Annotated in this window: 103 protein-coding genes, 7 tRNA genes and 1 pseudogene; 68 read left to right on the plus strand and 43 right to left on the minus strand. The window is 49.1% G+C overall.

The annotated features are described in order from the left end of the window. From BZG76_RS02525 to BZG76_RS02575, 11 genes are all read left to right on the plus strand, one after another. On the plus strand, window positions 1-317 hold a 317-nt coding region (locus tag BZG76_RS02525; RefSeq protein ID WP_108743644.1), incomplete at its 5' end, for an ISAs1 family transposase. A gap of 146 nt (window positions 318-463) precedes the next feature. Continuing rightward, on the plus strand, window positions 464-844 hold the full coding sequence (locus tag BZG76_RS02530; protein ID WP_077460044.1) for a DUF3316 domain-containing protein: 381 nt from the start codon (window positions 464-466) through the stop codon (window positions 842-844). 52 nt (window positions 845-896) lie between these two features. Beyond that, window positions 897-1,238, plus strand: a complete 342-nt coding sequence (locus BZG76_RS02535; RefSeq protein WP_077460045.1) for a P-II family nitrogen regulator — start codon at window positions 897-899, stop codon at window positions 1,236-1,238. 30 nt (window positions 1,239-1,268) lie between these two features. Then, complete coding sequence (locus tag BZG76_RS02540; RefSeq protein ID WP_077460046.1) at window positions 1,269-1,952, plus strand: heavy metal response regulator transcription factor; 684 nt, start codon at window positions 1,269-1,271, stop codon at window positions 1,950-1,952. Beyond that, window positions 1,949-3,277, plus strand: a complete 1,329-nt coding sequence (locus BZG76_RS02545; RefSeq protein ID WP_077460047.1) for a heavy metal sensor histidine kinase — start codon at window positions 1,949-1,951, stop codon at window positions 3,275-3,277. Before BZG76_RS02540 ends, BZG76_RS02545 begins: the two co-directional genes overlap by 4 nt. Before the next feature lie 642 nt (window positions 3,278-3,919). Next, on the plus strand, window positions 3,920-5,239 hold the full coding sequence (locus BZG76_RS02550; protein WP_241824041.1) for a TolC family protein: 1,320 nt from the start codon (window positions 3,920-3,922) through the stop codon (window positions 5,237-5,239). Between the two features lie 13 nt (window positions 5,240-5,252). Next, window positions 5,253-6,962, plus strand: a complete 1,710-nt coding sequence (locus tag BZG76_RS02555) for an efflux RND transporter periplasmic adaptor subunit (protein ID WP_077460049.1) — start codon at window positions 5,253-5,255, stop codon at window positions 6,960-6,962. Continuing rightward, window positions 6,962-10,087, plus strand: a complete 3,126-nt coding sequence (locus BZG76_RS02560) for an efflux RND transporter permease subunit (RefSeq protein ID WP_077460050.1) — start codon at window positions 6,962-6,964, stop codon at window positions 10,085-10,087. Before BZG76_RS02555 ends, BZG76_RS02560 begins: the two co-directional genes overlap by 1 nt. A gap of 67 nt (window positions 10,088-10,154) precedes the next feature. After that, window positions 10,155-10,709 carry a copper-resistant cuproprotein CopI gene (gene copI / locus BZG76_RS02565; RefSeq protein WP_077460051.1) on the plus strand — a complete coding sequence of 185 codons (555 nt, stop codon included), beginning with the start codon at window positions 10,155-10,157 and terminating at the stop codon, window positions 10,707-10,709. Between the two features lie 18 nt (window positions 10,710-10,727). Then, window positions 10,728-11,288: a hypothetical protein gene (locus BZG76_RS02570; protein ID WP_131825309.1), complete on the plus strand. Its 561-nt coding sequence runs from the start codon at window positions 10,728-10,730 to the stop codon at window positions 11,286-11,288. Window positions 11,289-11,307: 19 nt separating this feature from the next. Further along, window positions 11,308-11,748: a DUF411 domain-containing protein gene (locus BZG76_RS02575; protein WP_074374971.1), complete on the plus strand. Its 441-nt coding sequence runs from the start codon at window positions 11,308-11,310 to the stop codon at window positions 11,746-11,748. Window positions 11,749-11,987: 239 nt separating this feature from the next. On the opposite strand, the gene cadR is transcribed toward BZG76_RS02575, so the two are convergent. After that, window positions 11,988-12,395 carry a Cd(II)/Pb(II)-responsive transcriptional regulator gene (gene cadR, locus BZG76_RS02580; protein ID WP_007148576.1) on the minus strand — a complete coding sequence of 136 codons (408 nt, stop codon included), beginning with the start codon at window positions 12,393-12,395 and terminating at the stop codon, window positions 11,988-11,990. Window positions 12,396-12,490: 95 nt separating this feature from the next. Here cadR and BZG76_RS02585 point away from each other — a divergent pair, with 95 nt between their 5' ends. The 3 genes from BZG76_RS02585 to BZG76_RS02595 are packed head-to-tail and all read left to right on the plus strand — an operon-like array spanning window position 12,491 to window position 15,214. Then, window positions 12,491-13,387 (plus strand): cation transporter, encoded by an 897-nt coding sequence (locus BZG76_RS02585; protein WP_004364974.1) that lies wholly within the window; start codon window positions 12,491-12,493, stop codon window positions 13,385-13,387. Window positions 13,388-13,390: 3 nt separating this feature from the next. After that, the gene (lspA, locus tag BZG76_RS02590; RefSeq protein WP_003821921.1) at window positions 13,391-13,903 is read left to right on the plus strand and encodes a signal peptidase II; all 513 of its coding nucleotides are present in this window, start codon (window positions 13,391-13,393) and stop codon (window positions 13,901-13,903) included. Window positions 13,904-13,924: 21 nt separating this feature from the next. Next, the gene (locus BZG76_RS02595) at window positions 13,925-15,214 is read left to right on the plus strand and encodes an ISL3-like element ISPpu12 family transposase (RefSeq protein ID WP_077460053.1); all 1,290 of its coding nucleotides are present in this window, start codon (window positions 13,925-13,927) and stop codon (window positions 15,212-15,214) included. A gap of 230 nt (window positions 15,215-15,444) precedes the next feature. Here the strand turns inward: BZG76_RS02595 and BZG76_RS02605 are convergent, their stop codons facing one another. The 11 genes from BZG76_RS02605 to lolB form a co-directional block, all read right to left on the minus strand. Further along, window positions 15,445-15,684, minus strand: a complete 240-nt coding sequence (locus BZG76_RS02605) for a VPA1267 family protein (RefSeq protein WP_241824031.1) — start codon at window positions 15,682-15,684, stop codon at window positions 15,445-15,447. Continuing rightward, the gene (gmtX, locus tag BZG76_RS02610) at window positions 15,684-16,361 is read right to left on the minus strand and encodes a gamma-mobile-trio protein GmtX (protein ID WP_077460054.1); all 678 of its coding nucleotides are present in this window, start codon (window positions 16,359-16,361) and stop codon (window positions 15,684-15,686) included. The genes BZG76_RS02605 and gmtX overlap by 1 nt, the downstream gene beginning before the upstream one ends. Next, a complete protein-coding gene (gmtZ, locus tag BZG76_RS02615; protein ID WP_077460055.1) occupies window positions 16,361-18,997 on the minus strand; it encodes a gamma-mobile-trio integrase GmtZ in 2,637 nt (878 codons plus the stop codon). The genes gmtX and gmtZ overlap by 1 nt, the downstream gene beginning before the upstream one ends. Then, a complete protein-coding gene (gmtY, locus tag BZG76_RS02620; RefSeq protein WP_077460056.1) occupies window positions 18,997-20,454 on the minus strand; it encodes a gamma-mobile-trio recombinase GmtY in 1,458 nt (485 codons plus the stop codon). The genes gmtZ and gmtY overlap by 1 nt, the downstream gene beginning before the upstream one ends. 147 nt (window positions 20,455-20,601) lie before the next feature. After that, window positions 20,602-20,676, minus strand: a tRNA-Gln gene (locus tag BZG76_RS02625). Between the two features lie 53 nt (window positions 20,677-20,729). Continuing rightward, window positions 20,730-20,806 (minus strand) — tRNA-Met (locus BZG76_RS02630). A 264-nt stretch (window positions 20,807-21,070) separates the two neighbouring features. Then, window positions 21,071-22,162 carry a redox-regulated ATPase YchF gene (gene ychF / locus BZG76_RS02635; protein ID WP_077460057.1) on the minus strand — a complete coding sequence of 364 codons (1,092 nt, stop codon included), beginning with the start codon at window positions 22,160-22,162 and terminating at the stop codon, window positions 21,071-21,073. 24 nt (window positions 22,163-22,186) lie between these two features. Next, entirely contained in the window at window positions 22,187-22,777 is a 591-nt protein-coding gene (gene pth, locus BZG76_RS02640; RefSeq protein ID WP_077460058.1) for an aminoacyl-tRNA hydrolase, read from the minus strand. 174 nt (window positions 22,778-22,951) lie between these two features. Then, window positions 22,952-23,899: a ribose-phosphate pyrophosphokinase gene (locus tag BZG76_RS02645; protein WP_025673291.1), complete on the minus strand. Its 948-nt coding sequence runs from the start codon at window positions 23,897-23,899 to the stop codon at window positions 22,952-22,954. A 32-nt stretch (window positions 23,900-23,931) separates the two neighbouring features. Continuing rightward, on the minus strand, window positions 23,932-24,807 hold the full coding sequence (gene ispE / locus BZG76_RS02650) for a 4-(cytidine 5'-diphospho)-2-C-methyl-D-erythritol kinase (RefSeq protein ID WP_443216256.1): 876 nt from the start codon (window positions 24,805-24,807) through the stop codon (window positions 23,932-23,934). Next, window positions 24,800-25,366 carry a lipoprotein insertase outer membrane protein LolB gene (gene lolB / locus BZG76_RS02655; RefSeq protein ID WP_158011311.1) on the minus strand — a complete coding sequence of 189 codons (567 nt, stop codon included), beginning with the start codon at window positions 25,364-25,366 and terminating at the stop codon, window positions 24,800-24,802. The genes ispE and lolB overlap by 8 nt, the downstream gene beginning before the upstream one ends. Window positions 25,367-25,751: 385 nt before the next feature. On the opposite strand from lolB, the gene hemA reads away from it, so the two are divergent. From hemA to kdsA, 6 genes are read left to right on the plus strand one after another with little or no spacing between them, the layout of a single operon-like run. After that, window positions 25,752-27,011, plus strand: coding sequence for a glutamyl-tRNA reductase (gene hemA, locus BZG76_RS02660; RefSeq protein ID WP_077460061.1), 1,260 nt, complete (start codon window positions 25,752-25,754; stop codon window positions 27,009-27,011). Window positions 27,012-27,022: 11 nt separating this feature from the next. Then, window positions 27,023-28,111, plus strand: a complete 1,089-nt coding sequence (gene prfA, locus BZG76_RS02665; RefSeq protein WP_077460062.1) for a peptide chain release factor 1 — start codon at window positions 27,023-27,025, stop codon at window positions 28,109-28,111. Further along, the gene (prmC, locus tag BZG76_RS02670; RefSeq protein ID WP_077460063.1) at window positions 28,111-28,956 is read left to right on the plus strand and encodes a peptide chain release factor N(5)-glutamine methyltransferase; all 846 of its coding nucleotides are present in this window, start codon (window positions 28,111-28,113) and stop codon (window positions 28,954-28,956) included. Before prfA ends, prmC begins: the two co-directional genes overlap by 1 nt. Before the next feature lie 31 nt (window positions 28,957-28,987). After that, window positions 28,988-29,371: a SirB2 family protein gene (locus BZG76_RS02675; RefSeq protein ID WP_025673295.1), complete on the plus strand. Its 384-nt coding sequence runs from the start codon at window positions 28,988-28,990 to the stop codon at window positions 29,369-29,371. A 2-nt stretch (window positions 29,372-29,373) separates the two neighbouring features. Beyond that, window positions 29,374-30,183: a SirB1 family protein gene (locus tag BZG76_RS02680; RefSeq protein WP_025744492.1), complete on the plus strand. Its 810-nt coding sequence runs from the start codon at window positions 29,374-29,376 to the stop codon at window positions 30,181-30,183. A gap of 31 nt (window positions 30,184-30,214) precedes the next feature. Then, on the plus strand, window positions 30,215-31,066 hold the full coding sequence (kdsA, locus tag BZG76_RS02685; RefSeq protein WP_077460064.1) for a 3-deoxy-8-phosphooctulonate synthase: 852 nt from the start codon (window positions 30,215-30,217) through the stop codon (window positions 31,064-31,066). A gap of 91 nt (window positions 31,067-31,157) precedes the next feature. Here kdsA and BZG76_RS02690 read toward each other — a convergent pair whose 3' ends face one another. Continuing rightward, the gene (locus BZG76_RS02690) at window positions 31,158-32,084 is read right to left on the minus strand and encodes a LysR family transcriptional regulator (protein ID WP_077460235.1); all 927 of its coding nucleotides are present in this window, start codon (window positions 32,082-32,084) and stop codon (window positions 31,158-31,160) included. A 131-nt stretch (window positions 32,085-32,215) separates the two neighbouring features. On the opposite strand from BZG76_RS02690, the gene BZG76_RS02695 reads away from it, so the two are divergent. From BZG76_RS02695 to BZG76_RS02720, 6 genes are all read left to right on the plus strand, one after another. Next, window positions 32,216-33,256 (plus strand): HlyD family secretion protein, encoded by a 1,041-nt coding sequence (locus BZG76_RS02695; RefSeq protein ID WP_077460065.1) that lies wholly within the window; start codon window positions 32,216-32,218, stop codon window positions 33,254-33,256. A 2-nt stretch (window positions 33,257-33,258) separates the two neighbouring features. Continuing rightward, a complete protein-coding gene (locus tag BZG76_RS02700) occupies window positions 33,259-34,806 on the plus strand; it encodes a DHA2 family efflux MFS transporter permease subunit (protein WP_077460066.1) in 1,548 nt (515 codons plus the stop codon). A 320-nt stretch (window positions 34,807-35,126) separates the two neighbouring features. Continuing rightward, a complete protein-coding gene (locus BZG76_RS02705) occupies window positions 35,127-36,473 on the plus strand; it encodes a Na+/H+ antiporter NhaC family protein (protein WP_077460067.1) in 1,347 nt (448 codons plus the stop codon). Window positions 36,474-36,744: 271 nt separating this feature from the next. Beyond that, window positions 36,745-38,418, plus strand: coding sequence for a bifunctional UDP-sugar hydrolase/5'-nucleotidase UshA (gene ushA / locus BZG76_RS02710; protein ID WP_077460068.1), 1,674 nt, complete (start codon window positions 36,745-36,747; stop codon window positions 38,416-38,418). A 96-nt stretch (window positions 38,419-38,514) separates the two neighbouring features. Continuing rightward, window positions 38,515-38,988, plus strand: coding sequence for a Cys-tRNA(Pro) deacylase (ybaK, locus tag BZG76_RS02715; RefSeq protein ID WP_077460069.1), 474 nt, complete (start codon window positions 38,515-38,517; stop codon window positions 38,986-38,988). A gap of 18 nt (window positions 38,989-39,006) precedes the next feature. Then, the gene (locus tag BZG76_RS02720; protein ID WP_077460070.1) at window positions 39,007-39,624 is read left to right on the plus strand and encodes a LysE family translocator; all 618 of its coding nucleotides are present in this window, start codon (window positions 39,007-39,009) and stop codon (window positions 39,622-39,624) included. A gap of 93 nt (window positions 39,625-39,717) precedes the next feature. Here the strand turns inward: BZG76_RS02720 and smrA are convergent, their stop codons facing one another. Both smrA and BZG76_RS02730 read right to left on the minus strand, forming a co-directional pair. Then, complete coding sequence (gene smrA, locus BZG76_RS02725; RefSeq protein ID WP_077460071.1) at window positions 39,718-40,302, minus strand: DNA endonuclease SmrA; 585 nt, start codon at window positions 40,300-40,302, stop codon at window positions 39,718-39,720. Window positions 40,303-40,446: 144 nt separating this feature from the next. Continuing rightward, window positions 40,447-40,584 carry a DUF3149 domain-containing protein gene (locus tag BZG76_RS02730; RefSeq protein WP_025675231.1) on the minus strand — a complete coding sequence of 46 codons (138 nt, stop codon included), beginning with the start codon at window positions 40,582-40,584 and terminating at the stop codon, window positions 40,447-40,449. 305 nt (window positions 40,585-40,889) lie between these two features. Between BZG76_RS02730 and BZG76_RS02735 the strand changes: the two genes are divergently transcribed. Both BZG76_RS02735 and BZG76_RS02740 read left to right on the plus strand, forming a co-directional pair. Further along, a tRNA-Pro gene (locus tag BZG76_RS02735) sits at window positions 40,890-40,966 on the plus strand. A 126-nt stretch (window positions 40,967-41,092) separates the two neighbouring features. After that, window positions 41,093-41,169: transfer RNA gene (locus tag BZG76_RS02740), tRNA-Pro, on the plus strand. A gap of 192 nt (window positions 41,170-41,361) precedes the next feature. Here BZG76_RS02740 and BZG76_RS02745 read toward each other — a convergent pair. Together BZG76_RS02745 and BZG76_RS02750 are read right to left on the minus strand one after the other, a co-directional pair. Then, complete coding sequence (locus BZG76_RS02745; protein ID WP_077460072.1) at window positions 41,362-41,799, minus strand: DUF411 domain-containing protein; 438 nt, start codon at window positions 41,797-41,799, stop codon at window positions 41,362-41,364. 12 nt (window positions 41,800-41,811) lie between these two features. Next, the gene (locus tag BZG76_RS02750) at window positions 41,812-44,610 is read right to left on the minus strand and encodes a cation transporter (protein ID WP_198532292.1); all 2,799 of its coding nucleotides are present in this window, start codon (window positions 44,608-44,610) and stop codon (window positions 41,812-41,814) included. A gap of 104 nt (window positions 44,611-44,714) precedes the next feature. Between BZG76_RS02750 and cueR the strand changes: the two genes are divergently transcribed. Continuing rightward, on the plus strand, window positions 44,715-45,176 hold the full coding sequence (gene cueR / locus BZG76_RS02755; protein WP_077460074.1) for a Cu(I)-responsive transcriptional regulator: 462 nt from the start codon (window positions 44,715-44,717) through the stop codon (window positions 45,174-45,176). A 4-nt stretch (window positions 45,177-45,180) separates the two neighbouring features. Here cueR and BZG76_RS02760 read toward each other — a convergent pair whose 3' ends face one another. From BZG76_RS02760 to tesA, 3 genes are all read right to left on the minus strand, one after another. Further along, window positions 45,181-46,035 carry a co-chaperone YbbN gene (locus BZG76_RS02760; RefSeq protein ID WP_077460075.1) on the minus strand — a complete coding sequence of 285 codons (855 nt, stop codon included), beginning with the start codon at window positions 46,033-46,035 and terminating at the stop codon, window positions 45,181-45,183. A gap of 436 nt (window positions 46,036-46,471) precedes the next feature. Then, on the minus strand, window positions 46,472-47,317 hold the full coding sequence (locus tag BZG76_RS02765) for an SDR family oxidoreductase (RefSeq protein ID WP_077460076.1): 846 nt from the start codon (window positions 47,315-47,317) through the stop codon (window positions 46,472-46,474). A gap of 29 nt (window positions 47,318-47,346) precedes the next feature. Continuing rightward, on the minus strand, window positions 47,347-47,958 hold the full coding sequence (gene tesA / locus BZG76_RS02770) for a multifunctional acyl-CoA thioesterase I/protease I/lysophospholipase L1 (RefSeq protein WP_025744738.1): 612 nt from the start codon (window positions 47,956-47,958) through the stop codon (window positions 47,347-47,349). On the opposite strand from tesA, the gene BZG76_RS02775 reads away from it, so the two are divergent. Both BZG76_RS02775 and BZG76_RS02780 read left to right on the plus strand, forming a co-directional pair. Further along, the gene (locus BZG76_RS02775; protein WP_077460077.1) at window positions 47,957-48,643 is read left to right on the plus strand and encodes an ABC transporter ATP-binding protein; all 687 of its coding nucleotides are present in this window, start codon (window positions 47,957-47,959) and stop codon (window positions 48,641-48,643) included. The two genes, tesA and BZG76_RS02775, sit on opposite strands and share 2 nt — an antisense overlap. Beyond that, entirely contained in the window at window positions 48,633-51,074 is a 2,442-nt protein-coding gene (locus tag BZG76_RS02780; RefSeq protein WP_077460078.1) for an ABC transporter permease, read from the plus strand. The genes BZG76_RS02775 and BZG76_RS02780 overlap by 11 nt, the downstream gene beginning before the upstream one ends. A gap of 133 nt (window positions 51,075-51,207) precedes the next feature. Here BZG76_RS02780 and BZG76_RS02785 read toward each other — a convergent pair whose 3' ends face one another. Beyond that, on the minus strand, window positions 51,208-52,104 hold the full coding sequence (locus BZG76_RS02785; RefSeq protein ID WP_077460079.1) for a TIGR01777 family oxidoreductase: 897 nt from the start codon (window positions 52,102-52,104) through the stop codon (window positions 51,208-51,210). A gap of 225 nt (window positions 52,105-52,329) precedes the next feature. Between BZG76_RS02785 and BZG76_RS02790 the strand changes: the two genes are divergently transcribed. From BZG76_RS02790 to BZG76_RS02835, 10 genes are all read left to right on the plus strand, one after another. Further along, window positions 52,330-53,055 (plus strand): DUF1538 domain-containing protein, encoded by a 726-nt coding sequence (locus BZG76_RS02790; protein WP_077460080.1) that lies wholly within the window; start codon window positions 52,330-52,332, stop codon window positions 53,053-53,055. Next, on the plus strand, window positions 53,055-53,834 hold the full coding sequence (locus tag BZG76_RS02795) for a DUF1538 domain-containing protein (RefSeq protein WP_077460081.1): 780 nt from the start codon (window positions 53,055-53,057) through the stop codon (window positions 53,832-53,834). The genes BZG76_RS02790 and BZG76_RS02795 overlap by 1 nt, the downstream gene beginning before the upstream one ends. A gap of 9 nt (window positions 53,835-53,843) precedes the next feature. Further along, entirely contained in the window at window positions 53,844-54,194 is a 351-nt protein-coding gene (locus BZG76_RS02800; RefSeq protein ID WP_077460082.1) for a P-II family nitrogen regulator, read from the plus strand. Then, on the plus strand, window positions 54,191-54,592 hold the full coding sequence (locus BZG76_RS02805; protein ID WP_077460083.1) for a CBS domain-containing protein: 402 nt from the start codon (window positions 54,191-54,193) through the stop codon (window positions 54,590-54,592). Before BZG76_RS02800 ends, BZG76_RS02805 begins: the two co-directional genes overlap by 4 nt. Before the next feature lie 179 nt (window positions 54,593-54,771). Continuing rightward, the gene (drt3a, locus tag BZG76_RS02810) at window positions 54,772-55,953 is read left to right on the plus strand and encodes an antiviral reverse transcriptase Drt3a (RefSeq protein ID WP_077460084.1); all 1,182 of its coding nucleotides are present in this window, start codon (window positions 54,772-54,774) and stop codon (window positions 55,951-55,953) included. Further along, window positions 55,946-57,877 (plus strand): antiviral reverse transcriptase Drt3b, encoded by a 1,932-nt coding sequence (gene drt3b, locus BZG76_RS02815; RefSeq protein ID WP_077460085.1) that lies wholly within the window; start codon window positions 55,946-55,948, stop codon window positions 57,875-57,877. Before drt3a ends, drt3b begins: the two co-directional genes overlap by 8 nt. A gap of 578 nt (window positions 57,878-58,455) precedes the next feature. After that, on the plus strand, window positions 58,456-59,367 hold the full coding sequence (locus BZG76_RS02820; protein WP_077460086.1) for a 3-keto-5-aminohexanoate cleavage protein: 912 nt from the start codon (window positions 58,456-58,458) through the stop codon (window positions 59,365-59,367). After that, complete coding sequence (locus BZG76_RS02825) at window positions 59,364-60,320, plus strand: L-carnitine dehydrogenase (protein WP_077460087.1); 957 nt, start codon at window positions 59,364-59,366, stop codon at window positions 60,318-60,320. The genes BZG76_RS02820 and BZG76_RS02825 overlap by 4 nt, the downstream gene beginning before the upstream one ends. Beyond that, window positions 60,320-60,781 carry a thioesterase family protein gene (locus BZG76_RS02830; protein ID WP_077460088.1) on the plus strand — a complete coding sequence of 154 codons (462 nt, stop codon included), beginning with the start codon at window positions 60,320-60,322 and terminating at the stop codon, window positions 60,779-60,781. Before BZG76_RS02825 ends, BZG76_RS02830 begins: the two co-directional genes overlap by 1 nt. 227 nt (window positions 60,782-61,008) lie before the next feature. Next, on the plus strand, window positions 61,009-62,565 hold the full coding sequence (locus BZG76_RS02835) for a BCCT family transporter (protein ID WP_198532293.1): 1,557 nt from the start codon (window positions 61,009-61,011) through the stop codon (window positions 62,563-62,565). Window positions 62,566-62,707: 142 nt separating this feature from the next. Here BZG76_RS02835 and BZG76_RS02840 read toward each other — a convergent pair whose 3' ends face one another. Continuing rightward, a complete protein-coding gene (locus BZG76_RS02840) occupies window positions 62,708-63,655 on the minus strand; it encodes a GlxA family transcriptional regulator (RefSeq protein WP_198532294.1) in 948 nt (315 codons plus the stop codon). A 296-nt stretch (window positions 63,656-63,951) separates the two neighbouring features. Here BZG76_RS02840 and BZG76_RS02845 point away from each other — a divergent pair, with 296 nt between their 5' ends. Together BZG76_RS02845 and BZG76_RS02850 are read left to right on the plus strand one after the other, a co-directional pair. Further along, window positions 63,952-65,325 carry a hemolysin family protein gene (locus tag BZG76_RS02845; protein WP_077460091.1) on the plus strand — a complete coding sequence of 458 codons (1,374 nt, stop codon included), beginning with the start codon at window positions 63,952-63,954 and terminating at the stop codon, window positions 65,323-65,325. Next, complete coding sequence (locus tag BZG76_RS02850) at window positions 65,322-66,338, plus strand: CNNM domain-containing protein (RefSeq protein WP_077460092.1); 1,017 nt, start codon at window positions 65,322-65,324, stop codon at window positions 66,336-66,338. The genes BZG76_RS02845 and BZG76_RS02850 overlap by 4 nt, the downstream gene beginning before the upstream one ends. Window positions 66,339-66,471: 133 nt before the next feature. Here BZG76_RS02850 and metQ read toward each other — a convergent pair whose 3' ends face one another. The 3 genes from metQ to metN are packed head-to-tail and all read right to left on the minus strand — an operon-like array spanning window position 66,472 to window position 69,052. After that, complete coding sequence (gene metQ, locus BZG76_RS02855) at window positions 66,472-67,287, minus strand: methionine ABC transporter substrate-binding lipoprotein MetQ (protein WP_077460093.1); 816 nt, start codon at window positions 67,285-67,287, stop codon at window positions 66,472-66,474. Window positions 67,288-67,341: 54 nt separating this feature from the next. Further along, entirely contained in the window at window positions 67,342-68,028 is a 687-nt protein-coding gene (locus tag BZG76_RS02860) for a methionine ABC transporter permease (protein ID WP_021023981.1), read from the minus strand. Then, window positions 68,018-69,052: a methionine ABC transporter ATP-binding protein MetN gene (gene metN / locus BZG76_RS02865; RefSeq protein ID WP_077460094.1), complete on the minus strand. Its 1,035-nt coding sequence runs from the start codon at window positions 69,050-69,052 to the stop codon at window positions 68,018-68,020. The genes BZG76_RS02860 and metN overlap by 11 nt, the downstream gene beginning before the upstream one ends. Before the next feature lie 263 nt (window positions 69,053-69,315). Here metN and BZG76_RS02870 point away from each other — a divergent pair, with 263 nt between their 5' ends. Next, complete coding sequence (locus BZG76_RS02870) at window positions 69,316-69,954, plus strand: LysE family translocator (RefSeq protein ID WP_077460095.1); 639 nt, start codon at window positions 69,316-69,318, stop codon at window positions 69,952-69,954. On the opposite strand, the gene BZG76_RS02875 is transcribed toward BZG76_RS02870, so the two are convergent. The 3 genes from BZG76_RS02875 to BZG76_RS02885 form a co-directional block, all read right to left on the minus strand. After that, a complete protein-coding gene (locus BZG76_RS02875; RefSeq protein WP_241824032.1) occupies window positions 69,955-71,085 on the minus strand; it encodes an amidohydrolase in 1,131 nt (376 codons plus the stop codon). It abuts the gene before it with no gap. 126 nt (window positions 71,086-71,211) lie between these two features. Then, window positions 71,212-73,359 (minus strand): phosphate acetyltransferase, encoded by a 2,148-nt coding sequence (gene pta, locus BZG76_RS02880; RefSeq protein WP_077460097.1) that lies wholly within the window; start codon window positions 73,357-73,359, stop codon window positions 71,212-71,214. A 105-nt stretch (window positions 73,360-73,464) separates the two neighbouring features. Then, the gene (locus BZG76_RS02885) at window positions 73,465-74,661 is read right to left on the minus strand and encodes an acetate kinase (RefSeq protein ID WP_077460098.1); all 1,197 of its coding nucleotides are present in this window, start codon (window positions 74,659-74,661) and stop codon (window positions 73,465-73,467) included. A gap of 357 nt (window positions 74,662-75,018) precedes the next feature. Here BZG76_RS02885 and yfbV point away from each other — a divergent pair, with 357 nt between their 5' ends. Further along, window positions 75,019-75,468 (plus strand): terminus macrodomain insulation protein YfbV, encoded by a 450-nt coding sequence (yfbV, locus tag BZG76_RS02890; RefSeq protein ID WP_077460099.1) that lies wholly within the window; start codon window positions 75,019-75,021, stop codon window positions 75,466-75,468. 84 nt (window positions 75,469-75,552) lie between these two features. On the opposite strand, the gene BZG76_RS02895 is transcribed toward yfbV, so the two are convergent. The 3 genes from BZG76_RS02895 to BZG76_RS02905 form a co-directional block, all read right to left on the minus strand. After that, on the minus strand, window positions 75,553-76,566 hold the full coding sequence (locus BZG76_RS02895) for a ChaN family lipoprotein (RefSeq protein WP_241824033.1): 1,014 nt from the start codon (window positions 76,564-76,566) through the stop codon (window positions 75,553-75,555). Further along, a complete protein-coding gene (gene rlmA / locus BZG76_RS02900) occupies window positions 76,566-77,408 on the minus strand; it encodes a 23S rRNA (guanine(745)-N(1))-methyltransferase (RefSeq protein WP_021023991.1) in 843 nt (280 codons plus the stop codon). The genes BZG76_RS02895 and rlmA overlap by 1 nt, the downstream gene beginning before the upstream one ends. Before the next feature lie 128 nt (window positions 77,409-77,536). After that, on the minus strand, window positions 77,537-78,037 hold the full coding sequence (locus BZG76_RS02905) for a YfbU family protein (RefSeq protein WP_077460100.1): 501 nt from the start codon (window positions 78,035-78,037) through the stop codon (window positions 77,537-77,539). 171 nt (window positions 78,038-78,208) lie between these two features. Between BZG76_RS02905 and BZG76_RS02910 the strand changes: the two genes are divergently transcribed. Together BZG76_RS02910 and BZG76_RS02915 are read left to right on the plus strand one after the other, a co-directional pair. Further along, a complete protein-coding gene (locus tag BZG76_RS02910) occupies window positions 78,209-78,874 on the plus strand; it encodes an energy-coupling factor ABC transporter permease (RefSeq protein ID WP_021023993.1) in 666 nt (221 codons plus the stop codon). A gap of 149 nt (window positions 78,875-79,023) precedes the next feature. Continuing rightward, the gene (locus BZG76_RS02915) at window positions 79,024-80,214 is read left to right on the plus strand and encodes an MFS transporter (RefSeq protein ID WP_241824034.1); all 1,191 of its coding nucleotides are present in this window, start codon (window positions 79,024-79,026) and stop codon (window positions 80,212-80,214) included. An 82-nt stretch (window positions 80,215-80,296) separates the two neighbouring features. Here the strand turns inward: BZG76_RS02915 and focA are convergent, their stop codons facing one another. Beyond that, complete coding sequence (focA, locus tag BZG76_RS02920; RefSeq protein WP_077460101.1) at window positions 80,297-81,751, minus strand: formate transporter FocA; 1,455 nt, start codon at window positions 81,749-81,751, stop codon at window positions 80,297-80,299. Between the two features lie 197 nt (window positions 81,752-81,948). Here focA and BZG76_RS02925 point away from each other — a divergent pair, with 197 nt between their 5' ends. Then, a complete protein-coding gene (locus tag BZG76_RS02925; RefSeq protein WP_077460102.1) occupies window positions 81,949-82,854 on the plus strand; it encodes a LysR substrate-binding domain-containing protein in 906 nt (301 codons plus the stop codon). Between the two features lie 103 nt (window positions 82,855-82,957). Here the strand turns inward: BZG76_RS02925 and pflA are convergent, their stop codons facing one another. Next, window positions 82,958-83,698 carry a pyruvate formate lyase 1-activating protein gene (gene pflA, locus BZG76_RS02930; RefSeq protein ID WP_021023997.1) on the minus strand — a complete coding sequence of 247 codons (741 nt, stop codon included), beginning with the start codon at window positions 83,696-83,698 and terminating at the stop codon, window positions 82,958-82,960. Window positions 83,699-84,029: 331 nt separating this feature from the next. Here pflA and BZG76_RS02935 point away from each other — a divergent pair, with 331 nt between their 5' ends. After that, entirely contained in the window at window positions 84,030-85,649 is a 1,620-nt protein-coding gene (locus BZG76_RS02935) for a methyl-accepting chemotaxis protein (protein ID WP_077460103.1), read from the plus strand. 72 nt (window positions 85,650-85,721) lie between these two features. Here BZG76_RS02935 and pflB read toward each other — a convergent pair whose 3' ends face one another. After that, a complete protein-coding gene (gene pflB, locus BZG76_RS02940; RefSeq protein ID WP_077460104.1) occupies window positions 85,722-87,998 on the minus strand; it encodes a formate C-acetyltransferase in 2,277 nt (758 codons plus the stop codon). A 133-nt stretch (window positions 87,999-88,131) separates the two neighbouring features. Next, the gene (locus BZG76_RS02945; RefSeq protein WP_077460105.1) at window positions 88,132-89,643 is read right to left on the minus strand and encodes a DUF3360 family protein; all 1,512 of its coding nucleotides are present in this window, start codon (window positions 89,641-89,643) and stop codon (window positions 88,132-88,134) included. A gap of 466 nt (window positions 89,644-90,109) precedes the next feature. Here BZG76_RS02945 and BZG76_RS02950 point away from each other — a divergent pair, with 466 nt between their 5' ends. From BZG76_RS02950 to BZG76_RS02970, 5 genes are all read left to right on the plus strand, one after another. Continuing rightward, window positions 90,110-91,300: a tetratricopeptide repeat protein gene (locus BZG76_RS02950; protein ID WP_077460106.1), complete on the plus strand. Its 1,191-nt coding sequence runs from the start codon at window positions 90,110-90,112 to the stop codon at window positions 91,298-91,300. Window positions 91,301-91,713: 413 nt separating this feature from the next. Further along, complete coding sequence (locus tag BZG76_RS02955) at window positions 91,714-92,484, plus strand: ABC transporter ATP-binding protein (RefSeq protein WP_077460107.1); 771 nt, start codon at window positions 91,714-91,716, stop codon at window positions 92,482-92,484. 84 nt (window positions 92,485-92,568) lie between these two features. Beyond that, window positions 92,569-93,345 carry an ABC transporter substrate-binding protein gene (locus tag BZG76_RS02960; RefSeq protein ID WP_021024003.1) on the plus strand — a complete coding sequence of 259 codons (777 nt, stop codon included), beginning with the start codon at window positions 92,569-92,571 and terminating at the stop codon, window positions 93,343-93,345. Between the two features lie 38 nt (window positions 93,346-93,383). Then, window positions 93,384-94,124: an ABC transporter permease gene (locus BZG76_RS02965; protein WP_077460108.1), complete on the plus strand. Its 741-nt coding sequence runs from the start codon at window positions 93,384-93,386 to the stop codon at window positions 94,122-94,124. Window positions 94,125-94,130: 6 nt separating this feature from the next. Then, complete coding sequence (locus BZG76_RS02970; RefSeq protein ID WP_021024004.1) at window positions 94,131-94,808, plus strand: ABC transporter permease; 678 nt, start codon at window positions 94,131-94,133, stop codon at window positions 94,806-94,808. A 144-nt stretch (window positions 94,809-94,952) separates the two neighbouring features. Here BZG76_RS02970 and xthA read toward each other — a convergent pair whose 3' ends face one another. Together xthA and BZG76_RS02980 are read right to left on the minus strand one after the other, a co-directional pair. Beyond that, entirely contained in the window at window positions 94,953-95,756 is an 804-nt protein-coding gene (gene xthA / locus BZG76_RS02975) for an exodeoxyribonuclease III (RefSeq protein WP_077460109.1), read from the minus strand. Between the two features lie 132 nt (window positions 95,757-95,888). Further along, window positions 95,889-96,089, minus strand: coding sequence for a hypothetical protein (locus BZG76_RS02980; protein WP_077460110.1), 201 nt, complete (start codon window positions 96,087-96,089; stop codon window positions 95,889-95,891). 510 nt (window positions 96,090-96,599) lie between these two features. On the opposite strand from BZG76_RS02980, the pseudogene BZG76_RS15480 reads away from it, so the two are divergent. The 9 genes and pseudogenes from BZG76_RS15480 to arsJ form a co-directional block, all read left to right on the plus strand. Beyond that, window positions 96,600-96,782: pseudogene (locus tag BZG76_RS15480) on the plus strand (transposase); the annotation flags it as partial. A gap of 149 nt (window positions 96,783-96,931) precedes the next feature. After that, the gene (locus BZG76_RS02985; protein WP_077460111.1) at window positions 96,932-98,575 is read left to right on the plus strand and encodes a methyl-accepting chemotaxis protein; all 1,644 of its coding nucleotides are present in this window, start codon (window positions 96,932-96,934) and stop codon (window positions 98,573-98,575) included. Between the two features lie 67 nt (window positions 98,576-98,642). Next, window positions 98,643-100,325, plus strand: a complete 1,683-nt coding sequence (locus BZG76_RS02990) for an ABC transporter substrate-binding protein (RefSeq protein WP_077460112.1) — start codon at window positions 98,643-98,645, stop codon at window positions 100,323-100,325. Between the two features lie 6 nt (window positions 100,326-100,331). Next, window positions 100,332-101,042, plus strand: coding sequence for a substrate-binding periplasmic protein (locus tag BZG76_RS02995; RefSeq protein WP_077460113.1), 711 nt, complete (start codon window positions 100,332-100,334; stop codon window positions 101,040-101,042). Window positions 101,043-101,413: 371 nt separating this feature from the next. After that, window positions 101,414-101,749: a metalloregulator ArsR/SmtB family transcription factor gene (locus tag BZG76_RS03000; protein ID WP_077460114.1), complete on the plus strand. Its 336-nt coding sequence runs from the start codon at window positions 101,414-101,416 to the stop codon at window positions 101,747-101,749. A gap of 61 nt (window positions 101,750-101,810) precedes the next feature. After that, window positions 101,811-102,872 carry an ACR3 family arsenite efflux transporter gene (arsB, locus tag BZG76_RS03005; RefSeq protein WP_021024014.1) on the plus strand — a complete coding sequence of 354 codons (1,062 nt, stop codon included), beginning with the start codon at window positions 101,811-101,813 and terminating at the stop codon, window positions 102,870-102,872. Between the two features lie 106 nt (window positions 102,873-102,978). Further along, window positions 102,979-103,320 carry a metalloregulator ArsR/SmtB family transcription factor gene (locus tag BZG76_RS03010; RefSeq protein ID WP_021024015.1) on the plus strand — a complete coding sequence of 114 codons (342 nt, stop codon included), beginning with the start codon at window positions 102,979-102,981 and terminating at the stop codon, window positions 103,318-103,320. A gap of 11 nt (window positions 103,321-103,331) precedes the next feature. Continuing rightward, window positions 103,332-104,339, plus strand: coding sequence for an ArsJ-associated glyceraldehyde-3-phosphate dehydrogenase (locus BZG76_RS03015; RefSeq protein ID WP_077460115.1), 1,008 nt, complete (start codon window positions 103,332-103,334; stop codon window positions 104,337-104,339). Between the two features lie 81 nt (window positions 104,340-104,420). Further along, the gene (gene arsJ, locus BZG76_RS03020; RefSeq protein WP_077460116.1) at window positions 104,421-105,644 is read left to right on the plus strand and encodes an organoarsenical effux MFS transporter ArsJ; all 1,224 of its coding nucleotides are present in this window, start codon (window positions 104,421-104,423) and stop codon (window positions 105,642-105,644) included. Window positions 105,645-105,689: 45 nt separating this feature from the next. Here arsJ and BZG76_RS03025 read toward each other — a convergent pair whose 3' ends face one another. Then, the gene (locus BZG76_RS03025; RefSeq protein ID WP_158009946.1) at window positions 105,690-106,043 is read right to left on the minus strand and encodes a DUF4168 domain-containing protein; all 354 of its coding nucleotides are present in this window, start codon (window positions 106,041-106,043) and stop codon (window positions 105,690-105,692) included. A gap of 212 nt (window positions 106,044-106,255) precedes the next feature. Between BZG76_RS03025 and BZG76_RS03030 the strand changes: the two genes are divergently transcribed. Then, window positions 106,256-107,224, plus strand: a complete 969-nt coding sequence (locus tag BZG76_RS03030; protein ID WP_077460118.1) for a glutathione S-transferase family protein — start codon at window positions 106,256-106,258, stop codon at window positions 107,222-107,224. 61 nt (window positions 107,225-107,285) lie between these two features. On the opposite strand, the gene BZG76_RS03035 is transcribed toward BZG76_RS03030, so the two are convergent. From BZG76_RS03035 to BZG76_RS03045, 3 genes are all read right to left on the minus strand, one after another. Continuing rightward, window positions 107,286-107,370: transfer RNA gene (locus BZG76_RS03035), tRNA-Tyr, on the minus strand. 21 nt (window positions 107,371-107,391) lie between these two features. After that, window positions 107,392-107,476 (minus strand) — tRNA-Tyr (locus BZG76_RS03040). A gap of 22 nt (window positions 107,477-107,498) precedes the next feature. Beyond that, a tRNA-Tyr gene (locus BZG76_RS03045) sits at window positions 107,499-107,583 on the minus strand. A gap of 285 nt (window positions 107,584-107,868) precedes the next feature. Here BZG76_RS03045 and BZG76_RS03050 point away from each other — a divergent pair. After that, a complete protein-coding gene (locus BZG76_RS03050; protein ID WP_077460119.1) occupies window positions 107,869-108,990 on the plus strand; it encodes an efflux RND transporter periplasmic adaptor subunit in 1,122 nt (373 codons plus the stop codon). After that, complete coding sequence (locus BZG76_RS03055) at window positions 108,990-112,139, plus strand: multidrug efflux RND transporter permease subunit (RefSeq protein ID WP_077460120.1); 3,150 nt, start codon at window positions 108,990-108,992, stop codon at window positions 112,137-112,139. The genes BZG76_RS03050 and BZG76_RS03055 overlap by 1 nt, the downstream gene beginning before the upstream one ends. Window positions 112,140-112,220: 81 nt before the next feature. Here the strand turns inward: BZG76_RS03055 and queC are convergent, their stop codons facing one another. Further along, on the minus strand, window positions 112,221-112,916 hold the full coding sequence (gene queC / locus BZG76_RS03060) for a 7-cyano-7-deazaguanine synthase QueC (RefSeq protein WP_021024560.1): 696 nt from the start codon (window positions 112,914-112,916) through the stop codon (window positions 112,221-112,223). Window positions 112,917-113,097: 181 nt separating this feature from the next. Between queC and BZG76_RS03065 the strand changes: the two genes are divergently transcribed. Next, entirely contained in the window at window positions 113,098-113,625 is a 528-nt protein-coding gene (locus BZG76_RS03065; protein WP_077460121.1) for an RES family NAD+ phosphorylase, read from the plus strand. A gap of 217 nt (window positions 113,626-113,842) precedes the next feature. Then, window positions 113,843-114,628 (plus strand): hypothetical protein, encoded by a 786-nt coding sequence (locus BZG76_RS03070; protein ID WP_077460122.1) that lies wholly within the window; start codon window positions 113,843-113,845, stop codon window positions 114,626-114,628. A gap of 82 nt (window positions 114,629-114,710) precedes the next feature. Here the strand turns inward: BZG76_RS03070 and BZG76_RS03075 are convergent, their stop codons facing one another. Continuing rightward, the gene (locus BZG76_RS03075) at window positions 114,711-115,145 is read right to left on the minus strand and encodes an acyl-CoA thioesterase (RefSeq protein ID WP_241824035.1); all 435 of its coding nucleotides are present in this window, start codon (window positions 115,143-115,145) and stop codon (window positions 114,711-114,713) included. Window positions 115,146-115,343 lie beyond the last annotated feature (198 nt).

Genomic DNA, 115,343 nt, shown 5'->3' on the forward strand with positions numbered 1-115,343 from the left:
CGATGTCGCTGGAGTATCGTTACTATATCAGCTCAAAATCACTGACTGCCGATGAGGCAAGCCGTGCCATCCGCTCGCATTGGGGCATTGAAGCCATGCACTGGGTGTTAGATGTCAACATGGGTGAAGACGCCTGCCAAATTTATAAAGACAATGGGGCCGCGAACTTTGCCTGTCTGCGACACATGGCCTCAAACATGGTGCGGGCAGAGCCGACCAAGATCAGCTTGGTGGCCAAACAGAAGCGCTGTCTCATGAATCCCAGCTTCTTAGAGAAGGTTTTAGCCGCAGGCATACCGACGATGGTTGAAAAATGAACACTCATGCGCTCGCCCTGGGTGAAAAGCCTATCGATTATCTCCCACCTAAATATCAATATGACAAAAATGTCATGTTTGAGTGCCGAAAATAGTCACACTGGTTTAGATAAAATGAGAGCATACAAACAGAGAAGGAAATAATAATGAATCTATTAGTCAAAACTCTATTAACTAGCTCTATTCTACTTACTAGTGCCGCATCATTTGCACAGCCATTGCATTCCGGTGGTAATTATGTGAGCCGAGTTTATCATAAAACAGTCTCTATTGATGCCGTAAGCTCTAAACAGCAAGCCTACGCGTTAGGAGCAGAAAAACTGTCAGAATTTGAGGATATGAACGGGCGAGACTTAAATTCAGCCCTGGTTCCTGCAAGAGCTTATGGTAGTGCTCGAAACTCTACGCACCTGAAAGAGGGAGGGTATGTAACTGTTCAGGAAATATTGAATAATCAAGGTCAAATAGAGTATGTAGCCAAAGTGCACGTTAATGTTCATTATCAAGAACGAGATAGCAACAACTAAACTCAGCAGGGCTCCTAGAGCATCAATTTGTTCTAGGAGCTAAGGGGTAACTATGATTGATAAAGTTTCGGTAATATTTCAGGAACAAAAGCTTGAAGATATAGAATCTCTCCTCGCAGAGGAAGGTGTTCGTAGTTTCACGATTTATCAAGTACAAGGGCGTGGAAGCCAAGCAAACTTAATTGATACCCATGCTCTTAATACGCGCTACCAACTAGATATTTTCATCGGTAATAGCCATACTCAGAGCTTGGTCGATACACTTTTGAATACTCTATGTGTATCACAAGAAGGAAATGGGGTTACATCCGTTATTGAGAACGTTTTGTTGTTTGACAATAATACGAAAAATCAAATTTCTAACCCATCATATAATCACAAGATCAATGTATAATAACCAAGGAAATCAAGGCATTTTTCTTATATGAAGTTACTCGTTGTAGAAGATGAAGAGAAAGCAGGAGCTTATCTTAAAAAGGGCTTAATTGAATCAGGCTACACTGTAGATCTATCTACCGACGGTGTTGATGCTTTGTACTTAGCTACCACCAATGATTATGACCTGATAGTCTTAGACATTATGCTACCAAAGCTGAATGGGTGGCAGCTATTGCAAACGCTTCGTAGCAGTGACATTTCTACACCTGTCATCATTCTATCCGCTAAAGATCAGGTTGAAGATAGAGTGAAAGGGCTTGAGCTGGGAGCGAATGATTACCTTGTCAAACCTTTTGCCTTTGTCGAGTTACTTGCTAGAGTCAAAAATGCATTGCGTCATAAAACTACCACAGTCAAAACTGAGTCTGTTCTATGTATTGCTGATTTGAGCCTCGACTTGCTTAAACGAAAGGCGACTCGCAACAATGACACGATCCCTCTGACAGCAAAAGAGTTTTCTTTGTTGGAATATCTATTTGCGAAAAGAGGTCAAGTCGTCACTCGCACTCAGATAGCGTCCGCTGTTTGGGATATGAACTTTGATAGTGATACGAATGTTATTGATGCGGCAGTGAAAAGATTGAGGTCGAAAATCGACAAGCCTTATCAAAACAAACTCATCCAGACCGTGCGAGGTATGGGGTACAAGCTTGATGACGGCGTAGAATGAAAAAATTACTAAATCAATCAATCGCACGCAAACTAGTGTTTATGTTTGTCACAGCCTCTTTTGTGGTTTTAGTCGTGTTTGCTTTAACGATCCAACACGCTATCAAGAACCACTTTAATGAACAGGACTATAGGCACCTAGAAACAAAACTCCGCCCTTTGATAGGCACTGTTGAGCGTGATTTGGACTTGTTCCATTCTTGGGATATTTCCGCTTGGGTCTTAAACAACAAACAGGTGGTGAAAACAAATAATGAAACTATTGACTTTCCATCTGAGCTGATAGGCAGCTCCTCATATGAATGGAGTGTAGGCAATAACCGTTTTCATGCTTTTAAGTTTGATTACCCTGAGATAAAAGGTGGTGAGATTGTTCTGGCAATGGATGTAACTCACCATAAGGTGTTTTTCGACAAGCTAAATACTATTCTATTTTGGACATTAGTTTTGACACTGAGTTTGTCAGGTGCTTACGCATTAATTATTGTTAGAAATGGATTACAGCCACTGAAGCAATTAAAAGAGTATATCGCGCAAGTGAATACGAGCAACCTCAGCATGCGTATACCAAGTGACTCACTTCCAAAGGAGTTAAGCAGCTTAATTATTTCTCAAAATGAAATGTTAGAGAGGTTACAAGAAGGCTACCTCAGGTTGAGTGAGTTTTCATCAGATATTGCTCATGAGTTAAGAACACCGTTGAACAATATCCAGACCCAGACTCAAGTTGCACTTGGTATAGAGCGCTCCGTTGAAGAGTACCAAGACATTTTGGTATCTAATGTCGAAGAGTTGGAGCGATTCAATAAGACCATTTCGGATACACTTTACCTAGCTAAATCAGAGAACCAACTTCTGCATAAGACCGAATCAGAGTTAGAGTTGAAAGAGGTTATCACACCCTTACTTGAGTATTACGAAGCGTTGGCGGAAGAGAAAAACGTTCGATTTACTCTAGATGGTTCGTCGACTCTGTATGGTGACAAAGATATGCTTCAACGAGCATTTGGTAATGTGTTGTCTAATGCGTTGAGGCACTGCTTTCATAATACGGATATATCAGTAGTAATCTCAGAATCAGAAACGAGCATTAAGGTGACAATTAGCAATGTTGGTGAGCCTATCCCTTTGAGCTCTTTGCCCTATATATTTGAACGGTTCTATCGTTCCGATAAGTCGCGTGTCCATAACGGAAGTGTTGGTGCTGGATTAGGGCTTCCTATAGCTAAGGCTATTATGAAAGCACATCACGGGGATATCTTAGTCAATGCGAAGGATGAGCGAACTGAATTCGTATTTATTTTCAATAATCCTGAGCTCCAATAAGTTTTTAATATCACTATTTCCCACCAGTTCTTATACTGTATAATGAACGCAAAGTGAAAAGATACGACATGACAAACTCTTTGAGACAAACAAGCATTTTGATTATCAGCACCTTAGCGATGTTGATGTCGAGCTACGTCTCAAGTATGCCAATGATGGATATGAGTCCAATATCGACCTATTTAGTTCAACCCTCTAATCATGACTCGATGGAAATGTCTGAGGCCACAGCAAGTCATCATGCGATGATAGGCTGCCCATCGATGGAAGTGGCAGAAAGTGAACGTTCTACTCATTGCGATAGTTCATCTACATTCGGTGGTGACTGCTGTAAAAGCGTGTGCTCTAGCGTATTTTTCCCACTCTCATCTTCTCGCTTAATCAGTACATCTGAATCTGATTTAGCCCTGCGTCACCCAATCAAAATAGGCGTTACAGTAACTCGTATTCAGAGCTTACTGCGTCCACCCTCTGTTTAATTCAACAATCATAACTATTTAGCTCTCAATTCTTTCTGCTGGAAGGCAGAGGTTGAGGTATGTCCATATCGTTTTATCGTGATAAACAACAATGAATATTGAATTAAACGGCTTCAGGGCATTTAAATCCCTGAGTCTTGGGGTTGCAATTGCACTTTATGCAATGCCTGCCCTGTCACATGCGGGGTCGAACGCGACTCCACAAACTATCGCGGCTTCGACGCAGCAGTTGAACGCCCTAATTGAAGCGGCTCTAGCAAATGATACGAGTCGCTCTCAATATGCTGCGCAGTCACAGGCGATGCGTGATACGGGCGTTGCAAGCGCTACTCTCATGGACCCAAAACTTAAGGTGGGCTTTGGCGGTTTACCTGTCGATTCATTTAAGTTTGACGAAGATCCTATGACGAACATTTCTGTTGGATTAATGCAACAGTTTGAACGAGGTGCAACGTTAGATCTTAACCAACGTAAAGCGAATCAACAGGCCGATGGTATGGCGTATCAGGTTCAGGTTCGTGAGCGTGAAGTGGCGAATAGTATTACTCAACTATGGTTGGAATTGGGCTACCTTCAATACGCAGAAACGTTGATTGAATCTAATCAACGTCTAATGGTAGAGATGGAACAGTATATACAAACCAATTATTCACTCGGTAAGAGCGAAGCGCAAGATCTGCTTAACACCCAACTTCAAGTCAATAAACTCGACGAAAAGTTGCAATCGAATCAACAAATGCAAAATCGAGTTGTTGCTCAGTTATCGGAATGGTTAGGCTCAGAGTGGTTGAATCGTCGTTCTATTGATTCAAGTCAGGCGGGCTATCAATTAGACTGGTCGCGTTTAAATACTCTTTTAGATCAGCAAACCAGTGGTACTCAGTACTATGCGCTGCTTAATCAACACCCTATGGCGCAAATGGCTGACGCCAACATTTCTGCTAATCGCACCCAAGTTGAGGTTGCTGAACAATCTTATACACCACAATTTGGTGTCGAAGTGATGTATGCCTACCGTCAATCTGACAACATGAAGGGCGAGCCTGCTTCCGATTTGTTGAGCGCATATCTCACGATGGATATCCCATTGTTCACTGAGAATCGCCAAGACAAAAATGTATCGGCTGCCCAATATCAAGTGGGTGCAGCTCAATATCAAAAAGACACGTTACTTGCGCAGATGAATTCCCAAGTCGTTGCCTTAATGACGGATAGAGAAAATCTTACTGAGCGTATCGAACGTTATCAAAATCGACTGATTCCTCAATCGAAAGCTCGTATTGAAGCAGTTGAGCGCGGTTATCAGAACAATACCGCTCAGTTTGGTGATGTCATTACTGCATCAACGGATGAATTGGCTCTTCAAATGGAACTTGCACGTTTAATAACCGATATGAACCAAGTCAATAGCAAGTTATCCCTGTTACTTGGTGGTTTCGAGTATCAAGTCTCCGCGCCAAACATTCAGTACAAAGAACAATAATAAAGGAATCAAGATGAGTACATTTAAAATTGCAAGCCTAGCGGTACTAATTGGTGGCGCACTGGGTTATGGAGCGAATATTTACCTTTCAGGCATGAACCATAACATGGTTGGAATGACAGCTTCTGAGTCTAAATCAAGTGATGAACCACTGTACTGGGTCGCACCGATGGACCCAAACTATCAGCGAGATAAGCCAGGAAAGTCGCCAATGGGGATGGATCTTATTCCTGTTTATGCTGATGACCTTAATAGTAGTAACGACAAGCCTGGAACAGTGAAAATTAATCCTGCTGTTGAAAATAACCTTGGCGTTAAAACTGACATTGTACAGCAAGAAGTGCTTGCACCACGCATCGAAACTGTCGGTTATATCGCCTTTGATGAAAGCCAACTTTGGCAGACTAATGTTCGTGTATCTGGCTGGGTTGAAAAACTCTACATCAACGCCGTTGGTGAAAAAGTAAGTAAAGGTGACGCGCTGTTTACTCTGTACTCCCCTGAGCTAGTAAAAGCACAAGAAGAGCTGATCAGTGCCTACAAAACTAATCGCCAAGGCATGATAAAAGGGGCAACCGATCGTTTGATTACTTTGGGGGTTGATCGCAATCAAATTAAATCCATAGCGCGTAGAGGTGAAGCGTCACAAACCATTGAAATTAAAGCACCAGCAGACGGTGTTATTGCAAGCCTCAATATTCGTGAAGGTGGCTACCTTTCTCCAGCTCAAGCGGTTATCAGTGCAGGCCCTTTGAATCAAGTATGGGTAGATGCCGAAGTCTTTGAACGTCAATCCCATTGGATACAGCAAGGCAGTCAAGCATCGATGACATTGGACTCCTTACCGGGTGGAAAGTGGAATGGTGAAGTGGATTACGTTTATCCGATTCTTGACCCGAATACGCGTACATTGCGTGTTCGTCTGCGATTCGATAATCCACAAGGCGAACTTAAACCAAACATGTTTGCGAATGTTGCACTCAAGCCAGTATCCAATGAGCAAGTGCTCACTATTCCTCGCTCGTCAGTTATTCGATCTGGTGGTATGAATCGGGTAGTGATTGCGGAAGGTGATGGAAAATATCGTTCTGTCCGAATTGAAGTTGGCCGTGAAGCCGCAGATAAGATTGAGGTGCTAAAGGGATTGCAACAAGGGGATAGAGTTGTTACTTCAGCGCACTTTATGTTGGACTCTGAATCAAGCCAGTCTGCCGATCTATCAAGAATCAATGGTGTCGAATCAACGGCTGAAACGGCGTGGGCAACAGGTGAAATTACCGATGTAATGGTTGGGCATCGGATGCTAACGATCAATCATAATCCTGTTCCAGAGTGGGATTGGCCAGGAATGACCATGAACTTTATGGTGTCAGAGCTCGTTGAAATGGAACCACTTTCAAAGGGGAAAATGATCGACTTTGAAATGAAAAAATCTGAATCAGGTCAATATGAAATCGTTGATTACAAAGTCAGTGAGCTGAGCATAAATACAGAAGTATGGATAGACGGTGATATTTCTATGTTAATGGCAGACTTTGGTATGGTGACACTAAATCATGCCCCTGTGGCTGATTGGTCCTGGGATGCAGGTGAGCTCAACTTTTCAGTCGGTGGCGACATTGAACTCTCAAGTTTTCAGGAGGGTGACAAAGTTCGGTTTCTAGTGGAGAAACAAGGATCTGATTATCTTCTCAAAGAGCTAATTAAAAGTGAGGATAAGTAATGATAGGTGCAATCATCCGATGGTCTATCAATAATCGCTTTTTGGTATTGGTAGCGACTTTTGCTTTAGTCTTTGGCGGATTATATAGCGTAAAGAATACTCCAGTTGACGCTCTTCCTGATCTATCTGATGTACAAGTAATCATAAAAACAAGTTACCCGGGTCAGGCTCCCCAAGTGGTGGAAGACCAAGTCACGTATCCGCTGACAACGGCGATGCTTGCGGTTCCTGGGGCTGAAACTGTTCGTGGTTATTCTTTCTTTGGTGATTCTTACGTCTACATTATTTTTAATGACTATACCGATATGTATTGGGCTCGCTCGCGAGTGCTTGAATATTTAAGTCAAGTTGCGCCAAACCTTCCCTCAAGTGCGAAGCCAACATTGGGCCCAGATGCGACTGGTGTGGGTTGGATTTATAATTATGTCTTGCAAGACAAAACAGGACAGCATGATCTAGCTGAACTGCGTAGCTTACAAGATTGGTTCTTGAAATATGAGTTACAAACTGTTGATGGGGTTTCTGAGGTTGCGACTGTTGGCGGTATGGTTAAACAGTACCAAGTGCAGATTGATCCGGCTAAATTGCGTGCCTATGATCTCACTTTACAACAAGTCAATATGGCTATCCAAAATGGTAACCAAGAAAGTGGCGCGTCTGTAGTAGAAGTTGCGGAAGCTGAACACATGGTTCGAACAACGGGTTACTTGTCTAGTATCGATGACATTAAATCGCTTCCACTCAAGGTGAGTAAAAAGGGAACGCCCCTATTATTAGGTGATGTTGCTGACATTGATCTCGGCCCACAGATGAGACGAGGAATCTCTGAATTAAATGGAGAGGGTGAAGCCGTTGGTGGTGTCATTGTCATGCGTTTTGGAGAAAACGCGAGCGAAGTGATCAGTAATGTTAAGGATAAGCTAAACGAGCTTCAGCGTAGCTTGCCTGATGGCGTTGAGATAGTGGCGACTTACGATCGTTCTACGTTAATCAATGCAGCGGTTGAGAACCTGTGGAAAAAGCTCGCAGAAGAGTTCATTGTTGTCGCTATTGTCTGTGCGTTGTTCCTATTTCATATTCGCTCTTCGCTCGTTATCGCGTTGAGCCTTCCTGTCGGTATTTTAGGCGCTTTTATTGTCATGCATTGGCAAGGCATCAACGCCAACATTATGTCGTTAGGTGGTATCGCGATCGCAATCGGTGCGATGGTAGACGGTGCGATTGTTATGATAGAAAACGTACATAAGCACATTGAGCGAACCCCATTAACCGACAAGAACCGATGGCAAGTGATTGGGGATGCGGCGCAGGAAGTGGGTGCTCCTTTATTCTTCTCATTGCTAATCATTACATTGAGTTTCGTACCGGTCTTCGCATTGGAAGGTCAAGAGGGCAAGATGTTCTCGCCACTCGCCTTTACTAAAACTTATGCTATGGCGGCAGCAGCAGGCCTTGCGATTACGTTAGTGCCGGTGCTCATGGGATATCTTATTCGAGGTAAAATATTACCAGAGAACAAGAACCCTATTAATAAAGGGTTAATTGCTCTTTATAAGCCCTTACTGAATATCAGTCTCAAGTACCCCAAGAGCATGATTGTATTGGCTATTGCTCTTATGGGATCGGCTTATTATCCAACAACGAAGCTCGGTAGTGAGTTCATTCCTCCTCTTGATGAGGGTGACTTGATGTATATGCCAACCACCTATCCAGGTATTTCTATTGGCAAAGCGAGAGAGTTGCTGCAACAGACAAACAAGCTAATTAAGACGGTACCTGAGGTACAGACAACGTGGGGTAAAGTCGGTCGTGCTGACACCGCGACAGACCCTGCTCCCTTAACTATGATTGAAACCGTTATTCAGCTTAAACCGCGTGACCAGTGGCGTGAGGGGGTGACAACTGAGTCGCTACGAAAAGAGTTTGATGAATTGATTCAATTTCCTGGTTTAACTAACGCATGGGTGATGCCGATAAAAACGCGTATCGACATGCTGGCAACAGGCATCAAAACACCCATTGGAATCAAGATCGCAGGGAGTGATTTAGCCGAAATTGAGAAGATAGGTGCTCAACTAGAACCTATTCTTAACAATATTGCAGGCACGGCTTCCGTATACGCAGAGCGTGTTGCTGGTGGTCGCTATGTCACTATTGACATCAACCGAACAGCGGCAGCTCGATACGGTCTTAATATCAAAGAGGTACAACAGGTCGTTTCTACCGCTGTCGGTGGTATGAACGTTGGCGAAACCATTGAAGGTCTTGAGCGTTATCCAATTAATGTCCGCTATCCACAAGATTACCGTGATTCAGTTGTTAAGCTAAAGCAACTGCCATTGGTTACCCCTAGTGGCGCTAGAATTGCGTTAGCTGACGTTGCTGATATTCGCTATGAAGATGGGCCACCAATGATTAAAACAGAGAATGCTCGTCCAAATGGTTGGGTGTTTGTTGATATCGATGGTCGAGACTTAGGTTCTTACGTTGAGGAAGCAAAACAGGCGGTAGCAGAGCAACTTGATATGCCTGCTGGTTATTCAATCGCATGGTCAGGTCAATATGAGTACATGGAACGAGCAAAAGAACGCTTGGGTGTCGTTGTGCCTATCACAATTGCCATCATCATGTTACTGCTTTATTTCAGCTTCCGACGCGTAGGTGAGGTGATGATTATCATGCTGACCCTGCCTTTAGCGATGGTGGGTGGCTTGTGGCTCATGCATTATCTCGGCTACAACTTCTCAATCGCGGTAGGCGTTGGTTTTATTGCTCTAGCTGGGGTTGCTGTTGAGATCGGAGTCATCATGTTGGTGTATCTCAACCAAGCATGGCACTACACCAAACTGGATGCCCAAGAACAGAGCAAATCACTGAATGTAGATGATTTGAGTAGCTCGATTCGAGAGGGAGCTGGATTACGTGTTCGTCCGGTAATGATGACGGTACTTACGGTGATCATCGGTCTTATCCCAATCATGTACGGTGAGGGCACTGGCTCTGAGGTAATGCAGCGTATCGCAGCACCGATGATTGGTGGCATGGCCTCAGCTCTGTTACTAACACTTCTCGTTATTCCTGCGATTTTCAAGGTTTGGAAAATACGCGAACTCAAACACCACTAAATACACATACGGGCTAAGAACGAACTTAGCCCGTAAACTTATTAATGAAATAGTAAGGAATATAACCATGAAAAAGACACTACTAGCCGTATTACTTTCAATGACAGCAGCGTCAGCTATGGCAGAGATGGATCATTCAAAGATGGACCACGGTTCTATGAACCGTGAGAGCATGGACCACAGTAATATGAATAATGGAGATATGGACCATTCAAAAATGGATCACTCTATGATGAATATGGAGGGAATGTTGGATGTTGGTATGCCAGCAACAGGTGCAAAGCCAGATAAAGTGGTCCATGTTGTGTTGGCAGATGACATGACAATCAAGTTCAAAAAAGAAGTACAAATTGAACCTAATGATGTCGTTCAATTTGTGGTTATGAATGTTGGTAAGATTGATCATGAATTCACTATTGGCTCAGCGAAAGAGCAACTTGAACATCGAGAAATGATGAAGAAAATGCCTCATCATATGCATGATTCTGGGAATGCAGTTACAGTAAAACCAGGTAAAGCTAAGCAGTTGATCTGGCACTTCCACGGGGATAGCAAGGTTGAATTTGCCTGCAATATTCCAGGACATGCAGAAGCAGGCATGATTAAAAAAGTGAGTTTATAGGCGCTATAAAGGAGTTTAATGATGTTAAAGCGCTCATTCATGCTAGCGGGTATGTTTAGTGTGAGCTTGCACACCTATGCTTCGGAAGGCTCAATTTCTGCCGGTGAGTCGACTTTTCGTACTGTAGGGGGATATGGATGTATTGCGTGTCATGGGCTTTATGGTCAAGGGGGAGGTAACGTTGGTGGGAATATCAGAGGTAACTCCTTAAATGACCTGAAATACAGCCTAGAGCATGAACAAACAATGAAGCTTTTAGGCGACGCACTAAGTGAACAAGATAAGATAAATCTAGCAGAATACATGGAGTATCTTGGAACGTTTCAATTAGTGGATTGGATGTATGAAGGTACCAAGGGGGCGCTACTCTCAGTTTCTATAGATAGCGGCAAGAAGAGTCAGTTGGTGGTACTAAATAAAATGTTTGAGTCGATGTCAATTGATCTCTCCCCTTTGGCTGGTAAACATTTAACACTGCGTGTAGAGCCGTATGAAACTCAGTACTTTGAGTGGCTTCCTGAAAAGGGAGTATATGAGCTGAGTTATGGCGATGAAGCCGTCAGTATTAACGTAAAATAGATTTTGGTTAGGTAACTTTATGAGTAAAAATTTGAGACTTATTGCACTTTCATCTTTGATTTTGAGTTTTAACGTCTTTGCTAAGCCTGTTATTGAGCTTTATAAATCGCCTACTTGTGGTTGCTGCAAGGAATGGGCTGCAATTATGGAGAAGAAAGGCTATGAAGTGAATGTTAACCATGCTCGTGATTGGAGTGATGTCAAACAAGAGTTTGGTATGCCTAATCAACTGATGTCCTGCCATACAGCTGTCATTGGTGGCTATATGATTGAAGGGCATGTTCCTGAGTCTGATATCAAACGTTTGCTTGAGGAGAGACTTGAAAATATTTCAGGAATTGCGGCTCCTGGTATGCCGCAGCATTCGCCGGGAATGGCACGACCAGGGCAAGAGTACAAAGGCTTTAATGTGGTGTCTTTTGACAAGACAGGTCACATGAAGCTGTACAATAAGTACTAAAAGTCGATTAAGCATTTTGGGCTCTTGAGGTAAGAGAGGAGCTCTTTTATTTAATTAAAAGCAGCACTTACACTAACTGAAACGAGCCCCCATCATTCCGCTTTATCCAAAAGTTTGCTAAGCGAGACTCGGGTTGACCAACAACTAAATGCGGGTAAGCGGATTAAATGGTTGATCTTACCTTTGCATGAGAGTGAGACAGACCGGCATCTCATCGGATTATCTGGTTGATGCTTCACCTACTGCTGGTGCATGTTTCCTTCGCTAATTCCAGCAAGAACCCCACACGCCTCAACTTCCCGGTCATCGTTGCAACTCGCTCTCAGTGAAACGAGTTGTTTCTCAAGCGCTTGCAGAGCGGTTATCTGCGACCGCACATGAGAGATGTGATCATCGAGCAAGGTGTTGACGGCGGTACAAGGCTGATGAGGGTCGTCCTGATAGCTCTGTAGTTCGTGAATCTCAGCCAGTGACAGGCCCAGGATTCTGCAGCGGCGGATGAAGGCCAGCCCCTCACCATGCTTCTCGGTATAGACACGGTAACCGTTGTCCTGCCGATCAGGCGGCGGCAACAAGCCCTGCTGTTCATAGAAGCGGATCGTCTGTGTTTCGACCCCTACCAACTGCGCCAACTGACCAATGCGCATCAGCCTCCTCCCCAACGGATTCTTTACTCTATTGACCTTATAGTAGCTTTATAGTTTAAAATGGTACCACAACATTGTTCAAGTGGAGTCGTATCATGAGCAAATCCTGTGGTGGCGCCTGTGGCGGTGATGCAACGTCCGCAGCGGATACCGATATACAGGCCTCCTCCGAGGCGCCAGGGAGATGGGTCAGTGTTTATGCCGTGCCGAAGATGGACTGTCCATCAGAAGAACGAATGATTCGCCTAGCCCTGAACGGCTTTGAGGAGATTCGGGCGCTGTCCTTCGACTTGTCGAACCGCCGGCTGAAGGTCGTGCATGACGGCGAGGTCGAGCCCGTCACCTCGAAACTGAAGACCTTGGGGCTAGGCGCCTCGCTTCAGGAAACCGTCGCTGCAAATCCGGAGACCATCAAGGCCGCCGAGTTTTCGGCAGCTTCTGCTAAGCAAGAATCCGGGACCCTGCGCTGGTTGCTCGGCATCAATGCACTTCTGTTCGTGGTGGAAATGACTGCCGGTCTGATCGCCCGGTCCACCGGCCTGATTGGAGAATCCCTGGACAATTTTGCCGATGCGGCGGTGTACGGGCTTGCCCTTTATGCGGTTGGACATAGCGTGAAAATGCAGGTACGTGCCGCGCATCTTGCTGGTGTACTGCAACTGATCTTGGCTGTGGGCGTGCTCGTAGAGGTGGTGAGACGCTTTGTATTCGGTAGTGAGCCTGAATCGCTGGTGATGATGGCTATCGCATTCGTCGCATTGATTGCCAATACCAGTTGTCTGCTGCTCATATCCAAACATCGGGAAGGCGGGGCGCACATGAAGGCAAGCTGGATATTCTCGGCCAACGACGTGGTGATCAACCTGGGGGTCATCACCGCCGGCGCCCTGGTCGCGTGGACCGGTTCCAATTATCCGGATCTGATTATCGGCACCATCGCGGGGGGCATTGTACTTAACGGTGCCAGACGCATTTTGGCGTTGAAGGGTTAAATAATGCTCATTATTGGCAAAAAGCTCTCGCCGTATGCCCTATTGTCCATATCGGGCCTGCTGGCAGCGTCTGATCAGGCTGTAAAGTGGCTGGTGCAGCAATCAATGGCCTATGGCGAGTATGTTTCGGTGACCCCGTTCTTTAACTGGGTGCACCTATGGAACACCGGTGCCGCATTCAGTCTTTTTGCGAATGGTGGAGGCTGGCAGCGCTACTTTTTTATCGGAATCGCGGTAGTGGTCTCGATTTTTCTGATCAAGCTGATCCTTGAAAATCGTCATAAAGGAGAAGCCATCGCTTACAGTCTTATCCTCGGTGGCGCCATGGGTAACCTGATTGACCGGGTCTTTCGCGGCTATGTTGTGGATTCCTTTGATTTCTATTGGCGAGACTGGCATTGGCCGGCCTTCAACCTGGCTGATATTGCAATTGTCCTCGGTGCCTTACTTTTCGTTTCCAGCAGCTTGTTGGGTAAAAAAGCAAACACCAATGCCGAGTCGGATGGATCTGACTGACACCTACGCCTATACAACACCATGACCGAACTTCCCGACAACATCCTTCACCTGCCGCAATACCAAGTACTGGGCTGCAAATCAACCGACGACGAAATGCACTTCCAGGTGGACGTGCCCGATCCCATCGCCTGCGAGGAATGCGGCGTGCAGGGTGAGTTCGTACGGTTCGGCAAGCGTGACGTTCCCTATCGTGATCTGCCCATCCACGGCAAGCGGGTCACTCTCTGGGTGGTCCGCCGCCGATACACCTGCCGGGCCTGCAAGACAACATTCAGGCCCCAGCTACCGGAGATGGTGGACGGATTCCGTATGACACTGCGGCTGCATGAGTACGTGGAGAAGGAATCCTTCAACCACCCCTACACCTTTGTGGCGGCACAGACCGGCCTGGACGAGAAGACGGTGCGCGACATCTTCAACGCCCGCGCCGAGTTCCTGGGGCGCTGGCACCGCTTCGAGACGCCCCGCATCCTGGGCATTGACGAGCTATACCTGAACAAGCGCTACCGCTGCATTCTGACCAACATTGAGGAGCGAACCCTGCTCGACCTGCTGGCCACCCGCCGCCAGGACGTGGTGACCAACTACCTGATGAAGCTGAAAGACCGGCAGAAGGTCGAGATCGTCAGCATGGACATGTGGAACCCCTACCGGGCAGCGGTCAAGGCTGTGCTGCCCCAGGCCCGTATCGTGGTCGATAAGTTCCATGTGGTGCGCATGGCCAACGATGCCCTAGAGAGAGTGCGCAAGGGCCTCAGAAAGGAGCTGAAACCGTCCCAGAGCCGGACTCTCAAGGGAGACCGGAAAATCCTGCTGAAACGCGCTCACGAAGTCTCAGACCGGGAGCGCCTCATCATGGAGACCTGGACAGGCGCGTTCCCGCAACTGCTGGCCGTCTACGAGCACAAGGAGCGCTTCTACGGCATCTGGGACGCCACCACACGGCTCCAGGCAGAAGCCGCCCTGGACGAGTGGATAGCCACCATCCCGAAGGGCCAAAAGGAAGTCTGGAGCGATCTGGTCAGGGCAGTGGGAAGCTGGCGCGAAGAGACCATGACCTACTTCGAGACGGACATGCCCGTCACCAACGCTTACACGGAGTCCATCAACCGACTGGCCAAGGACAAGAACCGTGAAGGGCGCGGTTACTCCTTCGAGGTGATGCGGGCACGAATGCTCTACACCACGAAGCACAAGAAGAAGGCACCGACTGCGAAGGTCTCTCCTTTCTACAAGAAAACCATCGGTTACGGACTGCCGGACTTCGCAGAGGAATTCAACTACGGAGTCGATCTATCAACCATCTGAGGGTGGTATCAGATTGATGGGGTGAAGGTGACCCATCAACCATTAAATCCGTATACCCCTAAATGCCTAGAAAGGACTGTCTCTTGTAACGCTCAAAAAGTTTCAAACTTTACTGTCATAATTCTGTTGTACAGAAGGTTATTGATCAATTTAGTTTCAAACTTTATTGTCACTTTTTGTATCTAGAGCTACTTGGTATTAAACCTTACAGGATAGAAAAGTTTCAAACTTTAATGTCCTTCGACAAGGACACCTTTAACGCGCAGTTCATCTTCTAAGGCTTTGAGTGCTTTCTTAAGGGCAGGATTTTGGTTTAAAGCCGATTTTCCACAACCAATATCCTTTGCCACTTCAATACGATTAAGCTGACCTCTGAACACGATTTGTTTAAACTCATCGTCCGTCTGCGTTGCTTTCCAGACCTCAAATGCCTCAAGGTTTTGTTGCGCTTTCTGCTGCCCACTTGCCATCAATCATCTACCTCAACCAATAGTTTGCGAAGCCCTGAGACAAAGCCTCTTGGGAATACTTCGCTATTGTACTCCATGTCTTTTACCTGACCTGCCTGAGTATATTGCCAGTCGTTCTTTTCCATGCATTCGTCAGAAATGGCATACGATAAGGCTTTTTTCTCTGATTCTGTGAGTACGCCTGATAGGGATGGCAGCACTTCCACGCTTGGCTCTGCGGTGGTTTCAAACTGGCGCACAGGGCGTTTGTCGATGGTTATATTGGCGTGTTGTTTGAGCAAATTGACTTCTTTGCGATAGCGGTTTCGCTCCGCAATGATTTGACCAAACAAGGCGCGTACCGCAGGGTCTGGGATGCGCTCTAACAGCTTATTATCCGCAGGGATAGATTTAGACCGTGAGGTGTTGGATAACGGTTTTTTGGTACTGGTATTGTACTTTGCCGCCCATGCTTCGATGAGCGTTCGGTAGTGCTTGTTACGGGTAGCACGCAAAGCCTCATACGCCAATCCGCCATTTTCAGCAGACACCCGTCCAATTTGGGTGATGGAAAAATCACGCTGACCTGATTCTGCATAGGCTTTCAGCGTGTCGTTGAGCTTATCGAGGTTTTGCTGTGTGCGCGGCACTTTACCTTCTTTCAAGTCAGCCAGAATGACATCAATATCTAATTCCATTAGTTCTCCAATAGGTTCGGTAGTGAGATACCATCTAGGTTCATGACTTTATTACTCAGAGCATGAATACCGCCAAACAATAGCTTATTGTCGGTCAGATATTCACCCGCTTCGATGTAGTTCGCCACCTTGCGGTAGCCTTCGAGCTTGTCGTCAGGATCAGCGATTTTCGCCATTTGGCGCAGCATGGCATTGGCAGCGATGAGCTGTTGTTTGTCGTCCATTTCCATGAAAACCGGCTCAAAGCCTTTTTTCATCAGCACACGGCTAAGTTGTCGAGAGCGCTTTTCTATCACAGGCGTTTTACGCAGTTCGTCCTGCAAATCAGGGTAGAATTCTGCATCGTCACAAAGCAGCGATAGGTGCAGCAACTCAGAGTCGGTTTCAATAAACTTCAAGGCATGGCTGACATCTTGCTCAGAGCCAACCGCAATTAATTTATCTTTGGTGTCATCCTCACTTCTAGCTTCTTCAACACAAATGATTTTATGGATCAGTTCAAAGCACTTTATCCAGTCTTCAGCGTATTCACTTGCTTCGACTTGCTGCTTTTCCCAGCGGCGCTGTAGGGTTTGCAGCTTATCGTGTTTGATAAACGGCTTACTTTGCTCTTCACAGAAGAACTGCTCATCTTTCAGAGCTTCCAGCTCACCTTCAATCTCAACGGATAGGTTCGTAGCCTGATGCGCCTTGTAGCTCAGTTGATTGAAGTGAGCATTAAGCGCAGGCAGGTATAGTGCTTCAGTGATAAACCAGCGGCAACGGATACAGTTTTCAGGGCCATGGGGTACACTGCTGTAGACTTTAGCGTTTGGGTTGCTAGAGTTTTTAACTAACTCACCACCATTCCAGCAACCACCAAGGGTACTGATTTCATCCGATTTCACCGCGTTGCCACCGACCAAGCATAAGCCGCATGAGCGCTCTTCCCAGCCAATCGGGTTGCAGTTAACCAGTGCCGCCTGAATGCTATCATCACTGTGATACACCATCTTGCATTGAATTTGCTCCATCGAGGCATCTTTGAGGAAGTTGCGCACAGATTGTTTGGATTTGGCATCCAGTTCACCGTGCGCCTCATTCATTTTTTCTGCCATCACAGACGGGGTAATCTTGTTGTAGTAGATGGTCATCAACAGGCGTGTATGACCCGCCAATAACTTAGATATGACAGGCAATGGTAATTGCGTGTCCATCGTATACGCCGTAATAAGAGAGACACGTAAGCTGTGTAAGGGAAAGAGTGTGGCAACCATAGCGCCTTTAGCCGTACCTTCTGGGTAATCCACAACCAGTTTTAGCCGTTCGCCATTATCTAGGGTATTACCATGTTCTGCGAGTTGGTTTTCTAGCGTCAATAGGAGTTGATACCAGAAAGACGCTATATTTGAGTCACCTGCAATTGGTTTGGATTTATCCTTACCTTTTGCTGAGGCATCCCGAAATAAGAATGCAATTTCCCCTATACTTTCTAGCTGTGTTTTCGATTTTTTCTTGCCAATGTGCTTTTTGAGCAGCGTGGTGCAATTGGTAGGTTTTGTAATCGGGTTGTATTTTTCTTGCCAGTTGCGCAGTTTTTCCAGCCAGTACAGCACTTCTTCGTTCTGCCAAGGGATGATGTAACCCAGCTCCAGTTCGTCTTTGTTCTGGTCGGCAGTTTTGTTGGTGTTGATGTATAGAGCTGTTGAATGCAGTCCTGTCATGGTGTCGTGGATTCGGCGGAAGATGCCTTTTCCGAACGGACGTTTTTCACTGCCAAGTACAAATTCATGCTTGCTGTTAAGCACCCATTGACCTTGCTCATAGCGCCATGTGTCGGCCTCTCCACTATCGAGCATACGCACCTGATAGGTACGAAGTGGCAAGTGCAACTTCATGAAAATCACCATCGCTTTGACGGGCGACCAGATTTGATGGACGGTGATTTTATTACCTTCGCGAGTCACTTCTTTGATGCGCCACACACAGTCGGGGTCGGTTTTATCAATCAGCTCTGGCTCGACTTCAAACCAGTTACTTCCTGCCTGCTGCGCCCATGCCCAGTGTTTGAAATGGCGGTAGTGATAAGCTGGAAGCAAGGATTCATCGTCCTTGAGGTTTTGCTCAATGACCGCAAGTTCGGTTTTATCAGGCAACGGGCTGAGGATTTGGCGCAAGTCCTGAATATAGCGATACGGCAAGGGGGCACGGACGGTTTCCGCCCTACTATCTTGCCGTTTGATTTTACTGAGCGGGTTTTGAGCCAGTGGCACTAGATTGCCATAGTCATCTTCTTCGGAGAACACTTTTTCAATAACAAAGTCGATGAAGTCGCAAGGATAGTTAACGCCGATTTGGATTTGTTCGTGGCTACTTTGCGTTTTTCTAACCAGTTTTTCCAACTCTTCGCTAGAGCATTTGTGTCCTTGGTAGCCCTTAAGAAACAAATCTATATTACCGATGGCATAGGGTGCATATTCAGCAATATAAGACTCAAAGAAGCGGATTAACGCACTCTGCTTGTGAGAAATACCAGTATTTTGGGGCGCCATCCACTCAGCCGCTAGCTCTTGCCATTGTTGCCACTCCGCACCGAGTGTGGTCAACATCCATGAGAAGGTTAAATCTGTTGAGCGTCCGTCTCGTTTTCTCGCCATTATTTACCTCTCAATTTTGGATGTTTGCCAGTAAAGTAGCCCTGCGGGTCTATGTCATCAAAACCAATCTCAACCAGTGCTTTCCAGTCCAGAGCTTTGACTTTGGATTTAGGGTTTGCCAGTTGCTTTGTGGCTTGGGTCAGTTCATCAGAGATTTCCTGCTGACCTTTGCCTGTGTAGGGGATTTGTGAGTCTAGGGACTTGTGGTGCATACAACGGCGTATTACCAATGGATTCAGCCCTGAACGCTCAAGTCGTCTACCGTAATTATGTCGATGTCCGTGGGGATCTAAACCTTCTGCCTTGTTCGGCTCTAAACCGATGCGCTTCAAACCGTTGGCGTAGTTATCATGGAAAGCGTTTATGGTGTAAGGATTGCCGAAGGCACTGTGATGAAATGAAATGAACGCATACGGGTGATGACAGTCGATACTGGCGCGGTACTTTTGATAATTTTTCCAAAGTGACATAAACACTTTGCCATAGTCAGTTGGAAACCATTGAACCTGTACGTAGTTATCTTTATGGTCAACCACACGGTTCTTCCAACCAAGATGAGCGGTGCCTTTCATGCGTTGGCGAGGGATACGCGCATACTTTTCTTTTAAGTACGTTTCTCTATTCTGATTTTTAGAGCGAACTTCAGGGTCACTTGGTGCTTTGCCATCGACTTCATTGTAAATTCGAACGATTGCACTATCTGGGTTATAGGTGTCTTCAAACACATCTGTCACCCAAAGCGTTAAAGCCTCACTCTCGCGTAGTCCGCCACCGTGCATAAGCAGGAGTATGAGTTTGTCCCTGAGTGCCACTCGTGGATCGCTTGCGCCACCCATGCCGTTCATATAAAAATCATCCCAATACTTTTCAGGAAAGGCGATAGCATCATCCTCGGTTTTAGTGAGTGGTGTGCGTCCCTTAATGGTTCGCGCCTTACGGATGGTTTTATTGACGGTTTTATCTTCGATATGACCGAGGAAATCATTTTGGTTTTTTCTATACCATGCAGCGTAATTGAGCCGTTGCTCATGCGGGGTAGCATCACGCAAGGGATTCATGGACGCAGTGCCGTGCTTGTTTGCCAACCAATCTGTGAATGCCGTCAATCGATGAATATGCTTATTTACGTTACTGGTTGAACTTGGCACCCAATACAAACCTGATGGGTCAAGTCCATCCTCACCAATCGTTCCTGTATACAACCGCTTAGAAAAGGTCTGAAAGAGCAACTTCGGATCATCAAACAACCCTCTATTGGCTTCCATATAATCCAGCAACAAGGACACCGCTTGAAGAAATCCATTCATGACGGAGTTACTCACACCGTCCGCCTCTAACTTGAGTAGGTAGTCCGTGACTGCACTTAACTCTCCTTGCTCAGTTAGCAAGATTGGCAGTTGGCTTTTGATACCCGTATTGTCCTCTACAATCGTCGCTCTGACTTTTACTGATGTCACACCATGTTATCCCTATACATAATATACACAAATATCACTGTATACCTACATTAAAAATTATGCAATAAAAAGGCAGATTTCTCTGCCTTAATACACAACATACACACTTTAAGTTACTGTATATAACATGATGTGGGCTTTTTAATATGGCTGGGGTACCAGGATTCGAACCTGGGAATGACGAGATCAAAACCCGTTGCCTTACCGCTTGGCGATACCCCAGTAGGTGTTACCTAACCCGGCTATTAAAACATCATGCCGAATTATAAAATTAATGGTGGCTACGACGGGATTCGAACCTGTGACCCCATCATTATGAGTGATGTGCTCTAACCAACTGAGCTACGTAGCCACTCTGTCAGGCATAGTGCCTTAAGACGCTGCGAATTATGCGGATCTGGGCGAAAGTCGTCAAGGTCTGGTTATTGTTTTTTTTGCGATTTTGCATTCATTGGCTGCAATAATCGCCATTTTGAACAATTTAACGGCAAAGCCTACCGAGTAGGTGGCGGAGAACGTTGAATGATGAGAATAAAAAAACCAGCCCGGAGGCTGGTCTAAATATCAATAGGATGGGGTCTCGACAACGCACCCTAAAGCATAACGTATGTGCGTATTAAACGTTGAAACGGAAGTGAATCACATCGCCATCTTTAACGATATATTCTTTCCCTTCCAAGCGCCATTTACCGGCATCTTTGGCGCCGTTTTCACCATTGTTAGCGATATAATCATCATAGCCAACCACTTCGGCGCGGATAAAGCCTTTTTCAAAGTCGGTATGGATTTTACCCGCCGCTTGTGGCGCGGTTGAGCCAATCGGCACTGTCCAAGCACGTACTTCTTTTACGCCTGCGGTAAAATAGGTGTGCAGAGTGAGTAGCTCGTAACCGGCGCGAATCACGCGGTTTAGGCCAGGCTCTTCAAGGCCCATCTCATTTAAGAAAGCCGCCGCTTCTTCGGCATCTAGCTCGGCAATCTCGCCTTCGATTTCCGCACACACGGCCACCACGGTTGCGTCTTCTTGGGCGGCAATTTCACGCACTTTGTCGAGGTACGGGTTGTTTTCAAAACCATCATCATTGACGTTGGCAATGTACATGGTCGGCTTAAGCGTCAAAAAGTTAAGGTATTGTACTGCTGCGGCTTCTTCTTTGCTCAGTTCGACCGAGCGCAACATCTTGCCTTCTTCTAGGACGGGGAGCAGTTTTTCAAGCACGGTGAGCTCAAATTTGGCATCTTTATCGCCACCTTTGGCTTTTTTGGCGTTGCGCTGCATCGCACGCTCACAGCTTTCAAGATCAGCCAGCGCAAGCTCGGTGTTAATCACGTCGATATCATCAGCCGGATCCACTTTACCAGCCACGTGAACGATATTGTCATTCTCAAAGCAACGTACCACATGACCAATCGCATCGGTTTCACGGATGTTCGCTAGGAACTTGTTCCCTAAACCTTCACCGCGCGATGCGCCGGCAACTAAGCCGGCGATGTCAACGAACTCCATCGTGGTGGGGAGCACTTTCTGTGGATTGACAATTTTCGCCAGCGCATCCAAGCGTAGATCAGGGACAGGGACCACGCCCGTATTGGGTTCAATCGTACAAAATGGAAAGTTAGCCGCATCAATGCCGGCCTTGGTCAGTGCATTAAACAGAGTGGATTTGCCTACGTTTGGTAGACCCACGATGCCACATTTAAAACCCATGAGATGGTAACCCTTTAATCAAAATTACTGTGCTTTGAAGGTATGTAGACGATTTTGCGCCTTGGCGAGATCATCTTTGAGCAGGATCTCGAGGCTGCGTACTGCCTCGTCAGTGGCCTGCTCTAGCAGGCTCTGCTCATTAGCGGGGGCTTTGGTAAGCACGTATCCCGCTACCTTATCCTTGTGACCCGGATGACCGATGCCTATCCGAAGCCGATAAAACGATTTGTCATTTGCAAGTTTGCTAATGGTATCACGCAGGCCATTATGGCCACCGTGTCCACCACCTTGCTTAAACTTGGCCACACCGGGTGGTAAGTCTAGCTCGTCATGCGCCACCATGATGGCGTCGACGGGAATATTGTAAAAGTTGGCCATGGCTTGCACCGCTTTACCCGACAAGTTCATGTACGTGGTCGGGATCAACACACGGAGATCGTGTCCATGTACATTGATACGGCCGGTTAAGCCGAAGAACTTTTTCTCTTCTTTTAGCGGCACGTTGTGAATACGTGCTAGCTCCTGAACGACCCAAGCACCGGCATTATGGCGCGTTTGGCTGTATTCAGGGCCTGGATTGGCCAATCCCACTAGTAAGCGGATTTGATTACTCACGACGTTTCTCGCTATCTATCTACTTATCGTAGCCGGTGAGCATCGAGCCCACGCAAAAAGGCGCCATATCCTACCATTGATATGGCTAAAGGATCGAGTCAGCCATTCAAAATGGGCAATAAAAAAACACCCTGCACAAGGGCAGGGTGTTTCTTGTCGGTCTATGACAATGCGTTAAGAATTAAACATTGCAGAGATCGACTCTTCATTACTGATACGGCGAATCGCTTCTGCCAGCATGCCCGACAGTGTTAATTGAGACACACGCCCGGTTGCTTGAATTTCGGCGCTCAATGGTGTGGAGTCAGTGACCACAATTTCATCAATGACGGACTCAGCGATATTCTTCGCTGCATCCCCCGAGAATACCGGATGCGTTGCATAGGCGAATACACGCTTAGCGCCACGGTTCTTCAGGGCTTCGGCGGCTTTACACAGGGTGCCACCGGTATCAATCATGTCATCAACAATGATGCAGTCACGGCCTTCAACGTCGCCAATCAAGTGCATGACTTGCGACACGTTAGCACGCGGACGGCGCTTATCAATGATGGCAATGTCGGTGTCATCCAATAGTTTGGCTGTCGCACGCGCTCGCACAACTCCGCCAATATCAGGAGAAACGACCACTGGGTCTTCTAAATTTTTCGCCAGCATGTCTTCAAGCAGCACAGGGGTACCGAAGATATTATCAACAGGGACGTCGAAAAAGCCTTGGATTTGTTCTGCGTGGAGGTCCACAGTGAGTACGCGGTCAACGCCAACGTTAGAAAGGAAATCTGCAATAACTTTTGCGGTGATAGGAACACGGGAGGAGCGTACGCGGCGGTCTTGACGGGCATAACCAAAGTAGGGGATAACTGCGGTTATGCGGCCAGCCGACGCACGTCGGAACGCATCTATCATCACGACCAATTCCATTAAGTTGTCATTGGTCGGTGCACAGGTAGATTGGATGACGAACACGTCACTACCGCGCACGTTCTCGTTAATCTGAACACACACTTCACCGTCAGAAAAACGGCCAACAGTGGCGTCACCCAGTGACATGTAAAGACGGTTTGCGATACGTTGGGCGAGAACGGGTGTCGCGTTACCAGCGAACAGCTTCATATCAGGCACGGTGGAAACCTCGGGTTGCATCCATTTAATAGTCACTGGCTCACAGTGTGTTGCTGTCGTGCATCGAGTTGTTGTAGCGCATCGAGTAGGGGCGATCGGTTCAACCCTCGTGCAACAAACCCTGTCAGCCAGTTAGGCATAGTGTCGAGTGTGTTCTGGGCATCATGTGCGGTATCAAACTCGGCAAACACGCACGCGCCTGTCCCAGTCATCCTAGACGGCGCATATTCTAGCAGCCACGAAACAGCCTTATCAACCTCGGGGAATTGTTTACGGGCTATCTTTTCGCAATCGTTTTCGTATTTTTGCTCCATAAGCTCAGAAACTGTGCGCTTTGGCGTACTTCTTTGCAAGTCTGGATGAGTAAAAATTGCAGCGGTGGAAATAGACACGTCAGGCTTAACCACCAAGTAATATTTCTCATCAGGGCATACAGACGTCAATTTTTCGCCAACGCCTTCCGCCAACGCCGCATGGCCGTGAATGAAAATAGGCACGTCAGCCCCCAAGCCTAAGCCAATGTTTGCCAGTGTAGTCTGGCTCACCTGGGTTTGCCATAAATGGTTCAACGCCACCAAGGTCGTGGCTGCATCTGATGAGCCTCCGCCCAGCCCGCCGCCCATGGGCAAATGTTTTTCCAGGTGAATATCTGCGCCTTGTGAGCATCCGGTATGATTTTGCAGCGCCTTGGCGGCTTTGATAATAAGATTGTCTTCCTCATTGACGCCGTCAATGGCGGGGCTAAGGTTGATCGTGCCGCTGTGATTGGGCGTAATAGCCAAGGTGTCGCCGTGATCTAAAAACTGAAACAAGGTTTGCAGTTCGTGATAACCATTAGCTTGGCGTCCATTGATATAAAGAAATAAGTTAAGTTTCGCTGGCGCTGGCCAGTAGGTTGTTTCAGTCATTATCGAGTGTCCAAGTAGAAATCATCAGTTTGATCGTTTGCTGGTCGTTACTGAGCGTGATTCGAGTTGGAAGCGCAGGCTGGGTCTCGGCGCTGTAGCCTTGATAATCGATATCCCAACCTTGTGTGTCGTCGAGAGCGGCCAAGCGGTTATCGGGGCCGAGTGAGAAGCGGTCTTGTGCGCGTGGTAGGCCAATCAACCAAGGGGCAAGCGCATCAACGGGTAAATGGGCGCCGGTCAAATAGGCGATCAAACGGGCTGGATTAGGGTCTTGGTATTGCTTGCCCTGATCATCAATCAAGGTCGCACCTTGCGCATTCATGGTTAGAGACAACAGGGTGGTTCCCAAAAAATTCGTTAGCCGCAGTGTCGATTCAGTCGGAGAATGGCGCCAGTAAAGGTTGGCAGAAAAGCGCGTATCTGGTGCGATAAAAGCCACCTTACCGCGTGCGGTATAACTGTCTATGGTCTCAAGCGATGCGCGATGCGTTTGCCATTGTGTGGTAGGAACCGGCGCCGTTGCACAGCCAGAGAGCACGGCAAAGACGACCGTCAACATACTGATTCGTATACAAGAGAAACCAGCGCGTATACAAGGGAAGCCAGTGCGCATAAAAGAGAAACCAGCGCGTATACAGGAGAAAACAGTACGTATACAGGAGAACATGAAAGCGAGTATCCTTTTATAACGTCAACAGACAGTGAACAGCATTTGGCATTACTTTGCCATAAGCGCCGAGGTGAGAGAAGTCAGTTAGGCACTTAGCCGTGCGGGAGGAAAGAATGGGTATAGTTGTTGTTGGCCAGTCTGTCATCAATCTCGTGAGGCTTCACATTTCCGCACCACGAAAATACTGCGATACAATGTTCGCTTTAATTCACGGGGGGCATCAAGTAAAATCCCCCGCTCCAATCCTTACTGGTGCTGTCGGTAACAACGCTTCATGAGCCTGTTAGTTCTCGGAATCAATCACAAAACGGCCCCCGTCGAGCTGCGGGAAAAGGTCGCCTTTTCGCCGCAACAACTGGAGCAGGCGTTAGGGCAGCTTTCCGAGCATCCGCAGGTGCGCAGCTGTGTGATTGTCTCAACCTGCAATCGCACCGAAATCTACGCCGAGTTAAATCAACCTGGTGTCGGAGTCTTAGTTGAATGGCTCACACGCTTTCATCAACTCAGTGGCGAAAGTTTGATGGCAAGCATTTATTATCACGAGGAACAATCTGCGGTGAAGCATCTGATGCGTGTTGCCTGTGGATTAGATTCTTTGGTGTTAGGTGAGCCGCAGATATTAGGTCAAGTTAAACAAGCGTACGCGAGTGCCAGTGATGCCGATATGATTTCCGGCTCGTTGGAAAAATTGTTCCACAAAACCTTTGCGGTGGCAAAACGGGTACGAACCGAGACCGAAATTGGTGGCAACGCGGTATCTGTTGCATTTGCGGCCTGTACGTTGGCCCGCCAGATTTTTGAATCCTTAGCGGACGTCACCACATTGTTGGTTGGCGCGGGAGAAACGATTGAACTGGTTGCGAGACATTTGCATGAGCATCAATGCAGCCAAATTATCTTTGCGAACCGTACGCAATCGCGCGCTCAATGTTTAGCTGAACAGTTTGATGCCAAAGTGATTGGCTTAGACGCGTTACCCGAGCAGCTTTGCCACGCCGATATCGTGATCAGTTCAACGGCGGCGCCCATGCCTTTGATTGAAAAAGCGATGGTTGAAAAAGCCTTGAAACAGCGACGCCACCAACCCATGCTGTTAATCGATATCGCGGTACCACGAGACATAGACGAGAAAGTGGGCAACTTATCGGATGCTTATTTGTACAGTGTGGATGACTTACAATCTATCGTAGAGCACAATCGAGAACAACGAAAGTTGGCCGCGATCCAAGCAGAAGCCATTGTCACTGAAGAAAGCGCCGACTTTATGCGCTGGTTACGTTCACGCGAAGCGGTAGATAGCATCAAGCAATACCGGACACAGTCCGAACACATTAAACAGGCGGAGCTGGCGCAGAGTATTCAAGCCCTTGCCAATGGGGCTGACGCAGAAAGCGTATTACGCCAGCTTAGTAACCGCCTGACCAATAAACTGATCCACCCTCCGACACAAGCGATGCAGCAGGCTGCCCAAAATGGTGAGCCCGATAAACTGGCCGTGATGCGTACGTGCTTGGGGCTGGACAGCGACAACTAACGAAGAGATTTATGAAAGCATCAATATTAGCGAAGCTAGAATCGCTGGCGGAGCGCTACGAGGAAGTACAACACCTGCTCGGAACGCCTGAAATCATTAGTGAGCAGAACAAATTTCGTGCGCTGTCGAAAGAGTACGCGCAGCTGGAAGAAGTGATCAAATGTTTTACGGCGTTTAAGCAAGCCAAAGAAGACCTCGCGGCAGCGCAAGAAATGGCCAACGAAGATGATCCTGACATGCGCGAGATGGCGCAAGAAGAAGTCGCGCAAGCCGAGCAAAGCATTGTTGCGTTGACCGATCAGCTGCAAATCTTATTGTTGCCGAAAGACCCGAACGATGACCGTAACTGCTTTTTGGAAATCCGTGCTGGAGCCGGTGGCGACGAAGCCGGGATTTTTGCGGGTGACTTGTTCCGCATGTATAGCCGTTATGCTGAGCAGCGCGGCTGGAAGTTAGAAATCATCAGTGCCAGTGAAGGGGAGCACGGCGGCTTTAAAGAAGTCATTGCCCGTGTTGCCGGAGAAGGTGCGTATGGTGTGCTTAAGTTTGAATCTGGCGGCCATCGCGTTCAGCGCGTGCCGGCCACGGAGTCACAAGGGCGCGTGCATACGTCAGCGTGTACCGTGGCGATTTTGCCTGAAGTGCCAGAAACGGAAGCCCCTGAAATTAATCCGGCCGACTTGAAAGTTGACACCTTCCGAGCCTCAGGAGCGGGCGGGCAGCACGTCAACACCACGGACTCTGCGATTCGCATTACTCACTTGCCGACCGGCACTGTGGTGGAATGCCAAGATGAGCGTTCACAACATAAAAACCGCGCCAAAGCCATGTCAGTACTGGCAGCACGTTTGATTAAAGCGGAAGAAGAAAAACGCGCCGCTGAGGAAGCCTCAACCCGTCGTAACCTGCTTGGCTCGGGCGATCGTTCCGATCGGATTCGGACTTATAACTATCCGCAAGGTCGCGTCTCCGATCATCGCATTAACTTAACCTTGTATCGTTTAGACGATGTGATGCAAGGGGATCTCGATAGCTTAGTGGATCCTGTGATTCAAGAACACCAAGCTGACCAACTTGCCGCCTTGTCTGAGCAGCAATAATGACAGCGACGATCAGCGCATTATTGGCCGATAGCACCACAGAGCTGGCCGCATTATCCGGTGGCTCAGCGGGCATTGATGTCAAAGCCTTGCTCTGCCATGTGTTAGCGCAACCTACCAGCTATCTCTACACCTGGCCCGAGCGCAAACTCACCGCGGCACAACTGGCGCAATTTCGTCAGCTGTTTGCCCGCCGGCTGCAAGGAGAGCCGATTGCATACATTCTCGGCTACCGTGACTTTTGGACCCTGAGACTGAATGTGTCGCCAGCGACGTTGATCCCGCGTCCAGAAACCGAACTCTTGGTAGAACAGGCGTTAGCGCTTCTGCCAGCGACCCCTTGTCGGGTGTTAGACTTAGGCACCGGCACGGGAGCGGTGGCATTAGCCATTGCCAGTGAGCGCCCCGATATCACCGTTGTGGGCGTTGATTTGATGCCAGAAGCAGTGATGCTGGCAAGCCGAAACGCGGATGCGCATCAAATTAACAACGTCCACTTTATTCAAAGTGACTGGTTTAAGGCGTTAAGCGACATGCATCGGTTTGATCTGATTGTCAGTAATCCGCCTTACATCGATGAGACGGATCCGCATCTGCAACAAGGGGATGTTCGTTTTGAGCCCATGAGTGCGCTGGTGGCTGAAGACAGTGGGTTGGCAGATATTCGTTATATTGGTCAATCCGCCCCCGATTACTTAGCCGCCTCTGGCTGGTTGATGGTCGAACACGGCTACAACCAGGGAGAAGCGGTGCGTCGTGTATGGAAAGAAGCGGGTTGGCACAATCTCCAAACCCAACAAGATTACGCTGGGCTCGATAGAATCACCTTGGCACAGCGACGTTAATTGAGACTGACAGGAAGCAGGAATCATTATGATCTACATGGCCCTCAAGCACACCCACTTACTGACCGTGGTATTAAGCCTCTCTTTATTCGTGATCCGTTTCGTCTGGGTGATGCGTGATAGCGAGATGATGAACAAAAAATGGGTCAAGGTCACGCCGCACGTGGTCGACACCTTGTTATTGACCACCGGTGTCGCATTGATTTTTGTCACCGGTTTTATACCGTTTACAGAGTCTGGTGCGTGGTTAACCGAAAAGCTGACCTGTGTACTGGCTTACATTGCATTAGGCTTTGTTGCTTTACACTACAGCCGCGGCAAACTGTTCCGGACACTGGCGTTTTTTGGTGCATTAGGGTGGGCCTATGCCGCCGCTAACTTAGCACTGATTAAAGTTCCACACCTCATGGGATAAATATGATGCCATTAACCGATCAACAATTAGATTCGCTAACACTGGCAGAAGGGGCTATCAGCCTCAACCATGCCATTGACGCGTCGATCGACGCTCATCAAGTGAAGGCCTCTCTCGATCGTCTCGCGGATGAAGCGGAGCATCAGCTCGGCGCCGAGCCCGATATGGCGCTGCGTCTTGAGGGATTATGCCGTCTTTTTTATCACCAATGGCAGTTTAAAGGCGATATCGAACAGTACTTTTCTTCCGATAATGTCTTTTTGGATAAAGTCTTAGCGCGTAAAACCGGGATCCCCGCTTCACTGGGGGCAGTGTTTTTATACCTCTGTGAGCGCTTATCTTTACCCGTTCAACCCATCGCTTTTCCCAGTCAATTAGTGTTGAGAATTGATCAACTGGATAACGCTCCTGTGTTCATTAACCCCTTCAATGGCGAACGTGTGAGCCAACGTACTTTACGCGGCTGGTTAAAAGGGAGCCAAGGGCCGCTGGCGGAGCTTGAAGATTCACACTTATTGCCGAGCGACAATCCAACCATTATTGGTCGTTGGCTGACGGTGGCCAAAAGTGCTTTATTACGCGAAGAAAAGTACGCCCTGGCACTGCGTTGTAGTGAGCTTGCGTTGACCTTTAGCCCAGACGATCCTTACGAAATTCGTGATCGTGGCTATATTTTTCAGCAGTTGGATTGCGATCGCGTAGCGGCGACCGACTATGAATATTTTATTGAGCAGTGTCCGGACGATCCGGCCGCTGAGCTGTTAAAAATGCAAGTGAAAGCGCTTAACGAAGAGCAACCGACGTTACATTAATGCGTGTTAACGCATGATAAAGGATACCCCTATGACGCAAAAAACCGTCCATATTGGCGATACACCTGTTGCGAATGATCGCCCGTTCACCTTGTTTGCTGGCATGAATGTGCTGGAGTCACGTGATTTAGCGATGCAAATTTGTGAGCATTACGTCAAAGTGACTGACAAACTTGGCATTCCTTACGTCTTTAAAGCGTCGTTTGATAAGGCGAATCGCTCCTCGGTGCACTCTTATCGTGGCCCAGGGATGGAAGAAGGGTTAAAGATTTTTGAAGAGCTCAAGCGTACCTTTGGCGTCAAAGTGATCACCGATATTCATGAGCAATACCAAGCTGCGCCCGTGGCGGAAGTCGCCGACGTGATTCAGTTACCGGCGTTTTTGGCTCGCCAGACCGATTTGGTCGAAACCATGGCCAAAACTGATGCGGTGATTAACGTGAAAAAGCCTCAATTTATGAGCCCGGGGCAAGTGGGCAACATTGTTGATAAATTTGCTGAGTGCGGCAACGAGAAGGTGATTTTGTGTGAGCGTGGTAGCTGCCATGGTTACGATAACCTGGTCGTCGATATGCTGGGTTTTGATGTGATGAAAAAAGCCTCAAACGGTAGCCCAATTATTTTTGATGTCACCCACGCGCTCCAGTGCCGCGATCCGCAAGGCGCTGCATCCGGCGGCCGTCGTCAGCAAACCGTTGATTTAGCACGTGCAGGTCTAGGCACTAAAATTGCCGGCTTGTTTATCGAAGCGCACCCAGACCCAGATAATGCCCGTTGTGATGGCCCCTCAGCCCTGCCGCTGAATAAACTCGAGCCTTTCCTCGCGCAAATGAAAGCCCTGGATGATGTGATTAAAAACTTTGCAGAGATTGATATTCGCTAATTGGCGAATGACCGAGACCCAGAAAGCTGCCTATTGGCAGCTTTTTTTATTCGCGGCTTGCGGTCACGCCTTCACGGCGAGCGGTCGCCTATTAGTCGATACGTGTAGCACTTACACCTTGTTGCATGTCTTCATTTAGGCGCGTCACTAAATAGTCAATTAGAGTGCGGAGTCGTTTGGGCATCAAGGTACGATTAGCATACACCAAGCTAATGGGGACAGTGGGCATTTGGCAGTCAGTGAATAATTGCATCAAGCTGCCTGATTCAAAGTGGGGACGACACAAAAACGTGGGTAAAACTGCAATGCCTAAACCATCAAGGCAGGCCTGTAACGAGGCAGTAATGGTGTTAACCCGCAGTCGATAGGGCAGATCGATGTTAAAAACGTCTCCTTCTTCGTCATGCAACTCCCAAGACAGCAGCTTGACTGCTTGGTTATACACTTTGACTTGGCGGTGTGGTGGACGAAGATCTGAGGGAGCCGTGACAGTGCCTGTTTCAGCCAAATAAGCCGGACTGGCTGCCACAACTCGAGTCGCATTGGTCAGTAGCCGAGAAACGAGGTTTGAGTCTTTGCGTGTCCCCACTTGCGCGTAGAGATCAATGCCTTCACCAATAATGTCGACTTCACGGTTACTCATCTCAAGGTGCACGCGAATATGCGGATGCAGCTTGATGAATTCGTTGATGTACGGCCCCAATACCTGATGGCCGAGCTCTACGGGCATCACCACATTCAAATCCCCTTGGATCAATTCTTGGTGAGCGGTGATTTCAACTTCCGCCTGCTCCATGATGTCTTTCGCCAACAGGCACGATTGGTAAAAGCGCTCGCCCTCCGCGGTCAGCTTTAAGCTGCGCGTGGAGCGCGTGATCAAACGCACACCTAGATTGCGCTCAAGATCAGAGACTTTTCGACTGACCGTCGATTTTGTCATTCCCAGTGCCTCAGCCGCTTGCGTGAAACTGCCTAATTCCACCACTTTCACCAAGATAGCGAGCGCATTGAAGTCCAACATCCTTCCTCTAATTAAGTTTATTTTTGCAACAGTGTTTTTGATTATAGCGCGATTATTAATTAATACGATTGGTTTACAATTCGAAATACTTTGCTTGGTATTGATTTAACTAACATTAGTGAGACCTCATGACAGCCTCAACCGCTTCGAAACGCATTAAAGCGCCGCTATTGGCGACCTTGATATTCCTCGTGATTGGTGTGCTTGGCGCCGGGTACTGGTGGATGGAGGGGCAGTACCATGTCTCGACCGATAACGCCTACCTAAAAGGGGATATCGTCACCATCAGTCCCAAAGTCGCTGGCTATATCGTTGCCCGATATGTCGACGATAACCAGTTTGTAAAAGCCGGGACCTTACTGGCCGAAATTGACGATCGCGATTATCGCACCGCGGTCTCACAAGCTAAAGCAGCACTCGCCTCGGCAAGCGCTAGTGTCGAGCATCTGCACGCACAACAAACCTTGCAGAACAGTAAGATCCGTCAAGCCGCGAGTCAGATGGCATCCGCGCAAGCCGAGTACGATCGTGCCAAGCAGCAAGTGGCCCGTACCCAGCGTTTAATCGCGCAACATTATTCCTCTGAAGATGAACTGGATGCCCAACTTGCGCAGCAAAAAGTACGACTCGCCCAGTTGGAACAAGCTAAAGCCGCGCATCATGCCGCCAGTGACCAATTAGCTGTATTAGCCAGTGAGCTGAAACAAGCCCAAGCTGCGATTGATGATGCCACCGCTAAGCTGACACAAGCGCAGCTTAACTTGGATGACACCCGCCTTTATGCGCCTGTTGATGGGGTGATTGGTAAACGGAGTTTGCGCGTTGGCATGCTGGTTCAGCCGGGTATGCCGTTAGTCAGCTTGGTGCCTCAAGGGAAGGTGTGGGTTGAAGCGAATTTTAAAGAAACACAGATCGCGCATATCCAGCCGGGGCAATCGGTGGATATTGAAGTGGACGCGTTTCCCGGACAAGCACTACATGGCGTGATCGATAGCTTCTCGCCAGCCACGGGCGCACAGTTTGCGCTGCTGCCCCCTGAAAATGCCACGGGGAACTTTACGAAAATTGTTCAGCGGGTGCCGATTAAAGTCCGGATCCCTGATCAGCCACTTAAAGCCAAGTTATTGCCAGGGTTATCCGTGATTGCAACGGTAGATACACGAGGCTGAAGATGACCGCGACTACGTTAACGGCTGATGCCTACAGCGAGCAGGTGCCGCTCAAAAACTGGATTGCTCTCTTGGGTGGGTTGATTGGGGCCTTTATGGCCATTCTCGACATTCAAATCACCAATGCATCGCTAAAAGATATTCAAGGGGCGCTGTCGGCGACCTTGGACGAAAGCTCGTGGATCTCGACGTCCTATCTGGTGGCAGAGATGATTGCGATCCCGCTCAGTGGTTGGTTGTCGCGGGCGCTGGGCGTACGGCGCTATCTGACATGGACTACTGCGGTGTTTACGCTTTCGTCTTTTTTATGCTCACTGTCTTGGAATATGAGCGCGATGATCGTGTTTCGAGCGATGCAAGGCTTTAGCGGTGGCGCGCTGATCCCATTGGCTTTCTCGCTGGTGGTGCAACTGTTACCCGCCAACAAACAGGCGATTGGTATGGCGATGTTCGGTGTCACGGCGACGTTTGCGCCTGCCATTGGACCGACCTTTGGTGGCTGGCTGACGGAAAATCTGTCGTGGCACTATATTTTCTACATCAATATTCCACCAGCAATGCTGGTGATAGCCATGATCCGCTACGGACTTGAGGATACGCCGTTATCATTGTCATTGCTGAAAAAGGCCGATTGGGTCGGAATTGCCACTATGGCGTTAGGTCTCGGCTGCTTAGAAGTGGTTCTTGAAGAGGGCAATCGTGAAGATTGGTTTGGCTCGTCATTTATTATCACGCTCAGTGCGATTTCCGTGGTGAACATTGTCTACTTTGTGATTAACGAGCTGCAGCACCCCCGTCCACTGGTGAACTTGCGGCTACTGAAAGACAAGCAATTTGCCTTATCCTGCTTTGCCTATTTAATTTTGGGTATGGCCTTACTGGGCTCGATTTACGTGTTGCCGTTGTATCTCACCCAGATCCAACACTACAACGCGATGCAAATTGGCCAAGTACTGATGTGGATGGGGTTGCCTCAGTTGTTCCTCTTTCCGCTCGTGCCTAAGTTAATGCGCGTGTTTCGCCCAACCCACATGGTGACATTTGGCTTTGTAATGTTTGGGCTAAGTTGTTACGTCAACACACACATGACCGTCGATTTTGGTGGTCAGCAGCTGGTTTTATCCATGATCCTGCGTGCCATTGGTAGTCCATTTATTATGGTGCCTTTGTCGATAGTGGCACTGAAGCATATCCAGCGTGATGACACGCCAGATGCCTCCTCACTCACCAATGTGATGCGTAATTTGGGCGGTGCGTTTAGCATTGCCATGATAGCGACCTTGCTAGATAACCAAACACGCTTGCACTTGGCGAACATCAAAGCCACCTTGTCCACAGTGAGCGAGCAAGGTTGGCAGCGTTTGCACCAACAAACAGATTGGTTTATCGCCACAGGCAGTGATGCCACCACCGCGTTGCATCAAGCACAAGCCAGCGTGCTGAATGTGATGCAACGTGACGCCGCCATCATGGCGTACAACGATGCCTTTATGGTGATGACCGGCTTCTTAGCATTGGCAGCCGTGGTGATCCTCTCGCTCGAAGACTAACCCCCGCTCGATAGTCACAACGCAAAATGGGAGCGGTGTACCGCCGCTTCCTTCGCTATCCTTCCTGATAAGTCCAAGTAGCTCGACCGACAAACAGCGTTGTCCGATGTATTCGGCTATTGTCGCTGTCTTTTCGTCTGCCACAGTGTCACTTGTTTGGGTTCGCCTTGCTGGCAAGATCAGCTTTGGTTGCGAAACACTGTCTAGCAGTGAGTACGAGCCGTTAAGGTTTTTAGATGTTTAGACGTCTATTTGTTGACTGGACGGCTAGAGGGCTGTAATCTTGTTGACAGTTTTATAAGAGGTATAACAAAACTGCCATGACAACATCAGCAAACACCACACCGAAGCCTTCTGCGCTTGCACTGCTTCCCCTGATTTTATTTTTAATCCTTTTTATTGGATCGGGCGTGTATTTTACCTTAGAAGGTGTCGACTACGCCTTTTATCAATTGCCTGCACACGTCGCGATTTTACCCGCGGTAATCTTGGCCATTGGTCTAAGCCGTGAGCGCCTGAATACGGCCATTGAGCAGCTCATTCGTGGCATGGGACATGGTGATATTATTGCCATGTGTTTAATCTATTTGCTGGCTGGCGCGTTTTCTTCGGTGGCGGATGCAACCGGGGGCGTGGAAGCCACGGTCAATCTTGGGTTAGCGCTGATCCCCGAAAGCCTTATTCTGCCGGGCTTGTTTGTGATTGCGGCGTTTATCTCCACCGCAATGGGCACCTCGATGGGCACCATTGCCGCGCTTGCGCCTTTTGCATTGAACATGGCCACTGCAACCGGTCAATCGCCCGCTGTCATGGCAGGTGTATTGCTGAGCGGCGCGATGTTTGGCGACAACTTATCGTTTATCTCTGATACCACAATCGCGGCCACGCGCTCACAAGGCTGTAGCATGCGTGACAAGTTTAAAGAGAACGTTGGCATTGCCATTCCTGCTGCCATCGCTGCGATTATTCTGTTTGTATTTAATAATCAAAGTGCGCCAGTTGAAGCGCCTGAGAGCATTAACTACTTGGCGGTTATCCCTTACCTTTCGATCATCGTATTGGCACTGGCGGGACTAAATGTGTTTGTTGTCCTGATTTCAGGTATTTTGCTGGCGATGGGTGTGGGTCTGATGAGCACGCCTGACTTTACCTTGATGACGTTTAGCCAAGAGGTCAAAGACGGCTTTGCCAGCATGCAAGAAATCTTCGTACTCTCGTTAATGATTGGTGGTATTGCTGAATTGATGCGTTGCCAAGGTGGATTAAGCTTTTTGACCAACACAGTCAATAAAGTGATTGTCCGCTTTCAGAAAAACCAAGGTCAGCATCACTCTCGTGCGAGCGAGTTTGGCATCGCCTTGTTAGTGTCTTTCGCTAACTTATGTACGGCCAATAATACCGTGGCCATTGTTGTATCGGGCCAAGTGGCTAAAAATATAGCAACTGAGCATTCCGTACCGGCTAAGCGAAGTGCAAGCTTGTTGGATATCTTTTCATGTGTCGTGCAGGGCATGATTCCTTATGGCGCACAAATTCTGTTACTCGGTGCAAGCTTTGGGCTATCTCCTTTAGTGATTGTCAGCCATTCTTACTACTGTTTCTTTTTAGCCGCTTCTGCCTTAATTGCTGTCAGTAGTCGTCATTGGTGGCAAGCGCGCCGCGCGTAACCGTCACTTGATAAAACCACGGTGCTGGCTTTGCCTGTCTCATTAGATAAGCAAAGGCTGCACCGTTTTTTAATGGCTTAGAGTCTTGGCTCTAGAAATTTTGCCCCGATCACCAAAGTCAGTAATTTTGGATATCGTATAGTGATCATCGCAACAAAAATATGAAATGGCTCAGCGCTATAGCAACAATTCTTTTAGACTAGATAGCGTTTTCTAACCACCGACAATGATGTCGATGGTGGTTTATCCCTCGCTAAAAAGGTCTATGATCATGAAGGAACGTCTTTGTTTAAAGGCAGCGGTTAGTGCTGCGTTAATTGCATCATTGGCAGGGTGTGCCAACTCAGGCTCTGAGACACCAGAGCAAGGTTGGGCGCCAGATACCACTTATAAACTCACCATTCTTCATACCAACGACAATCACGGTCGTTTCTGGCACAACCGCTATGGCGAATACGGCATGGCCGCGCGCAAAACGCTGATCGATGAGCTGCGTACAGAAGCACAAGCAGAAGGCAGTGAAGTGCTACTGCTCTCAGGCGGTGACATCAATACCGGTGTCCCAGAGTCTGATCTACTCCACGCGGAACCGGATTTTAAAGGGATGACGCGCATCGGTTATGACGCCATGGCGATTGGTAACCACGAGTTTGATAACCCATTGAGCGTGCTCGAGCAGCAAATGCAGTGGACCGATTTTCCAATGCTGTCTGCCAACATTTACGATAAAGAAACGGGCGAGCGTAAATTTCAGGCCTACGAGATGTTTGAGCGCAATGGCCTAAAAATTGCGGTTGTCGGTCTGACCACAGAAGATACCGCGAAAATTGGTAACCCTGAGTACATTGGCTCGCTCGACTTCCGTGATCCGAAAGCTGAAGCGAAAAAAGTGATCGCCAAGCTCAAAGAAACCGAAAAGCCGGATATCATTATTGCGGCAACCCATATGGGCCACTATGCCGATGGCAAAAGCGGTGTAAACGCCCCAGGTGATGTGGCGTTGGCGCGCTATATGGATGATGGCGACCTTGACCTTATCATCGGCGGCCATTCACAAGAGCCGGTTTGTATGGAAGGACCGAACACATATAACGAGAGTTTCGAGCCCGGTGATGCGTGTACCCCAGACCAGCAAAACGGCGCGTGGATCATGCAAGCCCATGAATGGGGTAAATATGTCGGTAAAGCCGAGTTTGAATTCCAGAATGGCGATTTAAATCTTGTCAGCTACGATCTTATTCCTGTGAACCTGAAAAAGAAAATCAAGGTTGATGGTGAGAGCCAGCGCGTCTTTATTCAAGATGAAATCGCAAAAGACCAAGCTTTGTATGACTTCTTGAAGCCATACCAAGACAAAGGCCAAGAGAAGCTCAACGTTAAGATTGCTGAGAGTAACGGCAAGCTAGAAGGCGATCGTGATGTGGTGCGCTTCCAGCAAACCAACCTAGGCCGCTTAATTGCTAAGTCGCATATGGAACGCGCTAACGCTGACTTTGCGGTGATGAATTCAGGCGGTGTGCGTGACTCTATTATCGCCGGTGATATCACTTACAAAGACGTGCTTAAAGTGCAGCCATTTGGCAACATGGTCACTTACACCGACATGAGCGGTAAAGAAGTGATGGATTACCTCAATGTGGTTGGCACCAAACCTGCAGACTCTGGCGCGTATGTCCAATTTGCCGGCGTTTCAATGGTGGTTGAAAACGGCAGCGTTCACGATGTGAAAATTGGCGGCGAACCGATTGATATGGAAAAAACCTATCGCTTTACCGTGCCAAGCTTTAATGCGGCCGGCGGTGACGGTTATCCAAAACTGACTAACCACCCAGGTAACGTCAACACAGGTTTTGTCGATGCGGAGGTGCTTAAAGACTACCTTGAAGCAAACAGCCCCATCGACGTCAACGATTATGCGCCACAAGATGAGATTGTTTACAAATAAAACCGGATAAAATGGCGATAAAGATAAAGCGGCACCGATGCAGTGCCGCTTTTTTTATGTAATGATAATGCGGTGTTGGAGTAGTAGAGAAACATTATGACGCCAGCAATAAAATTGGCAGAAAAACAGGGAATTGCCTTCTCGGTTCATCAATATGCGCATGATCCAAATAATCCAAATTTTGGCGATGAAGCGGTTCAAGTGTTGGGGCAGGATCCGGCCCGAGTCTTTAAAACCTTATTGTTTTGTATCAATGGTGACAGTAAACAGCTGGCCGTTGCTATTGTGCCGGTAAAAGGAAGCTTAAACCTTAAAGCGGCCGCAAAAGCGGCGGGCGGGAAAAAAGCAACCATGGCCGACCCTCAGGTGGCACAACGCGCAACCGGATACCTTGTCGGTGGCATTAGTCCGCTCGGACAGAAAAAGCGTCTACCGACGTTTTTAGATGCCTCAGCAAAACAGTTTTCAACCCTGTGCGTTAGCGCGGGCCGTCGCGGTTTAGAAATTGAACTGTCCCCGGACGATCTGATGACGTTAACCGCGGGGCAGTATGCCGCGATTGGCGAGTAAAAAAGAGGATAAACAAGCATGACATTGACCATTTGGGCATCGTTAGCCTTAGTTTGTATGCTGGGAGCGATGTCACCAGGGCCCAGCTTGGTGGTGATGGCAAAACATAGCCTCGCTAACAGCCGCCTACATGGCATTGTCGCCTCATGGGCCCATGCGTTTGGTGTTGGCCTGTATGCGTTAATTACCATGTTAGGGTTAGCGGTTATCTTTAAACAATCGCCTATCTTGTTCACGATTATCGCCTACGCAGGGGCGGCGTATCTCGGTTGGTTAGGGATCAAATCACTCCTGAGCAAAGGCGGCGTCGCGGCAAAGCTAGAGGCGGGCAAAACCGCAAGCCTTAGCGAAGCGGCGCGTGATGGCGCGATGATTTCCATGCTAAACCCTAAACTGGCGCTCTTTTTTATTGCCTTATTCAGTCAATTTGTCGCAGTAGGGTCTGACTTATTCAGTCGCAGTGTGATTGTGCTAACCCCGTTATTGATTGACGGGCTTTGGTATACATTGGTGGCATTTTTGCTCTCAAGCCCCACCATTGTTGACAAAATCCGTCATCGTGGCGCTTGGATTGACAAGCTGTCAGGGGTGGTTTTAATCGCGCTGGCAATACGCGTGGTATTTACGCTGCAGTAAAGCAGTAAAGCAGTAAAGCAGTAAAGCAGTAAAGCAGTAAAGCAGTAAAGCAATAAAGCAAAAAGACTGGCAACTCGCCAGTCTTTTTGTTGTTCAGGCACGGTGACTGAGATGCCGTTCGCGGGTTTCTAACTTTTTCTCTTGGCTCTTTTTGAGCATCACATACAGCGCACCTGAGCCGCCTTGATGCCGCAGAGCAGAATGAAAGCAGAGCACGTCAGAAATTTGTTGCAGCCACTGGCAGACATGGCTTTTCATCATTGCCGGAGGGTTGCTTCGTTCGCCTTTACCGTGAACGATAATCACGGTACGCACGTCCATTCGTTGGCACTGCTTTAGGAAGCGGAGAATTTCATCACGGGCTTTTTCCAACGACATCTTGTGCAGATCAAGCCGAGCATTAATGTCATATTTACCCAAGCGTAACTTGCGAAAGACCCCGTCTTGCACGCCATCCCGCTTATAAGCCATGACGTCGTCGGGTTTAACCATGGTGGCATAATCCAGTGATAGATACTCAGGATCACTGTGAGCTAACCTTTGTGCTGCGTACTGACGGGCAAGTTGCGCTTCAGTCGGCGAGTGTGCTCCGGCTTGGTCCTCAACCGTGTCCTGTTCGATTGGCGCCACGTCAGACATCATTTCTCGGAATAGCTCAAATTCGTTTTTATCACTCATCACTACAGGGCCATCTACGTCGTGGAGTCATTTGAGACAGTATAAACGAAAATAAAAAAAGAAACCTAGCGCCACACTCTGTGACCAACCGTGTAACACTAGGTTAAGCAAGTTTGCTTAAAGATAGGTAGGCAATAAAACAGATTATTGAGGTTTAGATGTCATCACTTTGTAGACAAAATAGCCGCCAAAGAAACTGATCAGGGCAAATGTACAGATGATGACAATCATGGATGACAAGCCCACGGCGTTGCCGAAAAGTAGATCAAGCCAAAAGTCCATAGTCTGTACCCTCGTGTCCGTTAATGTAGGGTCAGAATGCCAATAGGAACTGTGTTGAATACTGATCAAGATCAATAGAAATGTCGAACAATTTATCAACACTTGTTAACCACGATGCGATCACAATTTGCTCGCAACTGATGCGACTTTCACCGTTTAACTGAGAGGGGAGAAAAAATACGTGATTAGGGCTTGAGGTTTCGTGATGCTTGAGTATGATAGTCGACCTCAGCACGGGGATGCACTTGATCGCATAGCTCTGTGCTTGACAAGACGAACATCAGTTCGTAAAACTTGTCATATGTCGGTGAATAGCGCAGTTTGGTAGCGCATCTGGTTTGGGACCAGAGGGTCGGGGGTTCGAATCCCTCTTCACCGACCACTATTCAGGTAGTGGAGAGCGTATTTGGTCGGGGGCCGGGAGCCGGTCCAATCGAATACCTCTTCACCGACCACTATTTTAAAACTGAGTAATCTAAGGTTACTTGGTTGACGTAAAAAGCATTAACGGTGAATAGCGCAGTTTGGTAGCGCATCTGGTTTGGGACCAGAGGGTCGGGGGTTCGAATCCCTCTTCACCGACCACTATTCAGGTAGTGGAGAGCGCATTTGGTCGGGGGCCGGGAGCCCGGTCGCATCGAATCCCTCTTCACCGACCACTATCCAGGTAGTGGAGAGCGTATTTGGTCGGGGGCCGCCCCATCAAATCCCTCTTCACCGACCAACGTAAAACCCCAGCCTTTTGGCTGGGGTTTTTTCGTTTTCTCGGTCCAGCACTTAAGGCTTAGGGTAGTGCTGGAATGCTTGGGTATTGCCTGCCTTATCAAACGCCATGACCGTATAAGGCTGTTGACGATCGCCGTATTCCATACCTGGTGAGCCAATCGGCATGCCTGCAACGGCCAGTCCTTCTAACCCCGTATTGGTGGCCAGGAGCTTTTTCACCTCTTGGGCAGGAACGTGTCCCTCAATCACATAGCCATTAATACGTGCGGTATGACATGACTGCATATCAGCTGGGACGCCCATGTCTTGCTTGACTGACGCCATGTTGTCATGCGGTTTTACCTCTAGCTCAAAGCCGGCTTGCTCCATATGCTCAACCCAATCGTCGCAGCAGCCACAGCTGGGGGATTTATACACCACACCGCTCGCGGCCATCGCCGAGGCACTCATTAGGCCCACTGTTGCTACAAGTAGTTGTAAACGCTTCATTATCGCTCCTTGTTACTTATCGTCTGATTTTATTTTGAAAAAACGTAATCGGTTTGCATTGGTCACCACCGTGATCGAAGAGAGCGCCATTGCGCCACCCGCGATCACCGGACTGAGCAACATGCCGGTAAAGGGGTAAAGGATGCCGGCAGCGATCGGGATCCCCAAGGTGTTGTAGATAAAGGCACCAAAGAGATTTTGTTTCATGTTGCGTACCGCGGCTTGAGATAGCCCAATGGCGTCTGCCAAGGCGCCAAGGTGTTGGTGCATCAGCGTAATTTGCGCGCTTTCTATCGCAATATCGCTGCCGCTGCCCATCGCCACACCGACATCGGCTTGCGCAAGTGCCGGCGCATCATTGATACCATCACCGACCATGGCAACGCATTTACCTTGCTGTTGGAGAGACTGGATTTGTTCCGATTTTCCATCAGGCAGCACACCGGCAATAACGTGATCAATGCCCAGCTGACGGCCAATGGCATTGGCGGTATCTGGGTGGTCGCCAGAGAGCATGATCACCTCAAGCCCCTGTTGTTGCAGGCGAGCGATAGCGTCTATGGCATCATCACGAATCGGATCACTGACACCAATAAGCGCTTGTACGCTGTCCGCATTGGCAAGGTAAATCGCGGTTTCGCCACGCTGAGTCATGGCGTCGATATCGGTTTGGCGGGCGTCAGTATCTATCCCTTGTGCCTGCATCCACGCTTGGTTGCCGATGTAGTAACGTTCACCCTCGATCTTGGCCTGGATCCCTTTGCCAGATTCACTGTTAAAGTCATTTGATGTCGGCAACGCAAGTGTCTGCTGCTTGGCATAGCCAACAATCGCTTGGGCCAATGGGTGCTCGGAGTGTTGCTCCAGTGAGGCAGCAATTGCCATGAGACGCTCTTGGTCGCCGTGAATAGCATTCACATGCGTGACTTCGGGCTGGCCGCGGGTCAGTGTGCCCGTTTTATCAAACACCAAGGTGTGCAGTTTTGCCGCGGTTTGCAGCGCATCAGCATCACGGATTAAGACCCCGACTTCGGCGGCGCGACCCACCGCAGCGGTAACGGATAGAGGGGTCGCCAAGCCAAGCGCGCAGGGGCAGGCGATGATCAACACCGTGGTCGCGGTGACCAGCATGTAGCTAACCGACGGCTCTGGACCGACAAAATACCAGATAGCCGCGGTAACAATGGCAATGGCGACCACGATAGGCACAAATACCGCTGAAATACGATCGGCAAGCTTCGCCAGTTCAGGCTTACTACTTTGCGCTTCGCGCACTAAATCAATAATACGTGCCAACATGGTATCGCTGCCCACACCAGTGGCTTTAAAGGTTAAGCCACCTTTTTGGTTCACGGTCCCGGCATGAAGCGTGTCCCCCGCTGTTTTATGAACAGGTACAGGCTCACCGGTCAGCATGGATTCGTCGATATAGCTGCTGCCATCAACCACTTCACCATCAACCGGTACCTTAGCGCCAGGTTTAACCCGCAGTGTCATTCCCTGTTTTACTTCATCAAGCGGACGCTCTGTTTCTTGTCCGTTTTCAATGACTAAGGCTGTAGGTGGCTGTAAATCAAGTAATTGGTCGAGTGCTTTAGACGTATTGGCACGGGCGCGCGCTTCAATCGCATGGCCTAAGCTAATCAAACCAATGATCATGGCTGAGGCTTCAAAATACACATGACGGGCTTGCTCTGGGAATAATGCAGGTGCGATGACCACCGCAGTGGAATACAGCCACGCGGCACCGGTACCGAGCGCCACCAACGTATCCATGGTGGCACGTTTGTGCATCAGCGCTTGCCAGGCATTGGCAAAGAAGTGACGGCCACCGGTTGCAAGAAGCAAGAGGGTTACCACCGCAATGGCGCCCCACGCCCACTGATCTTGGCTCGATTGAATGGTCATACTGCCACCGAACACGCCCCAAGCCATCAGTGGCGCCCCCAAGCCTAAGCCCGCGAACGTACTGCGTTTAAAGTTTTTTAGCTCGTTGGCTTGCTGGGTTTGCTGGCGCTCACGCCGATCATTATCGTCTTCGACTTTTTCCGCGCCATAGCCAGCGTTTGCTACTGCCGCAACAATGGCGTCTGACGATGCACTGCCTTTAACAATCGCGCTACGCTCGGCTAGGTTAACGCTCACGTTCGCCACGCCATCCACACCGCTAATCGCGTTTTCTACGCTTTGCACGCAGCTTGCGCAGGTCATACCGGATAATACGTATTGCTGACGGCTGGCCTTGCTTGAATCTGCAGGATTATCGACCGAGGATGACTTGGCTTCTGAGGCTTCTGAGGCTTCTGAGGCTTCTGAGGTTTCTGGATTCGCGTTACGTGCGTCTGTCTGCGCTGGTGATTCGTTGTCAGTGCTCACGTTTGCGTCATTATCAGATGCGCGCGCCGCTTGATAACCCAGCTGGTGGATAATCTCAATCAGTGCATCAGCACTCAAGCTCGTGTGCACCTCGGCATGGGTTTTACTGACGGCGTGTGTAAACACGGTGGGCTGCTCGTCCAATGCTGCTTCTACTTTTGCGACACAGCGGCCACAGTTTAAGCCACTTAACGTGAAATGATGGCGGTAGCCGACATGATAGCCAAGCGATTCAATTGCTGAGACGGCTTGGCGAAGAGAATATTGTTCGCTTTCGCCCCAGGTCTCAAGCGAGAGTGATTGGGTGTCAACGTCCTCAATGCGAACGCCGTCGATATCCTCGAGCGCTTTCGTCACTTTTTTCACACAGCCTTGGCAGCTTAGGCCACTTAACGGCAGTGTGTAATAGGTGATCTTGGTGTCGGTCGTCGTCATTGCTTCTCCTTGATAGCCTCTCATCGTGAGATGTTGGCGGTTGTCGCAATTTCAGTTAAGCTAAACTGTAAACCTTATAGTTACTGGAAGGTCAAGCGACGAATATGAAAATTCAACAAGTGGCCGAAAAAACCGGCTTAACCAGCAAAACCATCCGCTTTTATGAACAAAAAGGACTGATCACCCCGCCGCATCGTGCCGATAATGGTTACCGGGATTACGGCGAACAGCATGTCAGTGAGCTACAAATGATTCGCCGTGCACGGCTGGTGGGTTTTACATTAGATGAGAGTGGCGATTTATTGGCTTTATCGCGCGATCCGTCTTTGCGTAGTGCCGATGTCAAAGCGCGAGCAGAGAGTAAACTGGTTGAAATTGATGAAAAAATCGCAGAGTTGGCGGCGATGAAAACCACACTGCATGCCTTGACTCAGGCTTGTCCGGGCGATGGTGACGCGCAGTGTCCGATTATCGAAGCACTGCGCGGTGACAGTGAGCTAGGCGATTTAAAAGCCGATGCCACAAGTTGTTGCGCATCGGGGATCCAATCGCCAGCAGTCAATTAAACGATCAGTAAAGCAGTGAATAGAGCTGGCGGCGATAGCGTGAGGCGATCTCGTTGCCTTGGCCGAGTGCTGCCAAAATATCCATAAAGGTTTTCTTGGCTTCACCGTCGGCGTAATTAAGATCGCGACGCAAAATACCCATCAAGAGTTCAAGCGCATCTTCACTGCGGTTAATGTGATTAAACTGCAAAGCCAGCTCGTACGCGACACCTGCATCCCCTGGATTTTCTTCAAGCGCCGCTTGCAGGCGTCGAATTTCGGGGCCATCTGCGGCTTGATGGTGCAATTCAATTTTTGCGATCAATGACTTATAAGTCGCGTCTTGATCTTGCAGCAAAATGGTCTCAAGAATGGCTTGTGCGGCATCAAACTGGTGGGTTTCTACCAAGCATTCTGCAAGGGCAAGCTTGTATTCCGCTTTATCGCCAAGGCTGGACTCCAGCGGCTTAATGATCACAAGCGCATCGGTATAATTGCCCTCTGCCATTAACTGGCGCGCCTGATCAAAGGCTTGGCTCTCTTGACTAGGTAGGTGCTTATCAAGCATTTCGCGCACTGTGTCGTAGTTTTGTGGGCCAGCTAAACCGTCCACTGGCTGACCATCTTTGAACAATGCCAGCGTTGGAAGCGCACGGACACCGAATTGAGCGGCAATCATTTGTTGCGCTTCACAATCAATGGTTGCAAGGGTAAAGGTGCCATGACTGTCGTGAGCAATTTGTTCGACGGTGGGTTTTAGCTCCACGCTTTCGGGCATCATATTGGCCCAAAAGTAAATCAGCACAGGCGTGCGTGACGATGATTCGAGAATTTGCTGAAAATTATGCTCGGTTAATTCGACGATATAGTTTGCGTTCATCATGGATCCTGACGATATGGATTTTCACTAAGGGTGGGGGCAAACGCGCAGAAATTCAAGCAACTGGCCCTGTAATTGCGTGTTTAAGCTCGATGGAATGTGCAAAGCCGACAAGGGGGCGAGAAACGAAAAAGCCACCTTTTGGTGGCCTATTTCGTCGGTCTGCAAACAAGCGACGTTTTAACAATAACACGTGCGGGTTAGAACAAGAGCACCACGCACAATGCGACGCTCAAGCAGAGCCAGTTTAACTGATGTAAGGTCATCCGCCGGCTCCTGTTGTTGTGTTTGTCTTTATAATACTACCTGTTAACAAGAAGGCCCCGTTGCCCAGAGCCTTTGTCGTCATTACAAATTAGATTAGCCCACCTCTATGACAAAAGTATGACAAATGAGGCAGTCAGCACATTTTTTACCGCGACGGCTTATTGTTGCATTAACTGCCTTTGAGCAAGACCCGATCCAGCCAACCGCTAGGGAGCAGTCGCTTGAGAATCGCCATCCATACGGTGGGTTGAGTGACGCGATAACGCACCTTGGGGCGAGGCGAGAACAAGGCATGCGTCAGTGGCGCAACCAGTGCGTCGGCGGGTAGGGTATATTTGTTGCCACCTTCGTCCGCCGCGAGACGGTCAAATTGGGCTTGGTAGGCATGATGATGACGACTCTTATTGGGGTCGACCCAATGTTTAAAAGCGCTGAGCGCATTGGCACGAAACGCTGTTTCAATCGGGCCAGGCTCAATCAAGCTCACCTTAATCGGCGTATCGCTCAGCTCTAAACGCAGGGTATCGGTCCAGCCTTCAAGCGCAAATTTACTCGCATTGTAGGCTCCACGGTATTTGAGCGCGACAATGCCAAGCACCGAGCTGTTTTGCACAATCCGTCCCCCGCTATGACTGAGCAGCATCGGTAATAAGGCTTGGGTTAAATGGTGCCAGCCAAACACATTGGTCTCAAACTGAGCGCGCAGCGCGTCGGTGGGCAAATCTTCCAGCGCGCCAGGTTGGCCGTAAGCGCCATTATTAAAGAGGCCAAACAAGACCCCACCGGTCATTTCATCAATCGTGGCCACCGCGCGATCAATGCTGTTGCTGTCCGAGACATCTAACTGAATGCAGGTTAATCCTTGTTGCTGCAACCGTGTGACATCCTCCGCTTGTCGGCAGCTTGCGATCACCGTGTGGCCCTGAGCATGCAAGGCGTTGGCACAGGCAAAACCGATCCCTGTTGAACAACCGGTGATAAGGATCGCGTTTTTTAAAGGGGGGGTGGCTGTCATCGTTATCCCTATTGGTTGATTATTGTTGATTAACTGTCAGGCTGTGACAGATACGGTACCAGTTGCTCTGCCATAAACTCGGCAATCCACGTTTGGGCGGCCGGCATCGGATGAATGCCATCATCACGCATCCATTCAGGCTTTTGGATCACAGACTCCATAAAAAAGGGCAGTAAGGGGGTTTGTGTTTGCTCTGCCAGTGTAGGATAAATATCAGCAAACCCTTGCGCATAGCGCTGGCCGTAATTGGGCGGAATCTGGATTTGTACTAACAGCGGCTTGGCATCGCCCGTATGTGCCTGAGTGATCAATTGCTTAAGGTTGTCTCGTATACGGTTGAACGGCCAACCCCGCAGGCCATCATTGCCGCCGAGCTCGATCAGCACCCACTCAGGTTGGTGGCGCTCAAGCAGTTGCGGCAAACGTTGTAGGCCATTGGCGGTGGTGTCGCCGGAAATGCTCGCGTTAATCACCTCAACCTCGACATTATGGTCGTTGAGTGCGCGCGGCAGCTTGGCAGGCCAGGCTTGTTCAGCCGCCATTTGGTAGCCAGCGCTTAGGCTATCACCGAGGACGAGGAGCGTTTGTGCACTCGCACTGCTCACCCACAAAAAACACAACAAAGTAAGGATGCGTAACATGGCCTCTCCTGTTATTCGAGCCGAAAAAATTGCAAAACATGTCGTGACACGCGAACAGCCGCTTACCATTTTGCAGGATGTCTCGCTACAAATCGAGGCGGGTGAGTCGATTGCATTAATGGGCGTGTCGGGCGCGGGAAAATCGACCCTTATGACCTTGCTTGCCGGGTTAGATACGCCCAGTGAAGGCGAAGTCGATCTGCTCGGGCACAAGCTTTCCACCTTGGACGAAGATGCCCGTGCCGCCCTGCGCGCGGAATCGGTAGGGTTTGTGTTCCAAAGCTTTCTTTTAGTGCCATCACTGAATGCATTAGAAAATGTGATGCTACCACTGACCATTCGTGGCGAAAACGAAGACGACACCCGCGCCAAGCAACTGCTGGCCTCGGTAGGATTGCAAGGACGGGAAACACACTTACCTTCACAGCTCTCTGGCGGCGAACAACAGCGTGTTGCCCTCGCGCGTGCCTTTATTATCCGCCCGCACGTGTTATTTGCCGATGAGCCAACCGGTAACCTCGACCAAAAAACCGCCGCAACCATTATTGATTTACTGTTTGAGCTGAATGAAAAGCATGGCACCACCTTGGTGTTGGTCACTCACGATCCGGCGCTGGCCAAACGCTGTCAGCGTACCTTGATGATGGACAGCGGCAAACTACAGGAGCACGTCAATGGCGAGTAATAATGGACTGCTTAACCGCTGGGCGTGGCGAGAGCTTTTGCATGGACAGATATGGCCGGTGGCGGTGGCGCTGGCGCTGATTATCACCTGCGTGTTCGCGCTTTCCGCATTGGCCGATCGGATTGAAAACGTCCTCACCCAACAAGGGCGCAACCTGATTGCTGCTGATACCGTGCTAAGCACGCGCCAGCCTATAAACACCGAGCAAATTGAGACCTTTAAACAAGCGGGCACCACGGTATCAGCACAAACCCGCTTTGGCACCATGGCGTTCAGCGAACAAAACATGCAGCTGGTGAGCGTGAAAGCGGTGGATAGCCTCTATCCGTTGCGTGGCGACTTGGTGTTGGAGCAAAACGGCCAAGCCCTAACGGGTGATCGACGCATTCAGCCCGGTGAGCTATGGCTGTCTGAGCGGGTGTTTAGTTTGCTCGATGTTAAGCCCGGCGATAAGGTCTCGATTGGCAATCTTGATCTCAACGTCAGTGGCACCTTGGCCGCCGAGCCAGAGCTGTCGTTTAACCCTTTTAGCCAAATGCCTGCGGTGATGATGCACCGTGATGATGTGCCTGCCGCCGGCGTGGTACGCGAAGGGAGCCGGGTACGTTATCGCTACTTCTTAACCGGTGATGAGCCAAGTTTAAGTGCCGCAAGGGACAGCTATACGCTGCAAGACGGCGAGCGCTGGGTGGATGAAAACACCTCTGATCGTACTGGCGATATGCTCGACCGCAGCCGCCAGTATTTATCTCTTACCGTCGTTTTAGTGATTGTGATGGCCGCGGCCACCTTAACGCTCACGTGTCAGCACTATGCCAAAAGTCGCGCCGATTTGGTGGCGATGCTAAAAAGTCTGGGCGCCAGTCAGCAGTGGGTGCGGCGCTGGTTAGCGCGTCAGCTGACCTTATTGTTTGTGTTAGCGACCGTGGTGGGCTTAGGCGCCGGCTACCTATTGGAAGTGCTCCTGCGTTTACCACTAACTGATGTATTGCCCTCACCGCTGCCCAGTTACGGCTGGGTGCCATGGGTGCTCGCGCCAGGGGTTGCCTTGCTGGTGGCGTTACCTGCACTGGGCGTGCCATTGCTGAAATTACTGGATGCGCCCGCGTTGGCAGCCGTGCAATCGCAGGCTGGCAGCGGGCGGCATCGTCGTGGTACCGCCGCTATCCTGATAGCGATTCCGGTTGGCGCGCTTGCGCTGTGGGCGTTTGATAACACCTTATTATGGAGTGTGTTAGCGGCGATGGCAGCGATGATCGTGCTGCTCGCATTGGCTGGTTTAGGCCTGCTCAAGCTGGTGAAATCGCGCGTACGCGCGCCGTCGGTAAAATTGGCCCTCAGCCGGATCACCCGCAACAAGCTCGCTAGCAGTGTTCAGCTTGGCGCGCTAGCCATTTCCTTTATGCTGTTGGCGATCATCTGGCTGCTGCGTACCGATTTGCTCGCCGATTGGGGACGGATGCTACCACCCGATGCGCCCAATGTGTTTGCCATGAATATTGCACCAAGTGCGCAACAAGACTACGTGGGAGAGCTCGATCAAGCCAGCTTGATGCGATCCGATGCGTATCCGATCGTGCGCGGCCGGTTAGTGGGCAAAAATGGCGAGCGCTACCAGGTTTCCACCGATGAAGCCGAGCGCGATGAAGCCGATGAAGCGCTGCGCCGAGAGCTTAACTTTACCTGGCGTGAAACCTTGCCTTCGCATAATGAGGTGCTTGCGGGCGACTGGCCAACCGAAAATGGCGTCTCGGTGGAAGCGGATATTGCCGCGCGTTTAGGGATTGAGATTGGCGACAGCCTCACCTTTAGCGTCACCGGCCAAGACTTTACCGCCACGGTCAACTCGATTCGTGAAGTCGAATGGCGCAACATGCGGCCTAACTTCTATTTTATTTTCGATCGTGACACTCTCGCCGACAAACCGGCCAACTGGTTGGTGAGCTTCCGGCTTGATGAATCACAAACGTCATTGCTCAATCGGTTGGCGCGGGAATACCCAACCGTCACGCTGCTCGATTTACGCACCATGAGCAGTCGTATTCAATCGATTTTGCGTCAAATTGGCTTGTCGCTCTCGGTGTTGGCAGGGCTGGCGGTGATCAGCGGCTTGCTACTGCTGCTGACCTTGCTGCGTATCAGCCTGAGCGAACGCCAGCAGGAAATTAACCTCTACCGTACCTTGGGGGCCAGCCGCACCCGTATTCAACGCACTCTGTGGAGTGAGTATGGGGTGATGGCCTTGGTGTCGGGGTTAATGGCGGTGCTTGGCGCTGAAGCGGCGATGGCAGGGCTGCTCAAATGGGGCTTTGAAATGGAAGTGCGTTTGCATCCCGAGCTTTGGGCGGTGCTACCGGTGTTAGCAGTGGGGTTGGTGTTTGTCACCGTCGCCTCAATGCTGGGTAAACTGATTGACCCGCAACGGCGTTAACGCGGTGCGGGTTTAAAGCATCCTCGTTTTACACATAACAAAGCGGGTATCAAGAAAATTGATACCCGCTTTTTTGTATCAAACGTCCAGCAAAATCTGGCCAGTAACACACTTGTGCGAAAGGCAAAAGCCGCTATTTAAATAAAGACTGCATCGCCTCTTCCACCTTGGGGTGCTGGAACTCAAAGCCTGAGTCCTCTAACGCATGCGGCAAGGCGCGCTGGCTATCGAGCAACAAGTGCGAGGCTTCGCCCATCATGGTTTTGATCGCGAGTGTGGGAACAAAGAACACATGCGGGCGTTTTAAGGCACTGGCGAGCGCCTGGCTAAACCGTTTATTGGTCGCCGGCTCCGGGGCGGTGCAGTTAAACGGCCCTTTGAGCTCAGGGGTGTTGAGCAGGTGGATAATGGCACCGACCATGTCATCAATATGAATCCACGGCATATATTGCTGCCCTTTGCCGATCGGGCCTCCGAGCCCAAGCTTGTAAGGCAGCATCATCCGTTTCAACGCGCCCCCCTCGGCGCTTAACACCACGCCGGTGCGCAGCAAACACACCCGGGTGTTGGTTGAGGCGCCTTTCAGTGCAATTTTCTCCCACTGATGACACACGTGCTGGGCAAAGTCATCGGCATGAACCATCAAGGTTTCATCAAAGGCGCGATCTTGCTGATCGCCGTAATACCCCACCGCCGAGCCACTAATAAAGGTGTGAGGTGGGGTGCTGCTGGCATGGATTTTTTCAACCAGCTTTTCGGTTAGCCCCCAGCGGCTGGTACAAATAATCCCTTTTTGTTGCTCACTCCAACGTTTATCGGCGATAGGTTCACCGGCCAAATTAATCACGGCATCAAAATCATTCAGATGCGACAAATCATCGAGCCGCTCTAGCGGTGTCACACTATTGGCAAAACATTGCGTCACTTTTTGCACCGACCGAGACAGCACGGTGACTTGATGCTCAGAGAGTAATCGCGGAATCAGCGCCTGACCTATCAGGCCAGTGCCGCCGGTAATAAGAATCTTCATGCCTGATGTCCTAAACGTGTTGTTGTAATCCCTAACCGTAACGCTAAGAGGGTTTTAGACTTAGCGCAAGTGATTGCTTTGCATCCTGATACGTACCGCAACCAAAATCGGTTGGATCGCGCAGTTTTTTGCTCTGCTTCTCGCACCTTGGTTTGGGAGTGTTAACATAAATAGGCACATAAACACCGTGTTTACTGTTAATACGCAAGGAGTCATGTCGCCTACATGCAAGCGTTATTCAAATCATTGCTGGGAAGCTTTCGTGATCTATTACCCATTATCTTGGTGATTGGCTTTTTTCAGGTCATTGTGCTGCAACAACCGCTGCCCAACTGGATCTCAATTACCTTTGGCTTGGTGCTGGTGGTGGTGGGGCTGACCTTATTTGTATACGGCTTAGACATGGGGCTATTTCCAATTGGCGAATCGATGGCACATTCGCTGGCCCACAAAGGCAGTTTAGGATGGTTAATTGCGTTTGCCTTCCTACTTGGCTTTGGCACCACCATTGCCGAACCCGCACTCACCGCGGTAGCGGCAGAGGCGGCAGATGTCGCCGCTAACGGTGGGATGATACACACCAGCGAAGCGGCCAAAGACAACTATGCCAATGGCCTTAGGATCACGGTGGCGCTCTCGGTTGGGTTTGCGATTGTGCTCGGCGTGGTGCGAATCATGAAAGGCTGGCCGATCCACCGTTTAATCATTGGCGGCTACTTGCTGGTGGTGGCGATGACCATGGTCGCCCCGCCGAGCATTATCGGCATTGCCTATGACTCGGGTGGGGTAACCACCTCCACGATTACAGTACCATTGGTGACCGCGCTCGGCGTGGGGTTGGCAACCGTGATTAAAGGGCGTAACCCTATGGTGGATGGCTTTGGCTTGATTGCGTTCGCCTCGCTATCACCGATGATCTTTGTGATGGCCTACGGCATGGTGGTGGCGTGATGGACGGTCTGCGCCTGTTTATCGACACCTTTTTCTCCACCGTGCGCGATGTGATCCCCATTATTGCGATCCTTGTTGGTTTTCAGCTATTTGTACTACGCAAAGCGCTCAATAACCCCAAACGGATCTTGTTTGGTTTTTTCTATGTCATCTTGGGCTTGAGCCTGTTTTTAATGGGGCTGGAGTTGGCGCTATTCCCGCTGGGATCGTCGATGGCCGAGCAGTTGACCGCTCCCGATTTTGTCGGCGCGGCACTCAAAGCAGGCGGCGAGATCGATTGGCAAGCCTACTATTGGGTGTATCTGTTTGCCGCAGCGATAGGTTTTAGCACCACGGTGGCCGAGCCCTCATTAATTGCGGTGGCAATCAAAGCCGCCAAAGTCTCGGGCGGGGCAATTCGGGTAAATGGGTTGCGCGCCTCGGTGGCGCTTGGCGTGTCGATGGGGATTGCCTTGGGGTGCTATCGCATTGTGGTGGGCGATCCGCTCCATTATTACATCATCACCGGTTATGTGGTGGTGGTGATCCAAACCTATTTTGCCCCGCCGTTTATCGTGCCTTTGGCCTATGATTCTGGCGGGGTGACCACCTCAACCGTCACCGTACCCTTGGTGACGGCGCTCGGGTTGGGGCTAGCCTCTACCGTACCGGGAAGAAACCCGATGCTCGACGGGTTTGGCTTAATTGCGTTTGCCAGTTTGTTTCCGATGATCACCGTGATGGGCTATGCCCAAATCACAGCCTATTTACAAAAAAAGCACGCACAGCGTTCATCGTAAGGAGAGCCTATGCGGTTCAAATTAATTATGGCGTTTATTGAAGATGCCAAAACCGATGCGGTGCTCGATGCCGCAAGAAAAGCCGGCGCCACCGGCGCGACCATTATTAACAACGCACGTGGCGAAGGCTTGGTTCAGAAAAAAACCTTTTTAGGCCTCACGCTGGATGTACAGCGAGACGTGGCTATCTTCCTGGTGGAAGAGCACCTGGCGCGCGCCATACTCGAAACCATTAATGACGTGGGCGAGTTCGATGCCACGCCTGGCAGTGGCATCGCGGTGCAAATTGATGTGGAAGATGCCGTGGGCGTGGCCCACCAAATGCAAGAATTAACCGAAGTGGTGAAGGACGAGTTATGAAACAACATAAAACGGTCAGAGATGTGATGCATGCCAATGCCGTGTGTATTGATGGGCTCACCACGGTCGAAGAAGCGATCCGCATTGCACGCCAAGAAGATGTCAAAGCACTGATTATTAATAAACGCGATGATAGCGACGAGTTCGGCTTGGTGTTAATGAACGACATTGCCAAAAAAGTGCTCGCCAAAAACCGCGCGCCATCACGGGTGAATGTTTATGAAATTATGACCAAACCCGCGCTTAGCGTCTCCCCCGATATGAATGTGAAATACTGCGCCCGTTTATTCGAACGCTTCGGCATCAGTCGCGCCCCCGTAATCGAAAACGGCCAAGTCCTCGGCATGGTCAGTTATAACCTGATCGTGATCTACGGCATGCTTGCGGAAGAAGTGTAGAGCTAGAATCGGAAGGATTAGGGGGGTAAAAAGGAACCACCTTTACTCGAAATAAGGTATCCACATTCGCTCGCTTTATTAAAAATCAAAAGGTTAGATAAAAATATAACACTTAGCGTAAAGTAACGTATGGCCCCCTTTTTTGAATTACTATTCATTTTTTATTTGGAATAAGAATCATGTTGAAACAGGTTTTTAACAGAGAGCAGTTGTCTAAAGTGGTTGCACCCACGGATGTGAGCAGATGGGACTTGCTATCAATGTTTGGTAATGTAGATGCTGCGTTAGACCAGACAATATATCACTGGGAAAAAAATGGGTTTGACTTATTACCCCTCGATAACAAGATTATAAAGGGTAAAGTAGTATATACACCAAGTCGATTTGAAGATTTCTTCGCAATAAAGTTAGTTGATAGATTCTTAAGGAAAATATATAAAGTAAGGCAGTCTGATCGAAATTTAATTGTCAAGCGTGTTATTACTTTTCTAAAAGACTCAGGTGATTATTATGTTATCAGAGTAGATATAAAAAAATGTTATGAGAGTATATCATTTGATGATGTTCTTTATAAGATTAAGGATGATCTTATTTTATCACCAGAGTGTGTTAAAATTTTAAGTGATATTAATCATCAATTGAAGTCTATTTTTTGTTTCTCAGGTTTGCCAAGAGGATTATCAATAAGCCCAACTCTTGCAGAGTTATATCTCGAAGAGTTTGATAAAAAAATGGCAGAGAATCGTGATGTAATTTTTAGCTCAAGATATGTTGATGACATCATATTGATTACGACAGATAGTAAGAAAGAAAGTGTGAAGGAGTGTTTGAAAAGCACTCTATCAGACCTGGGTCTTGAGTTGAACAATAATTGTAACAAGAGGTTTCTAGGCTCATCTTCAAATGCTGAGTTTGATTATTTGGGTTATTCTATTAAAGTAACGCCTAAGAGAAGAAATGCCAACCAAGTTAGCGTAAAGATATCAGAGTCAAAATTAAATAAAATAAAGTCTAGAATTGCTATGTCTTTGTACGAGAATAGCAAAAAAAAGGATATTGGGTTGTTGAAAAGAAGAATTGAATTTCTAAGTCTATTGAAGACTGTAAAGAAAGGTAAGAATGGCGACTTACTAGCCGGGATTGCACATAACTATCAATATTCTACAGATGGCTTTGAATGTTTGAAGTCTATAGATGGGTTTCTTATAAATCAACTTGAAAACCCAAGGTTTGGGCTTGCCGCGAAAGAAATTAGGAAAATAAAAAAAATATCATTTTATGGAAATGCAGTTAAGCGCAATGTTGGTAATTTCAGTAGAAAAAAGACAACTAAAATAATGCGGGTTTGGAAGAATGGCTAAAGTGATTAAAGTTAACACTAATGATAAGTATAGAGCATTGCTGACTGATGTTCTTCCGTATGAGCTACCATTATGGTATTCAAATTTTATAATGTATGAAAGGTTTAGTGATAGCCGTCATTGCAACGCATACAGCACTGTTTCCGGGCTAGATTTTGGTAAAAAATCTGGCTGCTATATTCCCTTAAACTACTCGGTCAGTCGAGGAGGGAATAAAAGTCCTCGTTTGATTTCCATAATGCATCCAGCAGCGCAATTAAAAGTATGCGATTTTTATGAGGAGTATGGAGAACTGATAGAATACTACTGTAACAAATCGAAATACTCATTAAGGCATCCATATAGGAAAACGACTAAATTTTATGGAAAAAGACAGAAAGGCTCTAAGTTTCGTGATGGTGTAGAGTCTGATAGTGAGGAGCGTATTGTTTCAAGCTCATATTTTAAGTATAAAACCTATCCTTTCTTGTATAGGTTTTTTGAGTCCTATGAATACCATCGATTAGAGAAAAAGTTTCATAGTATGGTGCAAGTTGACGTGTCTAAGTGTTTTCCTAGCATATACACACATTCAATTGGTTGGGCTGTGAAAAACAAGCGGCTAGCAAAAGCTAAACCTGATGGTAGCTTTGATGGTGACTTTGACAATTTAATGCAGTTAACTAACTATAGAGAGACAAATGGTATACTTATTGGGCCAGAGGTTAGTAGGATATTTTCTGAGGTTATTTTACAGAAGATAGACCTTAACTTGGTGGAAAGGATGCGTGAGAATGGCTATGTTATATCTAAAGATTATGACTTTAGGCGGTATGTTGATGACTACTTTATTTTTTACCGTTCGGATGATGTAAAAAAAAGCATTGTTAGAAACTTAGAAATTTGTTTGCTTGACTACAAGATGTACCTGAATGAAGCGAAAACTACAATATCATTTAGGCCTTTTTCTACTAATATATCGCTATCCAAGTTTTCACTTAGAAATGCTGTAAATGATTTTTACCGATCACGGTATATAGAAAATGGTGATGATCCAATCATAAAATTGAATAGACCTGACTCAAAAGCTAATAGAGCTATATCTGAAATAAAGATGGCGTTGGCTAATCACAAAGTCGAGTACAGTTCTATATCTAACTATTTGTTTAGTTCTTTTGCTAGTCGATTTTATACCTATTTAGAAAAAATATCCGAGTTGGATAGCTTGCAGTCTCACCATATTAACTGGGTTCTTGTTGATCTGGATGTGTTATTTTTTATACATGCAATGGATATTAGGATTAGGCCTACAGATAGATTAGCACGATTGGTTTATGATTTGGTCGACAGAACTAACCTATGGCCGAAGAGTTACCTTGACCTGATCTTTAAGAAGATATTTGATAATGTTAGGCAGGCTATAAATATATATATTGATCATGCTAATGATATTGTAGGGCTTGAAACTCTGAATTTATTAATGATTTTAACAATGCTCCCTGATGAGTATCAGCTCCCTCCGGATAAGTTAGACTCCTACATTAGTTCCCTAACTAATCATTCAGAAACTAATGATTTTTACTTTCGTTGGGTTACCTTTATGCTTTATATTAAAGATAACGATCAATACAAAGCTATACACGATAGGCTTGTTTTATTGGCGGGAGAGTATTTTTTAAATCACATTGATATGTTTGTAGATACAGAGTACTTTATATTCTACTTCGATTATTTGGCATGCCCTTATATTGATGAATCTATCCGTAAGGGGGTTATGGAGAAAGTAAAAAAAATATCTTTATGTGGTAATGGAAATCCTGTAGAATTCAGTGTTAAACGTCAAGGAGACATTGTTCTTAAAAACGACTTTGTCGTAGCATGGCGAGACCCTGATTATTTGAAAGCTAGTTTAGAGAAGAAAGAATACATCTTCTCGTATGCCTAGGTATATGTCGCCTGCCTCCGTAGGCTTCTGCATTCATCCGAACAGTTGATCGTATAGTTCATGCTTATGCATGTTGACATATGTAAGGCTGTAAGGCTGTTTGTACGGACTGCAAGAAATTGTGGTCACACACACGATAGGAGGTGGGCGGCTCCCCTCTCGCTCGGCTAATAATGTTTCAGCCAGTTGAGCTATAAGATCGTCGCTTTGACTGTTTACATATCTGATTCTCCCCACTATGTGACGAATGCCCCCAAGAATTCTGCTGGGTCAAATGGGTGTGTCGTTATCATCGCTGAATCCCTTTTATATCTGAAATGTTAGAATTTGCCGTCTGCCGCCGCTTTCATGCCTTCTAGTCTAGCGCTTAAGCAACGCCTGTGATCCGCTATGCTCAAATAACAATCGATAAACCTTATCATGGTTAACGCTATCCAGTGGCTTTTCGTGCCATTCCGTCAGCCTGCCAACAACTCACAATGTCTCTTTATGCGTCTTTTATGTCGTTTAGTGTCAAGTTTTGACGCTGTATTCCGGACACACTGTGGCCAGTTTAATCAAGCGACAAGAGGCCGAACATGAATCGCAGCGTCATTCTTACCTGCGCCGTCACCGGTGCGGGCGATACCACGGGCAAAAACCCCAATGTGCCAATCACGCCAAAACAGATTGCCGACAACTGTATTGAGGCGGCGCGTGCTGGTGCCAGTGTCGCTCATATTCACGTGCGTGATCCTGAAACGGGCGGCATTAGCCACAACATTGATCACTTCCGTGAGGTGATGGAGCGCGTTCGCGAATCAGACGTCGATATTGTCATGAACATCACCGGCGGTGGTGGCGGTGATTGGGTGCCGGATGCCCAAGACCCAAGCCGTGGTGGCCCGGGCACCGATATGCAAACCCCAGCGGAGCGTCATGCGCCAGTGGGCGAGCTATTGCCTGAGCTATGTACCCTAGATTGCGGCAGCCTGAATTTTGGCGACATGGTGTACATCAACACCGCTGACTGGCTGCGCGAGCAAGCGCGTATGGTGCAGGCTGCGGGCGTGAAAGCCGAGCTGGAGTGCTTTGACTTAGGCCACGTGTGGTTTGCTCGCCAGCTACAAAAAGAAGGCTTGCTAGAGGGCGATCCGCTGTTTCAGCTTTGCTTAGGCATTCCTTGGGGCGCGGAAGCGGACACCGAAACCATGCTGGCCATGCGCAATAAGCTGCCTGAAAACGCCAACTGGGCGGCGTTTGGAATTGGTCGCCATCAGATGCCGATGGTGGCGCAAGCCATGTTGCTGGGTGGCCATGCGCGCGTGGGCTTGGAAGATAACCTTTATCTGGAAAAAGGGGTGATGGCGACCAACGGCGGCTTGGTAGAAAAGGCGAGCACCATCATTGAAAACCTTGGCGGTCGCATTATGACGCCCGCACAAACGCGCGGCGCGCTGAAACTGGTTGACCCTAAGACGGGCAAGCCGGTTGAAGGAGGTGACCAATGAGCAAGCAGTTAGCGGTTATCGGCACCGGTGTGATTGGTAATGGTTGGATTGCGCGTGCCTTAGCGCAAGGTTGGGACGTGGTTGCCTATGATCCTGACCCACAAGCGCCCACTCGCACCCGTGCCTTTGTAGCCAATGCCTGGCCATCGTTAGAAAAGCTGGGCCTTGCCGACGGCGCGGATCCTGCTCGGTTAACCTTTGTTGATAGCCTTGAGCAGGCGGTGAAAGAGGCCGACCTGATCCAAGAGAACGTGCCGGAGCGCATTGATATAAAGCGTGAGACCTTGTCGGCAATTGATGCGGCCGCGGCGCCAAACGCGATTATTGGCTCATCGACCTCTGGCTTTAAACCTACCGAGCTGCAGACGGATTGTCATAACCACCCAGGGCGGGTGATGGTGGCGCATCCATTCAATCCGGTGTATTTATTGCCGTTGGTTGAATTAGTGGGCGGCGAAGCCACCCAACCGGATCATATTGACTGCGCCCATGCACTTTACCAAGCACTAGCAATGCGTCCCTTGGTGGTTAAGCGTGAAATCGAGGGGCATATTGCAGACCGCTTGATGGAAGCGCTGTGGCGTGAAGCCTTGCACCTGGTGAACGATGGGGTGGCCACTACTGAAGAGATTGATGCGGCAGTAGTTTACGGCTGTGGCTTGCGTTGGTCGCTGATGGGCACCTTCTTAACTTTCCACCTAGCCGGTGGCGATCAGGGCATGCGCCATATGCTAGAGCAGTTCGGTCCGGCGCTAAAACTGCCGTGGACCAAACTTGAAGCGCCTGAGCTGACTGATGAGCTGATTGATAAAGTGGTGGAAGGCTGTGAACACCAAGCCGCGGGTCGTCCCGTTTCTGAGCTAGACCGTCGCCGTGACGCGTTTTTGGTCGAGCTTTTAGACTTGGCGCAGAAGTATTGGCCAGAGGCTGAAGGCTTGGAAGGGCGCATCTAATGGCACTATTAACGATAGACGTCGCGCCAGAATGGGTTGATTATAACGGGCACATGAACGATGCCGAGTACGCGCGCGTGTCCTCGCTGGGTGTCGATGCGCTAATGGCCACTATTGGCTTGGATGACGCCGGCCGCACCCAGCATCGCTATACCATTTATACCCTAGAAACCCATTTGTGTTACCGACGTGAGGCGCATCAAGGCCAGACCTTGGTGGTCGACGTGACCGTGTTAGCGCGTGATCAAAAGCGCCTGCACGTGTTTATGCAAATGTGTGATAGCCAAGGTGAGGTGCTGGCCACCAGCGAGCAGATGCTGATGGGCATCGATACGCAAACCGGTCGTCCCGCGCCTTTTCCAGATGTTGTGGCCAATCTCATCGAGACACTGCCTTGCGCGGTTGAGAGTGATTGGCCCGAGAGTGCCGGCCGTCGTATCGGGTTACCCAAGCGGTATTGAACGACGCTGCCATCGGGCGCTAAAGAGTTATCAAGTCCCGCTCAGTAGAGGCTGAGCGGTTAACGGGATCGCCGGCCCGACTTCCGGCTCAAGGAGGATTTATTATCGCTACGCCAACCCCACCACACTCACCCAAGCGTCGTGACAGCCACCAGGCTGAAACATCGACCGATTATACCGTCACCGAGCTCGCTCAGGATGGCTTCTTCCAAGGCATGCATCGTGGCATGACCATTTGCTCTGCACTGCTGGTGCTGGCTTTTGTGCTGTTTACCGGTTTTCAATCGGAGACGGCCAGCGTCCTGTTTGGTGCGACGCGCACCTGGATTGAAAGCACCTTTAGTGGCTACTACCTGGTCACTGTGATGCTGTTATTGACCGTGTGCGGTTTTATCGTTTTCAGCAAGTACGGCAATGTGCGCCTCGGCCCTGACGACAGCCGTCCGGAGTTTAGCAACTTCTCTTGGTTCTCGATGCTGTTCTCTGCTGGCATCGGTATCGGCATCCTGTTTTTTGGGGTGGCCGAACCCATTTTTTACCTCGATAACACCGGCGGATTTGGTTATCCCAACAATCCCCACGCCGATATGGCAGGCGCGGCCGCCATTGGTTACGAGCGTGCCATCGATGCGCTGCGGGTCACCGTTTTCCACTGGGGGCTGCATGGTTGGGCTATCTACGTGATTGTCGGCATGTCGCTGGCGTATTTTGCCTACCGTAAGCAACTGCCACTGGCGCTGCGCTCGGCGCTTTATCCTTTTATTGGCGAGCGCATTTACGGCGCTTGGGGGCATCTTTTCGATATCCTCGGTGTACTGGGTTGCGTGTTCGGCGTCGCGACCTCACTCGGTCTCGGTGTCAGTCAAATGGCGGTGGGGCTGGAGCGCCTGATCGGTATCACTTCCGGTTTGTCGACGCAGTTGATCTTGATTGCAGTGATTTCGGCGATCTCGATTGTGTCGGCGGTATCCGGAGTGCGCCGTGGGATCCGTATTATCTCCCAGATGAACATTTGGGTGTCGGTGCTGGTAGTGGGTATCTTTTTTATTGGCGGCCCCACACTTTGGCTGATCAGCGCGTTCGGCGAAACCTTGCTCGATTATGCAATTAACTTTATTCCGATGGGGCTGTGGTTTGCTGATGAGCCGGGCACGGTGGAGTGGCAGCAGGCCTGGACCATTTTCTATTGGGGCTGGTGGCTGGCTTGGGCGCCGTTCGTGGGTCTGTTTATCGCGCGTATTTCCAAAGGGCGCACCCTGCGTGAGTTTGTGTTGGGCGTGTTATTTGTGCCCACCTTACTGATCTTTGTCTGGCTGGTTATCTTCGGTGGCAATGCCATCTACCAAGAGCTGTATGCCAGTGGTGGCGTCGGCAGTGCTGGGATTATCGATTTGGTGAACGCTTGGGAGCTTCCCGCCGCATTATTTGCCGCAGCGGATGGGATCGTAGGTTCTGGGATGTTCGGCTGGATACTCTCAGCCCTGATGGTGTTCTTGTTGATGAGCTGGTTTGTGACCTCGTCTGATTCAGGCACCTTAGTGCTGACGACGATTTTGTCACTGGGTGATGAAGAGCCACCGAAGCGTTTCCGGGTGCTTTGGGGCGTGGTGATTGGCTTAGTCGCTGCAACGCTGCTGATGGCCGGCGGCCTTAAAGCGCTACAAACAGCATTGATCGCCGCGGCCTTGCCACTGAGCGTGGTGATCCTGGTGATGACCGCCGGGGTGCTGATCTCACTGTTTGGTGAATCGCGCCGCTCGCTTGTCGCGGCTAAAAAAAGCTAGCTGCCAAAAATAGCTGGCCGTGAAAAAATAGCGGTTTAAGGTGTCGCACCAAGACGCGCTAAACGCGAGACAAGCTGCTCATTCCGTTGCCGATTAAGGTGGTGGGGTGAGCGGCTTTTTTATCTATCTTGTTTTTCTTCTTTTACTGGCTTTGGGTTTTACGCATTTGACGCGGTGACACGCCGTAATGGGTGCGAAACGCGCGGGAAAAACTCGAGCTTGAGCTAAAGCCACAGGCCAATCCCACCGTTAACACATCGAGATCGGTTTCTTTAAGCAAGTAACGGGCACGATCTAGCCGCAATCCCAAATACCAGCTGCGCGGCGACTGATTAAGCTCGCTGTCAAAAAGGCGTTGTAGGTGACGAAGCGAGATACCACTGCGCTCAGCGACTTCTGCCAAGGACAAGGGCGATTCTATATGGCGCTCCATCACATCCACCGCGTCGACCAGACGTCGGCGATGGGTGCCCAAGCGGCGCGCTAACGTCATTCGCTGCTGATCGCGTCGAGTACGAATGCGCTCGTGTACCAGCTGCTCGGAGACGTCGATTGCCAACTGGTTGCCGTGACGACGCGCTATCACATCGAGCGCCATGTCCATTGCCGCCGCACCGCCTGCGCAGGAGAAGCGCCGCGGTCCCAGTTCAAACAGCTCATCTGAGGTTCTCACCTCTGGGAAGCGCTCTTGAAACGAGGGCAAACTTTCCCAATGCAGGGTGACCCGCTCGCCCTTGAGTAGCTCGGCAGCGGCCAACAAAAAGCAGCCGGTATCGAGTCCGCCCAGCACGCAGCCTGCCGCATCAAGACGGTGCAGCCAACGCATCAAAGGACGACTAAGGTAAGCTTCAGGATCAAAACCGCTACAGACCGCGAGTGAGGGAAGATCATGCACGGCGTCGATGGCTGTGTCGGCCAGCAGTGACATGCCGTTGGACGCCGTCACCGGCTTGCCGTCTTCACTGATCATTTGCCAATCAAACAGCGATTCGCCGCTGATCTGGTTGGCTATACGCAATGGCTCGACAGCAGAGAAAAAGGCCATCATCGAAAAGCGGGGGAGTAGCAGAAAACCGAGGCGTTCCGGCATTGGACCTGTGTATTCAAGGCGCATGATCACAAATGAACAAAGAATGGTAGAAATAATGATGAGGGGCGGCCACTGGCCGGGTCAAGCTAAGCCCACCATTTTCCTGAAAAAAAGCACAGACGCTCTTGGCTACCAAATGCGCGACGGTGAGGTGTACAAAAATTAACTAGACTGTATCGATATCACCAGAATATACTCCAATTCCTCTTTCTACATAAGGCATATTTTGTGGATCCAACACGCGTCGATTGTCACTCCCCTTCACTGGTACGTTGTCACCAACAAAGGACGCAGTCATGATTGAACCTATGATTACCCTCCTGCTCGGTCTTTTCTTTATCTTGTTAATTATTGCCGCCAATGGCTACTTTGTGGCGCAAGAGTTTGCCTATATGGCGGTCGATCGCGCAAAGCTTGCGACCTTAGCTGCGACGGGCGATGCATCGGCCAAACGGGCGCTGGCGGTGACAAAACGGACGAGCTTTATGCTATCTGGCGCGCAGCTTGGTATCACGGTCACCGGCTTGGTGTTGGGCTTTGTTGCCGAGCCGCTGGTCGGCGAGTCGATGGGGGTATTATTGCAACGGCTTGGACTGTCGTTGGAAACGGGGATCGCGATTGGCACCATGGCGACGCTTGCGGTGGCGATGATTGTGCAAATGATTTTGGGTGAGCTTTACCCGAAAAACTTAGCCATTGCCAATGCTGAACCCATGGCGCGTATGATGTCGCGGTCGACACTGATTTATATGTCGGTGTTTGGTTGGATCATCAGTTTCTTTGATAAATCCGCCAACCTGGTGCTGCGTATTGTGGGGATTCAACCGGTACATGATCTTGATATGAGTGCCTCAGAAGACGACTTACACCATATTATCGCCGACTCGCGAGAAAGCGGAGATTTGCCGGTGGAGTTGTCACTGATGATGGATCGGATCCTGGATTTTCCTGCGCGCGATGTTGAGCATGCAATGGTGCCGCGTTCGCAAGTTGATTGGGTGTCGCCAGAAACCAAGCTGTCCGAATTGTTGGCGCTGATGGCGCAAGCCCACACCCGTTATCCTGTGCTTGATGATAATGATGCGCCTGTGGGCGTGGTTCACCTGTCAGACGTCCTCGCGAAAACAGAGGCGGATTCAAATGATACCGTGGCGTCAGTGATGCGTCCTGCCAGTGTTCTCCCCACATTAATGCCGTTGCCAAATGCGCTAGATCAGTTGGTGCGCACGACCAATCAACTGGCGTGTGTGATTGATGAATATGGCGGCTTTGCTGGTGTGTTAACGATTGAAGATTTGGCCATGGAGATCGTGGGAGAAATTACCGACGAGCATGATAGTGATCATGCCGAGGCGGTTATCCCTGAAAGTGACAATGTCTGGTTGATGGATGGTGATGTGCACATCGACGAAGTGGAGCGTGCGATTGGCTATGATCTGCCGCGGGACGATGTCGAAACCATTGCAGGGGTATTGATTGCGGCATGTGGCGCATTGCCAGCTGTAGGGGACACGGTGACCATCGCGCTGCCGATTGATCCATCCGAACTGGCAGAGAGTCAGCCGATCGTGCGTCATCTTGAGGTGGATGTGTTAAGCATTGAGCGACATATCCCCACGTCGGTGCGGGTTACGCTCATCGAGCAGCCCATTGCGGAGGATAACCAATGACTGATCCTTTGATGGTTAGTGTTGTCACGCTGGCTTTGATTGTATTGAGTGGCTTTTTTGTCATTATCGAGTTTGCCTTGATGGGTGCGCGTCGACATCGTTTGGAAGAAATGGCGGTTGAGAGTGGGTCGGCGCGGGCAGCGCTGCGTGGCATGAATGATTTGACCTTGATGCTGGCAGGAGCGCAATTAGGGATCACCTTTTGTACCTTTGCACTCGGGGCGGTCACCAAGCCGGCGGTAGATGTATGGTTAGGGCCCGTCTTTCTCGCGGTTGGCTTACCCGCTTGGGCGGCTGATGCGGCGGCCTTCGGGTTTGCGCTGTTCGTGGTGACATTTTTGCACCTCGTCGTGGGTGAGATGGCACCGAAATCTTGGTCGATTGCTCATCCAGAAAAGTCAGCACTGGCAATCGGTGTTGTCTCGCGTGCTTATGTGTGGCCGTTACGTCCGTTACTTCGCTGGGTCAACCGTATTGCCAATCGCTTGGTGAAAGCCTCAGGGGTTGAGCCAGTAGAAAGCGCCGCGGTAGGGGGACAAGATATTCAAACCATTCGTCAATTGGTTGAACACTCGGGCAAAGTCGGCACCTTGCAACCAGCGATTCAACGACAATTATCGGGGTTGATCGATCTGAGTTCGATTGCGATCGAAACCTTGGTTACCCAGGGACAGGTGATGGCACATGTTGATAAACATGCAACGGTCGCAGAGGTGCGCGCTGTCGCCGTGTCGTCAGGGCATCTGCGTATTTTGGTGTTTGGTAACAAAGGGCTTAAGCCATTGGTGGTTCACGTCCGGGATACGCTACTCGAACCGGCAGACCGACTCGCACGCGATGTCGCTCGCAATGCCTATGTTTTGGATGCCAACACCCCCATCTACGAAGCGCTAGCGCGCATGCGTGAAGCTAGCGTTCAGCTTGCGGTGGTGAGTAAAGAGGGGGAAATGATTGGCGTGGTGACGCTTGCGGATATTTTAAAACGCGTGCTTCCCGTCACGGCAGCAAGTTAAAAGACAGTGCGCCATGATTAAAAAAAACGCCACAAGTGATTGTGGCGTTTCTATTGCTATCGTTTCTATTGCGAACGATGGTGACGAGATTTGATGCCTCCACCGGGGCGCTGATGTTTTTCGAGCGGTTGGCTTACCAGCCTTTCACCACCGCCCCGTCAAAGATTTCCATCGCCGCGTTGTAAACCGCGTCAGTTTGGTAAGCTTTAACAAACGTCTTGACGTTTTCTGCGTCTACGTTGTCTTTGCGGGCTACAATCAGGTTCACGTAGGGTGAGTCCTTCCCTTCAACAAACAGGCCGTCTTTGCTTGGGGTTAGGCCGATGCCAGCGGCAAAGGTATTGTTGATGATGGCAATATCCACGTCTTCCAGTGAGCGAGGCAGTTGTGGGCCTTCCAGTTCAATAATTTCAATGTTTTTCGGGTTTTCAACGATATCGAGCTTGGTAGCGCTGATGCCAGCACCTTCTTTGAGTTTTAGGATGCCTTGCTGCTCAAGCAGTAGTAATGAACGGCCGAGGCTAGCAGGGTTATTCGGCACGGCAATTTGCCCGTCTTCTGGGAGATCGGCCACGCTATCTAACTTATAAGAATAGGCCGCAATCGGATACACAAAGGTGTTGCCAGCAATCGCAAACTCGTAGCCGCGATCTTTGATTTGTGCATCTAAGTAAGGCTTGTGCTGAAAAGCATTCACATCAACCGATCCATCGTCCAATGCTGCGTTGGGCGACACATAATCGGTAAAGGTGATCAGCTCAACGTCGAGGCCTAACTTCTTGGCTTCTTTTACTGCGTGCTCGGCCACTTGTGCTTCTTCGCCTGCCATCACGCCCACGGTGATGCTGTTGGCATCGCTAGCGGCTTGCTCTTTTTCTCCGCACCCGGTGAGTAGGAGTGTGGAGGCGAGGCCTAAGGTGGTTAAAAGTGTTTTAATGGTGGTCTTCATTGTCTGTCTCCCTTGATAAAATTGTCCGTCGTTTACGGTAAGTGTTGTGTTTTATTATCGGTGATCGGTTCGGCGTACCAAGTAATCGCCTAAAGATTGTATGGCTTGTACCAGCACGACTAGCATGACAACGGTGATCAGCATAACCGTGGTATCAAAGCGCTGGTAGCCGTAGCGGATACCGACATCGCCTAGGCCGCCACCGCCCACGGCTCCAGCCATAGCAGAGTAGCTGACGAGGGTGACCAAGGTAATGGTTGCGCCATTAATAATGCCAGGTAGCGCTTCGGGTACGAGTACTTTATAGATAATTTGCAATGGGGTAGCGCCCATGGCTTTGGCTGCTTCTTCTAGTCCCGGTGGCAGCTCTAAAAGCGCCGCTTCGACCAGACGTGCAACGAAAGGGATGGCGCCCACTGTCAGCGGGACAATTGCTGCCGCTGTTCCAATCGAGGTGCCGACGAGCAGGCGGGTAAAGGGAATAATCGCAACCAACAAGATAATAAAGGGGATCGAGCGACCAATATTCACCACCGCGCCGAGCGCTTGATTAAACTTGGGTTGCGCTAGCAGCCCGCCTTTTTTGGTGACGTGTAGCATCACACCTAATGGGATCCCAATGGCAAAGCCTATCAGGCCGGAGGCAAAGACCATATACAGGGTTTGACCTGTCGCTTCGGCAAGCAAGTTAAGCAGGGCGTTGTTTTCGTTGACCCAATTTATAAGTTGATCAATCAACATAGCCAAGTACCTCCGTGTTGACATGGTGCTGGTTGAGATAGTGGATGGCGTCTTCGACCGCTTTTTTCGGGCCCATAATCTCTGCCAGTAGTAAGCCGAATTTGACGCCGCCAGCGTAGTCGATATCAGAGCTTAAAATGCTGATGTCGATATCAAACAGCCTTGATATTTGACTGATCAATGGATCATCCACGGTAGCGCCGGTAAATTCTAGGCGCACCAAGGGGTAGCTGCCGTCAAAGTAGGTATCTTTTAAGCGTTGGGCATAGTCATAAGGCACCGATAAATCCAAGGTTGAGCGGATAAATTGTTTCGCTAAGTCGGATTTCGGATGGGCAAAAATGTCGCCCACTGGGCCAGATTCGACCAATTCACCGTCACCARTAATGGCAACGTCGTGACAAATGCGCTTCACCACGTCCATTTCGTGGGTGATCAATAAAATGGTCAGGTTGAGCTTTTCATTAATGGTTTGTAGCAGTGACAAAATCGATTGTGTCGTAGCAGGATCCAGTGCGCTAGTGGCTTCATCACACAATAATACGTCTGGGCTTGGCGCCAGTGCGCGGGCAATCGCGACACGTTGTTTTTGTCCGCCACTGAGGCTAGCCGGATAGACATGACGCTTATCGGCTAAACCAACTAAATCGAGTAACTCGGTGACTCGGGTTTCGATCGCGTCACTGCTCGCGCCGCTCAGTTCAAGCGGTAGAGCGATGTTGTCGAAGACCGATCGCGATGACAGTAGGTTAAAGTGTTGGAAAATCATCCCGATTTGACGGCGAGCTTGGGTTAGATCGCGATTGGATAACGCGGTGAGGTTAACGCCTCCTACCTTTACCGTGCCGCTGGTTGGGCGCTCGAGCAGGTTAACCATTCGGATCAGCGTACTTTTGCCGGCACCAGAGGCACCGATCACACCAAATACTTTTCCTTTCGGGATAAATAAGTTGATGTCGTTAAGGGCATGAATTCGGCGCTCCCCGAGTTCGAATACCTTGTTGAGTTTGGATATCTCAATCATCACATGTCCTTGGCGATAAATTTGATCACAGCCGACTGACTCAGCGGTCTATCCCGCGCTCTTGCTGTCGTTCTGGTTATTGATGCTATGAGTTAGGTAAAATGAAGTCAATGGATATTTTTACTTCTGGACGTCTAAATGGCAATAAGGCTAATCGGTTGGTTATAAATAAAACAGTCAACGAGATCTCAAGCGTGCTTGATCTCATCGACTAAAGCGTGTTCACTAATAGCCTTTCTAACTCTTTGTTCTGATTAAGTGATATGCCAACTGCCTTGATTGATACCACGATGTTGACGCTATTTATTCCCACCTTCTTTTTTGTGTCAATCACACCGGGAATGTGTATGACACTATCCATGACCCTGGGGATGACTATCGGAGTTAAGCGTAGCCTACATATGATGTGGGGCGAGCTCATTGGCGTCGGTCTTGTGGCGGTTGCGTCAGTGGTAGGAGTGGCGGCCGTGATGCTGAACTATCCTAGCGTGTTTCAGGTGTTTAAGTATGTGGGGGGCGCGTATCTGGCGTATCTCGGCGTACAAATGTGGCGATCGCGTGGCAAAATGGCAATTCCAAAGGAAGAGGCGTCGGCGCCGAATGATATCTCTGCGTTATCGTTGGCGGCACAAGGTTTTGTCACTGCGATAGCCAACCCGAAAGGCTGGGCATTTATGATCTCACTGTTGCCGCCGTTTATTAACCCTGCGATCTCATTGCCCAGCCAGCTGAGCGTGCTGGTGTTGATCATTCTTTGCACGGAATTCAGTTGTTTAATGTTGTATGCCAGCGGTGGGCGCACCTTACGTCAGTTTTTGCAGCAAAAGGGTAATGTGCAATTGCTGAACCGAATCGCCGGCACCTTGATGATCGGTGTCGGCTTTTGGCTGGCGTTGGGGTAATTAACGGCCGTGATGGTGTGTAATCACTCTGCAAAATAGTGCTTTGGCGGTCGCTAAAATCGCATCCGGGAAGTCATAGTCAGGGTTGTGCAGCTGTGGGTGGTGCTCGCCGCTGCCAATGCCAAATAATGCGCCGGGCCAGCGGGCAAGAAATTCGGCGACATCTTCTGACCAACGCATGGGCCCCTTAAGCCAGTGAACCTCTAACCCCAGCGATTGCGCCGCGTTGACCACGACTTGGTTATGCGCTGTGCTGTTTTCGGCGGCAATAAACGGCTCGTGCCAACTTAGATCCACGGTTAATTTTGCTCGGTCGGCGATGGCGTTTACGTGATCGACTAACCGGGTTTGCATGGCATGAAACGTGGCGTTGTCGTCGCTGCGTAGGGTCGCCATCACGGTGGCCTCGCCGGGCGCAACGCCAAACGCGGGGTCGCCAAGTTGGGCGTGAACTAGCGTCACTAAGCTGAACGTGGAAGGATAAGCGTCAGGAAGTTGTGTAAGCATACGCATCACGTCACTCATGGCGTTTGCCGGGCTGACCCCGCGCTCTGGGTAAGCGGCATGGGAGGTTTTGCCGTGCAACCGAATCGCAACACCGGTTGAGGCGCAGGCAAAGGTGCTTGGGCGCACCACTATCTGATGTTGGGCAAAGCCTGGCAGATTATGAAAGGCATAAACATTGTCGATGTGGCGGGTTACTAAAAGCGGATCGGCACACAGACGTGCTGCACCTTCGCCGGTTTCTTCAGCAGGCTGAAAAGCGAGAATGACAGTCCCCTGTTTAGGGGGTGTTTGGCATAGCTCGGCAGCGACGGCAAGCAAGGCGGCAGCATGGCCATCGTGACCGCAGGCATGCATGATGCCATCGTGACAGGATGCATAATCAAGTTGGGTGTGTTCGTGAATGGGTAACGCATCAAAGTCGGCGCGTAACAAGGTGGTTGGCCCTGGCTCGCGACCTGCAATGTCTACCACAATACCGTGACCGCCCACGTCGGTATGGGGGGTGAGACCAAAGTCGCGCAGTTGGGCAGCAATGGTGCGCGCACTTTGCGCTTCGTGATTCGACAGTTCAGGGTATTGGTGCAGGGCATGCCTAAACGCTAAGGGATCAAAATCAATCGCCATCATCGACTCCAAAACAAGGATGGAAAGGCTATGCTAGATCGCTTTGGAGCGTCACGTTGTGAAGTTAAACGCAAAAAAAAGCCAGCAACATGTGCTGGCTTTTGCTCTTTCTGGGCTGAGCGTGGGTTACGCTTGGCCGTTGTCTTCGGCTTGCTTAGCCTGAATCGCTGTCAGTGCCACGGTATAGACAATATCGTCAACCAAGGCGCCACGTGACAGATCGTTCACTGGCTTACGCATGCCTTGTAGCATTGGACCGATAGAGACCAACTCGGCAGAACGCTGTACCGCTTTGTACGTGGTATTACCTGTGTTCAAGTCGGGGAAGACGAACACGGTGGCTTTACCGGCAACAGGCGAATCTGGCGCTTTTGATTTCGCGACATTTTCCATGATAGCGGCGTCGTACTGAAGCGGGCCATCGATGATCAAATCAGGACGCTTCTTTTGGGCAAGACGGGTGGCTTCGCGGACTTTATCCACGTCTGCCCCTTTGCCTGAGCTACCGGTCGAGTAAGAGATCATCGCTACGCGAGGTTCAATACCGAATGCCGCGGCAGAATCGGCAGATTGGATCGCGATTTCAGCCAGTTGTTCAGCATTTGGATCCGGGTTAATCGCACAGTCACCGTATACCAGCACTTGCTCAGGCAGCAGCATAAAGAATACTGATGAGACCAAAGAAGCGTTCGGTGCGGTTTTGATGATTTGCAGCGGTGGACGGATGGTGTTAGCGGTGGTGTGAACCGCGCCCGATACCAGGCCATCCACTTCGTTCGCTTCTAGCATCATGGTACCCAGTACCACGGTATCTTCGAGGTGCTCTTGGGCAATGACCTCGGTAATACCTTTGCTCTTACGCAGCTCGACCAAGCGTGCCACGTATTTATCGCGTGCTTTTACCGGATCGATAATTTCGACGCCAGCGCCCAAGGTCACGCCTTGCTGATCGGCAACGCGTTTGATTTCTTCTGGGTTACCCAAAAGCACACACTCGGCAATTTTACGCTCGGCACAGATAGCGGCGGCCTTGATGGTGCGTGGCTCGTCACCTTCGGGTAGCACAATGCGCTTAGCGGCTTTACGTGCAAACTCGGTCAGCTGATAACGGAATGCGGGTGGACTGAGGCGACGTTCGCGGTTCGACCCTGAGCTGAGTGATTCAATCCAGTTGCCATCAATGTGGCCAGCAACGTGGTCGTTCACAAACTCAACACGGGCTTTATCGTCAGCCGGCACTTCAAGGCTAAAGCTTTGCAGATTGAGCGACGTCTGCCAGGTGTTACCTGCAGTGGTAAATACTGGAAGACCGGTTTCAAACGCGCGGTCACACAGGGCTTTTAACTGATCAGGGATGGCATAACCACCGGTCAGCAACAAGGCACCGATTTCTACGCCGTTCATCGCAGCTAGACACGCGGCGACGATCACGTCAGGGCGGTCAGCCGAAGTCACGAGCAAGGAGCCTGGGCGGAAGTGTTCAACCATATTAGGGATTGAACGCGCACAGAAGGTAATGCTCTTGATGCGACGTGAGTGAATTTCGCCTTCGTTGATAATGGTGGCGTTCAAGTGCTTGGCCATATCGCTAGCACGGGTCGCGATCAGGTCGATTTTCCATGGCACACAACCCAGTACACGGATTGGGCTGGAGTTGAAAATCTGCATCACTTCAACGTTAGTTGGACGTGCGCCGTCCGCTTCGTCAAAGATTTCTGACAGGTCAGGGCGCGTACGACCTGCATCATCAACAGGCGCGTTAAGCTTGTTGATGATCACACCTGAAATGTTGCCGTTTTTGCTGCCACCAAAGTTGGTGCAGGCAAACTCGATACGCTCTTTAAGCTGGGCAGGGTTGTCAGTGCCTGGGGTGGTCACAAACACGATTTCTGCATCCAGTGTTTTGGCGATCTCGTAGTTGATCTGGTTCGCGAAGGGGTGGTTACGTGTGGTGACCAAGCCTTCGACGAGCGCAACTTCTGCGTTTTCAGTGGCACGAGTAAAGCGCGCGAGCACTTCTTCGAGCAGCACATCTTCTTGATCCGAGCGCAGCAGGTTTTCGGCTTGGTTCATTGACATCGATTCGGCGACTCTCATATCACTGTTGGCGTGAATGATTTCCGTCGTCAGATCGGTGACGTCAGTGTCGCTACCGTGATGTGGCTGAGCAATCGGTTTAAAAAATGAGACGCGGACGCCTTTACGCTCCATCGCTCGCATGACGCCAAGGCTGACACTTGTCAGGCCGACGCCGGAGCCGATTGGAATTAGCATAATAGTACGGGACACGTTGACTTCCTCTTACTATCTGGTTGGCGTGCCGGATGGTCCGGCACGAATACAAAAACGGCTGAGTGGAATCAGCCGTTGGAAATGGTCTTACAGGCCAGTTAGGCGCGCAGTGTCTTGCGCAATCACCAACTCTTCGTTGGTTGAAATCACCATCGCAGGCACGCGGCTTGCGTCGGTAGTGATCACGCCTTCGCCGCCAAAGCGGGCTTTCAGGTTGCGCTCTTTGTCGACCTCAACACCCAGCAGAGCTAGGCGCTCGAGTACCAATTCGCGGATTGGGCCTGWGTTCTCACCGATGCCGCCGGTGAAGACAATCGCGTCCAGGCGGCCGTCGAGGGTCGCGGTGTAGCTGGCTACGTACTTGGCAAGACGGTGGCAGAACACGTTCATTGCACGTGTTGCTTCTTCTTTCTCGCCGTAGTTATCTTCAACAAAGCGGCAGTCAGAGGTCACTTCGGTCAAGCCTTGCAGGCCAGACTCTTTGGTAAGCATGGTGTTGATTTGCTCAACGCTATAACCGAGTGCATCGTGCAGGTGGAAGATAATCGCTGGGTCTAGGTCACCAGAGCGGGTGCCCATTACCAAGCCTTCCAATGGGGTCATGCCCATTGAAGTATCGACCGATTTGCCGTTTTTAATCGCACATACTGACGCACCGTTACCAAGGTGGCAGTTGATGATGTTCACTTCGTCGACAGGCTTGCCAAGTTGCTCAGCGGCCGCGTTGGCGATAAAGAAGTGAGAGGTACCATGCATGCCGTAGCGACGAATGCCGTGCTCTTTATAAAGATTATAAGGCAGCGCATACAGATAAGCTTCTTCTGGCATGGTTTGGTGATACGCGGTATCGAAAACAGCGACATTTTTCAGCGCAGGGAAGGCTTTTTTCGCCGCCTCAATGCCAACGATATGTGCTGGGTTGTGCAATGGCGCGAAGCTCGCTGCATCGTGGATCCCTTTGAGCACCTCGTCCGTAATCAATGCTGACTGGGTAAAATGCTCACCGCCATGAACAACGCGGTGACCGATAGCACCCAAGTTCTCGGCCAGTTCAGGCTTCGAGGCCAGAATTGTGTCTACAATGAAGGTGAGGGCTTCAGTGTGCGCGGCGCCGTTGCCCAGTAGGGCTTCATGCTTACCGTCCATTTTCCACTTAATGCGGGCTTCTGGAAGGTTAAGGCATTCGGCAAGACCGGTAAGATGCTCATCGCCTGATTGTGCGTCGACAATGGCGAACTTCAAAGAGGAGCTTCCGCAATTGAGTACGAGAACCAGCTTTGACATGTATGACTACCTATGTTTCGTGAGACAGAGTGTATGGAATAAAAAGGATAGTGGACAAATTGAGACACTACCTTTTCAAAAAAGAATTATCTCATGCCTTGTCGCGGGGAAAGAATTATCGTTATCCGTCCTGGATAAGTGAACGCTCCATTGAGTACAACCGGATTGGGTTGCGAGACAATCGAATCCGAGCAACAATGATAAAAGTGCGCTAAGGATAGCGGGACTTGATCCAGATAACAAAAATTTTTTGAGCGATATGGGTTAAATTTTAAAGTTTTTAAACAATTTGTTTAGTTTTTATTGTAAAAGTTGAGTGACAGCCCCTTTCGGTCACACTGAACAAGTGAGGTAGGTATGACAACGAACAAATCAATCTGGCGCTGCCTGCAAGACGGTCAGAAATACATGCAAGAATGGCCGATGAAAAAGGAATTAGCGCCGGTTTTTCCTGAAAATCGTGTGATCACCATAACGCGGTTCGCGATCAAGGTCATGCCTGCTATTGCCGCAATCAGTGTGTTGCTTCAAATGGCAGCAAACAATGTACAAGGCATGCCGCAAGCGGTGATTGTGGCGCTATTTGCGCTGAGCTTGCCGCTTCAAGGGCTGTGGTGGCTGGGACGCCGCCGTGATACGCCGCTGCCGCCGGCTTTGGCGGGGTGGTATCGCGAACTGCATCAAAAGATCACCAGTGAGGGGCACGCGATGCAGCCGATAAAAAGCCAACCGCGATACAAAGAGCTAGCGCAAGCATTGAGCCGGGCGTTCAAAGTGGATCGCGCAGCATTAGAGCGTTGGTTTTAACCTAACCGAAATGCGCCGCTCACCCAGGCAACACACGCCGACCTCAGGGTCGGCGTTTTTATTGGTCGGTGATGGATGCGTGGCTTAACGACACTGCGGCGCGCCTTGCCCTTTCATTTGGCTGACTGCTTCGCGCATTTCATCCATCGACTGCCAGCGCTGGGGCAAAGGCATGACCTTTAAGCGAAGATCCTTGGCGTTGTCGGCAAGCTTTGCTTGATCACTCACCGCGGTGATCAGTGCAATGGTCAGGTCGGGATTTCGCGCTTTTAATTGTGCGGCTGTTCCTAAGCCTTCGGCAATATGAAAGCGGCCCGCGATGTGGACAATTTGGGTATCTGGGTGACGGGCGTGATAATCGACCATGCTTTCTGCCATGGTGGCATCCCAGGCGAGTTGCGCGGCAAATTGATCGTCGGTTTGGGTGGGAGTGCCATGATGCATATTGGCTTTAAACTGACGTTTATACGGTGAGTCTTGGGTATCAATCGTCGCGGCAAACCACTGACGCTGCTGGTCCGGCAATTTATCTAAGTAAGCCAAACCTTGTCGACCAATACAGCTAACCATGCGTTTAGGGGCGTTAGCGGCAATCACGTCAAATTGACGCTGTTTAGCTAGCTCGATCAACGGGCGATAGCTGCCATTGTAGTTGTCCCATGCATTGGCTCGACGCTTAAGCGTGTCTTCGCCAATGTCGCCGGCAAGGTATTGATTCACCACTGGCTGGGCATCACGGCTGAATTGCTCCATGGAAAGCGCGACAGAATGACGTGAGGCAAGTTGGTTGAGCAACTCGGTTTGAAAACGGTGCACCCCAGGATGGCTGTGCCATTCACCGATCAGAACAATATCCGCTTTTTCGACGTTGTCAGCCACTTGAGTCAAGCTAAGTGACTGCCCTTGGGCGGTGGTCACTTGATAGTCAAATAAGGTATTAATAGACGCCGATGTCGGTTGCGATGCCGCTGCGACACTGACGAGGCTTAGTACTAAGCTGGCCGCCAATAGCCACTGAGTGGCACGCAGTGGCAAAAAGCGCGGCTTCAAAAAGCGGTCAATCACGCCCTTTTTTGTCCATGGTGAGCAAGTGTGCATCACGCTTCTCCTTTGGCCGAGTCAATCTCTGTGTGATGACGATACACACGCAAGGTAAAGTCGGCTTCACAGTGAAAGCCGTTGGCATTGGCTAACGTTTCACGCCATTCATCGGAGGCGCGCCAGGCAAGCGGTGTCATCTGCAGCAGGGTGAGGGCTTGCTCGCCTGTTAATGTCATCGGGTAATGCAGTGAGCGCTCACTTTCAAGCTGGAAACCGGGCAGGGCCTCTGCTGGCGTTTCGTGTAACCGGACCTCATCATAGATACCCGCCTTAAGCTGAAATAGATGACGTGGACCAGGGGTGACGGTGACAACAACGCCACCGGGCTTGATAACACGATCAAGCTCGTCGCCATTGCAGGGCGCATAAATACGCACCACACCGTCAAGGCTGTTGTCGGCAAACGGCAAGCGTTGCGATGAGGCGACCGAAAACTGACATTGTGGATACCATTTCGCGGCATAGCGCACGGCGATTTTGGCGATATCCAGCCCATAAATAGACCACTGTTGTGCGGCTGTCTGATCGGCGATGGCGTGGGTGTAATACCCTTCACCACAGCCCACATCCAAGATCGTCTGGTGCTCGCCATTCAGTGCCTGGGTGAGGGCATCAATCATCGCTTGGCGCATGGGCGCATAATGGCCAGCGTTTAAAAATGCGCGGCGGGCTTGAGTCATGGCTTTGTTGTCGCCCGGATCTTTGGAGCGTTTAAATTGCACCGGTAATAGGTTGAGGTAGCCCTCTTTGGCGCGATCAAATTGATGATTGGCAGCGCAATAAGCACCACGTGGCTTGGCTTGCAGGGGCTGTTGGCATAGCGGGCATCGATAAATCATGGCAGAGTCTGTGTCTTGTCTTTGATGCGCTTAAGGGTACGGGCTTGTGTGACGTTCGACAAGTTTGCGCCGTGAGAAATCAAAAAGCCGCCCACAAGGACGGCTGCATTGTTACCTTTTCCCTTTCACTAGGCGGCGAGGATCTTTTCGATCTCGGTTAGGCTTAAGTGAAATTGACGCGGGCACTGACGCCAAACGTCGAGCATACGACGGTATTTGTCACGCATTGGCATTTGACTGTTAAAGCAGTGCTCTCCTTGATCGAACTGCGGATAAAGCCCCTCAGTATCGACTAAAAAGCGCACATAATGCACCAAAGCCCCTTCGGTTGCTGCGTCAAAGCCCCAGAACTGCACGCGACGTGGCGATAATGCCGCTTGGTTGGTATCGTCAAGGAGGTGATAAGAGGCCTGCATCGCATGGTGCATTTCCATGATATCAATCACTTCGCGGCATTGGGTTTCGCAGAGTGCTTCAAACTGGCTGATCACCTCGTCCATTTGCAACGCGTAGCCGCGCTCAATGATGGTTTGTAGGCGACGGTACTTTTCGCCATTAGAGGGATCGAGGTGGCACATTAACTGGTACTGGTTAGATAAAATTAAACGTTGTGCAGGGGTCATATCCATTGCGGTTGGCCTCTTAACTCTCGAAGTTACAATAGTCGTTCATCAAACGATGAGGGTATGGACAGAGATTAGCAGCTCTTTATCGCTGAAATCTTGATCTGAGCTATGTCCGTAGCACGTTTTTCACCCGCATAAGGGATTGGGTAAAAGATCGTTCATGAAGGGGACGTTATGTTTGAGTGGGCTGATGTCAGTGGTTGGCAATGGATAGGTTGGTTAGGCTGGGCAGGGGTATTATATGGAACCTATCCACGTGAGTTTTTTCCTAAACTGCGCCAGGAAGTGGGTTATCAGCATTTAGCGTTTTCATCGGCGGTGGTGCTGTTTGCGCTTTGGGCGTTGCAGGCGGGGATCAAAGAGGGGCTCGATATCCACTTTCTGGGCGTGACCACGTTAGCCTTATGCCATGGTTGGCGCATTGCCATTTGGATTACCACCGTGCCGCTGGCACTGATGGGGCTCTTTGGTTTTGTCCCCGTCGCTGATATGGGGATGACGGCGCTTACCACGGCGATACTGCCTATTGTGTTCAGTTATGCGATTTTCGCACTGAGCTACCAGTATTTAACCCGCCACCTTTTTATCTATATTTTTATTGCGGCGTTTATCGGTGCGGCGCTGACCATTGTGTTCCAGCTATCGGTGACCTCGCTCTGGTATTGGGCTGCCGATCGTCATAGCTGGCATGAGATTGTGCATAACTACCTGCAAATTGCACTATTGATGTGGTTCCCCGAGGCGCTGCTTAACGGCATGGCGGTGACGGTGATGGCGGTGTATCGCCCCCATTGGTTACGCACCTTTTATGACAGAGAGTATTTGTCGCCAGAGCGTTGATGGCACAGCGCTTGGGTATTTATGGATTCTATCCATTAAATTTTCTTATTGAGACCAATAAAAACGTTCGCTGTATTTATCTCAAATAATGGCACATATTAGCGGCCCCGGCCGTCCGTGCCACTTATCTGAGAATTGAACGAACTGTCATGAATAATCTATCCTCTGCACAAAATGGCAGCGGCATGGCCCTGTCTGTGTTTCCATGGGTGCCATTAGTGAGCTTAACGGCATTTGCGGTCGCGAGTGGCTATTTGATGAGCTTGATTCCATTGGCGTTAATGCCGCTTGGGATGCCGGCTGAACTGGCCGCCTGGCTGGCGAGTGCCTTTTATGCAGGATTATTGTTTGGTGCTTTGTGGAGTGCACGTATCGTCGCGCGGATGGGGCATCGACAGGCATTAGTGCTGTTTATGAGTGTGCTGCTGCTGTCTATTGCCGCGATGGCAACGATCAAAGCGCAGGGGATATGGTTAGTGTCACGATTTGTGGCCGGTATTGCGGTCGCAGGGGTGTTTGTCGCGATTGAATCATGGTTATTGATCGCCGATTCAGAGCGTCAACGGGCTAAGCGTTTAGGCTTTTATATGGCCGCTTTATATGGTGGTAATGCCTTGGGTCAGCTGGGCGTCGGTTATGTCGGTGTGACAGGTGCTCAGCCGTATTGGTTGATTGGTAGTTTGGTCACGGCGGCGATTATCGTGCCCTTATTTATGCGCCATGGTGAGCCGTCGCAAGCGATGATGGGCCCTATTGAGCACACAGGCACCTTAAGAGCCATTCGTAAAGCTGCCTATATCGCCTGCATTGTGTCGGGGCTCACCTTAGGCGCGATCTATGGTCTATTACCCCTTTATCTTGCTGAACGTGTTGACGATCATCAACAGATTGGAGCAATGATGGCGTTAGTCATTGTTGGCGGCATGGGCGTTCAGCCGTTATTAGGTGCAATCTCGACCAGAGTGAATCGAGTCCTGTTGATGTTCTATTTCTGTGTGGTGGGATTGCTTGCCGTAGCCATCATTATACTTGCTAACAGCAACGGGTGGCTTGGCGTCGGGCTCGTGATGCTTGGTGGCGCCGTGTTTGCCATTTATCCCATTGCGATTGCTTATGCGTGTGCCTCGCTGGCGCCGGGGAAAATTGTCGCGGCTACTGAGGCGCTTCTACTCGCGTACAGTGTTGGATCCGTCAGTGGTCCGGTATTGGCGCATCAAGCATTTTCTGGTGAGCAAGGGTTGATGATGTACTTGGCCAGTTGCTTGCTTAGTACGGCGGTATATATGTGGATCGCTTATCTGAGAGGGCGTCGGCAAATGCCTAACTTGAGTGCCGCCTGACAACGTCGGGGGAGCTAACACGACACGCGGGATCTAACACGACACGCCTCAGAACCGTTCTGAGGCGTGTTTTTATTTTTGGTTAGGCGCTAACAAGTCCTTCTTTTGCATCGGCAGGGAGAATATCCATGGCGTTGCCGTATAACGGTGCCAAAGCTCGAACCACATCTGAGCGGCTGATAACGCCAACCAAGATGTTGTCTTTCATGACAGGATAAACGTGCGGTCTAGACAGTGTTTGTGTTTTCGCGCGCTCTAGTGCGGATTGGGTGGTAAAGCGCGTGGCAATGCCCGCATCACTGACCGGATACAGCACTTGGTTGTCAATGCTCATGTACTGCGCCAGTTCAATCACGGATTGGTCTGCCTCAACGGTCTGCACCTCCGTGCGCATTAAATCTTCGACTTTGGTGTCCATGTCGGGTTGGTAATCGTTCCACCATAAATCAACAAAGACATCTTGCACCGAGAAAAAGCCAACCAATTCATTTTGTTTATCGACGACAGGCGCGCCTTGCAACTGATAGCGGTTGAGTTGCTCTAATGCATCGGCCACAAACTGATGGCTTTGCAAGGCACAGTGGGCAGGCTTCATGTTTTTTTCAATGGTTAAGGTTTCTTGGGTCATAGTGGATCTCTCAGAATAATTCGCAGACGGTAGCGTCAATGAAGAAATTTGCGCTGTTTTATTTTCTCTCTCAGGGTTAATAATCAGCCAGTAGCCCATGCCGACAAGGCCAGCACCGCCGACAATATTGCCGAGCGTGACGGGGATTAAATTGGCACTGATAAACTGGATCAGGTTAAGGTCATTGAAGGCAGCCGGTGAACTCCCTACTGCTTGCCAAAAACTGTCGGGCGCGAAAGTAGCAATGCTCATCCCCAGTGGCACCATGAACATATTGGCGACACTGTGCTCAAAGCCGGTGCTGACAAACATGGCCACGGGAAGAATCACCATCACTGCTTTGGTCAGTGGATTTTGCGACGTGAAGGTCATCCAAATCGCCAGACAAACCAGCAAGTTACACAACACCCCTAACGCAAAGGCTTGTATCCAACTGTGATGTAGCTTGTGTTGGGCCACGTGTAATGCGTTTAATCCCCATTGCCCATCGTCAAGTTGGTATAGCCCTGCCACCATCACGATAAACACCAACAGTAGGGCGCCGCACAAGTTGCCGAAATACACTCTTGCCCAGGTATAGAGCAGGCCGCGGGTGGAGATCTTGCCATTGGCACGCGCCAGCATAGACAACACTGTGCTGGTAAATAGCTCTGCACCGCCAAGCACCACCAATATTAAGCCCATGCTAAAGGCAAGCCCGCCCATCAACCGGGTTATTCCCCAGCCGGCGTTACTGCCCGTGGTTACCGTGAGGTAGAACACGAAAGCCAGTCCGATAAATAAGCCGGCCATCATGGCTAGCCCAACCGCCATCCGGGTCGATTTATGGGTTTTACTCTCTGCATAGGCTTCAGCGTTGGCAAGCAATGCAGCGGGGCCCTCCGTTTTAATTGGGGTAGGACTTACCATGCGTTGTCTCCTCTGTCGGCATTATTTGCCCGAGGGGAAAGACAGATCAACATACAGGTTGTACTCCTTTTTAGACGTAATGTGAATAAAACCAGCCTATTCTTCTCTCTATCAGGAGTAAAATTGATATTACTTAGGGTAAGAATCATAAAAATTGATAGGGTATTGCCATTAAAGCCAGACAGTAAGGAGCCTGGATGCGGTACTCATTGAAACAGTTGGCTGTGTTTGAAGCGATCGCCGCGACCGGCAGTGTAAGCCGAGCGGCCGACCAGTTAGCGTTGACGCAGTCGGCTACCAGTATGGCCCTGTCGCAGCTAGAAAAGTTGTTAGGGCGGCCATTATTCGAGCGGCAAGGCAAGCAAATGCAGCTCACCTACTGGGGAGCCTGGTTGCGACCCAAAGCACGCCAACTCTTGTTTGATGCGCAACAGATTGAGGCAGGGTTTGATGGACAGCACATTATCAGTGGCGATATTGCCTTAATTGCCAGTCAAACCGCAGCAGAACACCTTATTCCAGACCTTATCAGTATTATTGATAGTGATTTCCCCGAGCTGCGAATCGACTTTACCGTGAAAAACACCGAGAAAGTCATTGATAGTGTGCGCCGTTATCAGCACGACTTGGGGATCATTGAGGGGCGTTGCGATGATAGCCGCTTAAAGCAGCAGGTATGGTGCCATGACCACCTTGTGGTCGTGGCGGGCAAGCACCATCCTTATGCGCAGCGTGATCAGGTAAGCTTGGCGCAACTTGAACAAGCGCAGTGGGTATTGCGAGAGCCGGGTGCCGGGACACGACATAGTTTTGATAGTGCGATTCATGGCGTTATCGAAGATCTTGATGTGCGGCGAGAATATGAGCAGGTGCCTGTGTTGCGTACTTTGGTGGCTAACTCCAATTACCTAAGCTGCTTGCCCTATTTAGATGTTGAAAAGTGGATTGAACGCGAGGAGCTGGTGGCGCTGAACGTGCCAGAGCTCAATATGCGTCGAACACTGTCTTTTATCTGGCGAGCGGATGGCGCAGATAACCCTTTGCGTGACTGTATTATTCGTGAAGCCATTAGGATGACGAAAGCCCGCCGGCGCGAGATGTAAGTCGCGAGACAGAGGTATAACGACGTGAAAAAAGTATAAAGACGCGAAAAAAAGCCGGCCACAAGGTGACCGGCTGATGGGTGGTGCGCAGAGGTGCGTCGGATTAATACATGACGTTATGACCATAACTGGCAATAATGTTTTTGACGTTATCCATCATTTCTTTTGATGGTGTGCCCACGTCTTTTAACTCATATTCGTAACCCAGCGCTTCCCATTTATGTTCACCAAGCTGGTGATAGGGGAGTAATTCCACCTTTTCGATATTGTCCATGCCTTTAATAAACTGACCTAGGCGGTGCGCGGAATCATCGTCATCCGTATAGCCGGGCACCACGACGTAACGAATCCAGGTTTTTTGTCCAATTTTGTGCAAGTAGTTGGCAAAATCGAGCGTGCGGCGATTCGATACGCCTACTAAGTCTTCATGAACCTCATCATTGAGCTGTTTTAGATCCAGCATGACCAAATCGGTTGCATCAAGCACTTCATCAATCACGGGCGTGTGCTTACGGATATAGCCGTTGGTGTCTAAGCAGGTATGAATACCTTTGGCTTGCGCGGCCTGGAAAAAGTCTCGGACAAACTCTGGCTGTAACATAGCTTCGCCGCCCGATGCGGTGACCCCACCGCCTGATGCGGTGATGAAGTGGCGATAGGCCAATACATCTTTCATGATCTCATCGACAGTGACTTCTTTCCCGCCGTGAGTGTCCCAAGTATCGCGATTATGGCAATACTTACACCGCATCAAGCAGCCTTGCATAAAGACAATAAAACGTATCCCAGGGCCATCTACGGTCCCACAAGATTCAAAGGAATGGATGCGACCAATTGCCGACATAACTGTCTCCAGACTGCGAATTGCGATACTGTCATTTTATTACAAAAACCGGCCTCAACGTAAGGAAATTCCCCTCTTTTTCGCACTCTCTTTGTGAACGTTGCTGTGGTGTTACACCTCTGTCTTTGGGTTGATCACAGTTCCAGTTTTCTATGCCAGCACAATGAGAGCTAATCCAGATAATCTCCATGTTGTTTTTGTGTCTTCTGGCCTTTTTGTCCAAACTAACGTGCGACATGCAGAGTTACCCATATATGGCCTTTCAGGCTGCATGTGAGCTTAATAGAGCCGAGTATCAGGCTAGGATCAACAGCAAACGCTAGGGTATATAATGAAAAAAATCAGTGATCTGAGAGTGAAAAATAAGCTTGTTGCGCTCATGTTGATAGCCATTGCATTGCTGGTTGCGATCAGTATGTTCACTATCCAAAAAGAGCGTGATCAAGCTTATGCTGAGCGAACCGCTTCGCTAAGGGCCAATATAGAAGTGGCGCAAAGTGTGGTGAATTATTACCGCCAGCAGGCATCAAGAATCGGCGAAGAGGAAGCCAAAACGCAAGCGATCGCGCAACTGAACCAGCTTCGTTATGACGGCGATAACTATTTTTGGGTGCTCAAGCCTGATCTCACGATTGTTAACCACCCGATAAAGCCCAAGTTGAATGGCACCAGTGCGAACAGTTTGACCGATGGCGACGGCAAGCACCATTGGCGAGAAATGGTAACAGTGAGCAAAGGGTCACAAGGCGGTGTGTTGGATTATACTTGGCGCTCACCGGAAGGTGAGATGAAGCCCAAAATCTCTTATGTGAAACGCGTAAATGGTTGGAACTGGATTATTGGCTCGGGCACTCATGTGAGCGATATTGAAGCGCAGTTTATCCAGTCAGCGTGGCAAATTGGCGGATTAACGCTTATCGCGGGGGTGATCCTGTTAGTTTGTGGTGCGTTTGTCAGTCGCGACATCGTTGTGCCGTTAGATGAATTGGTCGAAAAGTTTGATCGGATTGCGGGTGGGGACTTACGCATTGAGTGCGGCTATACCCGTCATGATGAAATCGGTAAATTGGCGCGGCGTATGGATACAGCCATGGGGAGTGTTCGTGAAGCCATGCGTGTTGCCCATGATGAGGCGAAGCAGTCTTCTACCATGGCGTCGTCGATTGCATCAGCGAGTGAGCAGAGTGCACAAAGTATTCAATCTCAGCGCGCGCAACTCGAGCAACTGGCAACGGCGATGAACGAAATGACAGCAACTGTCGCTGATGTCGCGGATCACGCAGAACAAACTGCGCAAGCCACGAATGATATTTCCTCGATGGCGGAAGATAGCAATCATAAATTGGATAGCACGGTAGCCAGTATCCGTGAAGTTGCCGAACGTATCGCTGGGGCAGATAAATTGGTCAATCAGGTCAAGCAAGGCGTGATGGAGATCAGTGATGTCGCGACGGTTATTCAAGGGATCTCTGAGCAGACCAATCTATTGGCCCTAAACGCGGCGATTGAGGCGGCACGTGCCGGTGAGCAAGGTCGTGGCTTTGCGGTGGTGGCCGATGAAGTACGCTCGCTGGCGCAAGGTACGCAAAAATCAACCACGCAAATCCAAGGCACGATAGAAGCGCTGACCAATAACGCGATTGAAGCGGCAGAGGCGATGAAATCAAGCCATACGTCCAGTGAAGCGAGTGTAGAAACCGCGCTTGAAACTCAGCAGCAGCTTAAAGATATGGTGAGTGCGCTGCATGGCTCTAACGATCGCGTGGTACAGATTGCGGCGGCGGCCGAAGAGCAGGGGACGGTGTCTGAAGAAATGAACCAAAACGTCAGCAACATTCATAACTCAGCGAACGAAGTCAGTGGGGCGGCTTCTCACCTGGCAGAGCAAAGCCAGTTGTTGGCAGATTCTGCACGAGAGTTGGATAGACAACTGGATCATTTTGAAGTGTAACCCAAATAAAAACCGCCAGCATTTGCCGGCGGTTTTTTTATTAGCGTATCGCGCACGCTTTATCGCTACATCTTACAGTGAAGACGTGAAGGTACGTGTAATGACGTCTTGTTGCTGCTCTTTAGTCAGCGAGTTAAAACGTACCGCGTAACCAGAAACACGGATAGTCAGCTGAGGATAGTTCTCAGGGTTTTCCATCGCGTCTAGTAGCATTTCACGGTTCATCACGTTCACGTTCAGGTGCTGGCCGCCTTCTTGACCGCTTTCATGGTGGAAGTAACCATCCATTAAGCCCGCCAAGTTCGCGCGTTGGGTGTTTTCGTCTTTACCCAAAGCATTTGGCACAATAGAGAAGGTATAAGAAATACCGTCTTTAGCGTGAGCAAATGGCAGTTTACCGACAGAGGTCAGTGACGCAACTGCACCTTTCTCATCACGGCCGTGCATTGGGTTCGCACCTGGACCAAATGGCATACCCGCTTTACGACCATCTGGCGTATTACCGGTTTTCTTACCGTATACCACGTTTGAGGTGATCGTTAGGATAGACTGAGTCGGAACCGCATCACGGTAAGTTCTCAGTGAGCGGATTTTGTTCATGAAGCGTTCAACCAGGTCACAGGCAATCGCATCAACACGCTCATCGTTGTTACCAAACGCTGGGTATTCACCTTCGATATCAAAGTCGATAGCAATACCGTCTTCGTCACGAACTGGCTTCACTTTTGCGTACTTGATTGCGGCCAATGAGTCAGCAGCAACCGATAGACCCGCAATACCACAGGCCATGGTGCGATAAACATCACGATCGTGGAAAGCCATCAATGCCGCTTCATAGCTGTACTTGTCATGCATGAAGTGGATGCTGTTCAGCGCAGTCACGTACTGTTTCGCTAACCAATCCATCAGGTGATCCATGCGGTCCATGACTTTGTCATAGTCTAGCACTTCGTCAGTCATCGCTGGATGCTCTGGTGCAACTTGGATTTTCAGCTTCTCGTCAATACCACCGTTGATGGTATAAAGGAGCGTTTTAGCCAAGTTGGCACGGGCGCCAAAGAACTGCATTTGCTTACCAACGATCATCGGTGATACGCAACAAGCGATCGCGTAGTCGTCAGATTCAAAGTCAGTGCGCATCAGATCGTCGTTCTCGTACTGGATAGACGAGGTATCGATAGACACTTTGGCACAGAACTTTTTGAAGCCTTCAGGCAGTTGCTCAGACCAAAGCACTGTGATGTTTGGCTCTGGGCTTGGGCCCATGGTGTACAGGCTGTTAAGGAAACGGAAGCTGGTACGAGAAACCAGAGTACGTCCGTCTAGGCCCATACCGGCAACAGATTCGGTGGCCCAAATTGGGTCGCCAGAGAAGAGATCATCATACTCAGGCGTACGCAGGAAGCGTACCATACGCAGTTTCATGACGAAGTGGTCAATCAGCTCTTGCGCTTGTTCTTCTGTGAGTTTACCGGCTTCAACATCACGCTGTAGGTAGATATCAAGGAAGGTAGACGTACGACCGAGCGACATGGCCGCGCCGTTTTGTGTTTTAACCGCACCCAGGTAACCGAAATAGGTCCACTGAATCGCTTCTTTTGCGTTTTCTGCTGGGCGAGAAATATCACAGCCGTAAGAAGCTGCCATTTTTTTCAATTGGCCCAACGCGCGGTGTTGCTCTGCAATTTCTTCACGCAGTTGCATGGTCATTTGCAGATCTTCGCCGCTTTCAAATTTCTCTTGTAGAGAATCGAATTGCGCTTTTTTGTCCGCCATCAGGAAGTCGATGCCGTATAAAGCAACGCGACGGTAGTCACCGATGATACGGCCACGGCCATAAGCATCAGGTAGACCTGTCAAAATGCCTGACTTACGACACTTGAGGATGTCAGGGGTGTAAATATCGAAAACCCCTTGGTTGTGAGTCTTACGATGTTCGGTGAAGGTTTTCTTTACTTGCGGATCCAGTTCGCGGCCGTATGCGTCACACGAACTTTGAACCATACGGATACCGCCATTAGGCAGCATAGCGCGTTTTAGCGGTGCGTCGGTCTGTAGACCAACAATCTGCTCCAGATCTTTCTCAATGTAGCCGGCATCATGAGAGGTCAGGGTAGAAACCACAGACGTATCAAAATCAACCGGGGCATGCGTCGCGTTTTCTTGCTTGATGCCTTCCATCACGCGCGCCCACAGTTGGCGAGTCGCGTCAGTTGGCTCAGACACTAGGAATGATTCGTCACCCTCATAAGGGGTATAGTTTTTTTGGATGAAGTCGCGAACGTCAACGGCTTTGCTCCAGTTACCTTCAACAAATCCTTCCCATGCATTGGAATTGTGCTCAGACATGTTGCACCTACCTGTTCTCTTTTCAAAAAGACATGTGTTGGGACCAAGGCCAGTCATAGTGTTGTGTCAGTATGGCTGACGCTGTGACCCATCGATTTATCCGGATGCCCCGCCCGAAAGCGGGGCCGTGTTATTACAATAAAGGTGGAATGCCGGGAATCATTCCGACTGCCAACATAGCAGCCACACAAATGATCACTGTGGCGGTTGGAATCACCAGACGATCGATGGTCGATAGCGTACCAGGACGCTCTTTATCGCCGATAAGACCGTTGTTGTCCAAGAGCATAGTGACTGCCCAACCAAAGACTGGGTTAACAGCCATGGAGGCGAAAATACAAATACCGGCTGATTGGCTAGACTTCGCATCTTTAACCATTTGCATCCCTGCTTCAAGAAGCGGCAGGAACACACCTGATAATAGTGCAATGGTCATCACCGGTGGCCAGGTTGCTACATCCATTGGATAACCAATCAAGGCAACCGCAATACATAACAGACCTAGGACAATGGCCCCGCCAGGAATCGGGCGACGAGCAATCGCTGCAGGAATCATATAAGTGCCCCATGAGGATGTGATATTACCCCCACCGACTGATGCCCCAACGATTTGGCGGATAGAACACCCTGTCATGGTGTCATCCACGTCCATCAATACCTTTTCGGCCTTTTTCGGGTAATTAAGTTCCTGGAAAATACGGTGACCAAGAAAGTCTGGCGACCACATCGCTACCGCGAGCAGAGCAAATGGTAGTGACGCAAGAAAGTGCGATAGGGTTGGTAAGCCCATTTGCCAACCTTGCTCGGTTGATCCCCACCAGTAAACCGGGTTTAGGTTTGGCACACCCGGTTGTGTCACAAACTCTAGTGATGAGCCGGCACCTAATGCGGTAGCAATCAATCCACCGGTAACGGCACAGACAGGAATCGCTAACCAGCGTTTACCAATGCGAGCTAAAAAGGCATAAATCACAATGGATACGGCCAGAATGACAATGGATATATAGCCCATATCAATGGCAGCACCCCAGGCTAGCAGGCTCTCAATTTGACCTTTTGCCCCGCCAAAGCCCAAGAAAATCAGCAAGCCACCCGCTACCCCTTGGCTGGTTAGGTTCACTAATTTAGACCCGCCTTTGACATAACTGAGTATCAAGCCAAAGGCACCGATTAGGATCCCCAAGGCGAGAGGATGTGCGCCGGCGAGCGCGATGGTCCCGACAAGCGGGATCATTGGCCCATGGTTACCGGCCAGGTTAGCGCGTGGATTGATAAATCCGCATAAAAGGACACAAAAAAGGAGTGCGGGGATAAGCATTTCAACCCGCGCGACCTCAACAGCAAACGCTTTACCTAAAGTCACATGATCCCACGCGGCGGTTAGCCCCTCAGCCCATGACATCATCACTGCAGAATACATAGCGATAATGCCGATGGTACCGGCCAGCGCGGGAACAAGATCCTCAATTTCAAAACGGAAGTCACGGCCAGGCAGGTTCAAGCCCCAACGGCGCGGACGCATAATTTGTAGTTCGTGATTCAGGTAGTCAGCCCGGGAGGCAAATGAAGAAGCCGGCTTGTGCTTCTTTTGATATTCGCTCTTTTCATCGTGACTCACACTGCGGTCTTGAGCATGTGTTGCCATAATTTCCTCGTCTACAGAAAGCAAAAGCTTTCGAAACAGCGACTTAGCCAGTCTTGGTTTATTTTTAACGCTGGCCTTGTGGCCGTGTTCTGTTTCGTTATCAGCATGCTAACAACAGGGTGATTCCCGAATGTTGACTTAGATCATTACCGTGTAATTTTTTTACGTGCTACGCCGGTGTTTACCGAGATTCTAGACCCATTATCGCGTTCACAATCCGACTAAAGTCGCTATTTTGTAATTTAATTACCAATAAGGGCGGTAAATATGTGCCACAAAACAGCAAGATAACGGCGTTATTGTGTGGCGTTTCGTCGGGTTTGTTGTGAGCGCATGTTAACAAATAAAGACAGCAAACGTTTGTTCGCTGTAGTGAATAAAAAAGATAGGTTATAGTCGAGGTGTTGTCTTCTAAAAATGGATTTTCATGTTGCGATGCTTATGTTTGTTTCCCGTTGAGTCTCGAATGCTTGTTTCTGTTAGTCGTCGACTTGCAATGATGCTTCTGTTTTTACTGTCATTCGCGACGGCGCAGGCGGCAGAAATAGCGGACGTAAGTGCCTCTATCGAGCGTGGAAATTATCAGCAAGCTCTGAAGTTGTCAGCGGCGTTACTGGCGCAGCAAGGCGATCAAAAGCTTGTGTCACCTCAGCGCGCCGAACTCTGGCGCTTACAGGGCATCAGCTATCTCTATCTTAATCAGCGTGCCGAAGCTTATCGTGCCTATCAAAACGCGTTAGCTTTGAACTCACTGTCAGAAGCCAGCGAAGCGGATGCACTTGCTGCCGTGATCCGTTTGGCCTATCGGGTCAAGCAATATGATGAGGTGTTAAATTATGCGCGCCAACTCAGTGAGCACCATCATTTATCCCCCTCTTCAGGCCGTCTTGCGATGCAGGCTGCTTATTCTTTGTCGCGATTTGATGTGGCGATTGATTATGCCAACCAGCTTCAAGAACTCGACGCACTTGATGCCTTTGTATTGCAAACAAAGGCGCTGAGTGAAATGGCGTTGTCGCGTTATGGTGCCGCGGCGGCGACGTTTGACCAGTTCGTGAATGCGGCTGATGTGGCGCCCAAGTGGCTCGAGCAAGCCGCGCGTGCGCATGTTAAAGCGGGGACGCATCGCACTGCTCGGCAATATTTAGCAAGGGCCAGGGCGGATATTTCGCTATACCGAGCGATTGCTGTTTCTCGACTTGATTCCAACGAGGCTGAGCAGGCGTTATTGTACTGGCAGCAGGGGCTACAGCAGCTTGACCGTGTAGCAACGCGTGATGAGCAGTTATTTATGGTGCAATGTCTGATCAAAAATAACCAGCGTGTAGCGGCTCTGAATCGAATTAGTGAAGTGAATTTAACCCAGCCGGATAAACAGACGTTGAAGTTGCAGGTAATGCTGGCTTATCAATTAGGCCATTGGAAAGAGGTCATTGATACGGCGCAAGTGGCACTGTCTTATGGGTTGAAAGACGATAAGATGCTTTGGCAGTGGCTGGCCATTAGTGCGATTAAAGCGGGCGACTACACGCTTGCTGACTATGCGCTTGACCAATGGCAAAGCAAGGATCCGTCTGAGCTTGTCGATCGCTGGCGAGACACGCTTGAACTGCTTAAAGCAAAACGTGCAACACGGCGTGACAGTCGCACCTCGTAATCCGATCCAGCAGATGTCTATTATTGAGTACAATACTGTCTTCTAATAGAAAAGAAACGCCTTTTTGTTCACAGTTTTGTCACCTTTGTTTTGTCGCAAAAATAAAATCAATTGCATCTTTATCCTCTTTTATCCTCCTTTTTATTTTGTCTTTATCAATAAAAACAATCTTTTTTCTTGCGTTTGCCTCTACACTTATTGTGGTTGAGGACTCAGGCATCGCGAGTAGTCGCCCAGATACTGAGTGTTCATTTTTTCAGCATTAAATATTGCATTTGACTTTTTATGCAGTAATAGTGACTATAATAAAACAGATTTAAAGGTTAACAAAATGTTGCTCCTCAAGAGAAGGGGTGATATTTTCAATTGATAAACTCAATACAATAATTATCACGGATGATAGGAGTTAGCGCATGACGGATGCAGTAGCGCTACAGGTTAAGTCACTTAAAAAAAGCTTTGGGCAGCATCAAGTGCTCAAAGGCATTTCACTCGATGCCCACCGCGGCGACGTCATCTCGATTATCGGGTCTTCCGGGTCTGGTAAAAGTACCTTTTTGCGCTGTATTAACTTACTCGAAACCCCTACTGGCGGTGAAATTTGGGTCAATGGTGAATTGATCAAAATGAAAAATAACCGTGCAGGCGATCCGGTGCCCGTCAGCGATAAACAAGTACAGCGCATTCGCTCTCGTCTGGCGATGGTGTTTCAGGGGTTCAATCTATGGTCGCACATGACGGTGCTGCAAAATGTGATTGAAGCGCCAGTGCATGTGCTCGGCGTGCCCAAAGCAAAAGCGATTGAAGATGCTGAAGCCTTTCTCCATCGGGTTGGCTTATACGAGCGCCGTGACTACTATCCCGGCCACTTGTCAGGCGGCCAGCAGCAGCGTGCTGCCATTGCACGGGCGCTTGCCGTCGAGCCAGAAGTACTCTTGTTTGATGAGCCAACCTCCGCGCTTGACCCTGAGTTAGTGGGGGAAGTGTTGGGCGTGATGCGTTCACTGGCCGAGGAAGGGCGCACCATGCTGGTGGTAACCCATGAAATGAGTTTTGCGCGTGATGTCTCTAATCATGTGATGTTCTTGCATCAAGGATTAGTGGAAGAGCAGGGCAACCCGAAAGAACTGTTTGATGCACCTGACTCTGAGCGTCTGCAGCAATTTATATCGTCAATATACTGATTAATTAAATAGAATTATCAATAGCATAACCATGCAATAGGGCCTTTGCCCACACAACATCGTTAAACGACAGGAGAAAGGAAGATGAAAAAATGGCTAGTTGCCGCCGCCGTGATGGCCGCAGTTGGGTCAACCTCCGTTGCAGCCAAGGATTGGAAGGTCGTACGTTTTGGTATTGAAGGCGCCTACCCTCCTTTTAGCTGGACCACAAACGAAGGTGATCTCAAAGGTTTTGATGTCGATATGGCCAATGCGCTGTGTGAGGAAATGCAGGCCAAGTGTAAGATCGTCGCGCAAGATTGGGATGGGATCATTCCGTCACTGCTGGCGCGTAAATACGATGCCATTATCGCGGCGATGTCGATCACAGAAGAGCGTAAAAGAAAGGTAGATTTTACCAATAAATACGCGTTAATCCCGAACAAGTTTGTGGCCGAAAAGGGCACGGATCTCACCTTCACCAAAGAAGGACTCGACGGGGTGAAAATTGGTGTACAGCGTGCAACCACACACGACAAATATCTTACCGACAACTATGGCGACGCGGTTGATATCGTCCGTTACGGTACGTTTGATGAGGCCTATCTTGATCTAAAAGCGGGTCGTATTGAATCTATTTTGGGTGATGCTTCCGCTTTGCAGCAAGGGCTTCTCGATAAAGAGGGTGGCGATGAATTTGAATTTATCGGTCCTTCTTTGACTGACCCTGAGTGGTTTGGCGAGGGCTTTGGGATTGCGACACGCAAACAAGACAAAGCGCTGACTGAGAAACTTAATCAAGCAATTGATTCATTACGTGAAAAAGGCGTGTATGACGAGATTGCTGCCAAATACTTCGACTACGACGTTTACGGCGAGTAAAAGGCAGGCGGGCAGCATGAAAGTGCTGCCCGAATCATATGATTGATTTGAAAGGTTACGAGTGGTCCCTGCTTGAAGGCGCATGGGTGACCCTTCAGGTTGCGCTATTATCACTGGGCTTGGCCATGTTACTCGGGATGCTCGGGGCGCTTGCCAAATTATCTAAATTGGGTTGGTTGCGTGGCATTGCGACCGTTTATACCACGGTGATTCGTGGGATCCCTGATTTGGTACTGATGATGCTGATTTTTTACGGCGGTCAAATGCTGCTCAATAACAGCTTATATGGCATGAATGAATGGCTCAATGAGTACATGGCAGGACAAAATCCCGATCATGACTGGACTGCCTATTTACCCGACTATATCGACGTTAGCCCGTTTATCGCCGGGATCCTAACCATTGGTTTTATTTTTGGTGCTTACATGGCTGAAACCTTTCGGGGGGCCATCATGGCGGTCGACGCCGGCGAGATGGAAGCTGCGCGCGCCTATGGTATGAGCAGTAGTTTGGCGTTTCGCCGCATCTTGTTGCCACAAATGATCCGCCATGCGCTGCCAGGATTTGGTAACAACTGGTTGGTACTGTTAAAAACCACCGCGCTGGTGTCCATTATTGGCTTGGATGACATGGTACGTAAAGGCGCGTTGGCAGCCGGCTCGACCCAAATGCCATTTACGTTTTACTTTACCGTCGCGCTTATTTTCTTGCTCTTTACCAGCATCTCGACCACCGGGCTGCGTTGGATGGAGCGTCGCTTTAGTATTCATACGCGGTAGGTGACTATGGATTTTTCACTTGTACTCGAAACATGGCCGATTTATCTCGATGGCCTTTGGACGACCGTATGGCTGGTGGCTTCCGCGTTAGTGATTGGTTTGCTGGTGGCCGTGCCTGTCGCCGTGGCGCGCAATGCACAGTTTCCCCTTTGGCGTTATCCGGCGTGGGCGTTTATTTACTTTTTTCGGGGGACGCCGCTACTGATCCAACTGTATTTGATTTACTACGGCCTAAGCCAAGTGGTAAACGTTGAAGATTCGTTGTGGCAACATGCATGGTTTTGTGCGTTGGTTGCGTTCGTCCTCAACACCGCAGCGTATACCGCTGAAATTATTCGTGGTGCCATCAATGGCTTGCCCAAAGGAGAAGTGGAAGCGGCGATTGCCTATGGCATGAGCCCGTATAAAGCCTTTTCGCGGATCATTCTGCCCAGCGCGATGCGCCGTGCTTTACCGGCATACAGTAACGAAGTGGTATTTATGCTTCACGGCTCGGCCGTCGCCGGCATTATTACCATTGTTGATCTCACCGGGGCGGCTCGGATTGTAAATTCGCGTTATTATGCGCCCTTTGAATCTTTTTTGACCGCGGGTGTGTTCTATATGGCGCTGACATTTAGCATCCTATGGATGTTCCGCTTAGCAGAGCGTCGCTTTTTACGTCATATGCGGCCATTAAGTTAGCGCTCACTACCGATTCGTCGCTATAAGCAAAGACTTATCGCTATAAACGAAAAACGCCGCAGCATGGCCGTGCTGCGGCGTAATAATATTAAGCGGCGTCTTAAGCGATATTGTTAAGCGCGCTTGCGCGGCCAATTCGAGGGCTTATTTAAAGGTGGCCCAAATTGGCGCGTGATCGGAGGGTTTTTCAATGCCGCGCAGCTCGTAATCAATCCCCGCATCAATACAGCGGCTGGCAAGATCTTGGGTGGCTAACACCACATCAATGCGTAAGCCACGGTTATCATCAAAACCGCGCGAACGGTAGTCAAACCACGAGAACTGATCATTCACCGCTGGATGTAGGGTGCGGAAGGTATCCACGAAGCCCCAATTCATCAACGTCTCTAACCACTCACGCTCTTCAGGTAAGAAAGAGCACTTACCGGTGCGTAGCCAGCGCTTGGCATTGTGATCGCCAATACCAATATCGTCGTCTTTAGGGCTGATGTTGATATCGCCCATAACCACCAGGTGTTCGCTGGGATCACGACCCTCTAAATAGGTCATCAAATCTTGGTAGAATTTACGTTTGGCAGGAAATTTGGTTTCGTGGCTACGGTTTTCCCCTTGGGGAAAGTAACCATTGAGAACGGTGACAGGTTGGCCATTTTCGCCTTCAAACGTGGCCATAATCATACGGCGTTGGGCGTCTTCATCATCGGTTGGAAACCCTTTTTGTACGCTGATTGGCGACTTTTTGCATAGCATCGCCACACCATAGTGCGCTTTTTGGCCATGAAAGTGTACTTCATAGCCCATGGCTTCGACATCGGCGAGTGGAAAGGCATCATCGTGCACCTTGGTTTCTTGCAACCCGATCACGTCAGGCTGGTGTTTTTCAATTAAGGCTTGCAGTTGATGTAAACGCGCTCGAATACCGTTGATATTAAAGGAGATGATTTTCACGTGTGAGGCTGCCTTTGTTGTCTTATTGATAGTAAGACACTTTACCAGCTTCGTTCAATGAACGGAAAGGCGGCCTCAATACAATGCTCGGCGTATGGTGACGAGGATGTGTGGTACGTAATGGGGGGGAGATTAGCTTGCGATCGAAAAGGCGCCTAAGCACTCACCTTGACTAAAAATCGCGCCTTCTTGGGTGCAGGGGTCAAAACGCAGGGTAGGTTGAGACAAAACAGGAAGACGATGAAGCAAATGCTTGAGGATAATATCCCCGTTAAACTGATGAATCACGACCTGCCAGTTGGCAAGGTTGGGAAGAGCAAAATTAACTATCAATGGCGTTCCTTACTGATTTAAATGTGGTTGATGGTGTTTGTGGTTGTGTTTGCGCACGGCGCAAATAATACCAGTGACGTAGTCTGCCGTTAGTGGCGGCCATATTTTATCTCCATGAGTTAAATGATTATTGCTCTGCCCTCAGTGGTTATCCATCATGGGCCGAATGAATGCGTCGGCCTCTTTAGGGTGAGCGATCAGCATTAATACAGTGATCCCCACGAATGAGAGATAGCAAAAGGGCGTTTAACGGGTTATCAATGTAGGAAAAAAGCGAAAGTGGAATACTGCAGAGAGTCTATGCGGGAAATAGCGTGGTCTGTCTCGACTTTGACTTGATGTCTTATGATGCTCCGTATCTAGAGCTTTAGCTACACTACAGCATTTTTTTACGATGTAAAGGGTTTTAACCAATAATTCTTTGGTATTGGCGACCACCAACGCGGCACATCAGCACCGCGTTAATGATTCTAGCGCTCGCTTATCCTATCGCCAGCTTTGTTTCGGCATAGCGTAGCTTTTGTCGGCGACAATGAAGTCTTGCCGACGCTGCCAACCCGTTACGCCGAAAAATGCCCAAGTCAGTGCAGATTGCGCTTACGATACCAAGGCCGCTATCAAGTACTCGAGAAAAAAGACATCAAACCAACCATACTACCGCGAAGCAATGCGGGTTACTGGAAGGATTGTCATCATCTAGTCACCGTGTACAACAGAGTGCTTATCATGGTTTTGAAAAAAACTGGAACTATCTCTAATCGCTACTAACATAAGTATTAATACCGTTATGATATTTCGTAATAATTATTTTTGTTACCCACGCAACATTATGAGGGCTCACGATGAGTATCATTTACAATGTAAGGATTTCTATTAGGCTCTGGTCAATTGTTGTGATTGCCCTCATTGGTGTAATTGTGATGTCTTTTTTTACGATATCGACGCTCAAAGCTGATCTTATTCATGGTGAAATGAAGAAGCTCGATGCGGTTAATGATGTTGCTATTGAGTATATAGAAAGTGCACATGAAAAATACGAGTCTGGGGGTATAACAGAAAGAGAAGCAATGCTCCTCGCGATGAAGAAAGTAGAAGAAATAAAGTATGAGGGGAGTGAATATATTTTCATATACGATAGGGAAGGGACTATGATTATGGACCCTTCATTACCTAAAGAGGATAGATTTAAAGCTAATTTTTATGATTTTACAGATGCTGAAGGAACACCTCTTTTTCAGCATATGATTGAAAGAACAAAAGAAAATAAACGCGCTACCGTTAATTATGTTTGGGAGTTACCGGATAGTACAATACAGGCCCCAAAAATGTCTCGCGTGATAAGGTTTGAAGAGTGGGGATGGATTGTTGGTACTGGTGTGTATATGAACCATGTTGCCGAAGCGGTGAATCTTATTATTTGGGAAGTAGTCATCGCTGTGGGGGCGTTATCCCTTCCTATACTTTTTCTGTTCTTAGTTATTATCAATAGTGTGGTTTCACCTTTGAAATCCACTATTTATGCGATGGAGAATATTGCTGATGGAGATGGTGACTTAACCCGTAGGTTGGATGTGAATGGTTCCGATGAACTAGCGCAACTTGCCAAGTGTTTTAATCGCTTTTCAGAACAAATGCGCGGTCTTATAGAAAAAGTAAGTGGTTCTTCTTCGAGTATGAACAAAACTGTCTTACAGCTCAATACTATTATGAAAGATACAGAGGAAGGAGTGTTGCGGCAACAAGAAGAAACAGAGCAAGTTGCCACAGCAATGAATCAAATGACAACGACAGCGCAAGAAGTCACAGCGAATGCATTTGATGCCTCCACATCTGCACGTGAAGCCGAAAATCAAGTTGTTCACTCTAAAGACACGCTGAACAAGGCGATCATTGTCATAGGAGGACTGTCTGAACAGGTGACTGAAGGTGTCTCTGTTATCGAAGAGTTAGGCACTGAGTCGGAAAAAATAGGCTCAGTTTTAGATGTAATACGAAGTATTGCCGAGCAAACTAACTTGTTGGCCTTGAATGCAGCGATCGAAGCGGCCCGAGCTGCCGATGCTGGCCGAGGATTTGCTGTGGTTGCTGATGAAGTTCGCACCCTAGCAGGTAGAACTCAGAAAAGCACGGAAGAGATACAGTCAATGGTCGAGAGTTTTCAACAGAAGACGTCGAAATCAGTGGCTGTTATTAACTCTATAAAAGAAAAAAGCGAGGCAACAGTCAGTGAGGCACGTTTGGTCGATGAGTCTTTGATCAGCATTGAAAACGCCGTCAATGTTATCAACCAAATGAATGCCCAAATAGCTAGCGCAGCTGAGGAGCAAAAAAGCGTTTCTGAAACAATTAATCAAAATATCTCGCATATCACTGAAGTTACTGAACGTACAGGGCAAGGAACTAAGAAAGCCAATGAAGAAACTAAAAATCTGACTGAGTTAGCAGAGAACCTAAACAGTCTGGTTAAAAAATATAAATACAGTTGATTTGGGGGAGTAAATACTTTTATCAGCTATAAGGTCTCACCCTCTCTTCTAGTATGAGTATTAGCATATGAAAAATTACTATTTTTTTGCTTTTATTTTCTCTTGTTCTGTCAGTGCCTCTGAATCCTCAATTAATGATCTTTCTGAGAGTTTGTTTAAATTCAGCACATTAAGCAAAGAAGAGAGAGTTAAGGAGTTGCTTTGGTTTCAAAAGGCAGCGATTCCTTATAAGGGAAAAACCATCAGAGTTGTGTCAGAAGACCTTCCAACACACAGGTATGAATCCAGAATCTTAACTAAAGCGTTTGAGGAGTTGACCGGCATAAGAGTAATACATGAAGTAACAGGAGAACATGATGTCGTTAAGAAAATAGATGCACAAATCAACTATGAATATCATATCTATGATGCTTATATCGCTGATAGTGATTTAATTGGTCTTTTTTCCCGTTCAAATCAAGTTATACCAGTAAGTCATTTAATTAGAAATCCTGATGTTCTCTTTCCATACATGGATATCGATGATTTTATGGCAATTTCTTTTGTGACCGCTAATGATGGAGAAATATATCAACTCCCAGACCAGCAGTTTGCTAACCTCTACTGGTTCAGATATGACTGGTTTAATGATGAAGAGATGAAGAAAAGATTTTACTCCCTTTTTGGATATGAATTGGGTGTGCCATTAAACTGGACAGCTTACCGAGATATAGCAGACTTTTTTACTAACCATATAAGAGAGATTAATGGAAAAAAAGTTTATGGCCATATGGATTATGGAAAAAATCATCCATCATTAGGTTGGCGTTTTTCCGATGCATGGTTGTCCATGGCGGGAATGGGAGATCCAGGACTTCCAAATGGTATACCAGTTGACGAGTGGGGGATAAGAGTCGAAAAGTGCTCTCCTGTCGGTGCATCTGTTGAGCGTGGTGGAGCGATCAATGGCCCCGCAGCGAAATATGCTTTGACTACGTATAAAGATTGGCTTTTAAATTTCGCTCCAACTGAAGCAAAAGATATGGCATTTTCACAAGCAGGTTCAGTGCCTGCGCAAGGAAATATAGCCCAGCAAATTTTTTGGTACACGACATTTACACCTGAAATGATCAAGCCCAACACTCCTGTAACTGATGCTAATGGTATACCGAGGTGGAGAATGGCGCCTTCTCCTGTTGGTGTGTATTGGGAAGATGGGATGAAAAAGGGTTATCAAGATACTGGAGCGTGGACATTTCTACGTAGTGCTCCCATAGAGAATACAAATGCAGCGTGGCTGTATGCTCAATTTGTGACGTCGAAAACAGTTACCATGAATAAGTTCCTAGAGGGATTAACGCTTATTCGGTTTTCCGATGTGACGAGTGATTTTATTCAAAAAAACTCACATAGATATGGCGGACTCATAGAATTTTATTTAGGAAAAGAATCGATGAAATGGACTCCTACGGGGACCAATGTTCCAGATTATACAAAAATGTCCGATATATGGTGGAAGAGTTTAGGAGGGGTTATTCATCGAGGCGAAAGCGTTGGTTCTGCACTGGACAATATGGCTGAGAAAATGGATGCCACACTAGAAGATGTTTCATATTTAAATAAAATAAGTTATTGTTCTCCTCGTTTAAACGATAAAAAAGAAAAGGGTTATTGGCTCAATAGACATGGTTCTCCAAAAGCGAAAATAAAGCAAGAGTGGCCGGAAGGTAAAACAGCATCATACGAAGAAGTACTCAAATTATGGCGGTAAAAAACTATGAAGACATGTCTTTGTTTGTTGTTAATCATTTCGTCCTGGCCTGCTTTCTCGAATGAAAAGGTTACTATTTTTATTCAAGAGTATCAGCCATATATTTCAATTAATAATAAGGAGTTGTCTGGGGTGTCGGTTGATTTGCTTAAGTCTTTGTTTGATAGGGCTGGAATAGAATATGCATTAAAATCAAGGCCATTTAAACGCGCGTATGAGACAGTGTTGGGGAATGCTCATGAGAGTGAAGGGGAACAATGTTTGTTTCCGATGCAGGCCACACAAGAGAATGCAGCTGATTTTAAATGGATCGGGCCGGTAATGGTAACGGAGTCAGGTTTCTTTGCCAAGGATACAGTAATAAGACATATTTCAGAATTGAAAGGTAAAACTATAGGTAGTTATATAGGTAGCGTTGACGGTGAAAGTCTTGAACGTTTAGGTTTTTCCGTGGAGTATACTAGGAACACACTTCTAAACGCACTAAAAGTTGATGCGGATAGAATGGTCGCACTTGTTGAAGATATTAAAGTAGCAGAGCACATACTTAACAAGAATAAGATTGAGGATGTGGAATTGGTCTACCCTTATAAAAAGTATTTGAATTATTTGGCATGCGGTTCTACTTTGTCTGAAGAAAAGTATAAAAAATTAGAGAGTTCGTTAAGTTATCTTTATGAAGATGGAAGTATAAAGAGCTTGATAAAAATGTTGTGAATATACCGTTTACGTATTATTAAATTGTTCAATCACATCTATTATACCCGTGATCATTGAAGATGCTTAATTTTACATAAAACAGGATTATGGCTCTCACCTATAAAAGTGACTTTAACCGAAAAGCAGAAGCGCGAATCTCCCAGAGATCGCAGGAGAGTTTTTGACGTTTCGTAGCAACGATAACGTTCAGGTTTTCAATCATGTATCTTCAAGTTAATTGGGCATATTCATGTTGAATAACCAAAACGTCCAAATGGCTACACGTTACAGAGGCCGGTCCAATTCCCTAGTCTTCAATTAGTCTATTTATTGACATATGGAATTCCATATATATGATATTCCATATGTATGCAAAGTAGACTATAGCGATGTGTGACACCCTAACGTTTTACAAAGCCGTATCTGAGCCCACTCGGCTGACCTCTTTACTGCTGCTGTCTGAGCATGGTGAGCTTTGTGTGTGCGATTTAATGACGGCGCTGGCGTTGAGTCAGCCTAAAATTTCACGGCATTTGGCGGAGCTACGCAAGCATCAGTTAGTCGTCGGAGAGCGTCGTGGTAAGTGGGTCTATTACCAATTACACCCAACCTTACCTGAGTGGATGCGCGATGTTTTGCGCACCACAGCCATCAATAACCCCTCGCTTCTGAGCTCTGTCACGCCTGTAATGCAGGGCAATACGGCTTGTGGACATCATCAATAGGTAGCGTGTCCCATCAGCAACACGAGTGATTCAACGTCAGCAATAACCAAGGATTTGTCTTATGTCTCAATCTGAAACCTGTGCACCGTCGGCCGCGCAAAAAATGGGATGGCTCGATCGGTATTTAACCGTGTGGATTTTTCTCGCCATGGCCATTGGGGTGAGTGTGGGGTGGCTTTTTCCCGACGTTGCGACCATCAGTGAACGCTTATCGGTCGGGAGCACCAATGTACCGCTGGCGATTGGCTTGATTTTAATGATGTACCCGCCACTGGCAAAGGTAAATTATCGTTTACTAGGCTCGGTCACGCGCGATAAAAAAGCCATTACGCTGTCGCTGATCATGAACTGGGTGGTGGGTCCTATTCTGATGTTCACACTGGCGGTGCTGTTTTTGCGTGATGAGCCAGGGTATATGGCGGGAGTGATATTAATTGGCCTTGCACGCTGTATTGCCATGGTCTTGGTGTGGAACGACATCAGTGGTGGCAATAAAGAGTATGGCGCGGCCCTAGTGGCCCTGAATAGCTTATTTCAGATCCTGACCTACAGTGTGATGGCATGGCTATTTATCACCGTTTTACCTCCTATGCTGGGGTTACAAAGCTATGTGGTGGATGTGACCATGGGGGACATCGCGCAAAGTGTGCTGATTTATCTGGGTATCCCTTTTTTGGCGGGCTATCTATCACGTACCGTGCTGGTCGCTAAAAAAGGTGAACAATGGTACGAAGACGTCTTTTTGCCACGTATTTCCCCGATAACGTTAATCGCTTTGTTGGCGACCATTGTGTTGATGTTTAGCCTAAAAGGGGAGGCGATTATTGCGTTGCCGCTTGACGTGTTACGTATCGCCGTACCCCTGGTAACTTACTTTGTGCTGATGTTCTTTATTAGCTTCTTTGTGGGTAAAAAACTGGGGATCCCCTATGACCGCAACGCATCAATAGCGTTTACCTCATCCGGTAATAACTTTGAACTGGCGATTGCGGTGGCGATTGCGGTATTCGGCATTCACTCTGATCAAGCCTTTGCAGGAGTGATTGGGCCGCTGGTGGAAGTGCCGGTGTTGATTGCCTTGGTGAATGTAGCGCTAAGAATGAAACGGCGCTATACGATTTAATATGAAGTTTTTATGAATACTGACTGATAAGGGTTGTGTGCATGTTGGAAGGTAATAATATGCGCATATCCATATGTGCATTTAATAAAGCGTCATGAGAGAGCCTATGTTGCCTCACCAGTTTTTCAAATTGTTGGCCGATGAAACGCGCGTGCGGTGTTTGCTATTAATTGCTCGTGAAGGGCAGTTATGTGTGTGCGAGCTCACCGAAGCGCTGGATACCTCACAGCCTAAGATCTCACGCCACTTGGCACAACTGCGGGCCAGTGGTGTGTTGGTTGATACGCGCCAAGGGCAATGGGTGTTTTATCGCTTAGCCGCTGATTTACCGGGCTGGATGCGCAAACAAATTCAGGGTTTAGTTGATTCCAACTGCCTAAAAGACACTTATCAAGAAGATATCACGCGGCTTGCCAAGATGGCGTCTCGCCCTACCTGCTGTGTGTAAAGGAGAAAGCAATGACAATTAAAGTCGGGATCAATGGGTTTGGCCGTATCGGTCGCTTAGCACTGCGGGCAGCATTTGATTGGCCAGAGCTCGAGTTTGTGCATATTAACGATGTGGCGGGAGATACTGAAACGCTGGCGCATTTGCTGGAGTTTGATTCGGTACAAGGGCGTTGGCATCACGCGGTGAGTGCAGAAGGCAACCGCGTGCAGATTAACGGCAAGACACTGACGACAAGCCAAGAAAAAGCGATTGATGCAGTCGATTGGTCAGGCTGTGATGTGGTGATTGAGGCAACCGGAAAACACCGTGACGCGGATTTGCTGCAACAATATATGGACCAAGGCGTGAAGCGCGTAGTGGTGTCTGCACCGGTCAAAGATGAGCGTGTGGCGAATATCGTAGTGGGCGTCAATGACGCGATATTTGAACCGAGGAAACATCGAATCGTGACTGCGGCGTCGTGTACCACGAACTGCTTGGCTCCGATTGTGAAAGTGATCCATGAAAAACTAGGAATTGCGCAGTCAACCTTCACCACCATTCATGATTTAACCAATACCCAAACGATTTTAGACGCGCCGCACAAAGACTTACGTCGCGCCCGTGCGTGTGGCATGAGCTTGATCCCGACCACCACAGGATCAGCAACGGCCATTGTGGAAATTTTCCCGGATCTAAAAGGCAAGATTAATGGCCATGCAGTGCGTGTCCCGCTCGCCAATGCGTCACTGACGGATGTGATTTTTGATGTGGAAACCGATACCACCGCCGACGAGGTGAATGCACTGTTGCAAGAGGCCGCGGACGGCGAGCTTAAAGGCATTCTTGGCTTTGAGGCGCGTCCTTTAGTCTCGATTGATTATCGTGGCGATCAGCGCTCTACCATTGTCGATGGGCTGTCCACTATGGTGGTGGGTAAGCGTATGGTCAAAATCTATGCGTGGTATGACAACGAAATGGGGTATGCCACGCGCACCGCTGAGTTGGTGCGCAACGTCGGTCTTGTCGATCAGTAAGTGATGCTTGTTAACGGTGGCGGTGTATACAGTGCACCGCCTTTATTTACCGCTTTTATTAAACCTAAATAGACGGCCATCATGTTTGCTCAATTAAGCCAATCTGTGCGCCAGTACATGCTGGTTACCTTTAACTATTGGAACTTCACCATCACCGACGGCGCACTGCGCATGTTGGTGGTGCTGTACTTTTATGACTTAGGCTACGGCACCTTAGAAATTGCCTCGCTGTTTTTGTTTTACGAATTCTTTGGGGTAGTGACCAATCTTGTCGGCGGCTGGTTAGGGGCTCGATTAGGGCTTAACCGCACCATGAATATTGGCCTAGGCATGCAAATTGTGGCGCTTACTATGCTGGCGGTACCCGCGGCGTGGCTCACCATCCCTTGGGTAATGGCGGCACAAGCGCTATCTGGGATTGCGAAAGATCTCAATAAGATGAGTGCGAAAAGTGCGATCAAAACCCTGGTGCCCGATAATGCACAGGGTGCGCTGTTTAAGTGGATTGCGATCTTGACGGGCTCTAAGAACGCGCTCAAAGGGGCAGGCTTTTTTGTCGGTGGCGCACTGTTGTCTTTCATTGGCTTTCAATACGCGGTGGCAGCCATGGCCGGTGTGCTGACTGTGGTCTTTATTGGCAGTGTGGTGTCACTAAAAGCGGATTTAGGTAAAGCCAAAAGTAAGCCTAAGTTTTCAGAAATATTTTCCAAGTCGCGCAGCGTCAATATCCTCTCAGCGGCACGCATGTTTCTCTTTGGTGCGCGAGACGTGTGGTTTGTCGTCGCCTTACCGATTTATTTAGGCAACACATTCGGTTGGAGCCATAGTATGGTCGGTGGCTTTCTTGCGCTGTGGGTGATTGCCTATGGTGTGGTGCAAGGGATTGCCCCAAAAATTACTGGGCGTCAAGCAGGGCACTCACCGGGTGGTAAAGCGGCGCTGGGGTGGGCGCTTGGGCTTAGTGTGGTGACCGGCGTCATTGCTTACGCAATTGGCGAGCAATGGCACCCACAAGCGGTCATCATTGTCGGATTAATGCTGTTTGGCGTTATCTTTGCGGTTAACTCGTCGCTGCATTCTTACTTGATTGTGAGCTATGCCAAAGGCGATGGCGTGTCGTTGGACGTGGGCTTTTACTATATGGCCAACGCGATGGGGCGATTAATTGGCACGGTGTTGTCGGGCTGGGTTTTCCAAGTATGGGGGTTAGCAGCCTGTTTGTGGGTCTCGTTCGTCTTCTTGTTCATTACGACGGTGATTTCGCTGTGGCTACCTAGATCGCACGTCTCGGTGGCTCAAGCCTAAACAATAAGGGCAAGAGAATACACTTGCCCTTGTTCCAAACTATATTTACTCATTGATCATGTTGCTGATCTTCTTTTGCAGTTCTTTATCTTCACGCGCTTGACGAAAGACATTGTTATATTCTTCAATGGATAGGCCTGTTGCCTCAATGGCTTGCGCCATTTCTTTCTGCGTCTCCGCCATTAGTGCTTTAGCTTGCTCTTCATCACCGATGCTCTCGAGCTTACTTTGATAGTCTTTAGATATTGAAACAACCTGTTCAGCCGCTTCAGCGTAGCTGCTCACCACTTGGTCAGTCAGCTGATCTGCTGACATTTCGGTTGTCTCATTGGCAGCGAAACTTGGCAGACTGGCTGCAACAACAAACGCAAAAGATAGGGTCGCTAATAAACGTTTCATCAATTTTCTCCTTTTATTCATCGCTATTCACAGTAGAAGACATGGTGAGTGAAGGTCAAACGCGAAAAAGGCGATTAAGAAAGTTCTAACAAAATCATGACATTCTCAATGTCGGAGCCATTGCTCAGCTTTTTCGAATAACTCCAACAATCGGGTCTGCCGACATTTCTATTGTTGCTTCATATACTGCACACAGAAAGAAAGGAGGACCTATGGGAAAACTGATTGACGGTATTTGGCACGATGTGTGGTATGACACCAAAGCATCAGGCGGGCGCTTTGTTCGTGAAGATGCTGGATTCCGACATTGGATAACCGCGAGCGGTGAAGCCGGCCCAAGCGGGGATGCTGGCTTTAAAGCAGCGTCTGATCGTTATCATCTCTATGTATCTCTCGCTTGCCCGTGGGCACATCGCACCTTGATTATGCGTCATTTGAAAGGGCTTGAGCCCCACATTGATGTCACTGTCGTTGCGCCCGAAATGTTGGAGCATGGCTGGACATTCTCAGAGCCAGAGCCCTTATATGGCTTTGACTACGCGCACCAGTTGTATACCAAAGCCAAGCCTGACTATACCGGCCGGGTCACTGTGCCGATTTTGTGGGATAAGCAAACCCAGACTATTGTCAGTAATGAATCGGCCGATATCATTCGGATGTTTAACTCGGCCTTTAATGCCATTACGGGGAATGATGACGATTACTACCCAGAAAACCTGCGTGCAGCGGTAGATCAGTGGAATGAATTTGTTTATCCGAACGTGAATAACGGCGTGTATAAATGTGGCTTTGCCACCGAACAAGCGGCTTATGAAGACGCTTTTGATAAGCTATTCAGTGCGTTGACGGTGTTGGACGATCATCTGAGTCGCAACCGCTATCTGGCTGGGAATCAGATCACAGAAGCAGACTGGCGATTATTTACCACTTTAATCCGCTTTGATCCTGTGTACGTGGGTCACTTTAAATGTAACAAACAACGTATCGCCGACTACTGCAATTTGTTCTGCTATATGAAAGAGTTATTTCAAGTGCCAGGCGTGGCAGGAACGGTCGATATGCACCATATCAAAAACCATTACTACTACAGCCACGGCAACATTAATCCGACGCGCATTGTGCCTAAAGGGCCAGAGCAAGATTTGTGGTCGCCGCATGGGCGGGCGGCCTTGACTGGATAACGAATAGAATGTGTTGTTTCGCACAACGAACAAGGGCCAGCAAATGCTGGCCCTTTAAAAATGGTGGTGGAGGAAGGATTCGAACCTTCGAAGGCTGAGCCGTCAGATTTACAGTCTGATCCCTTTGACCGCTCGGGAACTCCACCACGGAGTCTTGCTTTATAAAATGGTGGTGGAGGAAGGATTCGAACCTTCGAAGGCTGAGCCGTCAGATTTACAGTCTGATCCCTTTGACCGCTCGGGAACTCCACCACGGAGTCTTGCTTTGTAAAATTGGTGGTGGAGGAAGGATTCGAACCTTCGAAGGCTGAGCCGTCAGATTTACAGTCTGATCCCTTTGACCGCTCGGGAACTCCACCACGCGATTGAGGCGAATCTTACCAAACCGATTGGAGCTGTAAAGGGTTTTCTTAATCTCAGAATGCGGTTGGTGTTTTTTTCAACGTCTTGCGTCCAAAATCAGCGATAAGCGTTGTTTTTATCGCTTTTTGAAACCTGCCTGAGTTTTCACAGTCTGAATGCTATGTAGCTAAATCTCGAATTTGGATGTAATAACGATAAAAAACAACGTCTTTACAATTCTTTAAGGACAAAAAAAAGTAGATCAGTACACTGGTGCTATTCAAATAATAAGGTGTCATGCAATGAAAAAATGGATGCTATTGGGCGTCGCTGTGTTGGCGGGGATCGCGTACTGGCAGTTTGGTGACTCGGCGCCATCGACCGACGGGACATCTGCGCCACCACCAGGCGCTCGCTCTGTGGATGTGATGACCGCGCCGGTAGAAACCCAGTCTGTTTCACCGTCTCTGTCGTTAGTGGGAAACGTCAAAGCTCATCAACAGATCAGTATTGAATCGGAAGTGTCGGCACGGATTGAAACCGTCCATGTGCAGCCGGGGGAAACGGTTGAAAAGGGCGCACCTTTGGTGACATTTAACCGTGCTAAAGCCCAAGCGGCTGTGTTGGAAGCGTCGGCCTATCTGAATGATGAAATGCGTAAACTTAAAGAATACAACAAGCTGGCGCAGCGCGGAGCATTGACGCAAACCGAGTTGGAAGCACAACAAGCCAGCGTCAACATTGCCAAAGCCCGTTTGCAGTCGGCGCAATCTGATTTAGATGATCATCGCCTAACCGCGCCATTTTCCGGGCGTATCGGTTTGTTTGATCTTAGCGTCGGTCAGCGTGTGGACATCGGTGAAACCTTGTTCAGTCTCGATAATCTGTCGCGTATGAATCTGGATATTCAAGTCCCAGAGCAGTATTTCAGCCGCTTATATCCTGATATGCCGGTGGTAGTGACCTCCCAAGCTTGGCCGGACAAAACGTTCAATGGTGAGATTCGGGTCGTGGACTCTCGTATCAATCAAGACGCGTTATCTGTTGGTGTCCGGGTTGCGTTGGATAACCCTGAAAGCCAACTGCAACCTGGTATGCTGATGGAAGCAAAATTGGCCTTACCACAACAGCAAGCGGTGATTGTCCCGGTGCAAGCGCTGCAGTATTCCGGCACCCGTCGCTATGTGTTTCGTGTTGATGATGAAGGTATCGCCCATCGTACCGAAATTACCCTCGGTGCACGCATTGATAACCAAGTGGTAGTGAGTAAAGGACTTGAACCGGGGCAAAACATCGTCATACAAGGCTTGGTGAACATGCGCGATGGCGCACAAGTATCAGTGTTAAATGCAGAAGCGCCTAAACATCAAGCTGATGATCAAAGCCGTGTCGATGAGACCGCATCTGAGACGGAGGCCAGCTAATGTGGTTATCTGATGTGTCGGTGAAGCGGCCGGTGATGGCGGTGGTTTTGAGTTTACTGCTATGTGTGTTTGGTGCTGTGTCTTTTTCGACGCTCTCTGTGCGTGAGATGCCGGATATTGATAGCCCTGTGGTGAGTATTTACACCGGATATTCGGGCGCGTCGGCAAGCATTATGGAAAGCCAAGTCACACAGTTGATTGAAGATGAGCTGTCCGGGATCAGCGGTATTGATGAAATTACGTCAGTCAGTCGTAATGGCTCATCGCGTATCACGGTGGAATTTAATCTCGATCATCCACTGACTGAAGGCGTGAGTGATGTGCGCGATGCGGTGGCGCGTGCGCAAGGTGGACTGCCCGATGATGCCAATGATCCGATTGTGTATAAAGATAACGGCACCGGTGAGGCCGCGATATACATTAATCTCGCCTCATCGGAAATGGATCGCAACCAGCTCACCGAATACGCCCAGCGCACCCTGGAAGATAGGTTCAGTTTGATCTCCGGCGTAAGCTCGGTCGATTTATACGGTGCGCTGTATAAAGTGATGTATGTAAAACTGGATCCGACGCAGATGGCAGGACATGGCGTCACGACCCAAGATATTCTCGATGCATTGCGGGAGGAAAACCTAGAAAGCCCGGGCGGGGAAATCCGCAATGACGTGATGACCATGCCGGTGCGTAGCGATCGTTTGTATCGTGATGCGGAAGATTTTAAACAGCTGGTGATACGAACCACAGCCGATGGCACCGCGATTTATTTGTCGGACGTGGCGGACGTGGCGATTGGTTCACGCAATGAAGATGCGACCTATAAAAACAATGGTATCAACAACCTGAGTTTGGCCTTGATCCCACAATCCGATGCCAATCCACTTGATATCTCTGATCGTGCCCATAAGCTCGTGGATGATATGCAGGCGTTTCTCCCTGAAGGCACGCGTCTGTGGGTCGATTATGACACCACCATATTTATCGAGCGATCGATAGAGGAAGTGTACAGCACGCTCTTTATTACTGGTGCGTTGGTGGTGTTGGTATTGTATATCTTTATCGGCCAAGCGCGTGCGACACTGATTCCCGCGGTGACCGTGCCTGTGTCATTGATTTCGGCCTTTATCGTAGCCTCAGCATTGGGGTTCTCGATTAATCTTCTCACCTTAATGGCGCTGATCTTAGCGATTGGGTTAGTGGTGGATGATGCCATCGTGGTGGTCGAAAATATCTTCCATCATTTACAGCAAGGCGATAAACCCTTGGTGGCCGCGTACCGCGGGGCGCGAGAAGTTGGTTTTGCGGTGATTGCGACCACGGCGGTGCTGGTGATGGTGTTCTTACCCATTACCTATATGGACGGCATGATAGGCAAGCTATTCACAGAATTTGCGGTGATGCTGGCCGTGACCGTGTTGTGTTCATCCTTGATTGCCCTGACGCTGACGCCCGTGCTGGGCAGTAAGTTACTGCGCTTAAATGTTTCATCCAGTCCGGTCAACCGCATTGTGACACGTGGGTTTGAGCGGCTTGAAAGCTATTATCGGCGCGCTTTAGTGCAGGTGCTGCGCTGGCGTTGGATGGCCCCAGTAGTAATCCTACTTTGCCTTGGTGGCAGTGGGGCGTTAATGCAATCTTTACCGTCTCAGTTGGTGCCGCAAGAAGACCGTGGTGTACTGTTAGCCTTTGTGAAAGGCGCTGAAGGGACGGCTTATAACCGCATGGTGGGCAACATTGAGCAAATTGAACAGCGCTTAATGCCACTGGTGGAAGCGGGCACCTTGAGTTCGGTGAGCTTGCAGACGCCCGCGTTTGGTGGTCGTGCCGGCGATCAAACCGGCTTTGTGATCATGCTTTTACCGGATTGGGATGAGCGCGACCGTTCAGCACAAGCCATTCTCGGAGAAGTGCGTCAGGTACTGAATGGCGTGCCAGATGTGCAAGTGTTCCCGTTTGCGCCCGGCTTTGGCGGTCGAAGCTCTGAGCCGGTGCAATTTGTACTCAGCGGCCCAGACTACCCTGAGTTGCATCGCTGGGCTGAGACCTTAGGTGAAATGAGTCGTGAAGCGGGCATGATTGATAGCCCGGACTATGACTACAGCCAAAATACGCCTGAGCTAGTCGTCAAAGTAGACCGCCGTCGTGCGTCTGAACTTGGCATTTCGGTACGGGACGTCTCCGACACCTTGGAAGTCATGTTAGGTGGTCGCGCGCAGACCAGCTATGTGGATCGCGGTGAAGAATATGATGTGTATGTCCGTGGCGATGAAAATGCGTTTAGCAGCAAGAGCGATCTGAGTCGTATCTATATGCGCAGTCGTAGTGGTCAATTGGTCTCGCTGGATGCGGTAACCACGGTGGAAGAAACCGCCTCTGCGCAGCGTCTAAGCCATACCAACAAGCAAAAATCGATCACCTTATCGGCGCACTTAGGTGAGGATGTGACGCTCGGCCAAGCACTCGATTATCTCGACTCCGCGGCGGCCGAGACGCTGCCAGCTGATATCTCGGTGGGCTACTCGGGCGAGTCGAAAGATTTTCGGGACAACCAAACCAGTGTGCTGGTGGTGTTTGGTTTAGCCCTCTTGGTATCGTACTTGGTGTTAGCGGCGCAATTTGAAAGCTTTATCAACCCCTTGGTAGTGATGTTGACGGTGCCCATGGGGATGCTAGGTGGCTTTTTAGGTTTGTGGCTGACCAACCAAGGGATCAATATCTATAGCCAAATTGGTTTGATCATGCTGATTGGGATGGTGACGAAAAACGGTATCTTAATCGTGGAGTTTGCCAACCAATTGCGTGATCGTGGTATTGCATTTGAAAAAGCGATTATCGATGCGTCAGTCCGTCGCTTGCGACCGATTTTGATGACGGCGTTTACCACCTTGGCAGGGATGATCCCGCTGATCCTGTCAACCGGGGCGGGGGCAGAGAGTCGTATCGCGGTTGGGACGGTGATCTTCACCGGCATGGCCTTTGCGACCTTTGTCACCTTGCTGGTGATCCCAGCGATGTATCGCTTGCTCTCGGTACATACCCATTCGCCTGAGTATGTGGCGCAGCAATTAGATAAAGCGTTGGCAGTGGAAACCGTGCATCGGACCAGTCATGGTGAGTTTGATACTAATCCGCATGATGAGCCGCGTAAATAGCCGCTGTTGTATGCTCGATACAAAAACCGCCTCGCGATGAGGCGGTTTTTTATTTCTTGTTGCTACCAAGGATGCGCGCTGTTACGCGTTTTCGGCTTGTTTGCGTTGCAGTGCGGCTTGTACGTCCGTTTGATTGGCGAGGTAGTCATCTAAGCCACGCTGACGCAAGTGGCAGGCTGGACATTCACCACAGCCAGTGCCTTTAATCCCGTTATAACAGGTTAGGGTGTGGTCGCGCACAAAATCGAGGGCGTGATACTGGTCGGCCAGTGCCCAGGTCTCGGCTTTATTCAGCCACATCAGCGGCGTCACTAATGCGAGTTGTCTATCCATGCCTTGCTCAAGGGCTTGCTGCATCGATTGAATAAAATCGTTGCGACAATCTGGGTAGCCAGAAAAGTCGGTTTCGCAGACACCGGTGATCACTGCCTCAGCGCCAATTTGATAGGCGTAGATGCCGGCCAAAGTCAAAAACAAGATATTCCGTCCCGGCACAAAAGAATTGGGCAGGCCGTTTTCGTTCAGCGCGTTAGAAACGGGAATGTTGTCGCGTGTGAGCGAGCTAATCGCTAATTCGTTGAGCAAGCCAACATCTAATACCTTGTGCGCACTGACTTTGCGGTTTGCAGCAATCTCACGGGCAACGTCAATTTCTTGCTTGTGACGCTGGTTATAGTCGAAAGTGAGGCAATGCACTTCGTCGTACTCTGCCTGCGCTTGAATCAAACAGGTGGTTGAGTCCTGTCCTCCGCTAAATACCACAACGGCTTTTTTCATCGGTTTGTCCTCTGGCGGTGCTACTTACCCAGTGTTACACAGAGCACGGATGGTACCCCTGTGTGGTATCGACAGCAAGCCAGACGCGATGATGTAATCCGTTAGTTAGTACGCAATTTGTCCCCTCTTTGTTTGCTAAACTACGCCTTGATAATTGATTTATAAAGGACATTCACAAGTCATGGACGGACTTGAACCGAAAACTATCCCCTGCCTGTGCCGCACGCCTATCTCGGGTATTTTTGTCAGAGTGTGTCACCCTGAGCACATCGACGCTGCCTTGACGCGAGAAAGCAAAGACAGACCGAACGGTCGGTATAATCGTCAGGGTGAAAGTGCGCTGTATTTGACCGAGAGTGCAGAAAGTGCGCGTGTGGCCATGCAAAAGTACGCCAGCCAGATCATAACGCCACGCGTGCTCGTGCGGTATCAGGTTGACCCCTGTGAGCTGGTGGATTTGCGTCATCCTGAACTCCAGCAATACAAAACCTTATCCAGCGTTGATTGGCAAGCCACCTTAGCAAAAGGCGAATCACCATCTAGTTGGTTGGTGGCCGATACGCTGAGAAGTGGTAATGAAATTGTCTTAATTGACCCGTCGCGAAAAGATCCCAGCACTTGGCATATCACCTTGTTTCGCTGGAACGCCCCAGGCGCGCCGTCTGTGACCAGAGTGGGCGAGCCTGAAGAGATTTGTCTATCAAATTAGATTAAGATTAGTTGTTATATGTACGTAAGTGAATGTTGATTATTCATTGCAATGAAAGATACGTAGTTGTCTCATCACCTATAACCAATAATGCTCATGTTTAGATAAAGAATACTCCTATAGGCATTTATAAACATTCTTTTTTTGTGACTCAGTTCTCTTCTTTTTAGTTTCAAAAAATTTTAACCTTAAACTATTTAACATAGTGGTTATTCAGATGATAAAAATAATACCTATCCTCATCATGTCTCTGATGGTTTCTGCATGCCAGTCAACTAATGTCAATATTAATGAAGATCTTGATGGTATCTTTAGAGATATAGCAACATACAACGTGGACTTGGGATCTTCAGCACTCGTTTTAGCTTCTGGTGATTATTTAGATTCATATGAAGAAAAAGGTGGAGTGGAAAAGTATCGTGTATTTGTCTTTAAAGATAAACGCTCTTACATAAATAAAGTAATGAGTGGGTATTGTGAGTCCCATGATGGTGTGATACATAAATATGATAGTCGTCGTATCGGAAGAGACAATATTAATAAGCATGTCTGTGAACTGAAGGAAAACAGAGATATCGCGATTTTTTCTTATTATTTTGATTATGAAGACTTGGTGAAAAAAGACTGGCCAAGCTGGGTTCTCACTTTTTTTAAACCAGTAGGAAATAATCAGTTATCACAGAGTGTTTTCCCCAGCTTTTCTAACAGGAAAGAGGCAGGCAAAGAGTACGAGTTGTGGAAGAAAGAAAGAGAGCAGAAAAGGAAAGAGCGTTTAGAAGAGAAGAAAAGAAGAAAGGAAGAAAAGCTTAAAAAATTGAAAGTGAGAAGCTTAGATACTCGAGAGAAGGTTCTGACTAAGGGAACAAAAATATGCTTTGTTTCCATAGAAGATAAAGTGGTGGGCTATACTGAGGATGCTACTGAGGAAAAAATAAAAGTGATGATAAACTCAGAGTATATTTGGGATTGGCCGGATAACTGGTACGCATGTGACCGTTATTGAGAATGCCTTTTTGGAAAAGAGCCTCCAGAATAAGTAGGCTCTTTTTATTAGTAGCTACATCACAGAAACTAGAGTTTAAAAGTTATTCTTTCGCGGCAAAGGCTTTTAACCCTTCGAGCGTTTCAGCTGGGATGGGGCAGCTTTTACCGGTTTTAAAATCGCAATAGACAATCAAAGCCTCGCCTTCGGCCACACAGCGTTCTTGATTGTGACTGTAGATTTCATACTTCATCGCATAGCGCTTTTCTTGAATATCTTCCACCCAAGCCACGGTGGTGATGGTATCTGGATACACCAAAGGGGCGCGATAATCGCAGCGGGTCGAGCCGACCACCGGGCCAACATGCAGTCGTTTAGCTAGCTCGAACACTTCCAGTTTTTCAAGCATCACCACGCGCACATCTTCAAAATAGCGAAAGTACACGGTGTTATTGATGTGTTGCAGGGCGTCCATGTCGTTCCAAACAATCGCCTGCGTATGAGAGAGTGGGTAGTTTTCTACTGGGATATTTGCCACAAGACAATCCTCCTTTATTGTGTGCCTTGATTGCACACCAAGCACAATGACAAGACAAGCTGGGCAAGTGTAAATACGGAGCTTGGTCTAACAATTGCGTAACAGAATGAATAAAGTGACAAAGTAGGGAGCAAAGCGTGTGGCTATAATCGACTAATGTGGCAGCAGCCAGATTCTGGTATGATACGCCCCCTTTTT

It is taken from the genome of Salinivibrio sp. AR647 (genome assembly GCF_001995415.1).
Classification (GTDB): domain Bacteria; phylum Pseudomonadota; class Gammaproteobacteria; order Enterobacterales; family Vibrionaceae; genus Salinivibrio; species Salinivibrio costicola.

Bases quoted from the DNA above. Each gene is read 5' to 3' on its own strand.
- BZG76_RS02530 (WP_077460044.1), top strand. From the start codon at position 464: ATGAATCTATTAGTCAAAACTCTATTAACTAGCTCTATTCTACTTACT.
- BZG76_RS02535 (WP_077460045.1), top strand. From the start codon at position 897: ATGATTGATAAAGTTTCGGTAATATTTCAGGAACAAAAGCTTGAAGAT.
- BZG76_RS02540 (WP_077460046.1), top strand. From the start codon at position 1,269: ATGAAGTTACTCGTTGTAGAAGATGAAGAGAAAGCAGGAGCTTATCTT.
- BZG76_RS02545 (WP_077460047.1), top strand. From the start codon at position 1,949: ATGAAAAAATTACTAAATCAATCAATCGCACGCAAACTAGTGTTTATG.
- BZG76_RS02550 (WP_241824041.1), top strand. From the start codon at position 3,920: ATGCCTGCCCTGTCACATGCGGGGTCGAACGCGACTCCACAAACTATC.
- BZG76_RS02555 (WP_077460049.1), top strand. From the start codon at position 5,253: ATGAGTACATTTAAAATTGCAAGCCTAGCGGTACTAATTGGTGGCGCA.
- BZG76_RS02560 (WP_077460050.1), top strand. From the start codon at position 6,962: ATGATAGGTGCAATCATCCGATGGTCTATCAATAATCGCTTTTTGGTA.
- copI (WP_077460051.1), top strand. From the start codon at position 10,155: ATGAAAAAGACACTACTAGCCGTATTACTTTCAATGACAGCAGCGTCA.
- BZG76_RS02570 (WP_131825309.1), top strand. From the start codon at position 10,728: ATGATGTTAAAGCGCTCATTCATGCTAGCGGGTATGTTTAGTGTGAGC.
- BZG76_RS02575 (WP_074374971.1), top strand. From the start codon at position 11,308: ATGAGTAAAAATTTGAGACTTATTGCACTTTCATCTTTGATTTTGAGT.
- cadR (WP_007148576.1), bottom strand. From the start codon at position 12,395: ATGCGCATTGGTCAGTTGGCGCAGTTGGTAGGGGTCGAAACACAGACG.
- BZG76_RS02585 (WP_004364974.1), top strand. From the start codon at position 12,491: ATGAGCAAATCCTGTGGTGGCGCCTGTGGCGGTGATGCAACGTCCGCA.
- lspA (WP_003821921.1), top strand. From the start codon at position 13,391: ATGCTCATTATTGGCAAAAAGCTCTCGCCGTATGCCCTATTGTCCATA.
- BZG76_RS02595 (WP_077460053.1), top strand. From the start codon at position 13,925: ATGACCGAACTTCCCGACAACATCCTTCACCTGCCGCAATACCAAGTA.
- BZG76_RS02605 (WP_241824031.1), bottom strand. From the start codon at position 15,684: ATGGCAAGTGGGCAGCAGAAAGCGCAACAAAACCTTGAGGCATTTGAG.
- gmtX (WP_077460054.1), bottom strand. From the start codon at position 16,361: ATGGAATTAGATATTGATGTCATTCTGGCTGACTTGAAAGAAGGTAAA.
- gmtZ (WP_077460055.1), bottom strand. From the start codon at position 18,997: ATGGCGAGAAAACGAGACGGACGCTCAACAGATTTAACCTTCTCATGG.
- ychF (WP_077460057.1), bottom strand. From the start codon at position 22,162: ATGGGTTTTAAATGTGGCATCGTGGGTCTACCAAACGTAGGCAAATCC.
- ispE (WP_443216256.1), bottom strand. From the start codon at position 24,807: ATGACTGAAACAACCTACTGGCCAGCGCCAGCGAAACTTAACTTATTT.
- lolB (WP_158011311.1), bottom strand. From the start codon at position 25,366: ATGTTGACGGTCGTCTTTGCCGTGCTCTCTGGCTGTGCAACGGCGCCG.
- hemA (WP_077460061.1), top strand. From the start codon at position 25,752: ATGAGCCTGTTAGTTCTCGGAATCAATCACAAAACGGCCCCCGTCGAG.
- prfA (WP_077460062.1), top strand. From the start codon at position 27,023: ATGAAAGCATCAATATTAGCGAAGCTAGAATCGCTGGCGGAGCGCTAC.
- prmC (WP_077460063.1), top strand. From the start codon at position 28,111: ATGACAGCGACGATCAGCGCATTATTGGCCGATAGCACCACAGAGCTG.
- BZG76_RS02680 (WP_025744492.1), top strand. From the start codon at position 29,374: ATGATGCCATTAACCGATCAACAATTAGATTCGCTAACACTGGCAGAA.
- kdsA (WP_077460064.1), top strand. From the start codon at position 30,215: ATGACGCAAAAAACCGTCCATATTGGCGATACACCTGTTGCGAATGAT.
- BZG76_RS02695 (WP_077460065.1), top strand. From the start codon at position 32,216: ATGACAGCCTCAACCGCTTCGAAACGCATTAAAGCGCCGCTATTGGCG.
- BZG76_RS02700 (WP_077460066.1), top strand. From the start codon at position 33,259: ATGACCGCGACTACGTTAACGGCTGATGCCTACAGCGAGCAGGTGCCG.
- BZG76_RS02705 (WP_077460067.1), top strand. From the start codon at position 35,127: ATGACAACATCAGCAAACACCACACCGAAGCCTTCTGCGCTTGCACTG.
- ushA (WP_077460068.1), top strand. From the start codon at position 36,745: ATGAAGGAACGTCTTTGTTTAAAGGCAGCGGTTAGTGCTGCGTTAATT.
- ybaK (WP_077460069.1), top strand. From the start codon at position 38,515: ATGACGCCAGCAATAAAATTGGCAGAAAAACAGGGAATTGCCTTCTCG.
- BZG76_RS02720 (WP_077460070.1), top strand. From the start codon at position 39,007: ATGACATTGACCATTTGGGCATCGTTAGCCTTAGTTTGTATGCTGGGA.
- smrA (WP_077460071.1), bottom strand. From the start codon at position 40,302: ATGAGTGATAAAAACGAATTTGAGCTATTCCGAGAAATGATGTCTGAC.
- BZG76_RS02730 (WP_025675231.1), bottom strand. From the start codon at position 40,584: ATGGACTTTTGGCTTGATCTACTTTTCGGCAACGCCGTGGGCTTGTCA.
- BZG76_RS02745 (WP_077460072.1), bottom strand. From the start codon at position 41,799: ATGAAGCGTTTACAACTACTTGTAGCAACAGTGGGCCTAATGAGTGCC.
- BZG76_RS02750 (WP_198532292.1), bottom strand. From the start codon at position 44,610: ATGACGACGACCGACACCAAGATCACCTATTACACACTGCCGTTAAGT.
- cueR (WP_077460074.1), top strand. From the start codon at position 44,715: ATGAAAATTCAACAAGTGGCCGAAAAAACCGGCTTAACCAGCAAAACC.
- BZG76_RS02760 (WP_077460075.1), bottom strand. From the start codon at position 46,035: ATGAACGCAAACTATATCGTCGAATTAACCGAGCATAATTTTCAGCAA.
- BZG76_RS02765 (WP_077460076.1), bottom strand. From the start codon at position 47,317: ATGACAGCCACCCCCCCTTTAAAAAACGCGATCCTTATCACCGGTTGT.
- BZG76_RS02775 (WP_077460077.1), top strand. From the start codon at position 47,957: ATGGCCTCTCCTGTTATTCGAGCCGAAAAAATTGCAAAACATGTCGTG.
- tesA (WP_025744738.1), bottom strand. From the start codon at position 47,958: ATGTTACGCATCCTTACTTTGTTGTGTTTTTTGTGGGTGAGCAGTGCG.
- BZG76_RS02780 (WP_077460078.1), top strand. From the start codon at position 48,633: ATGGCGAGTAATAATGGACTGCTTAACCGCTGGGCGTGGCGAGAGCTT.
- BZG76_RS02785 (WP_077460079.1), bottom strand. From the start codon at position 52,104: ATGAAGATTCTTATTACCGGCGGCACTGGCCTGATAGGTCAGGCGCTG.
- BZG76_RS02790 (WP_077460080.1), top strand. From the start codon at position 52,330: ATGCAAGCGTTATTCAAATCATTGCTGGGAAGCTTTCGTGATCTATTA.
- BZG76_RS02795 (WP_077460081.1), top strand. From the start codon at position 53,055: ATGGACGGTCTGCGCCTGTTTATCGACACCTTTTTCTCCACCGTGCGC.
- BZG76_RS02800 (WP_077460082.1), top strand. From the start codon at position 53,844: ATGCGGTTCAAATTAATTATGGCGTTTATTGAAGATGCCAAAACCGAT.
- BZG76_RS02805 (WP_077460083.1), top strand. From the start codon at position 54,191: ATGAAACAACATAAAACGGTCAGAGATGTGATGCATGCCAATGCCGTG.
- drt3a (WP_077460084.1), top strand. From the start codon at position 54,772: ATGTTGAAACAGGTTTTTAACAGAGAGCAGTTGTCTAAAGTGGTTGCA.
- drt3b (WP_077460085.1), top strand. From the start codon at position 55,946: ATGGCTAAAGTGATTAAAGTTAACACTAATGATAAGTATAGAGCATTG.
- BZG76_RS02820 (WP_077460086.1), top strand. From the start codon at position 58,456: ATGAATCGCAGCGTCATTCTTACCTGCGCCGTCACCGGTGCGGGCGAT.
- BZG76_RS02825 (WP_077460087.1), top strand. From the start codon at position 59,364: ATGAGCAAGCAGTTAGCGGTTATCGGCACCGGTGTGATTGGTAATGGT.
- BZG76_RS02830 (WP_077460088.1), top strand. From the start codon at position 60,320: ATGGCACTATTAACGATAGACGTCGCGCCAGAATGGGTTGATTATAAC.
- BZG76_RS02835 (WP_198532293.1), top strand. From the start codon at position 61,009: ATGACCATTTGCTCTGCACTGCTGGTGCTGGCTTTTGTGCTGTTTACC.
- BZG76_RS02840 (WP_198532294.1), bottom strand. From the start codon at position 63,655: ATGCCGGAACGCCTCGGTTTTCTGCTACTCCCCCGCTTTTCGATGATG.
- BZG76_RS02845 (WP_077460091.1), top strand. From the start codon at position 63,952: ATGATTGAACCTATGATTACCCTCCTGCTCGGTCTTTTCTTTATCTTG.
- BZG76_RS02850 (WP_077460092.1), top strand. From the start codon at position 65,322: ATGACTGATCCTTTGATGGTTAGTGTTGTCACGCTGGCTTTGATTGTA.
- metQ (WP_077460093.1), bottom strand. From the start codon at position 67,287: ATGAAGACCACCATTAAAACACTTTTAACCACCTTAGGCCTCGCCTCC.
- BZG76_RS02860 (WP_021023981.1), bottom strand. From the start codon at position 68,028: ATGTTGATTGATCAACTTATAAATTGGGTCAACGAAAACAACGCCCTG.
- BZG76_RS02870 (WP_077460095.1), top strand. From the start codon at position 69,316: ATGCCAACTGCCTTGATTGATACCACGATGTTGACGCTATTTATTCCC.
- BZG76_RS02875 (WP_241824032.1), bottom strand. From the start codon at position 71,085: ATGGCGATTGATTTTGATCCCTTAGCGTTTAGGCATGCCCTGCACCAA.
- pta (WP_077460097.1), bottom strand. From the start codon at position 73,359: ATGCTAATTCCAATCGGCTCCGGCGTCGGCCTGACAAGTGTCAGCCTT.
- yfbV (WP_077460099.1), top strand. From the start codon at position 75,019: ATGACAACGAACAAATCAATCTGGCGCTGCCTGCAAGACGGTCAGAAA.
- BZG76_RS02895 (WP_241824033.1), bottom strand. From the start codon at position 76,566: ATGCACACTTGCTCACCATGGACAAAAAAGGGCGTGATTGACCGCTTT.
- rlmA (WP_021023991.1), bottom strand. From the start codon at position 77,408: ATGATTTATCGATGCCCGCTATGCCAACAGCCCCTGCAAGCCAAGCCA.
- BZG76_RS02905 (WP_077460100.1), bottom strand. From the start codon at position 78,037: ATGGATATGACCCCTGCACAACGTTTAATTTTATCTAACCAGTACCAG.
- BZG76_RS02910 (WP_021023993.1), top strand. From the start codon at position 78,209: ATGTTTGAGTGGGCTGATGTCAGTGGTTGGCAATGGATAGGTTGGTTA.
- BZG76_RS02915 (WP_241824034.1), top strand. From the start codon at position 79,024: ATGAATAATCTATCCTCTGCACAAAATGGCAGCGGCATGGCCCTGTCT.
- focA (WP_077460101.1), bottom strand. From the start codon at position 81,751: ATGGTAAGTCCTACCCCAATTAAAACGGAGGGCCCCGCTGCATTGCTT.
- BZG76_RS02925 (WP_077460102.1), top strand. From the start codon at position 81,949: ATGCGGTACTCATTGAAACAGTTGGCTGTGTTTGAAGCGATCGCCGCG.
- pflA (WP_021023997.1), bottom strand. From the start codon at position 83,698: ATGTCGGCAATTGGTCGCATCCATTCCTTTGAATCTTGTGGGACCGTA.
- BZG76_RS02935 (WP_077460103.1), top strand. From the start codon at position 84,030: ATGAAAAAAATCAGTGATCTGAGAGTGAAAAATAAGCTTGTTGCGCTC.
- pflB (WP_077460104.1), bottom strand. From the start codon at position 87,998: ATGTCTGAGCACAATTCCAATGCATGGGAAGGATTTGTTGAAGGTAAC.
- BZG76_RS02945 (WP_077460105.1), bottom strand. From the start codon at position 89,643: ATGGCAACACATGCTCAAGACCGCAGTGTGAGTCACGATGAAAAGAGC.
- BZG76_RS02950 (WP_077460106.1), top strand. From the start codon at position 90,110: ATGCTTGTTTCTGTTAGTCGTCGACTTGCAATGATGCTTCTGTTTTTA.
- BZG76_RS02955 (WP_077460107.1), top strand. From the start codon at position 91,714: ATGACGGATGCAGTAGCGCTACAGGTTAAGTCACTTAAAAAAAGCTTT.
- BZG76_RS02960 (WP_021024003.1), top strand. From the start codon at position 92,569: ATGAAAAAATGGCTAGTTGCCGCCGCCGTGATGGCCGCAGTTGGGTCA.
- BZG76_RS02965 (WP_077460108.1), top strand. From the start codon at position 93,384: ATGATTGATTTGAAAGGTTACGAGTGGTCCCTGCTTGAAGGCGCATGG.
- BZG76_RS02970 (WP_021024004.1), top strand. From the start codon at position 94,131: ATGGATTTTTCACTTGTACTCGAAACATGGCCGATTTATCTCGATGGC.
- BZG76_RS02985 (WP_077460111.1), top strand. From the start codon at position 96,932: ATGAGTATCATTTACAATGTAAGGATTTCTATTAGGCTCTGGTCAATT.
- BZG76_RS02990 (WP_077460112.1), top strand. From the start codon at position 98,643: ATGAAAAATTACTATTTTTTTGCTTTTATTTTCTCTTGTTCTGTCAGT.
- BZG76_RS02995 (WP_077460113.1), top strand. From the start codon at position 100,332: ATGAAGACATGTCTTTGTTTGTTGTTAATCATTTCGTCCTGGCCTGCT.
- BZG76_RS03000 (WP_077460114.1), top strand. From the start codon at position 101,414: ATGTGTGACACCCTAACGTTTTACAAAGCCGTATCTGAGCCCACTCGG.
- arsB (WP_021024014.1), top strand. From the start codon at position 101,811: ATGTCTCAATCTGAAACCTGTGCACCGTCGGCCGCGCAAAAAATGGGA.
- BZG76_RS03010 (WP_021024015.1), top strand. From the start codon at position 102,979: ATGTTGCCTCACCAGTTTTTCAAATTGTTGGCCGATGAAACGCGCGTG.
- BZG76_RS03015 (WP_077460115.1), top strand. From the start codon at position 103,332: ATGACAATTAAAGTCGGGATCAATGGGTTTGGCCGTATCGGTCGCTTA.
- arsJ (WP_077460116.1), top strand. From the start codon at position 104,421: ATGTTTGCTCAATTAAGCCAATCTGTGCGCCAGTACATGCTGGTTACC.
- BZG76_RS03025 (WP_158009946.1), bottom strand. From the start codon at position 106,043: ATGAAACGTTTATTAGCGACCCTATCTTTTGCGTTTGTTGTTGCAGCC.
- BZG76_RS03030 (WP_077460118.1), top strand. From the start codon at position 106,256: ATGGGAAAACTGATTGACGGTATTTGGCACGATGTGTGGTATGACACC.
- BZG76_RS03050 (WP_077460119.1), top strand. From the start codon at position 107,869: ATGAAAAAATGGATGCTATTGGGCGTCGCTGTGTTGGCGGGGATCGCG.
- BZG76_RS03055 (WP_077460120.1), top strand. From the start codon at position 108,990: ATGTGGTTATCTGATGTGTCGGTGAAGCGGCCGGTGATGGCGGTGGTT.
- queC (WP_021024560.1), bottom strand. From the start codon at position 112,916: ATGAAAAAAGCCGTTGTGGTATTTAGCGGAGGACAGGACTCAACCACC.
- BZG76_RS03065 (WP_077460121.1), top strand. From the start codon at position 113,098: ATGGACGGACTTGAACCGAAAACTATCCCCTGCCTGTGCCGCACGCCT.
- BZG76_RS03070 (WP_077460122.1), top strand. From the start codon at position 113,843: ATGATAAAAATAATACCTATCCTCATCATGTCTCTGATGGTTTCTGCA.